Consider the following 104,366-nt stretch of genomic DNA (forward strand, 5'->3'; position numbering starts at 1 on the left):
TGTATGTTGATGTGACAACAGCGAAAGCATTAGAGCTGAAAGGTGTAACTGTAAAAGGCAAATTAGTTGTTATTGGTGACAACAAGACAGCGGGTAAGTTAACGATCACTGATTCAAAGATTGAAGCAATCAGTACACAGACAAGAAATACAGAAGTTGTATTAAGCGGTGAAACAGAAGTTAAGACAATCGTATTGGAAGAGACAGCGGCGGTAACACCGGATAAGAGCTTCAAAGGGGAAGTAGAGAAGATTGAAGTGCAGTCAACAACTAAAGGTGAAATCGTGATTGAAGTCCCTGCACAGGAAGTAAGTACACGGACATATGCAAGTGTTGATATCCAAGCACCGGTGGAAAGCCTTGAAGTAAAGACTGATACACAAATCAAGGTAAATGCCGATGTTAAGAATGTTTTGGTAACAGAAAGTGCAAAAGATACGAAGGTAGAAGTATCAAAAGGCAGTACAGTAGGCACAATTACAGCAGATGCTCCAGTAAAAATTGAAGGAAGCGGAACAATTAACAAAGTTGAAGCAAACGTTGATGGCGTAGAAGCTGGCAAGGATACAGTAATTAAAGATGTAGAAACAGGCAAAGATGTTGAGAAAGCACCAGAAGTAAATAAACCTTCAGCTGGCGGCTCAGCAGGTGGCTCTGGAGGTGGAGGCAACACACCGATTACTTACGAACTATCGATTCAAGAGACTGATCAAGTGCTCGAAGTATCTGATACAATTCAATTGCATGCAACTGTAAAACCTTCAACAGCAAGTCAAAAGGTAACATGGCATTCATCAAATGATGCAGTGGCAACAGTTGATGAAAATGGTTTTGTTACAGTAATGGGTTTGGGTACCTGTATGATTACGGCTAGTGACATTTACGGTAATAAAGCAAATATCACTATAACCGCAGATACATCAAAAATGACGTCACTGACACCTTATATAGATAGCAATACTGTCGTGGCAGGTTCTGTTATAGATATTTATTATGAATATTATCCGTCTGATGCTACAAATATATGGTTGGAATGGTCATCAGATAATCCAGGAGTAGCTGATTTTGAGGATTATTATTTGGTTGCGAAAAATCCCGGCACTGCTGTTATTACGGGATTAGCGCAGGATGGCAGTGGTTTATCAGCTGTTTATACACTGAATGTTATATCACCTGATAGTACAATTAATGTATCTAGCATGTTTATTGATGAACATTTTACAGATGTCAGTAATACGAATAATCCTTTCGCAATCAATCATGTATTAGATAGAGATTGGCTGAAAAGTACCAATGAAGGAATTGATGACAGTGTATCTGAAATTGAATTTAGTGTGCAGGGAAAAGGGTATTTGCTTTTTGATTATCTGCTTTCAAGTGAAGATTCTTGGGATTATCTCTCCGTAATAATCAATGGTGAAGAAACAAAGATTAAAGAACCATATAAGGTTGATGGTTCTGTATTTACTTCTTTTGAGAATATTACACCAATTACAAGACAATTTACGTTACCTCTAGATGTCAATCAAGTTAAGATATCTTATGTTAAAGATTCATCAGGAAATGGAGCATTAGATGCTTTATGGTTATCAAATATTCAATTCTTAGATGAAAGTAATCCAGCAGTACGCAGCTTAAAAGTAAATTATGATACCACAAAAGGTACTGTGATTTTAAAAAATAGTGAACAGCCTGATGGAATTTCAGTCGATAACGGGCAGAGTTATTCGTTGAAACTAGCTAATGCCATAACCTTGGAAGCTGCTCCATTGTATAATTGTGCGTTTATGGGCTGGTATGAGAATGGTGAACTATATAGTGAAAAAAGCAGTATTTCTTTTGATTTATTAACTGATCGTGAATTAGAAGCTCGTTTTTATGAGTACGCCAAACTGCCGGAAACGTTGACTGTACAGCGTACAGGTTCAGTGACTGCAGATTATAATGCTGCCGAAAAAGATATAACGATTGAACAAAATGCGATTAGTGAAACGGATAATGAATATCACATTATAATGGGAGCACTTGAAGAAGAAACGACAATTGCTGTTGAGGTGAATGGAAAACCTGTGGAATATCAGGGCAATACCGTTATCCTATCACAGCCAAAAGATAATGTTGTCATAACACTGACCGCTAATCGTGCAAATCATGCATCCGTAAAGCGTGTCATAACAATAAATGTTGGCGTGGCATTAAATAATATTGTTACCGAAGGTTCTGTTCTTGCGGAAAGTATATCAGGAAAAAATTACACAGGTTATGAATGGAAGCTGTCAAATGAGATTTATAATGAAGAAGGTTTTCTGGCTTTTAGTCCTAATGAAATTGGTAGTAGTTATAGATACGAAAACCTTCATTTAACAACTACAGGTTCAGGTCTTCTTCAATTTGATTATAAGACGGACTTTATTCAATCAAGCAGTTATCTAATGTTAGACAGTGCACTGATAAAGTCATGGTCTTCTAGTAAAACGAAAATAAAATTACCTGCCAGTAGTGAATGGACGACCTATACATTACCTATTGATGTTAATGCAGATGCTGTTAAAGATACTTATATGGCTTATTATCACTCAGCAAAAGAGACTGGTTCACCGGCTGTTAAGAATGTTCGCTTCTTGCAAGGGGATGTAAAAATAGAGTTTACTTCATCTGATGATTCATTAGGTTCTGTTTCAGCTTCATATACAAAAGGTAATGCACTTGATAGCGGAACCATGAGTTCTATTGGCAGAAGTGTAAGTTTTACGGCTTTACCAAATGCAGATGTTTTATTCATGGGTTGGTATAATGAAGCAAACGAACTGCTGACTCATTCAGAAACATATGAAATTACTGTTACTGATAATGTAAATATTCATGCATTATTTGCGGAAGCGGGCACTTATGTAGCAAGAATTGGTGATCAGATATTCACTAGTCTAGAGGAAGCTTTTGCAAGTGAATTAACTGATAATATAATCTTGATGGATGATTTAACGTTAGATCAGAACCTAATTATTCCAGAGGGTAGAACATTAGTCGTACCATGTATAAGCGGTGATGAGGGTTATGATGCACGAATTGAAAATAAAGCACAATACAACCCTGATGGTACAGTTGCAGATCGTAATGATCATAAACAGCTATATCAAAGCCTTACCGTTCCAGAAAATATCACTTTAGAGGTAAAGGGAACGTTGATTATTAATGCGGTCACTGGACGAGCGGCCGCCGGTCATTTTGATATGGATAATACAGGCGGCTATGGTCAGCTGAATCTAAATGGTACACTGATAATCAGTGGTAATGGTCTAGTTGATTCAGCAGGCTTTGTAAAGGGTTCAGGTGAAGTTATTGTAAAAGAAAATGGAACTTTAAGAGATTTATATGTAGTTAAGAATTGGCGCGGCGGCTCACAAGCATCCGAGGTTGTTTTGAATCATAACGTGTATCCGATGAATGAAGCGGACTGTCAGAATGTTGAAGTGCCAATTACCATTATGGATAATGGCAGCTATACAGGAATAGTAAAAATGTATGCGTCAGGGTCTTATAATAAAACAAGATTTCCATTAGTTGATCGTTATAATGGACTGATTCGTTTGACAGATAATGCTGAATTGCTAATCACTCGAAATAGTGATTTGTCGAGAACTAGTTTTTTAATAAATGGTGGTGCGGCAGCGTCAAGCAGTACATTAAACATTGTAGGTCTTGATTTATCGACAGGTACTTTTATTTATCCGGTTGACGGAGACACAACCTATATCTTAAGCAACGGCATTTATACATTTGAAAATGATTTTAAATTCCTTACTGGGTCAGAGTTATATGTGAAAGAGGGTGCTGAACTTATTCTTAATGAAGAAAACACACTGGTTTTCTATGATAAGTTTGATGATGTGGTAAACACAAGCACGACACAATATCCGGATCGCCCTGCATCTTTTATCAATATGGAAAAGGGTACGGCTTTTATTATAAATGGCAGTTTTGCTGGGAATATTGTAATTGATAAAAATGCAGACAGAGAGAGTCCTGTTACAATCAATACAGGCATTAATGCTAGGTTTAGGGTTATAACACAAGAAGCCGATGGTTATTATGATAAAATTACAGATGAAAAATATGTTCGTGATTTAACCTTTAATGCAACAATTAATGGTAAATCATTTGATTTTGAACCTGATACCACTTATACCTTCTATTATGAAGACAGTGTTCTGAAAGTTTTAGTTAATGGTATTGAACCCACTCTGTTTAATGAGACAGATGCTGACATAATTGAACCAGAAAATGAAATCATTCAGCCAACCGACTCACTTCCTGAAGAAATTCAGCAAACAACAGTTGCTGAGGACAGTATTGAAGAATAATTTATTTTATTCGTTAGGATCTCTTCCAATTATAGAAGAGATCTTTTCTTATTCCCTGAATCTGGGAATGCATTTCATTTGAAAAAATTATATTTATATGCTATCAGCCTATTGACAAATAATGTTATCCGAGGTAAACTCATGGTGTGAGTTAGATTAAACTAACCAAGGAGGTAGCATGATGCCGCTCTTATTAGGTAGAATTGGTGAACGCATGAAGGTTATTGAAATTCGTGGCAAAGAAGATGTTTGCACACATCTGAAAAATCTGGGATTTGTACCCGGTGCCGATGTATATATTACTGCCCGCAATGCTGGAAATATGATTATAAATATCAAGGACAGCCGAATTGCTATTGATGAGAAGCTGGCCGGTAAAATCCAGGTAGAAGTCTAAGGAGGATGGGTATGAGACAATTAAGTCAGGCGTCAATCGGTGAAACTGTCACTGTCAGTAAAATTGATGGTGAAAAGGGGCTGAAACGCAGAATTATGGATATGGGAATTACTAAAGGCGTGGAAGTATATATTCGTAAAGTTGCACCATTAGGTGATCCCATGGAAGTAAAAGTAAGAGGATATGAATTAAGTATTCGTAAAGCGGATGCGGAGAAAATCGAAATTTTATAAGCAGAGGTCACTCTGTTTAATTTTTGAATCATCAGTTAACTTAAGTTAACTATTGGAGGGAAACTATGAGCTTGAGAATCGCACTTGCAGGTAATCCAAACTGCGGTAAGACAACATTATTTAACGCGCTGACTGGCAGCAGTCAATATGTCGGCAACTGGCCAGGAGTTACGGTTGAAAAAAAAGAAGGTAAATTGAAGGGACATAAAGATGTTACTGTTATCGATTTACCAGGCATCTATTCATTATCGCCTTATACTTTGGAAGAGGTAGTCGCAAGAAACTTTCTGATGCAGGAAAAACCAGATGTCATCATTAATTTGGTTGATGCGACTAATCTTGAAAGAAATCTATATCTGACTACCCAGTTACTTGAAACAGGGATACCGACAGTCATCGCATTAAATATGATTGATATCATCGAAGAACGCAAAGATGTGCTGCATGCTGATGAATTATCGAAAAGTCTAGGCTGCCCGGTTTGTGAAATATCCGCGTTAAAGTCAAATGGCATTGATGGGATGATTGAAAAGGCGCTTTCATTGGCTGAACATGCTTCGGCCTATCATCCGGTTGAAATTTATACCGGTTTGCTTAAAGAAAAGGTGCTTGAGTGTGAAAAGCTATTAAGTGATAAGGCTGATAAAACATCCTCACGCTGGTATGCTGTTAAGCTGTTAGAGGATGATCAGGAAAGTCTTAAGGATATAACGTTGAGTGAAAATGATAAAGCATCTGTAAAAAAAGCCCGTGAAGTAATCGAACAGGAATACGATGATGACGCGGAAAGTATTGTAACCAATGCCCGCTATGAGTATATTGCTAAAATTCGTGATCAAATCATGATTCGTCATGACCATGAGGCACTGACCATATCGGATAAAATTGACCGTGTCCTTACCAATCGCTGGCTGGCCCTGCCTATTTTTGCTTTAGTAATGTGGGCGGTATATTATATTGCTATGAGTACGATCGGTACGATGGGTACCGATTGGGTCAACGATGTATTGTTTGGTGAAATAATCCCCAATGCGGCTGATTCACTGCTGACATCATTAAATGTCGCGCCATGGCTAACCAGTCTGATTCAAGATGGCATCATTGCCGGTGTCGGCGCTGTACTCGGCTTTGTCCCTCAAATCATGGTACTGTTTTTCCTGCTTTCAATTCTTGAAGACTGCGGTTATATGGCCCGTGTTGCCTTCATCATGGATCGAATTTTCCGCAAATTTGGGTTATCTGGAAAAAGCTTTATTCCAATGCTGATTTCAACAGGCTGCGGGGTGCCGGGAATCATGGCAAGCCGTACAATAGAGGATGAAAAGGACCGCAAAATGACAATTATGCTGACAACCTTTATTCCTTGTTCAGCAAAGCTGCCAATCTTTGGACTCTTTGCCGGTGCCTTATTTAACGATGCTGCCTGGGTATCTGCAAGTATGTATTTTATCGGTCTGGCATCGGTAATTGTCTGCGGGATTCTGTTAAAGAAAACTAAATATTTCGGCGGTGATCCAGCGCCGTTTGTCATGGAGCTGCCGGCCTATCACTGGCCTAGTGTCAAGGGCTTGTTTATCCATATGTGGGATCGTGCTAAAGCCTTTATTAAAAAAGCAGGAACGATAATCCTGCTGGCAACTATTCTCGTATGGTTTATGTCGAGCTTCAGCTGGTCATTTGAAATGGTTGATGCAAATGAAAGTATTTTGGCATCAATTGGTAATGTGATTGCTCCATTGTTTGCGCCGCTTGGCTGGGGTGACTGGCGGGCAGCTGTCGCAACCTTTACCGGTTTGATAGCGAAAGAAAATATTGTCGGTACCTTTGGTGTCCTGTATGGCTTAGAGGAAGTGGCTGAAAATGGTACTGAAATATGGACACAGATTTCGCAGCTTTTTACACCGGTATCCGCCTATTCATTTATGGTATTTAATCTGTTATGCGCGCCATGCTTTGCTGCTATCGGTGCTATTCGCAGAGAAATGGGCAGTGCTAAGTGGACATGGATTACCATTGCTTTCCAATGTGGTGTTGCTTATATTGCTGCATTATTGATTAATCTGATTGGTAATATGATTTTCTAATCTGAAAGGATAGAGAGGTGAACTCATGGGTACACTCATTGTAGGACTCATACTTCTGGCGGCTTGTATCATGGCAATTCGCTCATTGATTAAAGACCATGGCAGCTGCGGCGGCGGTTGTTCAGGCTGCAGCGGCAGCTGTGGAAAATGCCATCCTGCCACTGCAAAGGGAATCGATAAGCTGGTTAAGGAGAGCAAGGCTCGTCATGCAGGCTGATAAATGGTTCTCAAATTTAAAAAGAATACGTAAAGATGCGCATCTGACACAGGAAGAACTGGCAAAATGTGTCGGTGTAAGGCGTGAAACAATATCACAGCTGGAAGCGGGTAAGGGCAATCCTTCATTGCTTACTGTTCTTAAGATTGCTGAATTTCTTGAGACACCCGTTGATGAATTATTCAAACTGGCTGATTAACTCCTTTTAATTTCATAAAGAGGTAGCATGACAGAAATGTCAGCTATCTTTTTATTTTTATCGTATATAATATAAGAAACAACAGGAGGAATTAAAATGAAATATGAAATAATCGGCAATCAGCTGCCAGCTGTGGAATTGACTCTCGGTAAGGATGAAAGTGTATATACTGAGTCCGGCGGCATGAGCTGGATGGATGACTGCTTTGAGATGAACAGCAATACCCGCGGCGGCCTGATGAAAGGATTGGCACGGGCATTCAGCGGTGAATCGATATTTATGACAACCTATACATGTCTTAAGGAAGGCGGTAAGATTACCTTTGGCTCCAGTTTCCCGGGAAATATCTTACCTGTACAGCTAAGCGAAGGTGAATCATTAATCATACAAAAAACAGCGTTTTTAGCTGCCGAGGAGAGCGTCATCCTGGAAGTGTTTGTTAACAAACGGGCGGGTGCTGGTTTCTTTGGCGGAGAAGGATTTATCTTACAGAAAATCAGCGGCCCTGGTACAGCTTTTCTGGAAATCGATGGTGAAGTGATGGAAAAAACATTAAAACCTGGTGAAAAGCTGAAGGTGGATCAAGGTTATATCGCAGCCTACGAACCAAGCGTTGATTTTAGTGTTGAAACAGTTAAAGGGGTCAAGAATGTCCTGTTTTCAGGCGAAGGATTATTTTTGGCTACCTTGACAGGCCCAGGTAAAGTTTGGCTGCAGACAATGCCATTCAATGTTTTGGCTGGCCGTATTGCTGCCTGTATGCCAACTAAGAAATAATGCTTTGGCTGATTTATATCGGATCAGTGCTGCTGATGATCATTCTGGGTATCAGGATTTCACATTGTTCATATCCAGTTCAATATATGGCAAATGCTGAGGAGCGGCCAAAGGTAGAAGACATCTGCGGTTATAATCATGCATTGGGCAGGAATTTCATTTTATTCGGCATGCTGCTGCTGATTGTTTTGCTGCCGATGCTGCTGCCTATGCCCTATGCGATGCTCATGCTGTTCTGCATTCCTTTCTGGGCCATCGGGTTTATGCTTCGCTGTATGCAGATACAAACCCGCTATGAAGCTCAATCAAACAAGAAAAACTAGACAAATAGAGTATTCTGTCTGTTTATCGGACATGAAATAATGGCTGTCTATGGCAGAAGCTATGAATTTGCTTATGATTAAATTGGAAGTGATAATGTGGATAAGGATTATGATCTAGTGTTTGAGACACCGCGGGGGAAGCGGAGCGGCTATCTGATTTTCATGATTGAGAAACAGGCATTAAATGGTGTGCTGAATATCGGCAGCGCAAATGCTTCCTTTTTTGGCGGCACTTTTGATGAGCGTCAATTTAGTTTTAAAGGAAGTATTTACTTTCATTATTTACATTTGAATTATCAGGTAAAGGGACAATGGCTCTCAGATATGATTCAGGGAAATTTGTATATTCGGCACATGAAGTTTAATTTTAAGGGATACCCGCACATAAGAAAGCATCAGCCTTAGACTGATGCTTTTATGCTTATTGGTTTCTAAGATTGTCAATCGCGTTAGTAAAGCTTCCCTGCAGCATCGTTGATAAGGTAGCCGCCAGCTCTTCACTGCTGTCACGGCAGCCGCGGGTCAGCCATTGAATAATTAAACCAGAGAATGCAATCGCATAAAAATTAACAATGAAATTAAGTCTGTCCGGATCAATATTCACATCATGAGCAAATTGACGGATACCGTTCTCTACCATCGCAAATGAGGTTTCTGAAAGAAACATCTCCAAATGATCGCGGCCTAATGAATTAAATGTATTCAGACAGAATACCTTATTCTGTTCGATATATTTCAAGATTTTCAAAAAGTGGTCCGGCCATTGTTCTAAAGAATCAAATTCCGGAAGCTTTTCGATAACTTCACTTTGATAGATATAACCAAGGCATTCATAAATATCCTGAAAGTGATAATAAAAGGTCTGACGGTTCAGATCGCATTTTTCGCATACCATGGCGACGGTGATTTTATTCATGGGCATGAGGTTCATCAATTCTTTTAAAGCATGACCCAATTCTTTTTTTGTTAATGCTGAACTGCTCATAATCTCACCTCTATGCAGACATTGTACCATAAAATTAAGTGATTTAGAAGACGAACAAGCTCTCTTAATAAAATGACTAAATAATTAATAAAGTCAAAAAATGATTGACTTCTTGTTTGACCATGTTATAATGAATTCACTTAACGGAGGAAATTTATGTCTAAATTCTTGATAGTTACAGATACTACATCCACACTGATTCCTCAGGATTCAGAGAAATACGGAATTGAAATTGTACCACTCAGCGTACTGAATAAAGGGATTGAATATGCAGATGGTATTGATATTAATGCCGAGCAGTTTGCCGATTTGCTGCGTAATGGTGAGATGCCGACAACCTCTCAGCCTAACATCGGCAGAGTAGAAGAATTAATGAAGAAATGGAAGGCTGCTGATTATGATGCGATCCTAATTATTACGATTAGTTCTTATCTGTCAGGCACTTATCAAGGCTTCTTGATGACCGCCAAAAATCTGGATATGAAAAATGTACATGTGATTGATTCGCTGACTGTTGGCGCGCCAATGCTGGATATGGCATTGACTGCGAAGCGTTATGCGGATGCGGGACGTTCACTGGATGATATTTTGACAATGCTTAAGGCAAAAATCAAAGATACTTATTCAATGCTTTATCCGAAGAATTTGGAGCAGCTGAAAAAAGGCGGCCGCATTTCACCAGTTGCTGCCGGTATGGCTTCATTACTTAAAATTAAGCCGCTGCTTTATTTAAAGGAAGATGGTACTTGCGTTGAAAAATATGGAATGGCCAGAACAGATTCCAAGATTTATGATATGATCATTGAAGAATTTAAAAAGCGTAACGTAAATGCTGAAACCCATGAATTTTATATCATGGAGGCTGAAGGCATGGAGAATGTTGAAGCCTTTCTCAGTAAGGCCAAAGAAGCGTTTGGCACTGATATGAGTTTTAAAATTATACAATTACCTGCCGTACTTACATGTCATGCCGGCTTGGGCAGCTTTGCGGTACAATCTTGTTTAAAAAACTAATGAGCGAATGCTCATTTTTCTTTGCAAGTTATTGTGCAATCAATGCAACTTAAGAATGGAAGCTGGCAAAACATGGCATTCAGTGACATAATAAAGTAAAGAAGGAGGGTCTGCTTATGAAAATTATCTGTGCAATGCTATTAATGCTGTTATGCGGCTGCAGCACTCTTGTCCGTCCTGATGCTATTGATCATTATCAGTATGAGGGCAAAATTGTGGAAATAAAAGATGATCAGATGATGATCCTGGGAAAGGATGGCTTAGTACACGTTGGCGGTGAATTTGATACTCAATCATTAAAGGAAGGAATGCAGGTATTAATCGACACGAATGGAACCGTGAATGAAACATATCCTATGTCAATTCAATGTATTGGATCAATTCAGGTGGTCAAAGAAGAAGATGACCTGATTGGCTTCTATCTGGATGTGATACAGGATTTATTTGATACTGATCCAGGCTTGAATGATAAGATTGAGATGATTGCTTTTGATCTAAGCAAGGCTGACAATCTGGATGAAGCAGAAAAAGATGCGTTGATCTGGATGGCCGGCAGTATGCTGGGCACTGATACCCGGGCCGCAACATATGATGAGCTTGTAGAAGAAGGGCTTATCGATGATGAAAATCTATATTTTGAGAAAGGACTGCTGTTTAATCTTGAAGCTAAGACTGTCGATGAGAACCATTTTACTTTCACAATACAGAAATGGCGCAGTGGTTTAGGCGCTTATTGGTTTGCTGATTGCAAGGCGGTTAAAACGGATAATGAATGGCATTATGAAATCGGCGCTCAAATGATATCCTGATGAAATTTAGATAAAAATGAGTGATTCAATGAATGGCTTTGATGTATAATAATAAGCATGGAAACCATTATTTATGTAAATCAATGCAGATTGTATCTGGAAATTGAAGGCGAGGGTGAGCCCTTGCTTTTTCTCCATGGCAATGGTGAAGACAGTCATTATTTTCAGCGTCAGCAGTCATTATTCACAAAATATTATCAATGTATTTTTATGGACAGCCGTGCTCACGGTAAAAGCGATGTAGGTACAGCGCCGCTTTCTTTAACGCTGATGGCTGATGATGTCATAAAGGCCATTGAGGCATTAAATCTGCCGCCGGTGAATGTGCTGGGCTTCAGTGATGGAGCTAATATTGCTTTACTGGCCGCGTTGAAACAGCCGCAATTATTTAAACGCATTATTTTAAATGGGGCCAATATTATGCCAAGCGGTCTGAAAACTAGTGTATATCTGTCAATTTTGCGTGAATATGTTTTCGCTAAAGGGCTTAATCGGCAGCTGCTCGCACTGATGGTCAAGGAACCTAAGCTGTCATTTAAAGATTTGACACGCGTTCAATGTCCGGTACTAGTCATTGCGGGTGAGCATGATATGATTAAAAAGGCACATACACAAAAAATTGCCGCTTCACTGCCTGATGCAAAGCTGGCAATTATCCCTAAGGCAGATCATTTCTGCGCGTTTAAACACGATCAGATATTCAATCAGATTGTTCTTGAATTCTTGGCTGGCAACTTAATCCCTTAAGCTAAATACTTAAGGGATTTTATTTTACTTGTATAAAAAAAGAATGACATCCCTTGATTGTCATTCTCAGTAATTCAAAATTTTTAATTCTCAATATAATCAGCATATTGCTTTTTAATATTATTTAAAGATTCTTTTGGAATCGGTATCGTGATATTACTGATTAAAGTAAAATGCCGATTTTCCAGCTTATTAATATAATTCATACTGACTAAATAGCTTTTATGACATCGCAGAAATCTTCGATCATCTAATTGCTTCTCGATATTATCCAGCTTATCATTAATTGATATGACACTGCCATCCTTGCAGTGGAAGAATACCTGCCGTTTTAAGCTTTCTACATAGACAATATCCTTGTGTTTGATTCGATAATAACCAAACTTAGAATTCAGTGTGATGTAGCGGGCATCTATTTTTTGGAAAATATGACATAATTCATCAGCCAGCGCTTTAACTTCTTGCGCATTATACGGCTGAAGAATATAATTAAAGGCACGTATTCCATAAGAAGCATAGGCATAGTCCTTAACCGCTGAAGTTATCACAATCTTGCAATGACTGTCATAGGTGCGAATATAACGTGCCAGCTTCATTCCTTCACTGTCCTCGCCGTCAACGGCGATAAAGATAATATCATAGACAACATGGTTGTCACAATGATTCAGCGCCTCTTTGTAGTTATCATATTTGGTAATTAGAAAGGGTGTTTTATTAGCTGTGAGAGCATCGAATAACATTGTATAGAGTGTTTCTAAATTTTCTTTATTGCTGTCACATATTGAAAATCTTAACATGTTGAGCCTCCTAAAAATTAAAAATTGTTTTCAACAAAAGGCCGCAGCACAAGTTCATGAACAACCGCATCATCCTCACATTCTAATACGGCAAGGATAGCGTTGGCAACTGTTTTAGGATGCATGTAATCTTCACGGACATTTGTACGGAAATTTGTGTTAATTCCACCGGGATATATACCAGTAACCTTGATATGACTTTCTCGGACTTCTTTTAATAAGATCTGATGCAGGATATCCATCGCGTGTTTACTGGCAGAATAAGCGCCGCTGTTTTCAATGGAATGCTTGCATACTGAAGAAAGAATATTTATGATATGCCCATCACCGACTTCCTTCATATGGGGAAGTACACCTTGAATAAAGATCAGCGGTGATACACAGTTCAGATTAAGCATATATCTTAAATCATTCAAATCAATATTTTCTACTAAATCTTTTTTTATATTTGCACCGGCATTATTAATTAGTATATCAATATCACCAAGCGCTTCCTGAGCGTTGCGGATGAAGGCATAACAGCATTCATCATCAGTAACATCGAAGCATGCCGCAAATACCTTGACACATGGGTTTACGGTATGGACTGCGCGTACAGTTTCCTTTAGCTTAGCTTCATTTCTGCCGCAGATTGCTAATGAGCAGCTATATTTGCTGGCAATCGCCAGCGTCAATGCTTTACCAAGACCATCACTGGCACCGGTAATCAAGACCTTAGATTGATTGCTGATCATAAGCGTTACCTGTAAAAGCCTGGGAATTCATCAAAACCGGCATATCCGGCATCAATGTATTCATCACGCAGGGTAATATATAGCTCAGCATAGGTAGCTTCCATATAAGGCATAACAGCAACACCGACAATGCCGCAGGTGAAGGAAGACAGAATCATCCAGCCAATGAAAGATAAGTATAATACGAAAATATCCCATTTATTACCCATTGTCATTTCCCGTGTCATTTGAAATACCCGATGGGAATTAAGTCCTGGATTTTCAGCAAGAATATATGAAATTTGACTGTACTCAATGCTTTTAATAATACCCGGTACAATAAACAGCAGGGTCCATAGGAAGATATACAGATTGCATATAAACATAATCGCCACAATGTTGAAGTAATCCTTTTGTCTGAATGTAAACAGCAGGGCTTCCATGGATGAAGGCTCTTCACGGTTTTCCAAGAAGTAACGGGCCTTACCAACATTTAATGGATTAATAATAAAAATGCTGTAAATAATGCCAAGGATTCCCAGCAAAGAAGCTGAGAATAAAGAAAGAAAAAGCAGGGGCCGATTATAGTAGGAAGTCATTGAACCTAAATTCAATGTGAATTCCTGATAATCGAGGTTATATTCGACGGATATGAAATTGCCGGCCAGTACCGCGATGACGATACAAACGAGCAGGCACTGCCAGTAATTCGCTTTAATTGAAGCTTTGGCGCGTGCTTTTAATTCGGAACGTGTCCACATAAAATCACCTCACTATTATTATACGCTAATCAAGCAACTATTTTAAGTGTTTATTTCAGAAGTGTCACTCTGATACCTGATTATATCGGCCTGTTCCTGAGTGATTAATGCTTGCTTAAGCATTGCGTCAAGAACCTCAAGCTGACGCTTTCTGGCGGCCTCATAACCATCAGACAGCTGCAGCACTGCCGGAGCTTGCGGAAGACCGGCCAGCAATGTTGCCTCATCTAGTGTTAATTCATCGGCGTTTTTATGAAAATAGCCCTGCGCCGCGTTTTGAATGCCATAATAGCCGTCTCCGAAATAAATGATATTCAAATAAAGCGTCAGAATTTCATCCTTGGTCAATGCGCTCTCCAGATCGCGTGCAAAGAACAATTCTGCTACTTTTCGAGATAAATTCTTATCCTGATCAAGAAATAGGTTTTTAGCCAGCTGTTGGGTTATTGTAGAGCCGCCCATGACATAATTCAGATGGATTATATCGGTAATTACGGCCTCAACTATTTTAGCGATACGAATGCCTTTATGAGTGTAAAAATGCGGGTCTTCAACAGCCAGAATCGCATTGATAAAATCTTTGCTGATTGCATTAAGCGGTGTATAGGAGGCGTCATCCTGTATAGCTTGGATGGTAAGCGTCATGGATTCATTACTGCGAATTGACACATAACGGCGATAACCAACACAAAAAGTCGCTGATAAAAAGAGCAATGCGGTCAGCAGCAGACAGGTTATACAGCGTTTGAGATGCTTTTTCATGGCTTACCTCCTAAGAACGTGATTTACTATATCATTTTTGTGTGAAATTGAAAAGCGGCGTTGTTTGTTTTATACTATATTTTATACCGGCAGCCGCTATTTAGACGTTATTGGCTGCGGAAAGGATCGGCGATGCTTCTACAATGTACAAAGACAATGCAGAATAAACTGAAAATCAATGATGGTGATCTTGAGCACCATCAGGGACATGAAATTGATTTTTATGCATGGCACGTTCATATGATTACCATTGACCGCCGCCGTATTTTTGTTTTAATGAATAATGTTACCCGTTATCCAGTATTAATTTATCGACCGTCAGATGCTGATATGCGGCACCCGAAACAGCTCTTTTTAACGGCAATCAAGGCCGCCTTGCTGGAAGAGGGAATTGATTTACAAATCGTTGAACGATATATCGAGGGTAAAATCAGCTATGCGGCATGCAGCGGCATGAGCTTGGTTTCTAAACTCAATGCGTTATGTCAGGATATTCGTAATCATTATTGTAAATGCTTTGAACCTAATATGGTTTGTCAGCCGAGATTATCAGTGCTGCTCTCCCATCAGCCGCAGACCTATGGCAAAGTGATTGACATGCCTTATAAGCGAATGCTTCGGCAATTAAACAGAGTCTATGATTTAAACCAGACAAATCTAATTAATACGCGTACTTATCAGCTTCGTGTCAGCCTTGATTTAAACCAGACCACCGTGATGCGCCGCTTTACCATTCCGGCTCATTTTACCTTTCATCAGCTTCATGAGGTCATCAAAATCTTGTTTCAGTGGCCGTCAGCGATGAAGTATGAATTTCAGGTAGATGAGCAGCGGCTGCAGGATGGCAGTGTGATCGCTAGTGAAAACGGGGATACACACCGATGTCTGTCAGCGCTGATTGAGAGCTGTAAAGACTGTGTTTATCAAAATACATGGCGGCATACTATTGTGTTAGAGGGAATCATTGAAGAGGGCCATCGTTCAGGTCCATATTTAATAGAACGTGAAGGCATCCGGCCGCCTTTAAATGTCCGTACTGAAAAAAGCTATCTTGAGTATCTGAAAATCATCAGCAATCCCAAAAGCAAAAGACGCCGTCAGTTAATGGCCGGTAATTTTGGTGACCGCTATGAGAAAGCCTGCAGTGATGAACGGCTGAACCAACTGTTGAATAAATGGCCGCAGGCATGCCGGTCGAATCATGATCATCATTAAATGAATTATAAAAAAGAACAAGCTCTGCTGAACTTGTTCGTATTTTTTAATTGGCAGGAGGAGAAGGGATCGAACCCTCGATTACAGAGCCAGAATCTGTCGTCTTACCACTTGACCATCCTCCTAAAGATGGGGTGAAAACAATGAATGATTCATCATTTTCTGCTTGGGATAATGAGCACACAAAATCCCTGCTAATAGTATATAAGATTTCAAATAAAAATGCAAGATGAAATTTTAAAAGTTTTTCACCTTAAGGAACGAGATCAAAATGATTCCTGATGTTGAGGGAAATTCATTCCTTGAGCTCCTGGATTATCCAAAGGCACACTAGATAGGATGCCATAATTTTTATTTATCATCCATCCACTTTAGAAATTCAATTTGTATTTCCAGCATTGCATTTTCAAGACTGGCAATCGCTCGGCCACCCATTTTCGTAATCAGCAGATTCACAACCGTTAAGCCCAAACCAGAAGCTTTTCCCCGCGACTTATCAGCGGTATAGAATCTGTCAAAGATATGCTGCACATTCAAGTCAATATCTTTTTGCACAGGGTTTTTAACTGACAGTATTACAACATTCCCAATATTTTTTAATTCTATTTCGATATCGCCCACAGAATGAGTAATACAATTTTGTATCAGATTCTGTAAAATTCTTGTCGTATAGTTCTCATCAGCACGTACAAATAGAGACTTATCGTGTTTATATGTTACGGATAAACCCTTATTTTCTAATTGTGAAACATAATTTGCCAGATTTTCAGCCGTTAAGTTTGCCAGATTTATTCGTTTCAGAGGTATATCTTGTTGGCATAATGAAAAATAGGAATATTCCCAAAAGTGTTCTGTAAGCAATGCCATTTCATCAACGTGTTTTTTGATGATTACAAGTTTTTCCATCTGCCCGTCCGTCAGATTATCCTGTTCAAGCAATTGCAGATACCCCTTGATCGCGGTGAGCGGTGTGCGTAAATCATGAGAGATACTTGCAATTGTTTCTCTAAGTGTGTTTTCCTTTTGGATACTGTTTGATACAGCTTGCTGACCTATTTCTAAACACTGATTAATATTCGCTGCCAGCAAGGATAATTCAGTATTTAATAATTCTAAAGAAATCGGCTGATTTGTGTTTCTATCCCGGCGCTCGGCTAGCTGCCGCTGTATTCTGCGTATTTGTTTGGAAAGTATAAATACATACAGCAATGATATCAGCAGCAGTAATACCAGAAATACAATAAGGCTATTCATCGCAGCACACTCATTTTAATTCGGCTTTTCGGAAGAAAATATGTGTCACTGCAATTACGGCAATAATACATAGTACACTGACGAAAGCCGATTGTAATAAATTTATAGAAGCATATTCGCACAGGGCCAGTTCCTTAAATGCTCCCAGTGGTGTTTTCGCGAGCAAGCGGCCTATTTCATAATTGGCAGCACCAATTGACATCAGTGCATTGCCGCCAAGCACAATCAGTACAAAACTTACACCCATAACAATCATTGGTTTTCGCACAATAAATGCTAAAAAGAGTGTCAAGCCATTGATCGCCATCGCGTTAAGTATGATTGTTAAAAATACCACAAGCATTTTGAAGATCACATCTGCTGTTATGGATGTACCAAATTGTATAAAGATTCCTTGAAAAACAGCGCGTCCTAATGGATATGGCAAAAATACTAAGCAATAGGCAATCCCAAAGGCGAAGATTTTGCTGAACATGATGGCAGTTCGGCTATGTCCAGCTGCAATTTCAGTTTGAATTGTACGATTTTCAAAATCATTGCATATCAATATGCCGACTATAAGAATGCCGATTACTGTAATTGTCGGCATGTCACGCAATGATGAAAAAAAAGCATCAAAGCCTGTTAAGGCAATTTCTAATTCTTCGGCATGTTCAGAGCCAACATAGTTAAAACTTGAAATAGAAGATACAATGGAAAGTGCAGCCATCAGCAAGAACATGATTTTGATTGGCAGCGATTTGCTTAGTTTTATCATTTCGCATCGAATTAGATTAAACATTTCTGCTCCTTTCCATTAAATCTATATAATAGTTTTCTAATGTATTACCCTCAATCGATAAGTTAGTAATAAGAATATTTTTACGTTGAAATAACGCGGCAAGCGTCTCCATACGATCTGTAAAATCAAATAAACGTATAGATTTATCCGGCATTACAAGATAATTTTGAGTATGTAATTCTTTTTCCAATGTGCTGACCAATAATTCTGGCTGATTGGTGCGTAACAGCACATACTGTTTGCATTGTTCCTCAAGCTCTGACAGGGTGATCGTTTCAATAATTTTGCCGTGATCGATGATGATATAATCGGTAGCGACTTGATAAAGCTGTGACAGATTATGACTGGACAGCAATATAGTGATGTTTTTCTCAGCGCATAGGGTTTGTAAGAGATTGCGCATATCTACGATGCCGACTGGATCAAGTCCATTGATCGGCTCATCTAAAATCAATAGCTCCGGGCTTCCAATCAATGAAAGAGCGATACCTAATCGCTGTTTCATGCCTAAAGAAAAGTTTCGGGCTTTTTTCTTGCCGGTATTTTGCAGACCGACTAATGCAAGCAATTCCTGTTCTAATTCCTCATTGGGTATTCCTTTTATGATGCGATGCAGATGTACATTTTCTTTTGCACTCATTGATGTATTAATTGCAGGTGCTTCTATCATAAAACCGATTCTTTGCCGAGCATGCTGCAAATGTTTGGCTTGTGTATAGCCAAACAAATTTATTTCGCCGCTGGTTGGAAAGGTCAAGCCAGCGATAAGGCGCATAAAGGTTGTTTTTCCCGCCCCATTATGCCCGATGAGTCCATAAATCCTGCCGGGCTTCAATGTGATAGTTACATTATCCAAGGCAACAGTATTGCGGTAGGTTTTTGTCAGTGATCTAGTTTTTAAAACATATTCATCCATTCAACGGCCTCCTTGTTTTCTGTATGGGTACAGAATAAAGGATAATGGTTTAGAAAAGGTTAAGATTTTAAGAAAGTATAAATAATTATCAATCAGCCTTTATATAACCGATATCCTAAGCCCCAAACGGTTTCAATATATTCCTCATGAGGATTTGCCGATTTAAGCTTGCTGCGAATATTGCTGATGTGTGCTTTGACAGCATTATCATCACCAAGATAATCTTCACCCCAAATAGATTCATATAAATTTGCTTTTGTGAACACTTTGCCGTTATGTGTTAAAAGTAATTCTAAGATTGAATATTCTTTAGCAGTCAAATCTATTTCAATCTCATTAATTGCTGTACGCTTTGTTTCAGTATTAAGCGTCAGATCTTTATACTTTAGCAAACGGACATCATATGTATTTTGAGAACGGCGGATGTTTGTTTCCACCCTTGCGATTAATTCATCAAGATCAAAGGGTTTCGTTACATAATCATCTGCCCCTAATTTAAGCAAGTCGATTTTTATGCTGACCGCATCTTTTGCGGATATGATGATGACCGGACATGTTGAAAAAGTCCTTAGTTCTTTTAAAAGCTCATCACCGTTTTTGTCAGGAAGCATTATATCAAGCAGAATCAAGTCATATTGGGTATGCTGCAGTTTATTCAATCCATCGATGCCGGTATAAGCGGCATGTGCCTGATAGTCAGCATTAGACAGGGCATTTATTAACATCGTATTAATATCTGTATTATCTTCAATGACTAAAATTCGCTTGCTCATCTTGTGTTACCTTCTTCCGGTTGTTTTAAAAATCTACATTGACTGTGCCGCATGTGCAATTCACAATGTCGGTGGGCTGTATCCAGTAACTTATATAAAAAGTAAATCCTCATTCTTAAAGTTCTATTTCGATTGAATAGCCAGACATAGTATTTTATTTCATTATATTTCCTTTAATCAAATTATACAATGATAAGTAAGAGTAGCTCATTGTGAGCTGCTGAATTATTTGAAGGAATTTTTTCAACTGCACTCTTTAATCTTTTTTTCGTATCCAGCGGATAATTACCGCCAATAGTCCGACAAAAAGCAGTCCATAGGTGATCCAAGAATAAGTATCCATGATCGTTAAGATATCGGTCCAATGTTCACCAAGCATCGCTCCGGCAAAGACTAAAACTGAATTCCAGATCAGACTGCCCAGCGTAGTTAACAAGATAAATGCGGATATTGACATCTTAGCCATGCCGGCGGGAATGGAGATCAAAGAGCGAATTAATGGAACCATACGGCAGAAAAAAACGGTTTTGCCTTCATAGCGGGAATACCATTTTAATGCTTTCTGCACATCCTCATAGCTTAAATGAATGATGCTGCCATATTGATCAAGCAAAGGCTTAAGCCGTTCACTGCCTAAAAGATATCCCAATGCATAAAGCAGCAGCGCACCCAAAAGGGAGCCTAAGGTCGCAAAAATTATCACAGAAGCTACGCTCATTGATGTTGAGGCAGTCATAAAGCCGCCGAAGGTCAGAATCAGCTCTGAGGGAATAGGCGGAAAAACATTTTCAATAAAGATCAGCAGAAAAACACCGAGATTGCCAAATTGACTCATGAACTGTTGAATCCAGATTTCCATACGATCACTCCTATCAATACAAAGATATAGATAATATATGCTGGGATTTGCTGATTAGTCTAACACATGTTGAATGAAAAAAACGTTTTTTAACCGAAATTTAACAATTCTCTCATAAATCGAATTGCAATTTGATTATCAGTTCGTTATCATAGTTAGAGAATTCGGTAATTGAATGTCTGGAGGAACAGTATGATAAAAAATATAATCGGCGGTATCGCCGTAGGTATAGCAAATGTAATTCCCGGTGTCAGCGGCGGCACGATGATGGTTATCTTAGGCATCTTTGATCATATGATGTCCGCCATCAGCGGCGTCTTTAAGGTGCATAATCCTGACCGCAAGGCAGATATTCTGTTTCTGCTTCAGGTGCTGATCGGCGCTGCTATCGGCCTGGTTGGTTTTGCGAAGGTCATTTCCTTTCTATTTGACTATTTTCAAGTTCAGACAATGTTTTGGTTTGTCGGCCTGGTTGGTTTCAGTATTCCTGTTTTCTGGAAAAGTGAAAGCAAGAATGAAAAGGTACAATGGCTGCCGTTAGTCATCGGTATGGCTATTATATTCCTTATTAAGTTTTTAGCACCGGATGCTGCTGCCGAAATAAATCCTGAATTTCCGGCATTGTCAGTTTTCTACTGCCTGAAGCTGATACTCATCGGTATGATCAGCGGTGCGGCGATGCTGCTGCCGGGAATCAGCGGTTCAATGGTTCTGCTGATAATTGGCGAATATTATCTGTTTAAATCACTCTTAGCCAATGTGTTATCTTTTCAGCTGATTGTATTAGTACCCTTGGCATTTATTGGATTGGGTGTCTTATTGGGTATCATTCTGTCTGCTAAAGCAACCAAGTTTCTGCTTGAAAAATATCATTCCACAACGATTTCATTGCTGCTGGGTCTGATTATCGCATCAACACTCATATTGATTCCATTGGAGGCAGCCTATGATCTGCCGCTGATTCTCTCTTCATGTTTTGCCTGTCTGTTTGGCGGCTGTATCGTGTGGCTGATTGAACGCTTTGTATAATTGAATGCGCCATCTGGGTAACCAGATGGTTTTTTCTTGCTTTAAACAGCGTTATTCAATATTTTGGTGTATACTAAACTTAACAGAGAATTAACATATTTTATCAGCAGGTCTGATAGAATAAATAGGGAGGAAACACTTATGATTACAGGTATCATTGATTTAGGAAGTAATACGATTCGATTATCTATTTATAAATGTGAGGATGGCAAGTTCCGTTTGCTGACGAATAAAAAAACGATGGCGGGCATTATTTCATATATTAAAGACGGCGCGTTATCTAATAAGGGGATCGATAAGATCTGTGAAATTTTAAATGCTTATCGGGAACTGCTGAATAATTTTGAGATTACAGACTGTCACTGCTTTTCAACGGCATCTCTGCGATTGATTTCCAATAAGAATGAAGTGCTGGAAGAAATTGAACGCCGAACTGGTATTTTTGTAGATTTAATCAGCGGTTTAGAGGAAGCCAAGCTCGATTTTATCGGTGCTACTTTATTCACTGATCTTGATGAGGGTGTATTAATCGATATCGGCGGCGGTTCGACAGAGCTGGTATCTTTTCAGGACGGTGAGATGCTTGAATCCTTCAGTATGCCGATCGGTTCTTTAAATACATACAACCGCTTTGTGAAGAAAATTCTGCCGGGTAAGGGTGAAAAGGCAGAAATCCGTAATGAAGTGATTTTGAATCTTGAACGCAGCAAAACCTCAGCAATTGCGAAGAAGCGTTATCAAAAGGCAATTGGTGTCGGAGGTACAGCCCGTGCGGTATTAGCCTTATATAATGATATTTTCGGCTATCCGAAAAATAACCGTCAGTTTGAAACCGCGCAGGTGAAGAAAATGCTGCAGCTGCTTAAGGATAATGGTAAATCAACCGTACAGAAGATTCTGCAGATTGCGCCTGACCGCATTCATACATTGATTCCCGGCATGGTCGTTTTATATACGGTATTAAAAAACTTTGGCATTGAAAGTGTTATTGTTTCGACAAGCGGTGTCAGAGAAGGCTATTTATATCATAAGGTAATGAAAAATGAGGGATGCGGGTATGAGCCAGATTGTCTATGACAGCAGCTACACACAGAATCGGGAATTATCTTGGCTGAAATTTAATCAGCGGGTGCTGGAAGAGGCTGAGGATGAATGTGTCCCGTTAATGGAACGCATGAAGTTTATCTCGATTGCGACCAGTAATCTTGATGAATTTTTCATGATTCGTGTCGGCAGTATTACCGATCTGTCGATGCTGAAAGATAAGCATACAGAAAATAAAAAGAATATGCTGCCAAATGAAGAGCTTGCCGCTATTTATGCCGCCAGCGCGGGCTTGCTGCATCGCCGGGATAAGGCTTTTGTTAAAGCGGAGGAAGGGCTGAAGCAATACGGCATTCAGCGGCTTAATCTAAAAGAATTGGATAAGGCGGAAAAGAAGTTTGTCGATCATTATTTCAACACTTATATCGAACCTGTACTCTCACCGCAGATTATTGATCCCCACCATCCTTTTCCGCATTTGATCAATAAGCTGCTTTATGTGGCGGTACTGCTGAAAGATAAGCTTACCAATACAACAACCTATGGCATCATTCCCGTGCCGACAACGGTAAACCGAATCTTGCTGCTGCCGCAGGAGGGCAGCCGTTATTGCTTATTGGAAAAGGTGATTGCGGAATATGCCGCTAAGATATTTAAACAATACACCGTGCTGGGCAAAACGGTAATCTCGGTTACCCGCAATGCTGATTTAGTGATTGATGGATCAGGCTTTGACGCGGATGAAGATTTCAGTCTCTATATGAAGAAAATCTTAAAGAAAAGGACAAGGCTGGCGCCGGTACGGCTTGAAGTACAGAATGATATTAATCAGCAGCTGCTTGATTTTTTAATGGACAAGCTGCATTTAACAAAAGAGAAAGTATTCAAATGCAAGGCGCCATTAGATTGTTCCTATGTATTTAGCTTTAAGGATCTGTTTGCCGCAGCGCTGCCTGATGAATTATATTATGCGCCTTTTACGCCGCAGATTTCACAGAATGTTGATCCGAACCGGCCGATGATTGAACAGGTGCTGGATCATGATCTGCTGCTTTCTTACCCTTATGAATCCATGGATGATTATATCCGTATGATTAAGGAAGCGGCCAATGATTCGTGTGTGGTTTCAATTAAAATTACGATTTATCGGCTGGCTAAAAAGGCGAAGCTGATTAAATATCTTTGTGATGCTGCCGAAAATGGCAAGGAAGTCAGTGTTTTGATGGAGCTGCGGGCACGTTTTGATGAGGAAAATAATATTAACTGGGCAGAGAGTCTTGAAGAAAGCGGCTGCCGTGTGATGTATGGCTTTGAGGATTATAAGGTACATTCTAAGATTACCTGTATTACCCGCATGAGTGAGGGCTCTTTGCAGACAATTACGCAGATTGGCACCGGCAATTATAATGAGAATACCGCTAAGATGTATACTGATTTCTCATTGATTACGGCTGATGAGCGGATAGGCCGGGATGCATTGCATTTCTTCAATAACATGGCAATGTCAGATCTCAATGGCAATTATGAAGAATTGCTGGTCGCTCCTAATGGGTTAAAAAATCAGATATTAGAAAAAATCGACTTGGAAATCATGAAAGTTCAAATGGGGCAGCCCGGTATGATTACGATGAAGTTTAATTCATTAACCGACCGTGAAATCATCGATAAATTCGCTCAGGCATCAGCGGCGGGAGTGAAGATTCGGCTGATTATCCGCGGCATCTGCTGTATCCTGCCAAACATTGCTAAGAAGACTGAGAATATCCTCGTTACCAGCATCGTCGGCCGGTATTTGGAACACAGCCGCATTTATGCGTTTGGTGAGGGTGATGACGCGCAGGTATATATCGCCAGTGCCGATATGATGACCCGCAATACTGAAAAACGAGTGGAGATTGCCGCGCCGATCAAGGATGTCAGACTGAAACGGCAGATATGGGAATATCTCAATCTGCAGCTGCAGGATAATGTGAAGGCACGCGTCGTTGATCAAAATGGTGATTTGAAGAAAAAGGTAGTGGCGGAAGGCGCACAGCGGCTGGATTCTCAGCAGCGAATGATGGAACTGGCTGTTGAACGGGCACCGGAAAAACTTGAAATCGCACAGGATCATGCGAAAAAGAATAAATTTATGGAAATGATCAAACACTTTCTGAAGCAGGCTTAGGTCTGCTTTTTCCTTATTCTTATCAACTGAAACTTATGAATGTTAATGAATTCCTTTTCAAAAGTTTAATTTGTTTCAGAAACAATGACGACATTTTTCAACACTAAATCATTTGTGAATTTTTATGAATTATTAAGTAAAAAAAACCGATAAAGTCGTTCAAAAACCTTTCAAAATGCGAATAAAAGTTCTATAATGAAATAGAAATTAACAAGGAGGAAATTTATGACTAAGAAATTCATGTCAATGGATGGTAATACTGCTGCGGCTCATTGCGCCTATGCGTTTACTGAAGTAGCTGGAATCTATCCGATAACCCCATCTTCACCAATGGCTGAAGTTGTTGATGCTTGGGCATCACAGGGGCGTAGAAATATTCTGGACTCAATTGTAAAAGTTACAGAAATGCAGTCTGAAGGCGGCGCAGCCGGTGCAGTACACGGTGCTTTACAGGGCGGTACATTGGCGACGACTTTCACAGCTTCACAAGGTTTATTATTAATGGTTCCAAACATCTACAAGATGGTTGGTGAATGTCTGCCGGGTGTTATCCATGTTGCAGCTCGTGCTATCGCAAGCCGCGCATTAAACATCTTTGGTGATCATGAAGATATCTATGCATGCCGTCAGACTGGCGTATGCATGATCGCATCTCACTCTGTACAGGAAGCAATGGATCTGGCTGGTGTTGCTCACTTGTCAGCAATCAAGGGCCATGTACCTTTTATCCATTTCTTTGATGGTTTCCGTACTTCTCATGAAATTCAGAAAGTAGAAGTAATGGATTATGAAGTATTTGATCGTTTATTAGACCGCAAAGCGCTTGAAGAATTCCGCGCAAGAGCATTAAATCCGCATACAAATCCGGTAACTCGCGGCGGTGCTGAAAATGATGATATCTTCTTCCAGGGAAGAGAAGCTCAGAATGAGCACTATAACAAAATACCTGATATCGTAGCTGAATATATGGCTGAAATTTCTAAGGTTACAGGTCGTGAATATGCTCCATTTACATATTATGGCGCACCTGATGCAGAACGCATCATCATCGCTATGGGTTCAGTTACTGAAACTGCCAAAGAAACGATTGATGCATTAACTGCTAAGGGTGAAAAAGTAGGTATGATCAAGGTTCACCTGTATCGTCCATTCTCAGTTAAATACTTAACAGCTGTATTACCTGCATCTGTGAAGAAAGTAGCTGTATTAGACCGTACAAAAGAATTAGGCGGACGTGATCCACTGTATCTTGATGTTGTTGAAGCATTAAAAGATAAGAATCTTACAATCATCGGCGGCCGTTATGGTATGGGTTCTAAAGATACTCAGCCTAACCAAATCAAAGCTGTATTTGATGAATTAACTAAAGAAGCACCTAAATCTGAATTCACGATCGGTATCGTTGATGATGTTACCCATCTGTCATTAGAAGTTGATCCTGATTTCCATACTGACGGTGACTATACTTCTTGCTTATTCTATGGTTTAGGTTCTGATGGTACAGTTTCTGCCAATAAGAATGCTATCAAAATCATCGGTGATAACACGGATCAATACGCTCAGGCTTATTTTGCTTATGACTCTAAGAAAGCCGGCGGTGTAACACGTTCTCACTTACGTTTTGGTAAATCACCAATTCACTCAACTTACTATATCAATAACGCAGACTTTATTTCATGCTCATTAGATGCTTATGTATTCAAATATGACATGGCTGCTAATTTGAAAAAAGGCGGTACTTTCTTATTAAATACTACATTTACTGCTGAAGAGCTTGAAGAGCATCTGCCAAACCGCATGTTAGCTACATTAGCTAAGAAAAATGCTAAGTTCTATATTATTGACGCAACTAAGATTGCTCAGGAAATCGGCATGGGCAGAAGAACAAATACTATTCTGCAATCTGCATTCTTCGCATTGAATGAACAAATCATGCCATATGCTGAAGCTGTTGAATACATGAAGGGCGCTGCTAAGAAATCTTACTCTAAGAAGGGTGATGAAATCGTACAGCTGAACTACAAGGCTATCGATTCAGGTAAAGATGGTTTAGTTGAAATTGCTGTTAAACCTGAATGGGCTGACTTGACTTATGATTCAACCCGCGCATTAACTGGCGATAAGTATTTTGATGAACACGTGGCTCCAATCAATGGTCTTGAAGGCTATGATCTGCCAGTTTCTGCATTCACTAAGTTCAACTTACTTGATGGTTCAATCAGAAACAATGTTTCTTATCTTGAAAAACGTACAATTGCTGTACAGGTACCTACTTGGGATCCTGAAAGCTGTATCCAATGCGGATTCTGTTCATATGTATGTCCTCATGCTACAATTCGTCCGTTCCTGCTGACTGAAGAAGAAATCAAGAACGCACCAATGGAATTCAAGACAATCAAAGCGATGGGTAAGGGTGTAGAAAATCTGCAATACCGTATCCAGGTTTCTCCGGATAACTGCGTAGGCTGTGGTCTGTGTGTTGTTGAATGTCCAGGTAAGGGCGGCAACAAGGCATTGAAGATGGTTGATATCAATGCTAAGCTTGATCAGGCTCCGCTTGCTGATTATCTGTATAAGGGTACTGAATATAAGACTGAATACTTCCCGGTTGATACGGTTAAGGGTTCACAGTTCGCAATGCCTTACTTTGAAATTTCAGGCGCTTGCCCAGGCTGTGGTGAAACACCTTACTACAAGCTGGTTTCTCAATTATTCGGTAAGGATATGATGGTTGCTAATGCGACTGGATGTTCAATGATTTACTGTTCATCTACACCTTCAACGCCATTTGTTAATGATAAGGATGGCAATGGTGTTGCTTGGGCTAACTCATTATTTGAAGATAATGCTGAATATGGTTATGGTATGGCTGTTGCTCAGACATACAAAGAAGGCAGAATCCTTGAAATCATGGAAAAGAACATGGATGCTGTTGAACCAGAATTAAAAGAATTATTCAATAAATATATTGAAGCAAATAATGACCGTGATGCACAGCGTGCAATTAAAGATGCTTTAGTTGCTGCACTTAAGGCTTCTAAGGTTGATGCAGTGAAGGAATTATTAGAATACGAACGTGATTTAGTATCTAAATCAATCTGGATCGTCGGCGGCGACGGCTGGGCATATGATATCGGATACGGCGGTTTAGACCATGTATTAGCGAACGATATGAACGTTAACGTTCTGGTTCTTGATACGGAGGTTTACTCTAATACTGGCGGTCAGTCTTCAAAATCTTCTCAGGCTTCTTCTATCGCTAAGTTCGCAGCTGGCGGTAAAGCAACTGCTAAGAAGGATTTAGGTCAGATTGCAATGGCTTATGGCCATGTTTATGTAGCTCAGATTTCTATGGGTGCTAATAAGAACCAAACACTTAAAGCAATCAAGGAAGCTGAAAGCTATGACGGACCATCTTTAATCATCGCTTATGCACCATGTGTTGAACACGGTATTAAGGGCGGCTTGTCTAATCACCAGAAGACTCAGGCTAAAGCTGTTGAATGCGGTTATGTAACTCTGTACCGTTTCGACCCACGCAAGGAACAGCCATTGACAATCGATTCTAAGGAACCTGATTTCGATAAGTTCTTTGAATTCATCCTGTCAGAAACTCGTTACAACCAGCTGCCTAAGCTGAAGGGCGAAGAAACTGCTCATGCGATGTTTGAAAAGACTAAGGCTGATGCACAAAGACGTTATAACCGTCTGGTTAAATTAGCTAAGGACTAATTGATAAGTTAAAGGATAGCTGAAAAGCTGTCCTTTTCTTTTTTGGTATAAAACAATAGGAATTTGTGTAAAAAATGGATCATTAAATGCTTGCTGTTACAAAGGTTGTTACTTGTACTAAATTACAGGATTAGATATAATAATAAAAAGGGGGTATAGCGTGAAAAGAGTAAATAAAATAGTTATTACATTATACAATGGGTCATGGAAGGTATCGCTATTAAGAATCCCTGAAAAACATAATAATAGTAGCATAGATCTATATGATTGAAGATTGCTTAGAGTCTAGTATTAGCAAAGGAGGATGACAAATGTTTAGAAGAACTGTTTTGTACACGATCATTGTTATTTCTTTTTTAGCTTGTGCTTGTTCCAATATACAGGATGAAGTAAAAGTAACTCCAACAATACTATTTGAGAAAGTGGATGGTGTGGAACAAGAGGATATTTATGCTTTACTTGTCAGCATAGCAACGAATGATATTCAGACGGATTTAACCTTTCATGAATTTCGGGCAAGTTATTCGGATATATTTGACGCTTTTGATTCAACAGGGGATGATAGCTTGAATCAGGATAAGTGTACTGAATTATTTGATAGAGTTTCTAATGAATTAGGAGGAAAGCAGAGAACATCAACTTGCAAATATGTGAAGTATACGAAAGAGGGAGAAGAAAAGGCTCAGAAAGCTAAAATTACCCTAAAATTTTATAGTTATGAAGGTGAATTATTGTTAGAATATGAAGGTAAATTATTTGATGATTTTGAATTTATCAAAAATAATTAAATATGATTCCATTTCGTTGGTTTAGATCATATATTAGCGAACGATATGAACGGATAGCTGAAAAGCTGTCCTTTTCTTTTACCCAATAGGTAGGATATAATAGAGATGTAATACAAAATTTTAGGATTTTCCTAAAAAGCAGGCATATTTGATATACTTGTTGTCCCATAATGAATTGTAAATGCTTAAAAATGGATCAACTTTAGGATATTAAAAGAGGGGAAAATAAAATGAGATTAGAAACTCGAAATTATAAGGGGATTGATATTCTGAAGCTTCCGTTTAAAATTGCTCCCTTAACAATGATAATTCAACTGTTTTTGTTTTTTCTTTCAGCACTTATAGAAACGGGTATTTTGGCATACGCTACCGCCAATTTTGTAGATACTGCTATTGGTATATTTGAAACTGAAAAATCTGTCAATGCAATTTATATGCCACTATCGGTTCTAATAATCATTATCGGAATCACAAATGTTATGGGAAGTATATTAGAATTAATCAACGCAAGAATCACATATACATTAGAACGTGAAGTAACACCAGCTATTGTAGATATACATGCTAAGCTTGCTTACAAATATATTGAAGATGCAAATAGTTTAGAATTAATCAATCGGGTAGAAGATGAAATGCTTGAGACGTTTAATGATGGTATCCGTGCATATGGTGCAGTGATTCAATGTGTTGTATCTATTATTTCGATTGGCGGTTTAATACTTATACAAATAGGGTGGGCAGCAATCGTAATTGCGTTTTTTTGTATACCACTTATTTCAGTATCTTTTTGGGCTGGCAAACGAAATTATGCAGCTAAGGTTGAAACTCGAAAATATGAACGGCGATACAGCTACTATTCTGATGAAGTATTGACAAATCGTGAGGCTGTTGAAGAGCGCACTCTTTTTGGATACACTGACAATATAACCAACCGTTATTATAAGGATTTTGAGACTTCCCGTGATATACAGTTAAAAGTATACTTAAAAACGCTTGTCACTATGAAAGCATCAAATATATCATTAGTTTTAGTCACTATAATTATTGCTTTTGTGCTTATTGGGCCTGTTACTAATGGAGATGTAAGCCCCGGCTTGTTTATGGGAATTATAGCTGCTTTATTTGGTGTAGCGGAAACGCTTGGCTGGCAATTGCAAGATGCGGCTAAAAATATAACTGAGGGTAATGAATATATGGTAGACTTAACAACCTTTGTAAATATGGACCGTGATGATGCTGCAATTGATTTACCTGATGAACAGCCGCTGCTTTTTAAAAGCTTGGTGTTTAAAAATGTGTGTTTTAAATATCCAAATAGTGATGAATACATCTTATATGATGCATCATTTACGTTAGAATCAGGCAAGCATTATGCATTGGTAGGTACAAATGGTGCGGGAAAGACTACGATTACTAAATTATTAACCCGTTTATATGATGAGTATGAGGGTGAGATACTGATTAATGGAAAAGAGTTAAGGTCATATCCTATATCAACTGTGAAGGCTCTATTCTCTATTGTATATCAAGATTTTTCACATTATCAAATTTCGATGGCTGATAATATCGCACTGGGTGATTCAATAAGACAAGCAGATAAGAAACAATTACAAGATATTATAAATAAACTTGGCTTAAAGGATACTATTAATAATCTGCCTAAAGGTATGGACACGATTCTTGGCAGAATGGGTGATGATAGTTTGGATCTTTCACAAGGTCAGTGGCAAAAGATTGCTGTCGCGCGTTCTTTGTTAAGTCAAGCGCCTGTCAAAATATTAGATGAACCAACTTCGGCATTAGATCCAATTGCGGAAAATCAATTATATCAAGAATTTGAACAATTAATGAGAGGTAAAACAACAATATTTATCAGTCATCGACTAGGTTCCACAAAATTAGCAGACGAGATTTTAGTTATTGATCGAGGCCGTGTAGCAGAAAAAGGAACACATTATCAGTTAATGAATAACAAAGGTATTTATGCAGCAATGTATGAATCACAAAGGGAATGGTATGAATGATGAAATTAGATAGATATGGTGTGTTATCAATTGTTGTCCGAAATAGTGTCCAATATTTTAAAAAAGCAAAATTATGGGGAGCGGCAGAACAATGCGTCGCTGTCTTACGTGCCTTAGCATTAACTGCGGGTATTATAGCTACGCAGAGATTTTTTGATGCTATTACGGAAATAGGCTCAAAGAATAATTATAGTTATCTTGTAAGGTGTTTATTAACTTTAGCATTTATTATAGCAGCTCAACACATTTTAAGCGGGTTGGGACAATATTTGCTCAGTAAAATATCATACTCTAATATGGGAAAATTTATGACTGACTTCCAACGCAAGTTAGGTCGTTTGCCTGCTGAAACTTTCGAGGATACAACGTTTTTAGATAAGGCAGAAAGGGCAAAAGAGTGTTTGGAATACGAAAGTCTTGGTCATTTTGCCTCTGTTTGTTTACAGCTTTTAACCTATTATATTGTTTTATTTGTATCGTTAGGACATTATTTATTTCAATTATCACCGATTCTGCCATTTGTATTGATCGTATCTTTTATACCGGCTATTCTAGGACAATTAATGCAAATGCGGATATTTGTGAAATTAGAGAATGAAAATTTACCCTTAAGACGGCAAAGCGAGTATTACAAAAAAACAATAGTAGATCGTAAGTTTTATAAAGAGACCAGAATGCTGGGAGGTTTTCAATTTTTTCATAAATTATTTATTGAAGGCTTACAGACTTTAACCCAAAATACGTGGAAAACAGAACGAAAAGCAGCGATATTAAAATTTCTGTTGGGCATTATAACCTTTTTAGGACTTGGCGTTTCGATTTTAATCTTATTTCAACTCACCATTTCAAATGATATAAGCGTAGGGGCTTTTGCTTCTGTCTTTACAGCATTATCGCAGATTTTTTCTATCATGGATGAAATCGTATCAACTTGTCTGAGTCAAGGGAGTGAAACGATTGCTCAAGTAGTAAACTTCTATCGTTTAATGGATATGGAAGAAGTATCGGGTGCTGGGGGTGATTCTGATTTTACAAAAGGGATTGTGGCAGAGAATGTTAGTTTTACTTATCCTGGCTCATCGAAAGCAGCTTTGCATAATGTCAGTCTCACAATAAATAAAGGAGAAACCATCGCAATTGTAGGTGAAAATGGTTCAGGTAAGTCAACACTTGTACGTATTTTGACAGGGCTTTATAGCACTTATGATGGAAAGGTAATTATTGCTGGCCAAGATAGTAAGATGACACATCCTGATGTTTTGTACACAGGTATATCTGGTGTTTTTCAAAATTATCAACGTTATAAAATGACATTAGAAGAAAATGTTTCAATAAGTGATACAAAGCAAGCAGTCGATTATAGCAAAATCAATAAAGTGCTTCAAAAAGCAGAATTTAATGAAAAGAAAGTAAATTTACAGTCTATGCTTTCTCCAGAATATAATGGCGTAGATTTATCCGGGGGTCAATGGCAGCGTTTAGCAATTGCCCGTGGCCTTTATAGAAATCATTCCTTTATTATTCTTGATGAACCGACGGCAGCCATTGATCCAATTGAAGAAGCTCGTCTTTATAATCATTTTAAACAAATCGTAAAGAATAAATCTTCTATTATTGTTACACATCGGTTAGGTTCTGTAAGACTTGCCGATCGCATTGTGGTCATGGATCAAGGAAAACTGGCAGAAATAGGTACACATGAAGAGTTGCTTGCGAAAAAGGGTAAATATGCAGCTATGTGGCAGGCACAGATTAAATGGTATGAAAAAAGTGATGTTATTTAAATATTGTTTATTATTAAAAAGATAATCTTTGATATTAAGAGGAGTGATACATGATCAATGTCTTGCTCCTTTCATATTATATGTGTGCTGTCCTTTTCTTTTACCCAATAGGTAGGATATAATAGTATTTAGAAAAGCGAGGATTTTGTATGTTAATTGAAAAGGCAGTAATGAGTGATTTAGAAGCAATGAGTGATTTTTATTATCAGGTAACAACGTATCTGGAAGCAACAATTAATTATCCGGGATGGATCAGTAATGTTTATCCGGCAAAAATTGACGCGCTGAATAGTATTGAAAACAATACCTTATATGTTGTGCGTGATGGAAATAGGATTGCTGCTTCCTTTATCTTAAATCATGTAACTGAAGCGGGATATAACGAGGGAAACTGGCATATAGAGGCAGCTTTGGATGAAATGCTGGTGGTTCATACTTTATGTGTGCATCCTGATTATTTAAGAAAAGGGCTGGCTTCCATGATGGTTGAAAAAGCGATTGAAGAGGCAAAGTGGCAGGGTGTGAAAACGGTCAGACTTGATGTTTATGAGGATAATGAACCAGCCATGCGTTTGTATGAACGTTATGGCTTTAAGGAATGCGGTAAGGCGGATATGCGGATAGGGAATAATGGCCCTGAATGGTGTATCTTATATGAATTAGTTTTGATTTAAAGGAGGCGGGCATCGATGAAGATTGCGGTGATTCAGGGAAGCTCTCAAAAAGCGAAAAATAATTTATTATATGAATGCAGTGTAAAAGCAGTGACGGATCAGGGTCATGAGGTTATTAATTTTGGTGTATGTGAAGATGAAGAGATTGAATTGAGTTATGTAGAGACTGCTTTGTTGATCAGCATGCTGCTGGTAAGTAAAACGGTAGATTTTGTAATTACAGGATGTTCATCAGGACAGGGGATGATGCTTGCCTGCAACAGTCTGCCCGGTGTGATGTGCGGTTATGTAGAAAATCCATCTGACGCATATTTGTTTGGCAGAATTAATGACGGCAATGCTATTGCTTATCCATTAGGACTTAATTTTGGCTGGGCAGGGGAGATTAATCTGCAGAATACATTGAATAATTTATTTAGTGAACCTTTTGGTATTGGTTATCCGCCGAAAGCAGCAGCCAGAAAGCGCCGTGACAGTGAAATTCTGAAACAGATATATGCCGTATCAAAGCTTGATCTGCCAGCACTATGGCCGCTTTTGGATGATGAATTGAAGGCTCATGCGCTGAGCCGGCATTTGGTAGTTGATGCAATTTTGGAAAATGGCAGTGCAGAATTTAAAGAAATGCTGAAGAGCTGGCTTAAAGATGCTGATCAAAAATGATATCTTGATTGGCTTCTTTGCATGCGATGCTGAAGCATGATATACTTGTAAACATCTAAAGGAAGTGAACGTATGGAATATATATTGATAATTATACTTGGTGCCGCGGTTGTATTTGCGGTTATGAAAGTTAAAAAACAGCGTCAGCAAAAGAGTCGGCAGAAGATGCTGAGTGATGAACTGGCACGCTTGAAACAGATGAATGTTGATTTGGATGTGGAAGGCTATATCCGTGAGGAAAAGCGGGCGATGGCTTATCCTGAAAATCGCGAAATTCTGACGACCATGCAGATGAATCTGGTAGCTGCTTATATTAATAATGCTCAGGCTGAGGAAGCGGTCAGCTGTTTAAAGCAGATGGAACCAAGTGTTTTACCGCTCGATTTTCAGATTCTTTATCATCATAATATGCTGTTTGCTAAATGGATGCAGGATGAACATGCTTTTGGTGAACAATTAGCGGAAAGCTGGCCGCTGCTTGAAAAGCATGTTGATGAGGCGCAGTGGAAACCGATTCTTAAAATTATCCAGGTACTGAATGATCTGTATACAAAGAATTACGATGCTGCTCAGCAGCATATTCGTCAGCTGAGCGCACCGAACAGCAATCATGCGGCTTCACTGCAGGATATGCTCTGGGTTGAAATTAATATTCAGACCGGGCAAAAGGGAAAGGCTTTGGCATTGCTTGATAAAATGTCTCAGCGTCAGAATTTCCCAGTCATCACAGCATGGATCAAACAGAAGCGAATAGAATTAAAGAATAAGGGTGTTAAAGGTGAAGAAACTAAGAGCGAGGTGAGTGAATGAATAAGTATTGTATAATCGCTGGTCTGCAATTTGAAAATCAGACTGATTTTAAGGAAAGCTTTGAAGAGACATGTTCGCTTGCAGAAGCCTGCGGTTATGAGGTGATTGAGACAATGGTTCAGCCAAGGCGAAGCGCTCATCCGTCTACCTTATTTGGCAGCGGCAAGCTGGCTGAACTGCAGACACTGATTCATGAAACAAAGATTGATACATTAATTATCAGCTGTGATATTACGCCGTCACAGATGCGTACATTAAAGGATTTATTCAAAATCCGCATTTTAGACCGCACGGATTTGATTTTGGAGATCTTCGCGTCAAGAGCGCGGACAAAGGAGGCTCGGCTGCAGGTAGAACTGGCAACCTTGAAGCATCAGCTGCCTTATTTGATTCGCACGGTGCAGGAGTTCTCACGACAGGGCGGTGTCGGCGGTGCCCGCAATAAAGGTGAGGGTGAGAAGCAGCTTGAGCTTGACCGCCGTAAGCTGGAAACACGGATTCAGGCATGCAGGCGTGAGCTGGACAGCGTTGTTAATAATCGTGATACGATGCGCCGGCGCCGTAAGAAAGCTGGTGTGCCGATGGCGGCTTTGGCTGGTTATACCAATGCTGGCAAATCAACGTTAATGAACGCGCTGCTTGAGCTTTGTGAATCAGATCAAGACAAGCAGGTATTTGTGAAGGATATGGTCTTCGCAACCTTAGATACGACAGTGCGTTCGCTGAATTGGCAGCATCATGAGTTTTTACTCTCTGATACCGTAGGCTTTGTAAGCAATCTGCCTCATGAATTAATCAAGGCGTTCCAGTCAACGCTTGAAGAAGTTGTGGAAGCGGATGTAATCCTGCATGTAATCGATGAGTCAAGTCCTCAGCGTGAGGCACAAAAGCAGGTAACGGACAGTACCCTTGAAAAATTAAAAGCTGGTGATAAGCCTATTATTTATGTTCATAATAAATGCGATCTCTGTGAGTTTAAAGCAAATTATGATAATCATATCTATATTAGTGCTGCTAAGGCGCAGGGACTGAATGAATTAATGGATAAGATCAATGAAATTTGTTATGCAGATCATCGTCAGCTAACCGTGCGGATTCCTTATGACAATCAGGAAATGATTCGCCTGATACAGAATAAGCTAACGATATTATCTTGTAAGCAGATGGAAGATGGTTTTCATTATGTGATTGAAACAGTACCGGGTTTTGTGGAATTGTTGAAGCCCTATTTAATTGAAGGCAGCTAAGCTGTCTTTTTCTTATTTATGAGCTAAATGTCTACAAAATGCGTCCTGCGGCACTTTGGTATAGTGGTATAGGTGTGGTATAGGTTGGTTTAGACCATGTATTTTTAATGGTTTATACCATAAAAAAGATTATATATAAGGAATAAGAAGATATATGATGTTAAAAAAGTCTATAAAAAGTTAATAAATTGCTTATTTTATAGTGATTTAAAAGAAAAATAGAAAAAATGAAGTTTTTTAATGAAACCCCTTGCATTTTAAAAATACTGTGTTATTATAAGAGTGTCAACAGGTGGTATATACCAAGTAAAACTAATGGGCTATACCAAGAAAGGAGGATACAGCATGGTAAATATACTTCTGGTATGTTCGGCTGGCATGTCAACCAGCGCACTGGTTAAGAAAATGGATGAGGCCGCTCAAGCCAAAGGAGTTGAAGCCAAGATTTGGGCGGTGGGAGATGCCCAGTCTAAAGAAGATGCCGCCAAGGCTGATATCGTATTGCTTGGCCCGCAAGTTCGTTATCTTGAGAAGAAAATGAATGAGCGTGTCAATCATGAAAAACCGGTAATGGTTATCGATATGGCTGCTTATGGAATGATGAATGGAGCTAAAGTGCTCGATGATGCACTTGCATTATTAAACAAATAAAAAATAAAAGGGAGAAAGAACTATGTTTACATCTTGGATGGAAGAAAAGTTTGTTCCTGTAGCTGCGAAAATTGGCTCACAGAAACACCTCGTCGCTATACGTGACGCATTTATTAGTATCATGCCGATTACAATGGCTGGTTCAATCGCTGTTTTGCTGAATGCAATCGTCAGAGATCTGCCTGCCAAATTTGAATTAAACGGCATTACAGAAGCTTTCCAATGGCTGATTGGTATTAACGGCAATGTTTGGTGGGGAACGCTTGCTACATTGTCAATGGTATTCGCATTCGCTATCGGTTATCAATTATCAAAGGCTTATGATACAAACCCATTAGCCGGTGGTCTGATTTCATTTGCATCATTTATTATCGCTACTCCTCAGTCAACCGTTGTGGCTTTGGAAGACGGTACGACAATCGGCGCTTGGGGTAACTTAGCTGTTGGTTATCTGGATGCGAAAGGTCTGTTTACCGCATTGATCGTTGGTTTCATCGCTACGATTATCTACGCTAAGATGATGAAGAAAAACATCACTATTAAGCTGCCTGAACAAGTTCCGCCAGCTGTCAGCAAGGCATTTGCTGCAATCATCCCAGGTGTTACGGCAATGTACGCTATCGGTTTGATTACATGGGCATTAGATAAATTTGCTGGAACTTCATTATATGCATTAATTCTTGAATATGTTCAAATGCCATTCCTGTCAATGTCTCAGGGTCTTGGTTCAGTTATTATCATTACCGCTTGTGTTTCTATCTTCTGGTTCTTCGGTCTGCATGGCTCAAACGTGCTGGCACCGGTATTAGATGGTATCTACAAGACAGCATTAGCTGAAAACACAAACATTTACAATGCTACACAGTCTATTTCTGAATTAAAATATATCTGGACTAGAGGTTCATTTGACGCTTATGCATGGATGGGCGGCGCTGGCTGTACAATTGCTTTAATTATCGCAATCTTCATTTTCTCTAAACGTGAAGAAACAAGAGCGGTTGCTAAATTAAGTGCTCCGATGGGTCTGTTTAATATCAACGAACCGGTTGTCTTCGGTCTGCCGATCGTTTTAAATCCAGTTTATCTGATTCCTTGGGTATTAGTACCAACGGTATTGGTTATCATTGCCTATGTTGCAACATCAATCGGCTTAGTGCCACCGGTATTCTTAGAAGTACCTTGGGTTATGCCGCCGGTATTATATGCTTGGTTCGCTACTGGCTTCAGCTTCTCAGCGGCTCTGCTCGCATTATTCAATCTGGCTGTCGGTATTGCTATCTGGTCTGTCTTTGTAATCATTGCTAACCGGGTTGAAATTAAAGAATAATAATTAAGCAGCGGGGAAGGATTCCTTCCCCCATGCTTTTGGAGGAAAAGGTCATGGAAGGTTTGGAATTAATTTGTTTTCAGATTATCTCTAATGTCGGCGGTGCCCGCAGCTGCTTCATCAACGCTATTCAGGAAGCTAAAGAAGGCCGTTTTGATGAAGCTGAAAAGATGATGGATGAAGGCGATCAGTTATTTCTTGAGGGACATCACGCGCATGCTAAACTGATTCAGCAGGAAGCCGGCGGCGAAAAAATTGATTTTGCTTTGCTGCTGCTGCATGCTGAGGATCAGCTGATGAGCGCTGAGGGTTTTAAAATCTTGGCTGCTGAATTTATCGACGTATATAAACGTTTGAAATAGAGAGGGGTGAATAAGATGATTTGTGTTTCATGCCCAATTAAACAAGATTTTATTATTGAACAGCTGGAAAAATATGAGGGTGAGGACTGTCAGTTTAAATTTGTAGAAAAAAAGGGGATTAAAATGAAGTTTTCTGTTAATATAGAAGATAAGGAAAAGGCGATTGCTGCTGCGAAACGCATTATTAAGGCAACGGAAATCGGTTCTGTTTTATATTTTCAAGTAACAGAGGAATAGGGTGATACAATGAAGAACTGGACAATCTTTTTATTAAGTCTTGGCTTTTTGCTGATTGCGTTATCACCAACTGTAGAATTTTCTGCTTCACTTATGACAAGCGGAATAGTTCTGGTAGTTGGTTCAGCTTATATGCTTTATAGGAAAAGAGGGAAGTAAGATGGAAGTCAAACGAATCGTACATGGAGATATTAAAGCCTATTTCAAGGTTTTGACAGACTCTTTGCTAAGTGATTATAATGCTGCCATGCAGGCAGAGTATACCAGCGATGTATTGAAGAGCGGTCTTACTTATCAGAAAAAGCTGCGCAACAGTTTTGGCAATGAGGGAACGGTGAGTGTCAGTATTGACCGGTTTGAAGAGAATCATTATGCCGCCAGCTTTAAAAGTGCCCAGGGAATCAATCAATTATCTTATGATTTAGAGCCTTTAGATAATCAGCAATTTGAGGTGACGTATAAGGAAGATTTTTTCTCAGAATCAAAGAGTAAAAGTCTGAATTATTCAATCATGTCAAAATTATATAAACGTTCCAGTAAAAAGAAAATGAATCTCATGCTGGATGCGATTGAAAAAATGATACAAGAATGAGAATGGGAGCATTCTCATTTTTACTAGGAGGAACAACTATGGCAAGATTAGGAATTTCAGTTTATCCTGAACATTCATCAATGGAAGAAATCCAAGAGTATATCAGGTTGGCAGCCCGCTACGGCTTTAAACGCATTTTCAGCTGTCTGCTTAGTGTGGGGGAACGCAGCCGTGAAGAGATTATTGAAGAATATTCAAAAATGATCGCTGCTGCTCATGAACATGGTATGGAAGTTATTTTAGATGTAGCGCCGTTTGTCTTTGAACGCTTGGGTATTACTTATAAAGATTTATCGTTTTTCACAGCATTAAATGTAGATGGTATCCGTCTTGATGAGGGCTTTGATGGTTTAAAGGAAAGCTTGATGAGCTATAATAAAGAGCGGTTGAAGATAGAAATCAATGCCAGCTTTGGTAATGGTTATATTGCTAATATTATGAGTCATTATCCGAATAAGGATGGTTTAATTACATGTCACAATTTTTATCCGCAGAAGTATACCGGACTATCGCTGAAACATTTCAATCACTGCAATGAAGATATTAAAAAGCAGGGATTGAAAATTGCGGCTTTTGTTTCTTCACAGAAGCGTGATACGTTTGGCCCTTGGCCGGTAAATGAAGGCTTATGTACATTGGAAATGCATCGTGAGCTGCCGATTGATGTGCAGGTACGGCATCTGTTTGCGACGCGTCAGGTGGATGATGTAATCATTGCCAACGCTTTTGCCAGTGAAGAGGAGCTGCGTATTTGTTCAATGATTGATCCAGCCCTGCTGACCTTCAGTATCGACTTTGAAAAGGAATTAAATCCGACCGAATATAAGGTTATTTATGAACATGAGCATTTTGTCCGCGGTGATATGAGTGAATATATGGCACGTTCTACAATGCCAAGAGTTACTTATGCGGCGGAAAGTGTGCCAGCGGCTAATACCCGTGATTTAAAACGCGGTGATGTAATTGTCATTAATGATAACTATTCACGGTATAAAGGTGAACTGCAGATTATCTTAAAAGATATGCCAAATGACGGACGCCGCAATGTGGTGGGCAGAATTCCTGATAATGAGTCAATGCTGCTGGATTATATTCAGCCATGGATTCCTTTCGCATTCATGAAAAAAGATTAGAGTCTTGTTTTTTTGTGGACTATACCATATAATTATGGGAGAAAGCAAAAGGAGTGATACTTGTGGCAGCACCCATTTATCTGCAGATAAAAGATCAGATGATTGAAGAGATACAGCAGCTTAGCGCCAATGCGCCAATTCTCAGTGAACGCGATCTTGCAGTTAAATATAACGCGAGCCGCATGACCGTACGCAAGGCTGTAAATGAATTGGTTGATGAGGGTTATTTGTACCGGGATTCCAATAAAGGCACCTTTGTAGCGGATGAAAGACTGCATAAGCGCAATACTTCAGTAGACCCTTTTGCGGAAGAGCGGCCGATCAAGTATAAGATTCTATATTTTGATATCAAGGCGACCTCTTCCAAAGATGTCCAGGATCGTTTATTTATCTCATCAGAGGAATCGGTGTTAAGAATTGTTCGGGTGGCAATGTTTGAGGAACGTCCTCAATCGATTGAGGAAATCTATTTTCCACGTTTAAGCATTCCTGATGAGGATCTGGGTAATTTTAAAAAGCTGCTTGATTTTAATTCATACATTGCGCATGGCAGCCTGTCACAGACGTTTGTGCCGATCATTGTACCGCCGCAGTACGCGCATCTTCTTAAGCTTAAAATTAATACGCCGATTATTCTTGTGGAGAACGTGATTACCAGCAAGAACGGCAAGCCCTTATTATATATGAAGGTATTCAATAACCCTAATGAAAAGGTTATTGAAATGACATTATAACGATAACTTAAGACAGTCAGACATCTGGCTGTTTTTTCATTCAAGGCTGCCTTTGTGTGGTATAATTAAATAGGATTTAAAGTTGTGTCAGAAATGATTTGATGACAATTTATTCTCTGAAAGGTGGTGGTTTTATGAGTCCGGATAGTCAAAACGATGGTTATGAGCGAGTCAGGAACATGATTCCACGATTGGAAGGAGAAGATTATGGAAGAAATCAAAAAATTATTAGAAGCAAAGCAGTTTAAACAGTTGAGAAAATATCTCTCAGAGATGAATATAGCCGATATTGCGGAAATCTTGGATGAGCTTGAAGATGAGGAAATGCTGAAGCTGTTTCGCATTTTGCCTAAGGATGCGGCCGCTGATGTGTTTTCATATTTAGAGGTAGCCAGTCAGCAGTTTATTATTACATCCTTAAGTGACCGTGAAGCGGCAACGATTATCGATAATCTGATGGCTGATGATGCCACTGATTTTTTGGAGGAAATGCCGGCAAATATCGTGAAAAAGCTGCTGACCAATGCCAGTGCGGAAACGCGAAGGGATATTAATCATTTATTGCGTTATCCTGAATATTCGGCAGGCAGTATCATGACCGTTGAATATATTGATCTGAAGGAGAGTCTGACGGTCGCGCAGGCTATTGAGCGTATCCGCCGCAAGGGATTGGACAGTGAAACAATCAATATTTGTTATGTGCTGGATCATGAACGCAAGCTTTTAGGCACAGCAGCTTTGCGCTACCTCTTATTGAGCCGTCCAGATCAGACAATCGGTGATATTATGCATGAGAACGTTATTGCCATTCATACGCTGATGGATCAGGAAGAGGTTGCCGCACAATTTAAAAAGTATGACTTTACCGCGATGCCGGTAGTTGATAATGAAAATCGGATGGTTGGGATTATCACAGTCGATGATATCGTCGATATTATTGATGAAGAAACGACAGAGGATATTGAAAAGATGGCTGCCATCATGCCGTCTGATAAACCTTATATGTATACTGGCATTTTTGAAACTTATAAAAAACGTATTCCATGGCTGTTGCTGCTGATGGTGTCGGCAACCTTTACCGGTCAGGTAATCAAAAGCTTTGAAGACGCGCTCAGTGTCTGTACAGTGCTGACCTTATTTATACCGATGCTGATGGATACGGGCGGCAATGCCGGCGGACAAGCCAGTGTTACTGTAATCCGCGGATTATCGTTAGGTGAAATTGAATACAGTGATGTGTTTGGCATCATCTGGAAGGAACTGCGGGTGGCGCTCTTATGCGGCGGCACACTGGCTGCGGCTAACTTTGTCAAGCTGATGCTGATCGATCAGGTAGGCATGAGTGTTGCGCTTGTCGTATGCCTGACTTTAGTGATTACCGTAATCATGGCGAAGCTCATTGGCTGTACCTTGCCGATCTTGGCAAAAAAAGTAGGTTTTGACCCTGCCGTTATGGCCAGCCCATTCATTACGACAATCGTTGATGCATTGTCCTTGATTGTTTATTTCCAGATTGCCACCCATTTATTGGGGTTGTAGAAATTAAAACCAAGTTATGCATGCCGCATAGCTTTTTTTATGGAGCTTGTGAAAAAGATTGGTTTCATAACGTTGAATTAGTTTATGATAACACTTACATTTTGACTTTTAAGACGTGCTTTTCCACTAGGGGCTGAAAGCAAGGCGAGGCAATGAAAAAGCTTCACAAACAGCTGCGTAATTTTTTCACAAAATCCTCTTGAACATTAAGAAAAGGCTTTCATATCAGGCTTTTTGATGATTTGTAAAATTGATAACGGTTACATTAAAATAAATGTGAATTTGTTAACAAAAGTGCTTGCAAACGTCATTTTCTTGTGTTAACCTATGTGTGTGAAAGAAATCACAATAAGGTTTGGAGGAAAAAATATGGCAAACGAAAAACAAAAAGAAGTAGAAAATGTTCAAGCTGTCAGCCCGGCAGTTGCTGAAGTAAATCGTTTAGTAGATAACGGTTTGAAGGCACTCGATGAATTCATGCTGCTGGATCAAGATCAAGTTGATTATATCGTAGCGAAGGCATCAGTTGCTGCACTGGATCAGCATGGTGTGCTGGCATTGGCCGCAATCGAAGAAACCGGCCGCGGTGTGTTTGAAGATAAGGCAACAAAGAATTTATTCGCCTGTGAGCATGTTGTCAACAATATGCGTCATACCAAAACAGTAGGCATCATTTCTGAAAATGATGTTACAGGCATTACTGAAGTAGCGGAACCGGTAGGTGTTGTCTGCGGTATCGTACCGACAACCAACCCAACCTCAACAGCAATCTTCAAAAGCTTAATCTGTTTGAAGACAAGAAATCCAATCGTGTTCAGCTTCCATCCATCTGCTGTTAAATGTTCAATTCAAGCGGCTAAGGTTGTCTATGATGCAGCTGTTGCGGCGGGTGCTCCTAAGAACTGCATTCAGTGGATTGAAAAACCTTCAATGGAAGGTACAAACGCATTGATGAATCATCCAGGTATTTCTACAATCTTGGCAACTGGCGGCAATGCAATGGTTAAAGCAGCTTACTCATGCGGTAAACCAGCATTAGGTGTTGGTGCCGGCAACGTACCTGCTTATGTAGAAAAATCATGTAATATCCGTCAGGCTGCTAATGATATCGTGTTATCAAAGGCATTTGACAATGGTATGATCTGTGCTTCTGAATCGGCTGCCATAATCGATAAAGAAATCTATGATGAATTCCTGAAGGAAATGAAAACTTTCGGAGTTTACATGGCTAATAAGAAAGAAAAAGAATTGCTTGAAAAATATATCTTCGGTGTAACAGCTTATTCAGCAGATGTTGATAAAGCTAAAATGAATCCGAATCAGGTTGGTAAATCTGCAAAATGGATTGCGGAACAAGCGGGCTTCAAGGTTCCTGAAAATACCGTCATTATCTTAGCTGAATGTAAAGAAGTAGGTCCTAATGAACCGCTGACTCGTGAGAAGTTATCACCAGTATTAGCAGTGTTGAAATCAACAACTACTGAAGAAGGTATGAAGATGGCTGAACAGATGGTTGAGTTTAACGGTCTGGGACATTCAGCTGCGATTCATACATCTGATGATGCGATTGCGAAAGAATTCGGCAAACGTATGAAAGCAATCCGTATTATCTGGAATTCACCTTCTACTTTCGGCGGTATCGGTAATGTATACAACGCCTTCCTCCCATCATTAACACTTGGCTGCGGATCTTATGGACATAACTCGGTTGGCAACAACGTAAGTGCCATTAACCTGATCAATATCAAGAAACTGGGGAGACGTAAAAACAATATGCAATGGTTCAAAGTACCTTCTAAGATTTATTTCGAAAGAGATTCAATTGAGTATTTGAGACAAATGAGAGAAATGGAACGTGTCTATATTGTTACTGACCGTTCAATGGTTGATTTAGGTTATGTAAATAAGGTCACTGATCAGCTGAACCTGCGCCGTAATAAAGTTCAATATCAATTATTCTGCGATGTTGAGCCAGATCCATCAATCGCAACAGTACAGCGCGGTGTTGAAATCATGAGAGCCTTCCAGCCGGATACGATTATCGCATTAGGCGGCGGTTCATGTATGGATGCTGCTAAGGGTATGTGGCTGTTCTATGAAAATCCTGAAGTTAACTTCGATGATCTGAAACAAAAATTCATCGATATCCGTAAACGCGCCTTCCGTTATCCGGAATTAGGCAAGAAATCAAAACTGGTTTGTATCCCAACAACCTCTGGTACAGGTTCAGAAGTAACACCATTTGCGGTTATCTCTGATAAGATTGCCAACAAGAAATATCCGCTGGCTGATTACTCACTGACACCAACAATCGCGATTGTTGACCCAGCTCTGACAATGAATCTGCCGCGTTCAATAACGGCTGATACCGGTATGGACGTATTAACTCATGCTACTGAGGCTTATGTTTCTACATTGGCTAATGATTATACGGATGGTTTATGCTTACAGGCAATTAAGATCGTGTTCAAATATCTGCTGCGCGCAGTAAATAATGGGGCTAATGATCCAGAAGCACGTGAAAAGATGCATAATGCTTCTTGTATCGCAGGTATGGCATTTGCCAACGCGTTCCTGGGTGTTAACCACTCCATCGCTCATAAGATCGGTGCTGAATTCCATGTTCCGCATGGCCGTGCCAATGCGATTCTGCTGCCGCATGTAATCCGCTACAATGGTACAAAACCGCAGAAAAACAGCTTATGGCCGAAGTATAATTACTATCGTGCTGATGAAAGATATGCAGAAATCGCTCAAATGCTCGGTCTGCCTGCATCCACTGTTGAAGAGGGTGTCGCATCTTACGCGAAAGCTTGCGCTGATTTAGGTAAAGCATGCGGTATCAAGATGAATTTTGCTGACCAGGGTATTGATGAAAAAGATTGGAAAGACAGAGAAAGAAGAATTGCTCTGCTTGCTTATGAAGATCAGTGCTCACCGGCAAATCCACGTCTGCCAATGATCGAGGATATGATTGATATTCTTGAAAAAGCATATAAAGGCAACTAATTAAGTAAAAGATGATTAAACACAGGATGCTTCTTCCTGTGTTTTTCTTTATCTTAAATGGCGTATTCATTTATTTTAGTATTGATTAAAGATTTGTTATAATAAGGTAAATGGAGGATCAGCTATGAAACGATATACGGTAGGACAGATGGCTAAGGCAATGGGTGTTTCACCGCAGACACTGCGTCACTATGAGGAGATGGGATTGGTAGAAGCGCAGCGGAATGAACAGAATCAGTATCGTGAATTTTCTATGCGTGATAATAAAATATTAATGCAGACGGCATTATACCGCTCAATGGGCTTTTCTTTAAAAGAGATTCGCTCTTTGTTTAAGGAATATCAAGATGAAGCGGTACAGGCAGCTTTTGATCGGCGCATCGATGAGGTTGATCAGCAGATTGCTCAGCTCCAGCTGTTAAAGGTTGAACTAAAGGAGTATGCGGATTCGATAGAGACGGCGCTGAAACACTCAGGGGAATGCTGGATTGATGAGCAGGATAAGGAATTTTATGGAGTCTTGAAAAAGGGCAGCGGTCTGGGGCTTGAGTCAGAGGATGGCGATGAATTGCTTGAATTTCAGAAAAAGGCGCCGCATATCCGTCAGGGCTTTAAGATATCATTAAAGCGTGTTCTTGAACCCACTCATGCTTTTGATTTTCAATATGGCGTTTTTCTCAAAAAGGAATGGGCAGAAACGCATTGTCCAATTCATGAAATCGAAAATCACAAGATCACACTGAAAGCACCGCTGGCCCATCAGATATTGGAGACATCAACCTTTTCATCAACAGTGTTTCAGCCTTTGCTGGCCTATGCTGATGAACATGGATATGAGGCAGCCGGTGATTTTTATGGCATTGCTCTGTATATGAACTATGTTGAAGAAGATAAGAATTATTTTGAATTTTTCTTGCCGCTGAAAAAGAAGTAAATGCTAATACATTAACAATCACTCTTGACCTTAAAACAGTTGTAAGGTTTATCCTTAAATGGTAACAGGAGGGTTAAGGATGAAAAAAGTTTTATGTCTGCTCATGTCGGCAATGATGGCATTGTCACTGAGCGCGTGTACAAAGGAAAATGCCGAGGGTATTTATACACCGGGAACTTATACCGGCGAAGCACAGGGGTTTGGCGGAACGGTAAGTGTTACGGTTACAACAGATGCTGATAGTATTACCGAGGTAACTATTGAAGGCAGTGATGAAACACCAAACATCGGCGGTGCTGCTTTGGAAACTCTGATTGAACAAATCAAGACAGAACAAAATAGTGAGATTGATGGTGTGTCTGGCGCAACGATGACTAGTAATGCGGTTAAGGCGGCTTTAAAACAAGCCTTGGATCAGGCAATGGGTGTTGTCAGTGAACAAACAGCGTTGAATGATGGTACATATTCAGTGAAGAGTACGGGTTACAGCTGGACTGGCATGATCAGTGCTGATGTGACAATCAAGGATAATAAGATCAGTGCGATTACGATTACTGAGGAGCATGAATCAGAGACTGGTGAAATTGCCCAGACTGCTTTTGATCTTATGATTGATCGTCTGATTGAAAATCAAAGTCTGGCAACTGATACAATCAGCGGTGCTACAACGACATCCAATGCGATCCGTGATTTAGTATCCCAGGCAATCGTGTTAGCCGGCGGTGATCCTGCCCAATGGCAGAAGGCTGTGGAAAAGAAAAGTGATACAGTTAAGCTGGAAGGCTATGACGTTATTGTTGTCGGTCTTGGCGGTTCCGGTATTTTATCTTATTGTGCGGCTGCAGATACGGGTGCGAATGTATTCGGTATTGAAAAAGCAGCAAAACTGGGCGGTCAGTCAGCAACCACTACCGGGCCGATGGTTATTAATTCAAAATCAGCGGTTTATGAGGATGTAACTTTCGCTAATCCAGACGATGTTTATAACACATGGATCGACTATGTTGAAAGTGACGTGAAAGCGGATATTATTCATGAAGCTGTTTATAACAGCGGTACTTACCTTGATTATTATATGGAGAACTTTGGCTTTGAATTTGCCGGTATGATTATGAGCTTTGCGAAACCGGAGTGGTCACAGTTCTGGACGCGTTATGTTGGTGAGGACGGCAAGGCCAATATCTTCGGTCCGCAAAAGACCAATCAATTTGACCGGGCCATGGAAAAAGCCGCGGCATTGAATGATAAAAATGGTTATCAGCTTGAAACAACGGCAGAAGAATTGCTTTATGATGGTGATAAGATTGTCGGTGTAAAAGCTGTTGGTTATGACGGTACGACTTATGAAATCTATGGTGATTCTGTAATTCTGGCAACCGGCGGTTATATCGGTGATGCAAAGATGGTTGAGGAAAACTGGGGCACGATGCCTAATACGGTTGCGGCTACGATCAATGACGGTGCTGGTATTAAGATGGGGCAGGCTGCCGGCGGTACGACTTACATGATGGCAGTAGCACCGATGATTCATATTCTTCAAGTGCCGAATATGATTAAGAATGATGATTTAAGTGCTGATCAGAAGGCTGTATTATCTGCTTTAGCTTTAGTGAAAGGTGAAAAAGCCGTAACCATTCATGGTGAGGACTTAGATCCAACCTTAACGGAAGCGATGATTCCGGGCTATAAATATTATAATGTTTATACTGAAGATCAGATCAATGAGTTTAAAACTGTAGGCTTCAGCGAAAACTTTGCAAGTGCTACATCGATGTTTATGGGACAGGGCGGCAGCTTTACCGTAGGTACGCCGATTGCTGATCTGGATACAATACTTGAAGTTGGCATGCAGTACAACAATGTGCTGAAGGCATCATCAATCAGTGATTTAGCGGCGCAGATCGGTTGTGATGAAGCCGTTTTATCAGCGACCTTAGGCGGTAATGAAACAACATATTATGCCGTAATTTGTTCCGGCTATACCTATGGTACGGTTGGCGGACTTGATGTGGATGTCAACATGAATGTTCTTCGTGCTGACGGTACACCGATTGAAAATCTGTTTGCGGTAGGTACAGATTCAATGGGTGTTGAAAATATTGAAGGTAAACCATATACACCTTGGGGCGGTCAGGCTCAGTCTTGGACCTTCGTTTCTGGTTATCTTGGCGGTCACGCGGCTGCGGAATACGGTTTAACTAAATAACTCAATAATTAACAAATGCTGCAAGTGTTCAGTGAATCTGGATGCCTGCGGCTTTTTGTTATATTCAGATTGAGGCTGTCATGGTTAGCTGAAAATGATTGTTAATATGAATTATGTATTATATAATTTGATACATATTAGAGCAAGAATGGGATAAAAACATAAAAAATGACAATTTTAATAGCAATGCACCCTATAGTTGCGTAATAGTTGGTAGATATTTATAAAATTACGGTTTAAAATGTGAACAATGAAAGAGGTATACAAAAATGGAAGATGAGAAGTTAGGATTACAGCTTCAAGATTTACGAATAAAAAAGAATATGACACAAGAAATGGTAGCTGAATATATGAATATAAGTCGTCAAACGATTTCTAAGTGGGAAGCGAATAAGAGTAAACCAAGTACGAAGAATCTAATTAGACTTGCTGAATTTTTTGAAGTACCGTTGAGTAGATTAACAGGTACTGTTGATCATGAAAAAGAAATTAATATATCGAAATTCAATAGGAGCTTTATGATGCTAACGACTACTATTTACAGCGGATCTTGTATTCTGTATTCGTTGGGCAAAGGAGATGCCTTACTGCAAGGGATTTGTCTATTTATTATTTTTGTAATGGGTATCTTAATGTCATTTGGCATATGGAAGTTAAAACCAGAAATAAGAAAAAAGATTGCTTTTGAACAGTTGATATTTTGTATCATGTGTTGGCTTTTGAATAGTATATTACCACTGTATATTGGCAATATAATAACTATGTTAGTAGCACTTGCAATATCAGCTTTTTGGGTAAAAAGAGTGGTTTTGAAATTACAGATGACCAATTAATTTTGATTCAGCTTGATGAGTTATTTGAATAACAGAAGATTATTTAAATAATCAGTAGCAATAGAAAAATAAGCTTTGATATCAGGAATTCATGATCCTGATATCAAGGCTTTTTTGCGTAAATGAATGTATAAATTAGTTTTGAACACATTAATAAAACTTTTTGTTAACTTTTCCTTGCCAAGCTTTAATTTATAATAAAAGTATCAAAAAAGGATGGTAGCAAATGGAACCTTATAAAATGCTGAATGAAAAAGCGGCACAGATCAGAAGATTAGCATTGGAATCAATTTATCTGGCGCAAAGCGGTCATCCGGGCGGTTCACTTTCAATCGCGGAACTGCTTTCGGTACTCTATTTTGATGTGATGGCAATCGATCCTTTAAAACCGGATTGGGCTGAGCGTGATCGTTTTGTCTTATCGAAAGGGCATTGTGCCCCCGCTTATTATGCGGCTTTAGCCCTTCGCGGTTATTTTGAGGTAGAAGCGCTGAAGCAGCTGCGCAAAGGCAGGGATACACTTCAGGGGCATCCGTCAATGACTAAGACCCGCGGCGTCGATGCTACAACTGGTTCACTGGGACAGGGCTTATCGATCGCAAACGGAATGGCTCTTTATGCAAAACGCAGTCATATGAAGCAGCGAATCTATTGCTTATGCGGTGACGGTGAGATTCAGGAAGGTCAAATTTGGGAAGCGGCCATGACCAGCGCGCATTATAAGCTGAATAATCTGGTGTTGTTTGTGGATGCGAATGGTTTGCAGATTGACGGTTTAGTGAGTGAAGTGATGAATGACGCGCCGATTGCGGAAAAGTTTAAGGCTTTTAATTGGCAGATCTATGAGATTAACGGCCATGATGTAAAGGTCATAAGCTCCTTGCTTAAAGATTTAAAAGAAGAACAGACAAAGCCTGTCTGCATCGTATTAAATACCGTTAAGGGTAAGGGTGTGTCCTTTATGGAAAATCAAGCTGCTTGGCATGGCGGCGCGCCGAATCGTGAACAGTATGAACAAGCATGCAAAGAACTTACGGTTGGAGGTACTTATGAATAAATGCGCGAATCGTATAACCTATGGGAAGACATTGGTACAACTGGCGGCAGATAATGAGTTCTATGTGATGGATGCCGATTTATCAAAGGCAACCGGTACTAAGGCATTCGCGAATGCTTATCCTCAGCGTTTTATCAATATGGGAATTGCGGAACAGGATCTGATGGCAACGGCTGCCGGCATCGCAAGCTGCGGTGTACCGGTATTCGCGTCAACCTTCGCCATGTTTGGCGCTGGCCGAGCCTATGAACAGATTCGCAACAGCATTGCTTATCCGCGTGCCAATGTGAAAATTGTCTGTTCTCATGCTGGTGTGCTGATCGGCGAGGATGGTGCTTCCCATCAGTGCATTGAAGATCTTTCACTGATGCGTACACTTCCCGGCATGACGGTTCTCGCGCCATGCGACAGTGCCGAAACAGCTAAGGCATTAGCCGCCGCATTGAAATTGAACGGCCCTTGTTACATACGCTTCGGCCGTCAGGAAGTAGATCAAATCTATGATGATACTTTAGATTATCAAATTGGCAAATCTTTCCTGCTGAGAAAAGGCGGCGATGTCAGTATCATTGCTTGTGGAGAGCTTGTCCAAAACGCCCTGCAGGCTGCGTCATTATTAAGTGAAAAAGGCATTGAAGCCGCGGTTATCGACATGCATACCATTAAACCGCTGGATGAAGCACAGATCAATGAATGCATTGATCAGGGCAGTCTGCTTGTCGGCGTAGAAGATCACAGTGTTATCGGCGGCTTATCGAGTGCGATTGCGGAAGTCATTGCCCAGCGCGGTAAAGGCCGTCTGTTACGAATTGGCATTCAGGATGAATTTGGCTGTTCAGGCAATGCTGACTATCTTGCCAAGCTTTATCGCTTAACCCCCGAAGCGATTGCGGAAACGATTCAAAAGGAGCTGAAAGTATGAAACATATCATTGTCAATCTGAAACGTTTTGATATTCCTAAAGCCTATCATGGTGTTTCAGAGTGTGAACCGTCAGCCTATATTGATACGATTCTTTTACCATTAGTTGAACCATTAAAAAAATATCCAGATCTGTCTTTTACCATTTATCCCCCGGAAGCTTATTTGATCCGTGGCTGTGAATTAGTTAAAGAGAGTCCTAACATCCGTATCGGCTGTCAAGCCAATCATTATGAGGATGTCAGCAAGGAGGGGAATTTCGGTGCTTTTACCAGTTTAAGACCCGCCAGCGCGATGAAGGCAATCGGTGCGCAAAGCAGCCTGATCGGCCATTTTGAGGAACGCAGGCATCTGAATACTTTATATCAGCTGGCCGGTGTGAATGATCCAATCATCGTAAATCAAGTGTTAAATAAAGAAATTCAGATGGCTCAAAAACAGGGCATGGATGTCTGTTACTGCATCGGTGAAGCGGCAGAGCAGCTTGCGCAGTGGGATGAAGTATTGCTTCAGCAGCTGTCGATCGGCTTGGCAGACGTTGACCATCAGCACGTCATAATCGGTTATGAACCGCTGTGGAGTATCGGCCCAGGCAAACAGCCGGCGGATCAGGCTTATATCGAAAAGGTAATCCGGCTTGTCAAAACCTTTGATCCTGAATTAAGGGTTATCTATGGCGGCGGTGTAAAATTGGCCAACGCAGCGATGCTTGCCGGTATTGAAAGCATGGACGGCGGTTTGATAGGCCTGACTAATTTTCAAGATCACCTCGGTTTTCATCCTGATGAATTTCTGGCCATCATCGAACGTTATCATCAGCATTTGAAGCAATAATTATTGCAGGGAGGCATTATTATGAAGCTTGATTTTGAATATGGACAGGGCAGTGTGAGCGCTGAGCTTCCAGAGGATACTGAGGTTTTTATTCCAGGTATTACAGTTAAAGATCCCGCTTGTATACCCGAGGATCAGATTGCTGAGGAGACATTAAAAAGTATCCGCAATCCTATCGGCATGGAGCCATTATCTAAACTGGCTCATAAGGGAAGCAAGTGTGTGATCGTGTTTCCTGACCGCGTAAAAGGCGGTGAACAGCCAACCGCGCACCGCAAGGTAAGCATCCGGCTGATTCTTGACGAACTATATGCCGCCGGTGTTGAGAAAAAAGATATCCTGCTGATTTGTTCCAACGGTCTGCACCGTAAGAATACAGAACAGGAAATCCGCGGTGTTTTAGGCGATGCATTATATAATGAATTTAATCCAACAAATCAGATCATGAATCATGATTCTGAAGATGATGAACATCTGATCGATCTGGGCTTTGATGAAGCCGGTGATCATGTAATCATGAACAAATATGTTTTTGAAGCGGATGTAGCGATTCTGATCGGTCATGTCCAAGCCAATCCTTACGGCGGATATTCCGGCGGCTACAAGCATTGTGCGACAGGCATTACTCATTGGCGCTGCATCGCTGCCCATCATGTACCTAAGGTTATGCACCGTGATGACTTTACACCAGTCAGCTCTCACAGCCTGATGCGCCAGAAATTTAATCAGATTGGTATGTATATGGAAGCAAAGATGGGCAAGAAGTTCTTCTGCTGCGATGCTGTGCTGGATACACTCAGCCGTCAAATAGCAATCTTCAGCGGCTATGCAAAGGAAATGATGCCGCTTAGCTGGCAAATAGCGGATCAGCGCACTTATGTGCCGTTCGCGGAAAAGAAGTATGATGTGCTGATCTTTGGCGCTCCGCAGTTCTTCCATTACGGCGATGGCATGGGAACAAATCCAATCATGCTGATGCAGGCGATATCAGCGCAGGTAATTCGTTTAAAACGGGTGATGTCAGATCATTGTGTGATTATCTGCGCAGCGCTATGCAACGGCTATTTCCATGATGAATTGTGGCCGTATACCCGTAAGATGTATGAAATGTTTCAAAAAGACGGCATGAATACGCTGGTCGATATGAATCGATACAGTGAATATTTCGCGACAAATGAAGAATGGATCAGACAATATCGTTATTGCAACGCGTTCCATCCCTTCCATGGCTTTTCAATGATCTCATGCGCACATATCGCGGAAATGAATACTTCCGCAATCTACATCTGCGGCGCCCAGGAACCTGGTTATGCAAGAGGCATGGGAATGAAGACCCGGGCAACGATTGAGGAAGCACTGGCTGACGCAAAGAAAAAATATGTCGGTGAGCATCCGCATATTCTGGCACTGCCTTTAACGTTTAAGAAATGTGCTGTCCATTTAATGATGAAAGATGAGGTGTATACAGGATGATTTATCAAGCGCTGACCCAAATGCCGCTGCTGTTTCAGGATAACCGCATCACGCGCTTTTATATCGGCGGTAAGCTGATGCATGAATGGCGTAAAATGCCGCCCTGTGAGGATTCACATCAGTGTGAGGAGCTATTGGTTACCTCCATTGGTGCAATCAGCAAGGGGCAGCCGAAAGGCTATGCCATCAGCAAAACGATAGATCAGCAGGGCGGTATTTTGCTGAGTGATTTAATTAAGGCTTATCCCAATGAAATCTTAGGCGAACGTTTTCAGAAGTACAACCCTGATCAGCTGACGATGCTGGCAAGAGTCGGTGATACAACGGTGCGTTTAGTGATGCAGTGTCATCCTAACCGTGAAGATGCAAAACGTTATTTTCATATGCCGATGGGCAAGACTGAGGCGTGGTACATAGCGGGAACACGCGAGGTTGAAGGTAAAGAAACCTGTGTCTATGCCGGCTTTAAACCGCATGTGACAAAAGCGCTCTGGCGCCAGCTTTATGAAAAACAGGATATTGACGCGATGGTTGACTGTCTGCATCAGATTCCTGTCAAGCAGGGACAGATGATTTTAATCCCAGCCGGTATGCCACATTGTGTCGGGCCGGGCTGTCTGTTTCTTGAATATCATGAATGCAATGATGTGACGATCCGTGTCGAACGCAGCATCAACGGCATGACTATCAGCGACGAGGAAATGTTCTACGGTCTTGGCGCGGATGCCTGCTTCGATATGTTTGATTATACAACCTATGATGATACCCAAATTCTTGAACGCTCACTGATGAAGGAGCGCTGTCTTGAACAAAATGAGCAGTACACGCTGAGCGCTCTGATCGAACCAGAACAGAACGATTCATTCAGCGTACAGCTGGTGACTATCACCGGCGAATATCCAATGCCTGAGTTTGACGGACACCGGGTGCTGTGTGCGGTTGAAGGCGATGTGAAGCTATGCTGGTCAGATCATTCGATACCCCTGATCCAAGGTCACGCCGCTTTAATTCCGGCAGCCTGCAAAGGTGTACGCGTAGTTGGTGAAGGCAAGCTCACCATTGGCATTCCAACCATTAACGAGGAGGTAGGAAAATGAAAATTGTAGCCGTAGCCGCATGTACGACCGGCATCGCTCACACTTACATCGCGAAAGAAAAGCTGATTAAAAGTGCTGAGCTGCGCGGTCACACGATTTCCTGTGAGACACAGGGAAGTATTGGCATTGAGGATGAACTTGATCCTAAGGATATTCAAGATGCCGATGTAGTCATTTTGGCAATTGATGTTGCCATTGATAAGATGGATCGCTTTACGGGGAAAAAAGTGATTAAGGTTGATACTTCAACCGTTGTTAAGAATCCGATTGGTTTAATTCAGAAGGTTGAGAAAGTAATCCAAAAATAAGGAGATGGAAACATATGAATGACATTATCAACATTAAGGAATTGAAACAGCATATTCTCACAGGTATTTCCTATTTTATTCCATTAGTTGTCGGTGCTGGTCTTACAATGGCGATCGGCCGTGCGATGGCCGGTTCATCAGTCGCCAATCTCGGTGACAGCGGTATTGGCTATTGGCTCTATCAAACTGGTTCCTTAGGTATGCAGCTGATGGTACCGATGCTTTGCGCCTACATTGCTTTTTCCATGGGCAGCAAGCCGGCACTGGCGCCTGGCTTTATCATCGGCTGGGTTGCTCAGAATATCAATACTGGTTTTATCGGCGGTATGGTCGGCGGTATCTTAGTGGGTATCGTTGTAAATCTATGCAAGAAATATATTCATCTGCCAAAGGTAATTGAATCCTTAAAAGGCATGCTGGTCATCCCGTTTCTCGCAACCGCAATATCCGGCTTATTGATGTACGCGGTCATTCAGGGACCGATCATTTGGCTCATGGCACAGCTGACAGGCTTCCTGCAGTCATTATCTTCAGGCTCTAAATTTATTTACGGCGGCGTACTCGGCGCGATGGCTACCTTTGACTTTGGCGGGCCAGTCAACAAGACGGCGACAGCCTTTGTGAATGCCTTATATGCCGAGGGAATCAGAGATGCTAAAACAGTACAAATCATCGCCTCAATGATACAGCCATTCGGCATCGCAATTGCCTGTCTGCTGGCAAGAAATAAATTCACCCGCGCTGAAAAGGAAACATTAAAGGCAGCTGTACCGATGGGCTGCTTCATGATCTCTGAGGGTGTTATTCCGATCGCTGCCCGCGACTTAGCCAGAGTTGTATTTGCCTGTGTCTGCGGTTCATTTGTAGCTGGCGGTTTATCCATGGTATGGGGTAATTCCTCAGAACTGTTAAACGGCGGATTTATTGCCTTCCCATTCTTTACATCACCGATGCAGGGCTTGATCTGTCTGGCCATCGGCTCGGCTGTGACGGGTATCGTATTGGCACTCATTAAGAAAAAGGTGACTGATGAGGATGAAAAACAAGAGGTTGAATTGGGTAAAGAATTATCCGATGAAGATCTCGACAACATTGAAATTGAAATCATGTAAGAAGAAAGCAGGTACCCAATTATGTTGCTTAATTTAAAAGAGATACTAAGTGTCGCTAAAGAGAATCATTTTGCCATCGGTGCTTTTAACACCTCGGATCTGGCACTCGTAAGAGCCGTGGTGGAACAGGCTGAAGCATCCAATACACCAGCCATTCTCCAATTTGCCCCAGGTGAATTCAAGTATGCCACCCCTTACTTTTTCCGTTATGTCACAGAGCGCTTAAAAGCGAGTAAGGTTCCTTTTGCCTTACATTTGGATCATGGAAAATCGATTGAGGAATGTGCCGCCGCGATCCAAGCGGGCTTTACCTCGGTGATGTTTGACGGATCTTTGCTGCCCTTGGCTGAAAATATCAATCAAACCCGTCAAATCGTTGAATTTGCCCATCGTTTTAATGTTTCCGTGGAAGCTGAAATCGGTACGATTGGCTCGATGAGTAATTCCGATGAGGGCGGTGTTGAAAACATCACTTACACTAAAGCGGAAGAGGTTGTAGATTTTGTGGAAGCAACCGGCTGTGACGCGCTGGCCATCGCTATCGGTACAGCTCACGGCATCTATCCAAAGGGTTTCCGTCCTAAGCTTCAGTTAGAATTATTAACGGAAATCAACAAGGCAGCAACCGTACCGCTGGTGCTGCATGGCGGCAGTGATAATCCTGATGATGAAATTGCCAAGGCTTGTCAGATCGGCATCCAAAAGGTAAACATTTCCAGTGACATCAAGCAGGTATTCTTTAAAAAAGTGAATGAGATTTATACTGAAACCGGCAATTTCATGCCGCCGCAGGTTTTTAATCCATCTATTTTAGAAGTACGCAAGACGGTTCAGGAAAAAATGGAACTGTTTGGCAGCAGCGGCAAGGCCACTTATTATTAAACACAGAGAGGCAAGGCTTAATGCCTTGCCTGATTAGGAGTTGAACAATGAAGTCAGTGAAACAAAACGCTTTAATGCACAATCTTTTACTGCTGCTTTGTGAAAATGAAACCATTTCCGTATCCAGAATCGCTGCGATTTTGGATACCAGTGAAAGCACGATCCGCAGAAAGATTGATATACTCAATGATGCACTGAAGGAAACGGGATATGGCTATATTGATAAATCCCCGCGCAGGGGCCTGCATCTGGTGGTGGAAGACAGAGCGGCAATCAATAAACTTTTCGCTAATTATGAATTAAAGAACATCATGACCGGTGAACGGCAGATTTATAAATATCTGATACTGATCCTATCTGGGAAAAACAACAAAATCACCTTGAATGAACTAAGCGAGCGGGTTTATGATTCCATCCCTGTGGTCAGAAAAAATCTGACGGTCTGTGAGGAATGGCTGAGCTTATTTGAACTTCATTTGTCAATCAAGAAAAATGTTGGCATAACCTTAAAGGGCAGTGAAGAAAGCATACGACTGGCAATAAAACATATAGTTATCAATAATGATTTATATAGTATTGATGAAAGTATCCGTATCTTTGCCCAGGGTATAGATTTAGAATTGCTTAAGCAATGTATCTTTGCCATTGAAAGTGAATGGAATTTTAAATTTACTGAGGAATCTTTTCACTCCATGCTTGTCTATGCGGCATTGGCAATCAGCCGCTTTTCGCACACGGTACTGACTATTTCCGATACTGAGCGTAAGACGGTATTAAAGTACAACGAATACAGCTGGTCAAAAAGTCTGTTTAAGATGATTGAGGAAAAGTTCAGCGTAGAGATTGGTGAGGATGAGATCATCTTTTTCGCGGTTCAGCTGTTATGTTCTTATTTGATTCACAGTGAAAATTTCGAGGAGAACAATGCTTACAAATATGATGAAAAGCTGAAAACGTTTATAACCCGTATTATATCTGTTGTCAGCGATGTGATAAATGTTGATTTGACACAGGATAAAGAGCTATACTACGGGCTTTTAAATCATATTCGGCCGGCTATTTTCAGAATGCGTTTTGAAAAGCACAGTACACAGACTTTAACAAATTTTATCAAAGAGGAATATAAGCAGACGTACAGAGTTTCATGGGCTTTGTCGATCTTGTTTGAGGAATATTATGGAATCAATATATCCTCTACGGAACTAAGCTACATTACGCTGTATATTCAATCTTCATTAGACCGTATGTCACAGCCGATAAAAATGGCACTGGTTACTGAGCTTGGCATGGGATTGAATCAGCTGTTCTGTAATAAAATTAAGATTTCAGTGCCTAAGGTTGAGAAAATCGCAATTATTTCACTGCATGATTTTAATGTGAAAATGCTGGATCAGTATGATTTGATTGTTACGACCTCCAGTTTAAAAATCAGCAGTGATAAGGTTATTCAGCTCAGCTCCCTGCTGAGTGATAATGGAATTGGCTTGATTAAGCAAAAGATTGAAATGCTGAAAAGCCGACAGTTAGAGACGAAGAAGAAATTTGATGTATCATGCCATACATTATTTGATCCAAAGCTTATTTTTACCCATCTTAAGGTGAAGGATAAGGAAGCGCTGCTGAGTCTGCTTTCCAAGCATTTAGTCAGTCTTGGTTATGTCAGCAGTAAATATCATGCGTCAATCTTAAAACGGGAGAAAACTGTATCAACCTATATCGGCAACAGTGTGGCTATTCCGCATGGTAATTCAGGCTTAGTTAATGAATCAAAGGTAGCGATTGCGATTTTGGATGAGGCTATTCAATGGGATACAGAGAATGAAGTTGATACAGTATTTTTATTGGTATTTCGAATCAGCAGTCATGAGGATTCAAAACGAGTTCAATTATTTTATAAAGGCTTTTTAGAATTAATAGAAACAGATGAGAAACTGAAATATCTGCGCAGCCTGCCTGAGGATGAGCTGTACAAATATTTGGTTCAATAAAAGGTGCAGAGGTGGATTATGGAATTAAAAGATGTTTTAGATAAGCGGATTATCCGCATTGGTCTTGAGGGCAGGGATAAGGATGATGTCCTGAATAAGATGTCAAAGCTGCTGTTTGACAGTGGTTATATTGATGATGTTGAAGCGTTTGTAAAGGATATCTACCTGCGTGAAGCTCAGGGGGTGACGGGAATCGGTAATGGTATCGCGATTCCGCATGGCAAAAGTGCAAGTGCAAAGCAGCCGGGTATTGCCATTGCTACACTAAGTCATCCAATTGAATGGGAGACGCTGGATGAAAAGGATGTTGATACAGTTTTCCTGTTTTGTGTGAGCAGTGATAAAAATTTTGAACGTAATCATATGCTGCTTTTATCTAAGGTAGCAGCAAAGCTTGCCGATGATGAACTGCTTGCAAAGATCCGCAGGGTAGACAGCAGTGAGGAAATGGTGGCCTATCTGTGCGGAGAAAAAATATGAGCGCTTTGATTCATGATGGAGTGTCAAGGCTGGCTGAATTAGACAACGGAATTTTAAAGCTGCAGCTGGCGCTTGACCGCGGCAATATTTTTAAATCATTGATGTTTAAGGGACAGGAATTAATATTGATCAAGCCTGAGAATTATGCTTCGGACGAGCGGCCGACCTGCGGCTGTCCAATCCTGTTTCCTTATTCAGGGAATAATCAAGAGGGCTTGCTGCATCTAGGTGATGAATGCTATCAAAGCGGCATTCATGGTATCGCTCATTCATTAGTCTGGGAAATATGTGCGTTTGCTGATTCATCGATCACGCTGAGTACACATGCTACTCAAAAGACAAAGGAAACCTACCCTTTCGACTTTTGTCTTCAATCGAAGCTCTCTTTAGATGAGAATCGGCTGCGATATGAGCTGACTGCCAGAAATGAATCAGAGCGTGTCATGCCGTGTGATTTGGGTCTGCATCCTTTCTTTTTGAATCCTAATTTAAATGGGACCATTTTTTCTGGTAAATTTATGGATGGCAGAATGCTGACCAATGAGGATCTTGATTTTGATCAGGTTTGTAAAAGCGGCTATCTGTGCGGGCAGCTGCGTGAATTGAGCTGTATCCTGCCTAATGGCCTGCGACTGACTTTTAATAGCCTTGAAGGCTTTGTGAATACCTTGATTTGGAGCGGTGATCCTCATCGTTTTATGGTTATCGAGCCATTGAGCGGTACGGTTAACGCCATTAATGAACATCGGAATCGATTCAATGTACAGCCTGGTGAAACATGCAAAGCTGTGCTTGAAATCAAGATAAGTGATAGGCAGGATACATAAATGCTGTCATTGATTGTGAAAATCAAACAGAAGTATGGTAAACTAAAAGCAAATGAGGTGATGACATGGGTGTACTGGCTATTGGTGTTGCCTGTATCGATACAACCATTGAAATTGATCAGCCCTTAATGGAGAATCGTAAATACAGCTGCACAGGCACTACCTTATCCGGCGGCGGCCCGGCTTTTAATGCGGCCTGTTTATGCGCGCTTTGGCAGGCTGACGCTTATTTGCTCAGCCGGATTGGAACTGATGAAAATGGCAGACATATTGAAGCAATTGCAAAACAATCCAAATTGAAACTGCTGGGCTGTGTAGATGAACGCTTTAGTACCGCGCATTCCTATATTGTCAGCTGTAATGTTAATGGAAGCCGTACAGTATTAAATTATCCGTGCCATCAAACCTTGAATGATTTCACCTTTCAGCCGCTGCCCATTAAAGTGATTTTATCCGATGGTCACTTGCCGGCGCTGACTTTGAAAGCGCAGAAATATTATGCTGACGCACAGCTGATTGTAGATGCTGATATCTGTAATGAAAATACCATTCAGGCTGCGAAAGCGGCTGACTTTATTATCTGCAGTGAGGAGTTCGCGTCAGATTATTTAGGCGAAGCTTTAGCGCTGCATGATAGGACTACATTGAATCAGCAGTTTGAAACGATCCGTGAGCTGAATCATCGGCAGTTAATTATAACGATTGGTGATCGGGGGGCAATTTATAAAATAGGTGATCAGCCGGAAATTTTCCCTGCCTATCCAGTTAAGGCCGTTGATTCCTGCGGAGCAGGCGATATTTTTCACGGAGCCTTCGCATGGTGTGTGGATCAGCAAGCTTCAATGCTTGATGCACTGAAAATTGCCAGTCTTACCGCCAGTATATCAGTAACTCGCAAAGGCTCACAAACTTCCATTCCTTCATACGATGAAGTGATGGCAAAGTTCAGACAATCATAAAATAAAAAGCTTTCCAATAGCGAAAGCTTTAGTACGCTGTGTCATTATTGATGCAGCGTTTTATTATGTTCAGTTATTTCTTTTTCTTAGGTTTAGGCAGCGGCAGCTCAGGATAAGAGGCTTCGATAATATCTCTTAACAGTTCTTTATTTTCAATATCGGCAACAAACATTTTCTTGGCGCCGGCATAGGGAAAATCTTCAACCACCGGATCAAGCAAAGCTTTGCCTGCCTTTGTTTCTTTGATAAACAGCTGACCATCACAGATCAGCCCGATAACTTTATCCCGATAATAAATGACATATTCACCCATCATCCCCCGGGTGCGCAGCTCCTCTAAAAGACTTAACTGATCAAGGATATAGGCTAGCATATCTTCACTTGTTGACATTATGATTTCCTCATTTCTTGGTGATGCTTCTATTATACTTTAGTTCATCATTTAGTGGTATACTAAAAACAAAGGTGGTGCTTATGGAAAAATCAGAAAAGAAAAGCATGAAGCGGAGTATTAAAGAATTGGAAAGCCGTTTTGCGATGCTTCAGCAGCAATTAAAAACCGCAAAGGTACCGGTAATTATAACATTTGATGGCTGGGGTGCCAGCGGCAAGGGTACATTGATTGGGAAAATGATCTTAAACCTTGATCCGCGCGGTTTTGAAGTATGTGCGATGGATGAAGCGGAAGCGGCTGAAAAGCGTTATCCATTCTTATATCGTTATTGGCTGAAACTGCCGGCAAAGGGTGAAATTACGATTTTTGACCGCAGCTGGAATCAGGAAATCTCGGTTTTCCGCGTAGACTGTGAAAAGAAGCATAAGTGCTTTAAGGAACAGCTGGAAAGTGTTCTGCGCTTTGAGCGTCAGCTTTGTGATGATGGTGCTGTGCTCTTGAAATTCTTCTTGAATATCTCAAAGAAGGAGCAGGCCAAACGATTTGAAAAACTGCTTGCCGATAAGACGACCGCTTGGCGGGTAACGGATTTGGATATTTACCGCAATGAGCATTATGATGAATATGCGAAGGCTTTTGATGAGATGATTGAGAAAACAGAAACTGACCATGCACCATGGCATTTGATTGATGCTTGTGATAAGGATGAAGCCTATTATAAGATTCTGGAATGCTGTGTAGAGACTATTGAGGAGAAAATGAAGGAAAATCTTCAGCATGACGGCATTCGGGCTGATCAGATGAAAATGCCGCTGCTGAGTATGCCGTTGCTGCAGGATGTTGATTTATCTTTAACGATCGATGATGAGACTTATAAAGAAGAATTAAAAAAAGCCCAGAAAAAACTGCGCGTGTTGTCGAATGAATTATATCTAAAAAAGATTCCGCTGATATTATGCTATGAGGGATGGGATGCGGCAGGTAAGGGCGGCAATATTAAACGGTTAGCTGCCTGCTTTGATCCGCGTGGTTATAATGTAAATCCCACCTCAGCCCCTAATGCTTATGAAGCAAGCCATCACTATCTCTGGCGTTTTTGGCGGCATCTGCCCAAGAGCGGACATATAGCTGTTTTTGATCGTACATGGTACGGCCGGGTTATGGTTGAGCGGATTGAGGGCTTTTGTAATGAACAGCAGTGGCGGCGGGCTTATAATGAAATTAATGAATTTGAACAGGATCTGAGCCACTGGGGAGCTATTATTTTAAAGTTCTGGCTGCAAATTGATAAGGATGAGCAGCTGAAACGTTTTGAAGAACGGCAGAATACACCAGAGAAGCAGTGGAAAATCACCGATGAAGACTGGCGGAACCGTGAAAAATGGGATCAATATGAACCAGCAGTTAATGAAATGCTGAGACTGACCTCGACAACCTTTGCCCCATGGATGATTATTGAATCCAATTCTAAGGAATATGCCCGCTTAAAAACGATTCATTTGGTCATCGAAGCGATTGAAAATCGGCTTAATCAAAAAGAATGAAGCTTTTAGAAAACAGAGGCAGGAGGTATGAGTATAATGAAATGTCCGTATTGTCAAAATGAAATGCAGTCTGGGTTTATCCCTAATGGCGGACAGCCGGTTCAATGGATTCCCAATGATGAAAAGCCATCAATATTTAATTTCACAGTAGCTGATCATGGCATTCCTTTATTGAATCAATTTAAGCCGTTAAAAGCGAATGGATATATCGCAGAGGCTAATTATTGTCCGACATGTAAAGTGGTGATTGCGCCAACTAAAGAATGATTGAATGAAATTGGTTTGAATGATGCAATGATTTTACTTATCAAGATTATAACGATTAAAAGGGGTGAAGGCTCACCTCTTTTATATTTGCCGGTTTTACGTTATAAGATGTTGAAGCTGTCACAATCAATCCTTGCTCACACATTATTATCAATGGCGGTTTTAATCAGCTGAATGGCTTCATCATAATCAGAATAGCCGCTCATGACTTCATATTTCTCATCTTTTAATAATGATTCTAGCAGGTGTTTTCTTACTGAACGCTGATTTTCTTCATTCACCTCTAAGCGGATGCCTTTAAAGATTGGATGCTTATCGTAATTGTAGCTGCTGGTGCATGTTCTTTCTATATAGGTCTTAAAGTAATGGGCAGCTTCTGAGTAATTTTGTTTGCTGAGACAGCAGTGACAAAGTAATAGCTGACTGCTGCCCTGCGGGATTTGAAACAGCTCCTCCAGCTGACTGGACAACACAAGCAGCGGCATTTGTTCCTTATCCTCGCTGAGCCGGGCAAGCACTGAAAGGGTACTGATACATTTGTTTATTTCTTGCAGCAGCAGCCCCTGACATGCATGCCTAGCCTCTTCAAAACGTTCCTGTTTCTCATAAAGGCTTAAAATGATGGCGGAAGCGTCAATAGTTTGTTCCTGCAAGCTTTTTAACAGCTTTTCACATTCATCATATGCCTGCAGACTTAACAGACAGTAGGCTTTGGAAAACATAGCGCTGTTTGTAAGTTTAGGATCTTGCTGGTCAATGACAGCTTGTAAATAGCTGGCCGCTTTTTGATATTGCTCATTGATAAAGGTCTCATCAGCATTTTCGGCAAGTGGTGCGTACATCATAATCAGCGTTCCCGCACTAAGCAGCAAGCTGCCGTTGGCAGGATATTGGCGCAAATAGTGATTCAGCAGGCGGAGACCATCCGCATAGCTTTCCTGAAGCATACAAGTTCTGACTTCATCCTTTATGTCCTTAATTGCTTGGGGAGTCAGCTGAATTTGAAAATCAAACAGTTCATCTAAAGTGATATGAAGGGCTCTGGCTAATGGCGGCAGTAAGCTGATATCCGGAGCCGTGCTGCCATTTTCCCATTTGCTTACCGCCCCTGCCGATATCCCCAGCTGATTGGCTAACTGTTCCTGTGTCAGACCCAGCTTGCGGCGGTTTTCCGCAATTCTTAGTTTTAATTGTGTCATAACATTCTCCTTCTATCCTCATTATAATCGATGTTTAATCGCTTCACAAGCGAGCGGTTCGCCACTTTAAGATGCATAAAGTTGAGCGGCGCTCAAGTTGTGAGTTGACATTGAAATAATAAAAGAAGTAAACTTTAATCAATAAAAGGATGGTCACTTATGGAACGACAAAATATTTTCTTTGATGTAGACGGCACACTTCTTGATTCAGCAACGCATGAGTTCCCTCAATCAGCGAAAGCGGCAATACAATCTCTAAAACAGGCTGGATATCGTGTATTCATTGCTACGGGGCGTTGTTATGCTTCATTAAAGCGCTGCGGTTTAATGGATGCGGTTGAATGGGATGGTTATGTGTTAAGCAATGGTCAGGTTGTCATGCTGAAGGATCAGACCTTACTTCATGAAGAGTGCATAGATTTTAGGGCGGTTAAACAATGCATTGACATAGCAGCAAAGCATCAAATCGCACTTTCTTTAATTAGCAGCGATGATTGGTTTATGATGGATGATGGTAATGAGTATGTAAAGATTGCGCATCAATTTTTAAATGAAGTGCTGCCTCATCAACGTCCTTATGAAGGTGAGCCAATCATTACGATGCTGGCCTATGATTCAAGAGATGCTGATTATCATGAATTTAGAAAGATTGAGGGACTCAAGGTAATTCCAGCCGAATCAACCTATGCGGATTTGATCGTTGAGGGGGTAAGCAAGGCAGCCGGCATTAAAAGGTTATGTGCCTATTTTGAACATGAAGATTATATCGCGTTTGGTGACAGCTTAAATGATTGGGAAATGATGGAACATGCCGCGCTTTCTATTGCCATGGGCCAAGGAAATGAAAAGCTGAAGGCGCTGGCAGATTTTGTAACCCGCTCAGTCAATGAGGATGGCATTGCCTATGCTGTGAATGCATTAGGGTTACTTAACGAAAATAAGGATAATATAAGATAATATCGATAAAATTAAACAGCCTGTGCGCTGTTTTTTTAATAAAAGAACCCGCCAATTTGAGGGATGTCGGCGGGTTTGGGGCAGGAATATCAGGCTGCTTCGTGTTTAATCGTGAAATAACAGAGCTGTGTAACAGGGAATCGGCCACGCTTTGTCTGAGCATAATGATTCAAGGGCATCAGCATCAGCGCGCAGGGTTTCCATCATTTTTAAAATTGTGGTGGAAAATAATTTTCCTTGTTCATGCATTGAATCAAGGGCAGTTGTTTTGATGCATGCTTTTTCCAGTTTTTGGCAGTCAAAGTAGAGGGCTTTATAATTTTCATCAACCTGATGAAGGTGATCCATTTCGGCGGCACAATCAAAGGCGGGTGAGACTGCTTTTTTGTTAAGAATGGTTTCGGTTAATGATTTTGTGACCTTTTCAATGGCAGGCAGGATTTGTTTTTGAACCATGTCAACCATTGTCAGGGCTTCGATATTGATTGTTTTACAATAATTTTCAAGAAGGATCTCACCGCGTGAGCGCATCTCATTTTCAGTGAAGATTTTGTGTTTTGTGAAAAGCTTGATATTTTTTTCAGATGTGTAATAAGGCAGGGCATCAATCGTTGTTTTAAGATTAAGCAGACCTCTTTTTTCTGCTTCTTTTACCCATTCATCAGTATAACCATTGCCTGAGAAAAGAATCCGTTTATGCTCTCTGATGGTTTTCTTGATTAAGGCTGCCAGTGCTGATTTCAGCTCTTCAGCTTTTTCCAACTCATCGGCAAACAGACTTAATTCTTCCGCGACAATGGTATTCAGCATAATGTTAGGGCATGCGATTGAGAGACTTGAACCAAGCATTCTGAATTCAAATTTATTGCCGGTAAAGGCAAAAGGAGAAGTTCGGTTTCTATCGGTCGTATCCTTTGGAAAGGCAGGGAGAATATCGACGCCGATTTCCATTTTTTTGTCATAGATTTTATCATAAACCGTATTTTCTTCGATACATTCGAGAATTGAAGTGAGTTCATCTCCCAAATGAACGGATATTATAGCCGGTGGTGCTTCATTGGCACCAAGGCGGTGGTCGTTGCTAGGGGTAGCAACAGAAACACGAAGTAAATCCTGATACTCATCTGCCCCTTTGATTACAGCGCAGAGAAACAATAGAAACTGAGCGTTGGTTGCCGGTGTTTCGCCGGGTTCTAACAGATTGACACCTGTATTGGTGGAAATCGACCAGTTGTTATGTTTTCCGCTGCCATTGATCCCCTCGAAGGGCTTTTCATGAAGCAAACAGGCAAAGCCATGCTTGTCGGCGATTTTTTTCATTAATTCCATCGTCAGCTGATTGTGATCGGTAGCAATATTTGTGGTGGAAAAGATAGGGGCTAATTCAAACTGACGGGGAGCTACTTCTTTGTGCTCCGTTTTGGCAAGGATGCCCAGCTTCCACAATTCTTCATCCAGCTCTTGCATAAAAGCCAAAACACGATTATCCAGCATACCGAAGTAATGATCTTCCATTTCCTGACCTTTGGGCGGTAATTTACCGAAAAGTGTTCGGCCGCATAATAAAAGGTCTTCTCTTTGGGCAAATAATTCTTTATCAATCAGGAAGTATTCTTGTTCACAGCCGACGGTTGTTGAAACATGGGTTGCATCGCTGCCAAATAATTTCAGGATTCTCAATGCCTGCTCATTCAGCACTGCCATGGAACGCAGCAGCGGTGTTTTCTTATCAAGTGAGCTGCCGTCAAAGGAACAGAAAATTGTTGGAATACAGAGTGTATTGTCTTTAATAAAGGCATAGGAGGTTGGGTCCCAGGTCGTATAACCGCGGGCTTCAAAGGTTGCGCGCAGACCGCCGTTAGGAAAGCTTGATGCGTCAGGCTCACCTTTAATCAGTTCCTTGCCTGAAAATTCGAGAATGACACCATCATGATCATCCGGGGCGATAAAGCTTTCGTGTTTTTCAGCGGTAATGCCGGTCATCGGCTGAAACCAATGGGTATAGTGGGTGACACCTTTTTCTACCGCCCAGTCTTTCATTGCGTTGGCAACCGTATTAGCTACATTGGCATCCAGCGTTTTTCCTTCGCGGATGGTCGCTTTAAGCTTTTTGAATACATCTTTAGGCAGCTTTTCTTTCATGACAGCTTCGTTAAATACCATACTGCCAAATGCATCAGTGATTGGTTTCATACACAGTCCTCCTAGATTAATTAAATAAAAAAGGCGCTGAAAACAATTTCTGTTTCAGCACCTTTGCTTATTTATGCAGCCATTATATGCTTGGTAGATTGACAATGTCAACATATTTTTTAAAAAAATGAAAAAAATTAATATTTGATTTTCATCATCACCGATATTTGCCAGCTGTCCGCCTCTTAACAGCTTTAATGGAGGTTAAAAAATGGAAAGATGGCTCATACTGGAAGACGGCAGTGTTTATAAGGATTTTGGTTTTGGAGCAGAACAATTTGAAATTGGAGAATAGGTGTTTAATACGGGTATGAATGGTTATCAGGAGGTTTTAACGGATTTGTCATATTGTGCTCAAATCGTGGTCATGACAATCAAATGATTGGCATTGTTGGTATAGAAGTAAAAATGAGCGTATTAATAAGTATAATATTGATAAAGGATATCATTTTCTTGCTTGCCGGATAGAATCGTGTCATTATGTGTTGTTAAGCGAAAACAAAATATAAGAAAAATTCACACACAAAATATATATAAATGTGCGTAAAAATATTGATTGTTTGAAGTCAAGTGTTATAATAAAATACATACACACAAACGAATTAAGTGTGCGTGATTTTTAAGGATGAGAGTTGGTGAATACATGAATATTAAAACAGTTGCAAAACAAGTCCTTATTGAAAAGGGCGGTGTTGCCAAATCAGCAGATTTCGTTGCGGCAGGAATGCGTGCTGTTGATGCTGTCAATCTGTGCAAGGCGGGATACCTTGACCGCATACGGCATGGCTATTATCAGCTTGCTGAAGCAGATACATCTTCTGAAGAACAGCTCCTTGCAACGCTGATTCCAAAGGGAATTGTCTGCGTAGAATCTGCGCTGTTTCATTACGGATATAGTGATTTTGCTCCTCGTAGATGGTCTATTGCTGTTCCGAGATCCATGTCCCGAACAAAACTTGATGTAGATGCACTGCCTCTGCAACCTTATTTTGTTCTACCTGAAATATATGAGCTTGGAAAAGTAAGTGAAGACTTTGATGGCGTCATTCTTCCTGTATATGATCGGGAGCGAACAATATGCGATTGTTTCAAATACCGTTCAAGACTAGACAACGAAATATTTAATAAGGCACTGAATGCCTATGCGAATGATACACAGAAGAATCTACAAAATCTTTCCATATATGCAAAGAAACTACGAGTGTATAAAAAAGTTACTGAACTGATGGGGGTACTGCTGAATGGCTGATATTGCTGCATCCGTGCTTGCACTGGAAGAAGCTATCAGCTTTGCCTGCAGCTCTTTTGCCAGGAAGAATTTCTGCGTCGTTTGGAAAAATCCAAGTATGCCGAAAACCTCGTTCTGAAAGGCGGACTGTTCATCTACTCTGTGACCGACTTTGATAGCCGAGTAACTGTGGATGTGGATTTCTTGCTTAGAAACGTTCCGGAGCAGTTGAAGAAAGTGCTGAAGGAAATCATTGCAATACCTACTGGTAATGATTTTGTGACATTTGAAATTACCAACATTGCACCTATCGCAGTTGCAAAAAAATATGCGGGTATCTCTGCTTCTCTGGTGGCGAGAATCAAGAACACAAAAATGCCATTTGGTATTGATTTTGGCGTAGGAGATGTTATTGTACCAAATCGAGAAAAACATAGGATCCCTACTCAGTTGGATGGTTTTGCAGCTCCTATGGTAAATACATACTCTCTGGAAACTACCATTGCCGAAAAGATTGATGCGATTCTCAGCCTGATGGAATTCTCTAGCCGCATGAAGGACTACTACGACATCTACTATCTTGCGAATAAGTTTGACTTTGACGGTTCTGTTTTGGCTGAAGCACTGAGAAAAACCTTCGAAAATCGTGGCCATACTTTTACTGTCGAACAATTTGAACAGGTTATGGCTTTCGATGACGATGAGACCATGCAGAAAAAGTAGAAAGCATTTTGCCGCAAGATTGATACAATAACTGATGATTACAGTACCGTACTGCTGACAATCAAAAATTTCCTGACCAAACCAATCTCAGCGACAGTTCATGCAACCTGCTTCAATGAACAATGGTCTGCAGCAACAAATACATGGGGTCAAGGAGGAAGGGACGGCTAGCAGAGGATATAGCTCCATTCACTTCATCAGAGGCATTCTGAGTCTAGCTTTTGTTGGCAGAGAATGATGACCTGATCCAAAAGAATTCATTTCAATTTGAACTGGGGAGGTTGAACATTCCTGTCAACAGAGAAGCAATTAATCGAAAATAGGAGCGTGAACTTTTGCTTATCTAAGAAGATTAACGGATTTACTAATATTGTAGGGAAAAACATGAGAAGATAGAGAAAGATATGGTGATATAAGACGATGATAAAAATACTATTCATTTGCCATGGGAATATCTGCCGTTCACCGATGGCTGAATTTGTTATGAAGGATATGGTAAAGAAACACGGTCTTGCTGATGAGTTTATCATTGATTCCGCCGCTGTCAGCCGGGAGGAGTTAGGCAATGGTATTCATTATGGAACACGCGATAAGCTGAAACAGATGGGCATCCCATGCTCAACACATCGTGCCATTCAGGTAACACGGCATGATTATGATACCTATGATTTGCTGATTGCAATGGATCAGTCTAATATTAATGGTCTACATCGTCTCTTAGGCAATGATGACCAGCATAAAATAACCAAACTGCTCAGCTATGCCGGTCTTGAGCGAGACATTGCCGATCCGTGGTATAGCGGCAACTTTGACGAAACTTATGATGATATACAGAAAGGATGTACAGCTTTATTAAAGAAACTGCATCCGGAGGTGAATGATGATTGAAGAATTTCTAAATAATTTCTATGACTGTCTGCATTTCTCGCAAAACGAAGCTTTTCCGGCCGAACGCTTTGCCAGCTTGTTTGCTGAGCACGCTGTCTTGATTGAACATCAGCCCCATGGCTTTCAAACTTTGAGCGCAGCCGAATTCATCGCATCAATGAATGCTTATCAGGCAGAAATGATCGGTACTTTCCATGAAAGACAGACAAATTTTCAAGTCAGCGAGGAAGCCGGTGTTCTGATTGTTGACAGTGATTATGAAAAGCAGATTAACGATCAACATTTCACTGGCACGAATCATATGATTCTGACTGAGATCCAGGGTCAGCTCAAAATCATCAGTATTGTTTTTTAGAGTGAGAAAAATCACTCTCTTTTTTTTGCTTCTTGAATATGTTATAGTTGTAAACAGATTGATTCATCTGAAAGGGTGAAGCATGGTTGGATCAATTGAGCGCCTGGACTAAGGAAAGTCGACGAGGACAGCAGTTATCGAAAGATTCGGCGGGTACTGCTGCGGTGAACAGTGAATCGTAAGAATGGGGACAAAAGCAGAGAACTGCCACAAAGCCGCCATTCAGCACTGATAACTGGAGGAATAATTTATGTGTGGAATCATTGGCTATGCAGGCACTAAAAATGCGCATGGTGTTTTAATTGACGGCTTAAAGGCTCTGGAATACAGGGGCTATGACTCAAGCGGACTGGCCGTATTTACGCAAGGGAAAATCAATACTGTGAAGGCTCAGGGAAAGATTAAAAACCTTGAAGCGTTGCTGAAGGAGGATATCGGTACTTGCGGTATCGCCCATACCCGTTGGGCAACTCATGGTGAAGCAAATGTGGTGAATGCTCATCCGCATACGATTGGCATGGTTACATTAGTGCATAACGGCATCATTGAAAATGCTGATGAATTACGGCAAACTTATCAACAAAAGGGTATTATTTTTGTTTCAAACACCGATACGGAAACGGCGGCGGCATTACTTAATGATTTTGTGAGTCAGGGAATGAATAAAATTGACGCGTGTCTGCGCGCAGGCAAATATTTAAAAGGCAGTTACGCGCTGGCCATTCTTTTTGCGGATGAGCCGGAAACGATCTATGCGATGCGCAAGGATTCACCCTTGATTCTTGGCTTAAGTGATGACGGCAATTATGTGGCAAGTGATGTCAGTGCCTTTTTAAAAGCTACGAATAAAATTCTTGAACTAGAGGAACACGAGGTGGTACGGCTTACTCGCTCACAGGTAGAAATCTTTAATCAGCAGGGCAAGGCAGAACGTGATTGGCACACCAGCTGCCGTGAGCTGTCAGGCTTAGATAAAAATGGCTTTGATTCATATTTGCTTAAGGAAATTCATGAACAGCCGCTGGCTATAAAGCGCACCCTTGCTGCTTATATGAATGAAAGCTTTGATGATTTTGAAACCCTCATGCCTGATTTAACGACGGTTGATTTTATTTATTTTGTGGCCTGCGGTTCTGCCTGTCATGCCGGTATGCTTGCTAAGCATTGGTTTGAAAAGCTGGCTCATATCCGCTGTGCCTGTGAATGCGCCAGTGAATTCAGATATGGCAATCCACCCCTGGATCAAAATACGCTTGTCGTATTGATCTCACAATCAGGTGAAACCGCTGATACGCTGGCAGCATTGCGCATGTGCCGCAAAAAGGGAATAAAAACGGTTGCCATTGTGAATGTGGAAGGCTCCAGCATTGCGAAAGAGGCGGATGTATATTTGCCTACATTAGCTGGCATTGAAGTATCAGTAGCCACAACCAAGGCTTATACATGTCAGGTGGCGGTACTTACATTATTCTGTATTCATGCGGCAATACAGCGTCACCAGCTCCCCATCAAGGATCAAAAACAACTGCTTGCTGATTTAAACCGGCTGCCTGCATTGATGGCTGATTTAATTCGCAATGATACGATTAGTCAGTTTGCTGATCAAATTGGTGATGCTCATAATGTATTCTTTATCGGCCGCGGCTTAGATTACGCGCAATCACTGGAAGGCTCCCTAAAGCTGAAGGAAATTTCATATATTCATTCTGAAGCCTATGCCGCTGGTGAACTAAAGCATGGCACGATCTCCTTGATCGAGGCAGGTACACCTGTTCTGGCGCTGATCAGTGATGCGGCTTTAGCGGCTAAAACTTTTTCCAATATGGCTGAAGTTAAAGCCAGAGGTGCCAAGCTGCTTTTGGTTATTCGTGAAGATCTCTATCAGCATCAAACAGGCATGGATACTCATCTAAAACTACCCAAGGTTCATCCGCTTTTGCAAGGCATCATTTCAATCATTCCTTATCAGCTGCTGGCATATCACCTAGCAAAGCGGCACGGCTGTGATTTGGATCAGCCAAGGAATCTCGCGAAGAGTGTAACGGTTGAATGAAAATAATGTAAAAAAATGAAAGAAAGCATTGACATTTGCAATTCATGGCAGTAAACTAGAACCACGAACAAAGACGTTCTATAAATGTACGAGATGTGCAGTTTATAGGCGTCTTTTCTTTTTGAGGAGGCAAATGGAGATGCTTAAAGAGGGACAAGTAAGAATTCCATCAGGCTGTGCTATAGCGGCGATTTATGCCAAAGATGCACATTTAATCAATGGCCGTGAAATTATTAAATCAATCGCAGTGATGCATGAGCGAAGCAATGGTCTTGGCGGTGGCTTTGTTGGCTATGGAATCTATCCGGACTATGCGCATGCGTATGCGATTCATATGTTTTTTGATCATCAAGAAGCAAAGCTTCAATTCGAGACATTAATTTTTAAACAATTTCAAATTCTTAAATATGAAGAAATACCGACATCTGCCAATCAGAACATTCATGATGTACCACTGATCTGGCGTTATTTTGTTTTACCTTTACGTAAACTTGATAAAAATCAGGAACAAACCTTTATTGTTGATGAAATGCTGAAGGTAAATGAAACCATTGAAGGTGCCTATTGTTTTTCAATGGGTCAGAATATGGGAGTCTTTAAGGGCGTAGGCTATCCAGAAAATATTGGTGAATTTTTTAGATTGGATACCTATGAAGCAACTTGCTGGATTGCCCATGGCCGTTATCCGACGAATACACCAGGCTGGTGGGGCGGTGCTCATCCTTTTTCAATCCTTGATGTGGCGGTCGTGCATAATGGTGAGATTTCATCTTATGATATGAATCGGCGGATGATAGAAATGCAGGGCTATAAATGTACGCTGCAGACAGATACTGAAGTCATTGCCTATATCATTGATGATCTGACACGGCAAAAGCATCTGACGCTGAAAGAAACGGCAGCGATTATGACCGCTCCTTTTTGGGAGGATATTGATCAGATGGCGCCGAAAGAGCGTGATTATTATACTTATCTTAGGAAAAATTTTGCCAGTTATCTGATTACCGGTCCCTTTTCGATTTTGGTTGGTTATCAAAACGGCATCATGGCACTGAATGATCGCTGTAAATTACGTTCAATGGTTATCGGTGAAAATAAGAATACTGTCTATTTCGCAAGTGAGGAAAGTGCTATACGGGTTTTAAATGTGGAAATTGCTTCACTGATTACACCCAAAGCGGGTGAAGCCGTTATTTATCAAAGGGAGGTGAATCGCAATGAATAATCAATTTAAACTGGCAGCCTATGAAATTGTGCGTGATTTAGATCGCTGTGATAATTGTCATGGCTGTGAGGTTCAGTGTGCTAATGGTGTTCATTTCTATGATCAGAATAAGCAAAAGCTGCTTGCTGATCCGAAACGCTGTGTGAACTGTCAGCGTTGTGTGGTGATGTGTCATACTCATGCGATAAAGATAATTAAAAATCCCAATCAGATGCATGAAAATCAATATTGGCAGTCTAGAGATTGTCAGGAAATTTATGCGCAGGCATGCAGCGGCGGGATCTTATTATCCAGTATGGGAAATCCCCGGCAGCAGAAAATCTATTGGGATCATTTGCTGCTGAATGCTTCTCAGGTAACGAATCCTTCGATTGATCCACTGCGTGAACCAATGGAAACTAGAGTCTTCCTCGGCGCGCGCACGCAGGAAGTAAAACGTGATGAGCAGGGTCATTTGATTATGGATGATGCTGTGCATCTAAAACTTGAAACCCCTATTTTATTTTCTGCCATGTCATTGGGCGCAATTTCCTATAATGCTCATCAGTCTTTATTAAATGCCGCCAAGGCATGCGGTACTTATTACAATACGGGTGAGGGTGGTTTACATGAAAGCTTTTATGCGGATGATCAGCATATTATCGTACAAGTTGCCAGCGGCAGTTTCAGTGTTGAAAAACGCATTTTTGATCATTGCGCTGCGATTGAAATAAAGATTGGTCAAGGTGCTAAACCAGGTATCGGCGGCCATTTGCCAGCCATTAAGAATACTGATGAAATAGCGGCAGTAAGAATGATTAAACCCAATACAGAAGCAATTTCACCGGCGCTGCATCATGATATTTATTCCATTGAAGATTTACGTCAGCTTGTGCTTTTAATGAAAGAAATCAGTCATTATCAAAAGCCTGTCATCGTCAAGGTGGCGGCGGTTCATAACATTGCGGCCATTGCCAGCGGCATTGCCCGCAGCGGTGCTGATATCATTGAAATCGATGGCTATCGTGGCGGTACGGGGGCGGCCCCAACCCGCATTCGGGATCATGTCGGCATTCCTATTGAATTAGCGTTGGCTAGTGTGGATCAGCGTCTGCGTGAGGAAGGAATCCGCGAGCGGGTGTCCTTAGTTGTCAGCGGCGGTATTCGCAATAGTGCGGATGTTGTGAAAGCCATTGCCTTAGGCGCTGATGCGGTTTCCATCGGTACCGCGGCATTGTTGGCACTGGGCTGCCATTTATGTCAGGATTGTACCAGCGGTAATTGTAATTGGGGAATTGCTACCCAAAAGCCTGAACTCTGCACTCGTTTGCAGCCAGCTTGGGGCAGCCGGCAATTGATTCATTTATTGAACGCATGGACACGGGAAATTAAAGAGATGATGGGTGGTATGGGAATTAATTCAATCGAGGCATTGCGCGGCAATCGGCTGATGCTGGCAGCTCTTGATCTGAATGAAACAGAATGTGAAATCCTAGGTGTACGCTATGCGGGGAGGTAAGGAACATGCTTATTGACGCAAAAAAATATAATGCTGCACAAATTAATGAATTAGCGGCTAATAGCAGTGATGCGGTTATAATCAGTGACTGCTGTGCTCAGCGCTATCTGGGCTGCGGCCTGTCGCATCAGACTTTGTTGATTGATGGTACACCCGGCAATGATCTGGGTGCTATGATGAATGGGGCCATGATCGTACTGCAGGGTAATGCTCAGGAAGGACTGGGCAACACAATGAATGCGGGTACTATTGTGGTCCATGGTCATTGCGGTGATTTATGTGCCTACAGTATGCGTGGTGGTAAAATCTATGTCCGTGATGGTGCCGGCGTGCGTTGTGGCATCCATATGAAAGAATATAAGGAGCATAAACCGATTCTAGTTGTCGGTGAAACCTGTGGTGAATGTCTTGGTGAATATATGGCTGGCGGTTTAATCATTGTACTGAATCGCAGTAATGCGCTAAAGCCATATCCGCTGCGCTGCGGAATCGGTCAACATGGTGGTTTAATGCTGTTTCGTTTGGCGGATACAGATACCACAGCTTATGATCATCTTGCCACTGCGGATGAGCTTAAAATGGCAGCCCCTTATATTGAAGAATTTTGTGCTTACTTTAATGAATCGGCTGAAGATTACCAAAAGTCAAGATATATTGCGTTAAGACCGGCTGCTGATGATCCATATGTCGGTTACTATATAAAAAATTAGGAAGGGAGTTATTAACATGTGCGGATTAATGTTTATCGGTAATTCTTCAAAGATGCAGGAATTTATGCATGGATTTAAAAAAATCGCCCGCCGCGGCCCCGATATGGAACGGGTTGAAATCATGGATCAGGGAATCCTAGGCTTTCACCGACTGGCGATCATGGGGGTTGAGCCTTCAGGCATGCAGCCGATGCATCAGCTTGGCAACGCGGTAATCTGTAATGGTGAAATCTATAATTTTCGCGCTATAAAAAAGGAATTGATGGAGGCCGGAGTTGAATTTCATTCCGGCAGTGACTGCGAGATCCTGCTTCCCCTATATGAAAAAATGGGATGTCAGCTATTTAATATCCTTGATGCGGAATTTGCCTGTGTAATTGTCGATGCGAGCCGCAAAAAAATCATCGCTGCCCGTGATCCGCTCGGTATCCGGCCATTATTTTATGGTTATCTGTCTGATGGTTCAATCTGCTTTGCCTCAGAAGCTAAAGCATTGACGGACTGCTGTGATAGAGTGAAGCCTTTTCCTTGCGGTACTTATTATGAGGATGGTCAATTTATCACATATCATGATAACTGTACGCAAAGCCAGCCAGGGTTTGATACCTTGACCTCAGCTTTAGAAGTCATTCATGATGATTTAGAAAAAGCGGTCATTAAGCGTTTGGACGCGGATGTTGAGCTGGGCTTTCTTTTAAGTGGCGGTTTGGATTCCAGCCTTGTATGCGCCATCGCTCAAAAATATTTGAAGAAGCCAATCAAAACCTATGCGATTGGTATGGCAGCGGATGCCATTGATTTGAAGTACGCGAGGGAGGCCGCGGCCTATATTGGTTCACAGCATTCAGAATTCTTAATGAGCCGTGAAGATGTATTGTCGGCGCTGGATGAAGTAATCATGACACTTGAAACATATGACATCACAACGATTCGGGCAAGTCTTGGTATGTATTTATTATGCAGGCAGATTCATGCTAAGACAAACACCAAGGTATTGCTGAGCGGCGAGGTATCTGATGAATTATTTGGCTATAAGTATACGGATTATGCCCCTGATGCACAGGCCTTTCAGGAAGAGAGTGAAAAACGTATTCGTGAATTATATATGTATGATGTACTGAGGGCAGACCGCTGTATCTCCGCTCATGCGCTGGAAGCCCGTGTTCCTTTTGGGGATCTGCGCTTCTTATCAGATGTTTTGGCAATTGATCCTCAATTGAAAATGAATAGATATGGAAAAGGAAAGTATCTGCTGCGCAAGGCTTTTGAAAAAGATAAGCTGCTGCCTGATTCAATTCTCATGCGTGAAAAAGCAGCTTTCTCTGATGCGGTAGGTCATTCCATGGTGGATGAACTGAAAGCTTATGCCCAAACCTTATACAGTGATGAAGAATTTACCAATCGCTGTCAATTGTATGCCTATCATGCCATTCCTTATACGAAAGAGAGTCTGATGTACCGGGAAATCTTTGAAAAATACTATCCCGGCCGGGCGGCTTGGATTAAAGATTATTGGCTGCCTAATCAATCTTGGAAGGGCTGTCATGTATCCGACCCCAGTGCACGAGTTCTTGATAATTATGGAGAAAGTGGAAAATAACCGGTCAGCACCGGTTTTTCTATGCAAATTCACATGGTTTTCACATTGCTTAGGTAGAATTAAGTGATATAATAACGTTGCACTTTTTAGACTGGGAGAATACTTATGAAAAAAAGAAATGTAAAAAATGATGGGAAAACGATCGATTTGATCTTTCTGATCTTGTTCGCCGGTTCAGCCTTATATTTTCTTGTTGAAACGATGATCGGGCATCTGCTTCCTACCAAATATATTCTGATTGCATCAGTTGTACTGCTGATCGTTGTCGGCTTGTTATATCTAAGCATCCGCTTATCAAAACACGGCTCATGGCCGCGCTGTCTTTTAAGTCTAGTATTGGCTGGCGCGCTCTTATTCGGCGGCGTATATCAGATGCGTATCCGTAAGGCATTCGGCAGTATTGATGATGGTTCAGTGAATATCAATGCGATTTCTTTGGTTGTCCTGGAATCCTCAGCTATTCAATCGGTGGCTGACTTAAGCAATCAGAAGGTCGGTTTGATCGGATCAGCAGAGAACGCGCTGAACGCATCAGCAATCAATGAAATCAATGATGTTACAATTACATATATTGAAAGTCAGGACTCAATGATGCTGGCGAATGAATTAGTCACGCAAAATGTTGACGCGGCATTAATGGCAAATTCACAGCTTACGATGATTGAAAAGAATAATGAAGATTTGTATCAGCGTCTGCGGGTTATTAAAACGTATGAAATGAAGGTTGATAATACAGAAATAGCCAGTGATAAGGATATTACCAAAGAACCCTTTACTGTCTATATTTCTGGATTAGACAGCTTGGGAATTCCGAATTACAATGGCCTCAGCGATGTGAATATGCTGCTGATGATCGATCCGCTTACCCATCATATTGAAATGGTTTCAATTCCAAGAGATGCGTATATCCCTAACAAGGCTTATAATAATTATCCGGATAAGTTAACGCATACCGGTAATGACGGTATTGATAATGTCGTACAGTCAATGGAAAATGTATTTGGTTTTGATATTGATTATTATGCTAAGGTTAGTTTTTCATCGCTGATTGAAATTGTGAATACTTTAGGCGGCATTGATGTGGATGTTCAGCTTGAATTTTATGAACAGGATGAAAACCGTGATTTCTCAAATCAGATTCATCTTTATCCCGGCTTGCAGACATTGGACGGACGCAGTGCCTTGGCTTATGCCAGACATCGGCATACTGAAGGCTGGGGCGATCTGGGACGCAATTATGCTCAGCAGCAAATCATTCAGGCGATTATTAATAAACTGCTGACCGCGGAGGGTATCAACAAAGTTCCTGATGTGCTGCAGGTAGGGGCTGAATATGTTTCTACCAATATGCCGATCAGTACGGTAAAACGCTTTATCAACCATGAAATCAGCAATCCGCGCTCATGGTCGTTCTCATCAACATCACTGGCGGGTGCTTTAAGTGAAAACCAGTTATGCGTGAGCGCGACAGAATATGGACCGCTGTTTGTCTTTATTTTAGATCAGAATGAATTAAACAATGTTTATGCGAAATATCTGGAAATGTTTGAACCATCAAAACTGTCCGATTTCAAATTCACTTTAGATGATTTGAATAAATATCAGGTGACGATGCCATATAATGAGTATTTGCTGACAATTGATAATTATCAGTCAAAGATGAATACCCAATTCCCATCTCTGCATTATGTAGCGCCGCCAGTACAGCCAGAGGTGGATGAACCTGATCAAAACACGGGTGAGAATACGGAGGAACCGCCGCTTGATGAACCGGCGACAGATACGGATGTGCCGGCTGAGCCTGAGCAGGGCGGGGAGTCCGAGTATTTGCCTTCCGACAGTGAGAATAATGAAACTGATAATTCAACGGATTTTGAAGAAAATCCAATTTCAGACGAACCTGAAGGCAATGACTTGCCGCTTGATCCAGGCGTATAAACAAAGACAGGCTTGCGCTTGTCTTTCTTTCATTTAAGAGAATTGACAAGCTGATCGTAAAACCGGATAATGAATATAAAGGAGCTGACTATGAAAGATAAAAAGAATAATTCAATCATTGATTTGATCTTGCTGCTGATTTATCTGATCTGCGCTCTTTATTTCATGGCTGAACTCTATCTTGGTTCGCTGCTTTCTTTCCGCTTTATGCTGCTGCTTGGAATTGGCTTGCTGTTAATATTGATTCTGTTATTTCTCAGTATCAGTAAAAATGCTAAAAGCCTGCTGCGGCGGTTAATCACCATTTTGCTTTGTCTGCTTCTGCTGGCGCTTTCAATTGTTCAGATGGGGATACGCACCGCCTTTTATGAACTGGATAATGTGCCTAAAACAACCTATCATTTATCCTTGATTGTCAGTGATGAAGATGTTATGGATATCAAAGATATCAAGGACGGTGAAATTGGTTTGCTGGCGGATCAGGCAAACAGCAACACATTTGCACTGAATGAATTAAAGAAAGCTAAGGCATCCTTTACTTATGTTGAATATATTGATTACTCTAAACTGATTCTTGATCTGATGAATGGTCGTCTTGATGGTATTTTAGTTAATGACGCGCTGTATCAGAAGATGTGTGATTTATATACGGATGTAGCGGCTAATACCCATACAATCAAGGATTTTAACCATGTTGTGAAGATCAATTTCAATCAGCGAGATAAGGATCTCAACAGTGAACCCTTTACGGTTTTTGTTTCCGGCATGGATCAAAACGGTGATGTATCACTAGCCGCTAAAACCGATGTCAATATGCTTTTAATGGTAGATCCCAGCCGTCATCATGTAGAGATAATCTCCTTGCTCAGAGATACCTATGTACCCAATCCGGCTTATGATTATTATCCGGATAAGCTGACACATACTTCTTATAACGGGATAGATAATACGGTTGAATCAATAGAAAGTGTTTTTGGATTTCCTATTGATTATTATGTCCGGGTTAATTTTTCAACCTTGATTAATATTGTCGATACATTGGATGGCATTGATGTTGATGTAGCTCTATCCTTTTGTGAGCAAGATTCCAACCGCAGTTTTGATACACCGATCTGTGTTGATGAAGGCTGGCAGCGTTTGAATGGTGAAGAGGCATTGGCTTATGCCCGTCACCGTACTTCCTATTCAGATGTGGAACGGACAAAGGCTCAGCAGCAAATCGTTGAAGCCTTGGCACAGCGTCTGTTTTCAACCGATAGTATTCCTAAGATCAGTGATGTTTTAAAAACCGCCAGTGAGAATATTTTAACGAATGTTGATATGGCTTCAGTAAAAGCATTTATGCGTAATGAAATCGATACACCGAGAATGTGGACCTTTAATGCTGTCTCATTAACCGCTGGTACAACTGCCATGCTGCCATGCATCAGCTGGGATTCATCATGGCCATTATCCGTGTATCTGTTAAGCAATACCGATTTATCGATGGTTTATAGTAAATACTTGGAAATGTTTGATGTGCTGGATTTCTCCTTGTTTAATTTTAATTTGAATAATGAATTAAGTGAGGATATCATGCCGCCTTATAATTCTTATTTGATCACTGCTGAAAATGTGAATTATAAACTGGACGAAGTGTTTGCTTTACTGCCTGCTGATCCAATTGAAATTTATGAAACACTTGAACCCGGAACGGTGGAAGAAAATGAACAGTCTGTTTTTGATCCCATGGCACAGATTCAGACCAGCAAGCTGGCAAGAGCGCGTGAAGAGTCAAATAGTGAATAATATGTATTAAACAAAAAACAGCTTCTACTTTAAAAGTGATGCTGTTTTTATCTGTTGTATTTATTTATTATTGCCCCGCGCGATTTTATATGGATACCATTTTTGAAACCACAGGGTAAAAATACCGAGCAAGAGAGGACATATCGAGCTGATGATCCAAAGCGCAGCTGTGGAATTGCAGCGGATGATGAAATAGGAACCAATCGCTGCGATTAAGTAAAAAAGGCCCCATGCTGTTGTTAGTATACGGTTTGTTTTAATGAAGAGCGGATTGCGTAAAGCCTTGTCACCGCCATAATCATTCATCGAATATTCTGCACTCAGCGGTATCTTTAAACAAGCAGAGATACTCCACATCATGCCGAATATCAGGTATGAGAGGGGAAGCACAACCGCGATCGAGCTATTAATTAAAAGCATTGAAAGCAGGCTTACCGAACTACATGATAAAACATCATAGACAGTTCTTTTATTTTTATAAAAGAGCAAGGGCAAAACAGCACATACCAGCAGGCTGATCATCGCACCCCAGAAGGCATGGAAATTCACAGCCGTCCAAAATACGATCCACGGTGTTAAAACATAACGCATATCAGTTTTTGCATTTGTTACTGGTGTGTTTTTTACTGTATCAGTACCTTGCTGTTTACCGAAATACTCATCCCATTTCAATAATAAATCAAAATCACCTTCAATGAAATACAGCTGTTTCATTAGGGCTTCACTGCCGCTGATTTCACCAGCCGCGATTGATTTCCATACACTGAATGGGGTATGGATAATGGTAGTTGGTTTTCCGATGAATGATTCAAGAACACAGCTTTCCTTTTCTTTTAGAATGATACGATAACACTTGCCAATATCGGTGTAATCAATATCAAAAATTATATCTGTGCCTTTATATCCGGCTGGATTATAGAGCGCCGCCATCTGTTTAGTGAAGATAAGTGAAATATCCTCTTTTTCACCAGTCGAAGAGATGCCCCAGCTGGCATCTGCCATCCGTTCAAAAACATCTCTGGGAAATAACAACTCTTTTAATTTTGTGTTTGTTTCCTCACTGATAGAACCATTGTAATATTCCTTACCGGCTTGGCGAACTACACTGAGCGCTGCCTCTGTGCGCTTTGATAATTCCGGTACTTGGAATAGCTCTCCCTGACCGCAAAACAACGTCGTATAATTCTGTTTACCGCACAGCTTATCAAATTGTGCCGTTATGCTGTCATAATTTGATTCAGCGGTATAAAATCCGCAAGTTGAAATTAAAACAGTCTTTTTCTTACTCATATCATATCGTGAGGGATGTCCGCCGCTTTTTGTATCTGAGCGCATAAAAGGGAGCGTTAAAGGCAGCTGACGATCCATTAATGCCTTTAGCTGAGACGGTAAACTATAATAATATAAAGGGAAACTCCAGATGGTAATGTCAGCCCACAGCATTTTTTCAATAACCATCTGCATATCATCATTGATACAGCATTTACCAGGGGTGTTTTTCCAGCAAGTGAAACAGCCAAGACAAGGATTAATCTTTAATTTAGCGACACTCAGCGTTTCCACATTCAGCGATTGCTTTTCATCAGCATCACGGTATCCAGCTAAAAAGGCATTGGTAAGCTTAAGTGTATTGCTGCGCTCATCTTTGGGGCTGCCATTTATGACGAGGATATTCATTTTTCATCCGCCAGCTTTTCTAAGCGCTGGATACAATCTTCTGTCCAATCAATTTGCAGCTGCATCATTCGCTTGCCAAAATCAGAAGTCATCTGCCAAAACAGCGCGTTCTTTTTATCAGGGATCATTTCTTGATATGTGCTGATAGAAGCATTGGTCTGCTGAAGGTTCTCTAACATTGCCCGATATTCTTCATTAAGCTGTTTAAAGAATTCTATGCTCTCAAAAATTGGTAATTCACCCATAAAAAACGTTTTCATTAAAACAGAAGAATGCATATCCATATCGATCTTCGATGTTGCCAGCCAATGCTGTAATTCTTGCCGTCCTTCATCGGTAATCGAACAGATATTTTTATTTGGTTTGCCATCTTGTTCAATCGTTTGTTTCACAATCCAGCCATTTTTCTCTAAAACACCCAGTTCCCGATAAATCTGACTCGTTTGCGCGGTCCAAAAATAATTCAAAGAATCCTTAAAGACCTCACGGATTTCATAACCGCTCATATCACCGTAATTTAATAATCCAAGTATTCCGTGTTTCAGCATAATAAAATACTCCTTTCAGCATATCATATTCCACTTGTAGAATAAATATATTATATTCAACTTATGGAATATTGTCAATCAACGCTCAGGAGAAATAAAAGAAAATAAAAAGCATAGCCTTACGACTATGCCTATTAAATAACTAGCTTTAATTAAATTTCGTGAATCAGGATATTATTTTCACGGTCAGGGCCGACTGATACAAGTGAAATGCGGGTGTTTGTAAATTCTTCAATGCGTTTTAAATAAGCGCGGCAGTTTTCCGGCAGTTCTTCAAATGTACGGATTTGAGTAATGTCTGACTGCCAGCCTGGGAAAATCTCATAGATTGGTTTAGCGGCGGCAATCATTTCTACAGAAGCGGGAATTGTATCATAGCGCTGTCCGTCAATTTCATAACCGACACATACCTTGATTTCATCAAAGGCTGAAAGTACATCAATCTTAGTGATAACCAGATCCGTTAAGCCATTGATGCGGGCGGCATGTTTGACTACATTTAGATCCAGCCATCCGCAGCGGCGCGGACGTCCAGTGGTTGCTCCGTATTCATGGCCGATAGCCCGCAGCTTTTCACCCTCTTCATTCAGCAGCTCACTAACAAAAGGGCCTTCACCGACACGGGTTGAATAAGCCTTGACAACCCCGATGATTTTATCCAGCTTCATCGGAGAAACACCAGCACCTGCACAGACACCGGCAGAAGTAGGTGAAGAAGAAGTTACATAAGGATAAGTGCCATAATTAATATCCAGCATGGCTGCCTGAGCCCCTTCAAATAAAACCATTTTATCTTGATCCAGCGCTTCATTGACAACGCTTAATGAATCCATCATTCTAGGCATCAGTTTTTCACGGATCATGCTGAACTGGGCAACCATTGCATCATAATCAAATGGTTCTTCATTATAAAGCTTAGTAATCTGATCATTTTTAATGGAAAGCGTTGATTTTAATTTTCGTTTAAAGGCTTCAAAATCAATTAAATCACCAACTCTTAAACCGATGCGGGTATATTTATCTGCATAACAAGGACCAATGCCGCGCTTGGTTGTGCCAATCTTGTTGCCAGCCAGCCGTTCTTCCTGAAGCTCATCCAGCTTGATATGATACGGCATGATCAGATGCGCGCGGTCACTGACGAAAATATGGCTGCTTGGCAGACCTTTCTTTTCCAGTACATCGATTTCTTCAAGCAATACGAAGGGATCGACTACTACACCCGGTCCGATAATGCATACCGCATTTTTGTGAAGTACACCTGAAGGAAGCAGATGGAGAATACTTTTCTCACCATTGACAACAACGGTATGTCCAGCATTATTGCCTCCCTGAAACCGAACGACATAATCAGCTTTTTCACCGAGAACATCGACGATTTTACCTTTTCCTTCATCGCCCCATTGGGCGCCAACTACTACATAACCTGCCATAATTGCATTTCTCCTTTACAGTTTTTCGTTATTTTCAAAAAACACTTTAATATTCTATCACTATTTATCGGTTGGGCATAGATTTTTCTTTAAAAAATATTGACTTTTCGCATTCATCCCCTTATTATAGACACAGAACAAAGGCGTTCAGTGAATTCAGGGTAGTATTTACCCTTTATTTATTGACGCCTTTTCAATTTTTAGGAGGCAATCTATGAATAATACACAGCGGGAAGTAATCCAATTTATAAATGAAAATGATGTGAAGTTTATCCGTCTAGCTTTCTGTGATATCTTTGGTATCCAGAAGAATATTTCAATTATGCCTGATGAACTGGAACGGGCATTTCGTGAAGGTATTTCTTTTGATGCTTCAGCGATTGCCGGTTTTTTAAATGTGGAAGCCAGTGATCTGTTTCTCTGTCCGGATCCCGCAACCTTATCATTATTGCCTTGGCGTCCGCAAAATGGCAGAGTCGTGCGTTTTTTCTGTGAAATCAAAGATGCAGAGGGAAATGTTTTTGAATCTGATGCGCGTCATTTATTAAAAGAAGTGTGTACTGAAGCGTCAGCGGCTGGTTTGACGATTATGGCGGGATTGGAATGCGAATTTTATCTGTTTAAGCGGGATGAATGGGGAAATCCTACTCATATCCCCCTTGATCGGGCTTCTTATTTTGATATAGCGCCGCTTGATGCGGGTGAAAATGTGCGCCGAGAAATATGTCTCACGTTAGAGAAGATGGGGATTCAGCCGGAAAGCAGTCATCATGAGCATGGCCCCGGTCAAAATGAGATTGATTTCCGTTATGATGATGCTTTTACCACCTGTGATAATCTGATTACATTTAAGTCCGTTGTGGAAACGATTGCGGCACTGAATGGTCTGCATGCGTCATTTGATCCTAAGCCATTGGCCGATGAAGCTGGAAATGGTTTGCATATCAATTTATCAGTATATGATGAAACAAGCAATTTGTTCGCGGATCAGAAAAGTGAATGCATGGCGGCTTTTACGGCAGGGATTTTACGCCGTATCCGGGAAATTAGTGTTTTCTTAAATCCAATGGCATGCAGTTATCAGCGGCTGGGACATTTTGAAGCGCCTAAATATATCAGCTGGAGTCATCAAAACCGGTCACAGCTGATTCGTATTCCGGCTGCCCAAGGTGAATACCGGCGGATTGAGGTGCGTTCTGCTGATCCGATGTGCAATCCTTATTTAGCCTTAAGCTTATTGCTGAGTGCCGGCTTGGAAGGCATTCACGATCAGCTGAAGCTGCCGGCGGCGGTTAATGAAAATCTGTATCAGCGCGATCATGATGAATTAGAAAAGCTGCCGGAGAATTTGCAGGAAGCGATTGAATTAGCCCGCGGCAGTGAGTTTGTGCAAAAAGTTTTGCCGCAGCATTTGATTGACAAATATTTAGCGGTTAAGACTTTAGAGTTTCAGCATAACCGATAGGAGGGAAGAATATGGAGCGGTGTTTGTTAGTATCCAGTATGCATCATAAACAAGATTCATTGGCATCCTTTTTAAACACCGCTTTTCCTTCGGTAATGAAGATAGACAATGCGGCAGAAGCCAGAGTGACCTTATTGGATCAAGATTTTGACAGCATTGTAATCGATACACCCTTAAAAGATGAATTCGGTCATATGCTTGCCATCTATGCTGCCCGCAATCCTTTAACCTCAGTAATTTTAATGGTACAAAATGAACGGGTTGATGAAATGTGCAAAAAGGTGCAGGAATATGGCGTTATGGTACTTGCGAAACCGATTGATGAGCAGCTTTTTACGCAAACCTTAAATCTGATGAAGGCGGCTCGTTACCGTATGGCGGTATTAAAAAAGGAAAATGATGATCTGCAAAGTAAAATTGAAGAGATCAAACTGGTAGATAAGGCTAAATGTATTCTGATTGAACGTTTTCAGTATAGTGAACAAACAGCCCATCGTGCGATTGAAAAAAAGGCGATGGATCGCCGTATGAGCCGCAAAGAAATAGCCAGAATGATAATAAAGAATAGCGAGAGGAGAAAAGAATGAGAAAATATATATTTGTGACAGGCGGTGTCGTATCCGGTTTAGGTAAAGGTATAACCGGTGCGTCATTGGGACGTTTGCTTAAAGCGAGAGGGTATAAGGTAGCTTCGCAAAAGCTTGATCCTTATATTAATGTTGACCCGGGTACAATGAGTCCCTTTCAGCATGGTGAGGTGTATGTGACGGAGGACGGTGCGGAAACCGATCTTGATTTAGGTCATTATGAACGTTTTATCGATGAAAATCTGAATCATTATTCAAATCTGACGACGGGTAAGGTTTATTGGGAAGTATTGAATAAAGAGCGGCGCGGTGAATTTCTTGGTGAGACAGTACAGGTGATTCCGCATATTACCAATGAGATTAAGAGTTTTATTTATCAGGTCGGTGAACAAAGCGGCTGCGATGTGGTTATTACAGAGATCGGCGGTACGGTGGGCGATATTGAAAGTCAGCCATTTTTAGAAGCGATCCGTCAGCTGTCAATTGAAGTTGGCCGGGAAAACTGCTGTTTCATTCATGTGACGCTGGTGCCTTATATCGCTGGCAGCAATGAGCTTAAATCAAAGCCGACACAGCATTCTGTCAAGGAACTGCAGTCGTATGGGATTCATCCCAATCTGATTGTCACTCGATCCGACGCGCCGCTGGATAATGATATTAAGCGAAAGATATCTGCATTCTGCAATGTGAAAAGCGACTGTGTCATTGATAATCAGACGATGCCGACCTTGTATGAAGTCCCTTTAATGCTGGAATCAGCAAATTTATCAGAAGTAGTCTGCCGTGAGCTGTCACTGCCAGCGAGAAGTATCGATTTAAAGGAGTGGCGGGCAATGGTGGAAACGATTCATGCCTGTGATAAAACCGTGCGGATTGCCTTAATCGGTAAATATGTAAAGCTGCATGATGCTTATCTGTCCGTAATGGAAGCCCTCAATCATGGCGGTTTTGAAAATGGCGCTAAGGTAGTGATTGATTGGGTTGATTCAGAAGGTATCCATGAAGGCAATGCCGCGGAAGTATTAAAGGATGTGGATGGTATTCTGATTCCCGGCGGTTTTGGCAGCCGCGGCATAGAAGGGAAAATTGCGGCAGCGCATTATGCGAGAGTGAACAATATCCCATATTTAGGCATCTGTTTGGGTATGCAGATCGCGACCATTGAATTTGCCCGCTATCAATTAGGCTTGAAGGATGCCAATTCATATGAATTTGACCCGGAAGCGAAGCATCATGTCATTCATTTTATGGCACATCAAAGCGATGATTTAGCCAAGGGCGGTACGATGCGGCTGGGCGCGTATCCGTGCCTGATCAAAGCTGATACGTTGATGATGGACTGCTACAAGCAGGAACAAATTTCAGAGCGGCACCGCCATCGTTATGAGTTTAATAATGATTATCGTTCTATGTTTGAAGCAGCTGGTATGGTACTCAGCGGTACTTCCTTGGATCAGCAGCTGGTTGAAGCAATTGAAATACCAGCCAATGATTTCTATATCGGGGTTCAGTTTCATCCAGAGTTCAAATCAAGACCGAATCACGCTCATCCATTATTTAAAGGCTTCATTAAGCATGCGCTGAAACACCAGCAGAAATAAGAAAAGGATTCCCATTTTGGAAATCCTCAAGCTATGATTTTAAAATCTCTAAATCGGACTTCTCATAGGCATTATGACCGGGAAGTCCTTTTTTATAGCGCCAGCAGCGAATGGCATCTTCAAGCTTTAACCCCTTGTTATCAGCGAAAAAAGCACGAATATATGTATTATATTCAAATTGCCGATCAATTGTGGTTGTTGTTTTCTTCTTTGCTTCCAGTATCTGGGCATAGGCAATAACGGCATCCTGATACGTTTTTCCGGCATTGCTTTTCAGCCAATTCTGAAACTGAACATTAAAGCTGAAGCTTTTGCCGATGGCCTGTTTGAAGAAGGCGCGGTGCTGTTCTGAACAGACGATGTTTTCCTCAATTAATGTATCCATCGTCAATACAGATGGACTATTCTTTGACTTGGCGGGTTTGGTTCGAATCAGTTTCTCACCGGTTTCAAGATAATGAGCGATGCGTTCAGTTAATTCATTTTTGCTGCCAGTTGCCTGTAAGCCGCATTCACGGCAGAAGCTGACAAGTTCTTCTTTCAGATAATAATAATTTTTAAATTCAGCGGCTGTCAGTTTGACTGACAAAGTGGGACGTGTTGACATAAGAGACTCCTTTATATTTATATAATTTCTAAGCATGCGCCGCTTCCGACTTCTATAAGGCGCATACTTTTGCTGATTTCAGCTTTGGCATGAAATGAAACACAGTGGCACGGCGCAAGCAAATCAATTTGATTTGATTTTAAATAATCGATGGTTTGAGCCAGCCGTTCATCCACATCAAAGAGGTGAAAGCCGCCGATAACACCAAGGATACGAGATTCATTACTCAGCTGTTTTGCAGTTTCAATAATATTACAGATGCCGCTGTGGGAGCAGCCGGTAATGATGAAAATTCCTTTTGAACTTTGATAGACAAGCGCACTGTCATCAAGCAGTAAATCTGGCACTAGCTTATGATCATGCCATGTCATGCCAATCGGCATCCTTGGTTCAAAGCTGAAATGCTGAGGTATTTCACCTAGATAGGTGATTGATGCATTCAGCTTTATTGGGGTTTTACTCAAAATAAGGGAAGAGCTTGCCTTTAATTCCTGAACACTGAGCGGCGAACCGATATCTAATGAAGCCATGATTTTTTGATTAAAAGTATCCGGATGAGCGATGATTCGCTTATTCGCTAAGAGATGCTTCTCTTTCAGCCATTGTAAGCCACGCGTATGGTCATTGTGACCATGTGACAGAACAATATCCATCGGCTGTGTTAAATCGATCTGAAGCGAAGCCGCGTTTCTCAGAAATACGTCCGAATAGCCAGTATCAAAGAGGAGTCTTTGATCACCCTCTTCAATATAAAAAGACAGAGCCGGTTCACCCAGATAATATTGATCGATCATTGTATTATTGTCACAGAGTATAGTTAATTTCATGGCAGACCTCGTTTTCACTATTCTAGCATACTTAAATTTATATGCAAGATATCAATTTGTAACAATTTGGCTTTCTGTAAGAAACTATTGCGCAATAAGAATTATGATGATACTTTATAAGAAATGGGGTGAGGTTATGAAAATCAGGATTCTTTTAGTTGAAGATGAGTTACAGCTAGGCCGTAATTTACAGCGTTTTTTGCTTCAATATTATGATGAAGTGATATGGGTGAACACTTATGAAAAAGCGATTGAGCACATAGCAGAGTCCTTTGACCTTTATCTTTTGGATATTCATCTGAAGGATGGCAATGGCCTTGATTTATGTAAAGAAATCAGAGCTGTGAACCATGAACCAATTATATTTTTAACTGTCTATGATGAGGAAAAGACAATTTTGAACTCTTATGCTTTGGGCTGTGATGATTATATCTGTAAACCATTTAGCCCCGCTGTATTAGTAGCACGCATTAATGCGGTTTTGAAAAGATCTAAAAAACATATCAATAAGCTGTGCTGTCATCAGCTGATTTTAGATCTGAATTTAAATAAATGTTTTATAGATCAGCAGGATATTAAACTGACACCGATTGAATTTAAAATCATGGTTATGCTTTTGAGAAATTCAGGACAGACGATACCAAGAGAAAGATTTCTTGAAGAAATATGGGATCGCAGAGGCAATTATATTGAAGATAATACATTAACTGTGAATATTTCAATGATTAAGCGGAAATTACTCGCTTATGCCGCTTATCTTGAAACAACAAGGTCAATTGGTTATCGCTGGAGCGGTGAGGTGACAGAAATTGAAGAATAGAAAATATAAAATTATTTTTATTACTGCATGCATTGTTTTTTTCCTGTGTGTGATTCTGGCATTCTATTACCAACAAAAATATCTAACTGATCAATTGGTGGCTGGGCTTGGCAGTCAAGAACACATTGAATCGATATTCTTTCAGGGCGCCAGCCCTCAGCAAATAAAAGCGGGCTTTGATTATTTGCGGCAGCAAGGTTATGGTGAATCTGGTTATTTATACCTCAATCGAACATTGATTTATCGTTTACCGCTTTTAATCTTAGCAATAGCATCTGTTTTATTTGTGCTGACAGTATGGCTGTTGCAGCGGGCATATAGGAAGCAGCTGCAGGCAGATTTAGAAGTTCTGATACAAATTGTCAGGCATGAAGATGCGATGGAAAATGCATTATGCAGTGAAGATTTCTGCCGTTTGAAAGCAGCTGTTGAAGAAATGAAGAAAGAGAAAATGAAACAGCAAAGCGAATATCAAAGGATGAATCAGCTGCAGTTGAATTACCTTGAAAATATCACTCATCAGATAAAAACGCCATTAACTTCGCTGTTGCTTTTAATCGATATGTGTAGAAACACCACTGCTGATGTATTGAATGAAAATTTAAATGAGGCGGAAGAAATATGTCATCAATTAGATGAAATTACATCTTTGCTGCTTAAGGCTGGCAAATTGCGTTCTAATCAAAATAATTTAAACTATGCAAAACTTCATATCAATGAATTACTAACAAATTGTGTAAATCAGACGATGATAAAATATCCCCAAATCAGGATTAGCTTCACGGCTGAAAGTGATTTTTATCTATGGGGTGATCAGACATGGCTGAAGGAAGCCTTCATTAATATATTGGATAATTGCTCACGATATAGTCCTGAGCATGCTTTAGTAACCGTATCCGCCTATCAAATAAGTGACAAGCTCTATATTAAAATCAAAGATGAAGGCCATGGTATTGATGAAGCTGAAATTGATATGATTTTTAATCGTTATCATCAAAGCAAACAGGAACATGAAGAAAGTCATTTTGGTATCGGACTGCATTTGGCAAAGGATATTATTAATGCTCATTGCGGGCAGATTGATGTACATAATGAAAAACCATCTGGCACATGTTTTACGATTAGTTTCGCACTGCTTCAAGGTGAAATGGCATATAATCACAAATCTTAACGTAATCTTAAGCAAAATGCGGTTTAATAGATTAAAAGAGGTGAAGCTATGCTGATTGAAATTAATAAATTAACCATGAAATATTCAACATTAAGAAGTCATAAAATGATTTTAAATGCTATTGATTTAAATATTGAAGCTAATAGCTTTGTAGCAATTACTGGCAGAAGCGGTTCTGGCAAAACTACCTTATTGAATTTGATTGGCGGCTTATTAAAGCCAGTCAGCGGTGAAATTTGCGTAAATGGTGAAAAGATAACTTCCTATCATGAGGCAAGATTAGCGGAATACAGACGTAAAAATATTGGTTATGTATTTCAAACGTATAATCTGATGCCTGAATTGACAGTCTATGAGAATATCTTGCTGCCCATTCATTTAGATAAGCAGAAAGAGGATCAGAAATATATTGATCAAATTATGAAGACACTAAATATTGAACAATTAAAAGATGCCTATATTGATGAGTTAAGCGGTGGTGAACAGCAGCGTGCGGCATTAGCCAGAGCGATGGCTAACAAACCAATTTTGATTCTTGCGGATGAACCGACAGGGAACCTTGATGAAGAGAATTCTTTAATTGTTTTAAATCTTTTGAAAACATGTCAGCGGCTATATAATCAAACCATTTTATTAGTGACCCACGATATGAATATTGCGAAACAGTGTGATCGTATATTTATCATCGAAAATGGATCAATGAGTGAAGCAGGTTCATGATGAGAAAATTAATGAATAAAAAAAGCCGCGGTTTCTTAATGAGAATTATCATTATTTTAGTGTGTTCCTCAATTTTTATGAGTTTATCATTTATTATTCAGCGTTCTATTTTTGAAACAAATCGAGAAAATTCACTGACTATCTATGGGGAATGGCAGGGGGCTTATTTTGATATTTCAGCTGATCAGCAGCAAATGATTGAAAATAATCAGCTCATAGCACAGAGTGCGACAATGAATATAATGGGAGAAGTGTTCGCTGATGAGCGGGCGATTGGCAGCATCGGTTTTATTGAAGAACCATTGATCGACATGGGCCGGCTGACATTAAAAGAAGGGGAATGGCCGACTAAGGAGAATGAAGTAGTCATAGAATCTTACATTCTTGATAAGCTGCATATCGCTTATGAAGTAGGTCAAAGGATCAATTTAGATATTCGCTTAAATGATCGTGATGAGATAAATGCCGAATTTGTTTTATCAGGGATTCTAAAAAGTTATTCTGCTAATTGGCAATCTGATGGAGAATTAGTATCAATCTTCACAAAGGGGAATGTTTTTGACATTACGGTTGACACTCATATCTTTATGCAATGCCAAGCCGGTTATGAAGATGTTTTGGATTCTCTTATCAAACATAAATTATGTGTAAAAAATACAGCGGCTGCCTTCCCTTTTGATATTCATGAACAGGGAAATCAGTCCTATCTCTATCTGCTTTTAATTACATTCATCTTATCCGTATCCATGATTTTTATTGCCTATTTCTTATTCTTATTGAAAGAAAGAGTGAATTTAATGACTTTAAGAGCCTTAGGCATGTCATTGAATCAACTTAGTTTACAGCTATTTAAGGCATCCATATTGGTATGTACTCTGTCGGTATTATTAAATTACTTGATCTGTATGGCTGTTATAGGCTGCTTAAATATAATCTTTAAGCGCTTAACAGCTTCAGGCATCATTCTTAGTTATGCGTTATCTGATTGGTTCATCGTAAGTGCTGTATTGTTTGTAATATCAATCGCAGGTTTTATATTTGCTTCAATATTTATGCGTAAAATGACCTTAACCGGTAATTTCAGCATTCAAAGCAATGTGAATAAGCGTCATCGCAAATATAGAGGAAAATATTTATCCGCGTTTTATTTAGGTATGCGTCATTTTAATAATAACCGCAAAGCGGCTTATTTGCAGTGTATCAGTATTACTCTATTATTGTTATCCACTTTCTATCTTTCATATAATTATCAAAAGGAACAAAATAGCGTCAACTTTTATCAAGACATTCCTGATTATGTGCTTGACGGCCGTAACAGTTCTTTAATGTTTCCAAGACAACAGGTCATTAATCCTTTGCTGTTAGACGATTTAAACTATCTTGAGGGAATAGATAAAATTTATTCTTATTATGAAACAGATCCCATGAATGATGATTATTCTTTTGAATGGGAAGGTTATCAAGCTTCGCCAATTCTCAATGAAATTTCATTTATGCAGCGTGAATCAGGCAAAGTTATCGGTCAAATCGTAATTATAGATCCAATAAAGAATCCTGAGCTTTTTAATTTAGTGCTTAATGATATAGATGAGGGAGAACTTGATATTGAAGCCTTCAATAAAGGAGAGAGCGCTTTAATGTATTTACCGGATATTGTCGTGCCAAAGGTTTGGTCAAATCGCAAGGGAAGCAGTTTTATATATTATCAGGGAGAAGTCATCAAGGATCAGCTGCAATTAATTCATGAAGATACATTAAGTGTTGGCAGCATGATTCATGTAGAACGAAAAGATTTTGATAATTCAATACCTGTTACTGGCTTGATTCGACAGTATAATGACAGTAGAGTTTTCAATATGTTTTATGATGTATATTGTTTAATTGTCAGTCCGGCATTTATACCACAATTAAATGGGGTTAATGAAATAAGTATTTTTATAAAGTCTAATGTGGATGGTGAACTTTTAGATAAACAGCTTTCAATAATTGCCAGCGAATATCCGGGTGTGAGCTTTACCAACTATCGTGAAGAAGCAAGCTTGAGAGAGGTTAACTTACAATCAAAGTGTTTCTTGTATATTACTTTATTTGCTTGTATGATTTCGATTGTAATTATGATTCAAGTATTCATTTCTTATAATAAAAGTGAAATAGCATCTGCCAATATTGATATTCTAAAAAAACTGGGGGCTAATAAGAAAACATGCCGTATTTATTATTTGTCGGGCGAAGTAATGATTCTTTTATCATCGATTCTTATGGCTAATATTCTGTTTGTATTAACGGTTGCTTATGAAATGAATTCATTGAATAAACATTTGGAAATTAAATATACATTGAGTGAAATGTTTAGTAACTATGCTTTACCTTTACATATAGGTTTGATGATGTTTGTGGGAATCGTACTATTCGTGATTTCAATAGCGTTCAGCAATCAACATATCAATAATCATACTTAAGCTAAGGAGATAATGCAATGAAAAAAATGTTTTTATGTTTTACCCTGTTATTCTGCACTATGTCCAACATGAACCATAGAGCAGCAGACAGCTATTCTGAGATAAATGATATTGCAGCTAATGTACAAGCTTCTCATGAAATTGAAGCATTTTTAAATGAACTCGGCATCGATTTGGATGCTTTCTATGATGAAAATATTAACTTAACAGCGGCAGAAGATTCTTATGGCGGCGCTTGGATTGATGAGAATAATGTTGCGCATGTTGCCTTTACAAGGATAATTCCTGAAGTGAATTTACTGGCAAAGACTGAATTTGCGAAAGTTATGATTGAAAAGGCTGATTTTTCCTTCGCTGAATTGCTGCAATTGCAAAACTTAATATTTCAACTGGAGATAGACGCGGTTCATTCTATTGCAATTGATGAATCAGGTAATTGTTTGCTGGTAGGTATAGCCAATGATGAATCAAATGCAGAGATATTTGATGCGATTCAAACCGTTAATACAGAAAATGTTAAAATTAAGTTTGAAATTTCGAATGGTTATAAACGATATTAAGGATTAGCAGAGAGGTCATTTGCGGATTTTCGTAAGCTTCCGGTTGTATTTTAATAGTCATTGAAACACGGTTTAGCTGCCGTGTTTTTTCTTTTATATATAAATTGTATGCTGAAACGTGGACAGGCTTAGTAATGTCTGATTACTTTAATTCATAATATGGCTCTTAAGTAAAACCGATAAAAAACCTCTTTAATTCTTAAGAAATTCTAAAATTTCTTTTCTTACGAAAATGAAATTTGCTCAGTGTTTAATGTCAGCCGCAAGTGTGCTATAATTAGACGAGTAAAGGAGCGGGTGCTATGAAAGTCTGTCTGTATTTTGAAGGAGAAAAGATGATTTCTACCTCTGGGATCGGCCGTGCCTTGAAGCATCAAAAAGCGGCTCTGGCTTCACAGGGGATTGAATATACCTTGGATCCAGATGATGATTATGACATCCTGCACATTAACACGGTAGGTCCCAGCAGTCTTGGCGTGATTGCTAAAGCTAGGAAAAGGGGATTAAAAGTCATTTATCATGCACATTCAACGGAAGAAGATTTCCGCAATTCGTTTGTATTGAGTAATCAGATCGCGCCGGTATTTAAAAAGCTGCTGATCACATGCTACTCAAAAGCGGATTATATTATTACGCCGACACCGTATTCAAAATCATTATTGGAAGGTTATGAAGGGATCAATGTACCCATTGTGGATATTTCAAATGGTATAGATCTTGACCGCTTTCACTATAATAAAGAGAAGGTGAAGGCTTTTCGTCGTTATTTCTCATTAAAAGATGAGGATAAGGTTGTTATATCAGTAGGCTTGTATTTTGAACGTAAGGGTCTGTTAGATTTTATGGAGGTAGCAAAACAGCTGCCGCAGTATAAATTTATCTGGTTTGGCTATACGCCGCTTTATACAGTGCCTAAGAAGATTCGTGAAGTTATTGAGGAAGATCATCCGCATAATGTGATTCTGCCGGGTTATGTTAAGGGTCCGGTTATTGAAGGCGCTTATGCGGGTGCTGACTGCTTCTTTTTCCCAAGTAAAGAAGAGACAGAGGGAATTGTTGTTTTAGAAGCCTTAGCAAGTTCCCAGCAAGTATTATTAAGAGATATTCCAGTATATGATCCATGGCTGCTTCACGGTGTTAACTGCTACAAAGGCAAAACGGTTGCCGATTTTGTAGATTTAACAGAAAAGATCGTTGAAGGAAAAGTGGACAATCTGACAGAAAATGGCCGGTTTACGGCTGAATCAAGAAGCATTGAATGTATCGGGGAGAAATTGCGAGAGGTTTACGAGAAAGTGTTGGCTCTGTGAGCGGGGTAGTCTATGAAACAAGTATCTAAAAAATATATATTGAATCTGCTGCTTATCCTTTTGCTAACAGGCTTTGCTTTATGGTTTGCATTAAAGGATGATTATGAGCAGGTGCTGGGAGTGTTAAAGAATATTTCCTGGTTCAGTATGATTATTATCATCATTGGCTCATTATTCTATAACGGCATGGTAGGCTGTATCCTGACATCCATTGCCCGTGAGCATAAGCATGATTATAAGCTGAAGGACGGAATCGTCGTTGGCTTTATCGGCAGCTTTTTCAGCGGCATTACACCCAGCGCGTCAGGCGGTCAATTTGGGCAGATCTACGCGTTTAAGAAACAGGGGATTCGGCCCAGTGAAGGCGCAAGTATTCTCTGGCTTGATTTTATTACTTATCAGACAGTTTTAATGTTGTATGCGGCTTTATTGATGATTCTTCGCTTTGGTTATTATTATGCCAATTATTCATTCTTATTTACCTTTATATTTATTGGCTTTTTATTGAATTTCTCGGTCATCGGCCTGCTTTGGACCATGGCTAAATTTCCTAAGCTATATATGAAGCTGAGCGGTACGGTTGTCAGGCTGCTGCATAAGATGCACATTGTAAAGGATGAGGAAAAGACATTGGCCAGTTGGAATGAACAGTTATCGTCTTTCAATATTGAAATAAACCGCAACCGCAATAACAAAAAGCTGATTTTGAAAGTTGCCGGTTATAACGTGATTCGATTAACGATTTATTTTTCACTGCCGTTTTTTATCGGTTTAGTATTAGGCGTACCGGCTAAGGATATGCCGATTATCGATGTGATTGCGTTATCATCCTTTGTGACAATGTCTAATTCATTCTTTCCGGTTCCCGGCGCCAGCGGCGGTACGGAAATGATGTTTGTGCAAATATTCTCTTTATTAATTTCAGCAAAATATGCATCAAGTATTATGATTATCTGGCGATTTGCCACCTATCATCTGATTCTGCTGATTGGGGGCACGTTGTTTATATTTATCAAACAGCATTCCGCGCACGGGATGCAGACAGAAGAATAGGAGGCGTCTTATATGCGGATAGGATTATTTAGTGACACATATCTGCCGGATATCAATGGGGTAGTATCATCCATTGTTACACTGCAGAAAGAGCTTGAAAAGAATGGACATGAAGTTTTCGTGATTGCCAACCATAAGGGGCTGCTGCATTCAAAACGTGAAGGGAACGTACTGCGGCTGCCGGGCTTTGAATTGAAATGGCTGTATGGCTATATTTTGTCAACACCCTATCATTTCTCAGCGAAGGATGATATTAAGGCGATGAATCTTGATTTAATTCATGTGCACACTGAATTCGGTATCGGTATCTTTGCACGTATTGTAGCAAAGGATCTCGGTATTCCCCTTGTTTGTACTTACCATACAATGTATGAAGATTATACTCATTACATTAATAAGTTTGATATTGAAGGTATTGACAAGGTAGGTAAAAAGGTGACTGCTTCCTTCTCTAAAATGGTTGTTGATACATGTGAAGCGGTTATCGCACCAAGTGAAAAGACACGGGAAGCATTAGTTAAATATGGTGTTACCACACCGATTCATATTATTCCAACCGGTCTTGATTTGGATAAGTTTAACCGGGAACGTATTCCGGCTGAGGATATTCAAAAGCTGCGCGCTCAGTATCAACTAAGTGCTGAGGATAAGGTCATGCTTTACGTTGGCCGAGTAGCTCATGAAAAGAGTATAGATGTTGTAATCCGCGGTTTTGTGAAGGCAGCGAAAAGTAATCCGCATTATAAGCTGATGATTGTAGGCGGCGGCCCTGATCTTGAGGAATTGAAAGATTTGGCTGCTTCATGCGGCATTGCTGATCAGGTGATTTTCACAGATAAGCAGGACCGTGATCTGGTGCCTGTCTTCTATGCAGCGATGGATGGCTTTGTATCCGCGTCATTAAGTGAAACACAGGGGATGACATTTATTGAAGCAGCAGCCAGCGGATTGCCGGTATTTGCCCGTCATGATGATGTATTGGATGATTTATTAGAGGATGGCAAGAGCGGTTATTTCTTTGAAGAAGATACATTTAGTGATAAGGTCATTGAATTCTTCGCGTTGGATAAGGAAACGGTGGAAATGATGAAGCATAATGCCCGCCGTCAAAGCGCGCAGTATGACTGTCATACTTTCTATACCGCTGTGCTTAATGTTTACGAGGAAGCCGTTAATTCCTATCATAAGACATTGGATGTAAAACGAATTAAAACAATGGATGATTGTGTGCTGATTACGCTGCTTGATAATAAAGAGGATGAAATCAAGGTGCTGGTCAGTGTGGAAGATTACTTTGCGTTTGAAATTAAAAAAGATGGAGTTATTCACCAAAGTGTGCTTGAAGAGCTGCAGCTTCGTGAGAAAGTATTAAAAGCATGGCGTTTATGTATCCGTAAAATATCAACCAAGGATCGTACACGCAAAGAAATGTATGATATATTGGTAGAAGATGGTTCTTTGGATATTAAACAGATTAATGATATGATTGATAAGCTTGAAGATAAGGGCTATGTCAATGATACCTTGTATATGTTTAATCAGATTGAACACAAGCAGCGCTCGCTTGAAGGGAAAGGCAAGATTATTCGTGATCTTGTGAAAAGGGGACTGCCGTATGAAAGTGTTTCTGAAGCATTAGATACCCTTGGCGATGCGACAGAAAAAACAAAAGCCTTCCATTACGCGCAAAAGCTTCAGCTGTCAATCAAGGGACAGTCATTGAAAATGAAGAAACAGAAAATGAAGCAGCGGCTGATTGTTCAGGGATATAGTCCAACACTCGCCGACGAGGTAATTGCGCAGATGGATTTTAATGAAGAGGCTGGCGAACAAGCTGCTTTGCTTGAAAAGGCAATCCAGAAAGCATTAAAGACATATTCAAAAAAATATGATGGTCAGGAATTGAAAAATGCGATTTTGCGCTCTTTAATCCGCAAAGGCTTTACATCGGAAGATGTACTGATTGCCATCAATGGAATGGAGATTTTTAAATGAAACATGTAAATGAATTTATCGATGGGGATCACGGTACTTATGTATTATTGATTTCACAGTTAAGCAAAGGTGTCACCGCTAAGGGTTCACCCTATCTTTCACTGACGCTTCAGGATAAGACAGGAGTCATTGAAGGAAAGCTATGGTCAGCCCGCCCGGATCAGCTGGCTAATTATAAGCCGGGAATGATTCTTGAATTTGAAGGCGAGGTTTTGTCACATAATAAACAGCTGCAAATGCGGGTGAATGATTGCCGTGTGCTGGACCGCAGTAAATTTGATATCCGTGATTTTGTGCGTGAGGGAGATATTTCACGCGCTGAGCTGAAGCGTCAGATTAGCGAAAAGATTGATAGTATTAAAAATCCTAAGCTGCATCTGTTAATCAGCAAGGTGATGGAGCATTTTGAAAAGGATTTTTATGCTTATCCGGCAGCGGCTAAAAATCATCATGATTTTGTCGGCGGGCTGGCAACGCATGTATTAGGCATGCTGAGAGTCGCGGATGCGTTATGCGCGATTTATCCGATGCTTGATCGTGATTTGTTAGTCAGCGGGGTAATTGCTCATGATATTGGGAAATGCATCGAATTAAGCGGCCCGGTTATTACTGAATATACAATGCCTGGTAAGTTATTGGGACATATTTCAATTATGCAGACGATTGTGGATGAAACCGCAAAAGCAAATAATATTGAAGGTGAAGAAGTGATTTTGCTTCGGCATATGATCCTTTCTCATCATGGCGAGTATGAGTTTGGCTCACCTGTCCTGCCAATGATTCCAGAGGCAGAGATTCTTCATTATATCGACAATATTGACGCCCGAATGAATTCACTGACTAAGGCGCTGGACGGTGTTGCTGAGGGAGAATTTACACCGCGTATTTTTGCTCTTGAAAACCGTAGCTTCTATAAGGCTAAGAAAACGAAAGAATAATGCTGGGAATGGTTTGAACCATTCCTTTTTCAAATGTTAAATTTAACAGAAATCGGATAGCTCGCATTTTAAATAATCAAAGTGAGAGGTAATAAAATAACAGATAAGTATAATGAATAAGAGAGGTAAACTTGTGGATGGGATAGATAAATTAAATCAGGCTATCGATTATATTGAACAGCATCTAAATGAAGATATTGATTATCAGGTATTGGCTGATATTGCCGGTTGTTCAAGTTATTATTTTCAGAAATTATTTTTATATATGGCACAGCTTTCATTAAGTGAATATATTCGTTTCCGCCGGTTATCAATGGCTGCGGTTGACCTTCAGAAAACAAAGTGCAAAGTCATCGATGCCGCATTAACTTATGGCTATGATTCACCCACAGCTTTTAATCGCGCGTTTAAAAGGTTTCACGGTGCCGCTCCTTCTTTGGTTAAACAGGGCAAAGCATCGTTTGCCGCCTATCCGCCGATTCGTTTTTCAGTATTAAAGCAGGGCGGTGATGAGCTGAGTGTGCGCATTGAAAAGAAACCGGCTATTCGCATCCTTGGCATTGCCTGTCCGCTGGCTAAAAATTTAGAACAGAATTTTAAGGCAGTTCCTGATCAATGGCAGGCGGCTGTTGCCAATGGCAAACTGATTGAGTTAGTATTAATGAATAATGCCTATCCCAATGCGTTGTTAGGCGTCAGCATTCACCATGGCGAGGAATGGAAATATATGATAGCGTCAGCATCAACCATAAATAACCATGATTATGAAGAATATTTAATTCAGGCAGGTTCATGGGCAGTGTTTTCTGGGCAGGGAGATAATCATTCATTACAAGCTTTACAACGGCGTGTTTTACTTGAATGGCTGCCGACTTCTGGTTATGAATGTGACGATGCGGCCGATGTTGAGGTTTATTTTAAGGCAGATCCGCATTTGGCAATCTATGAATACTGGCTGCCGATTAAATAGGAGGAATTATGACAAGTTCAAAAATTAAAATGACAATTGATGCTCCACTGACATGTGTCTGGGAGGTTGTGACTTCGCTTGAAAATTATACTTGGCGCAGTGACATAAGCAAGCTTGAAGTGATCAATGATAAACAATTTGTGGAAATTTCGCAAGAAGGGATTTCTACCTATTTTACGATAACTGTCACAAAGCCATATCAGCAATGGGCGTTCGATATTGAGAATGACAATATGACAGGGCATTGGATCGGCAATTTTACAGACCATGAAACTTACACAGAGGTTGAATTTATTGAAACAGTTACAGCTAAAAAGATACTGATGAAACCTTTTATTAAGATGTATTTAAAAAAGCAGCAGGCTATATACTGTCAGGATTTGAAACGGGCTGTTAAGGATAGAAATTGAAGTGAGGAAAAAGCTTCATATATCGCTGATTTCATTATCTTCTTATAATTATGGTGTAAACCCTAAAAAGGATTTACGTCTTGGAAAATGTTTGTGTTACATAGAGTTATATAAGGGAAGGTTCTCCATACCCGTATATTCAATCGCTTTAGAAGGATTCTAATTCATTTTCAACAGCTATTACAATAAAAATTTGCATCTTAACACACTTTATGTTAAGA

At 40.4% G+C, this 104,366-nt stretch carries 95 protein-coding genes and 1 tRNA gene; 77 read left to right on the top strand and 19 right to left on the bottom strand.

Features of this window, described 5'->3' with window-relative positions; translation table 11 throughout:
- Positions 1-194: 194 nt before the first annotated feature.
- The 9 genes from DAHG_RS18380 to DAHG_RS01305 all read left to right on the top strand — a co-directional run bounded on the left by DAHG_RS18380 (position 195) and on the right by DAHG_RS01305 (position 8,996).
- On the top strand, positions 195-4,361 hold the full coding sequence (locus DAHG_RS18380; RefSeq protein ID WP_161650491.1) for an Ig-like domain-containing protein: 4,167 nt from the start codon (positions 195-197) through the stop codon (positions 4,359-4,361).
- A 178-nt stretch (positions 4,362-4,539) separates the two neighbouring features.
- A complete protein-coding gene (locus DAHG_RS01270; protein WP_034456310.1) occupies positions 4,540-4,758 on the top strand; it encodes a FeoA family protein in 219 nt (72 codons plus the stop codon).
- An 11-nt stretch (positions 4,759-4,769) separates the two neighbouring features.
- Positions 4,770-4,991: a FeoA family protein gene (locus DAHG_RS01275; RefSeq protein ID WP_022936503.1), complete on the top strand. Its 222-nt coding sequence runs from the start codon at positions 4,770-4,772 to the stop codon at positions 4,989-4,991.
- A 65-nt stretch (positions 4,992-5,056) separates the two neighbouring features.
- Positions 5,057-7,075, top strand: a complete 2,019-nt coding sequence (gene feoB, locus DAHG_RS18385; RefSeq protein WP_022936504.1) for a ferrous iron transport protein B — start codon at positions 5,057-5,059, stop codon at positions 7,073-7,075.
- A 25-nt stretch (positions 7,076-7,100) separates the two neighbouring features.
- Complete coding sequence (locus DAHG_RS20820) at positions 7,101-7,292, top strand: FeoB-associated Cys-rich membrane protein (RefSeq protein WP_022936505.1); 192 nt, start codon at positions 7,101-7,103, stop codon at positions 7,290-7,292.
- Complete coding sequence (locus tag DAHG_RS01290) at positions 7,282-7,491, top strand: helix-turn-helix transcriptional regulator (protein WP_022936506.1); 210 nt, start codon at positions 7,282-7,284, stop codon at positions 7,489-7,491. Before DAHG_RS20820 ends, DAHG_RS01290 begins: the two co-directional genes overlap by 11 nt.
- Before the next feature lie 96 nt (positions 7,492-7,587).
- The gene (locus tag DAHG_RS01295; RefSeq protein WP_022936507.1) at positions 7,588-8,268 is read left to right on the top strand and encodes a TIGR00266 family protein; all 681 of its coding nucleotides are present in this window, start codon (positions 7,588-7,590) and stop codon (positions 8,266-8,268) included.
- Entirely contained in the window at positions 8,268-8,591 is a 324-nt protein-coding gene (locus DAHG_RS01300; protein WP_022936508.1) for a hypothetical protein, read from the top strand. The genes DAHG_RS01295 and DAHG_RS01300 overlap by 1 nt, the downstream gene beginning before the upstream one ends.
- Before the next feature lie 96 nt (positions 8,592-8,687).
- The gene (locus DAHG_RS01305) at positions 8,688-8,996 is read left to right on the top strand and encodes a hypothetical protein (protein WP_022936509.1); all 309 of its coding nucleotides are present in this window, start codon (positions 8,688-8,690) and stop codon (positions 8,994-8,996) included.
- A 16-nt stretch (positions 8,997-9,012) separates the two neighbouring features.
- On the opposite strand, the gene DAHG_RS01310 is transcribed toward DAHG_RS01305, so the two are convergent.
- A complete protein-coding gene (locus tag DAHG_RS01310; protein ID WP_022936510.1) occupies positions 9,013-9,576 on the bottom strand; it encodes a TetR-like C-terminal domain-containing protein in 564 nt (187 codons plus the stop codon).
- Between the two features lie 156 nt (positions 9,577-9,732).
- Between DAHG_RS01310 and DAHG_RS01315 the strand changes: the two genes are divergently transcribed.
- The 3 genes from DAHG_RS01315 to DAHG_RS01325 all read left to right on the top strand — a co-directional run bounded on the left by DAHG_RS01315 (position 9,733) and on the right by DAHG_RS01325 (position 12,146).
- Positions 9,733-10,590 carry a DegV family protein gene (locus DAHG_RS01315; RefSeq protein WP_022936511.1) on the top strand — a complete coding sequence of 286 codons (858 nt, stop codon included), beginning with the start codon at positions 9,733-9,735 and terminating at the stop codon, positions 10,588-10,590.
- 116 nt (positions 10,591-10,706) lie between these two features.
- A complete protein-coding gene (locus tag DAHG_RS01320) occupies positions 10,707-11,399 on the top strand; it encodes a hypothetical protein (RefSeq protein ID WP_022936512.1) in 693 nt (230 codons plus the stop codon).
- 57 nt (positions 11,400-11,456) lie between these two features.
- A complete protein-coding gene (locus DAHG_RS01325; RefSeq protein ID WP_022936513.1) occupies positions 11,457-12,146 on the top strand; it encodes an alpha/beta fold hydrolase in 690 nt (229 codons plus the stop codon).
- An 83-nt stretch (positions 12,147-12,229) separates the two neighbouring features.
- Here the strand turns inward: DAHG_RS01325 and DAHG_RS01330 are convergent, their stop codons facing one another.
- The 4 genes from DAHG_RS01330 to DAHG_RS01345 are packed head-to-tail and all read right to left on the bottom strand — an operon-like array spanning position 12,230 to position 15,179.
- The gene (locus tag DAHG_RS01330) at positions 12,230-12,943 is read right to left on the bottom strand and encodes a LytR/AlgR family response regulator transcription factor (protein ID WP_022936514.1); all 714 of its coding nucleotides are present in this window, start codon (positions 12,941-12,943) and stop codon (positions 12,230-12,232) included.
- A 17-nt stretch (positions 12,944-12,960) separates the two neighbouring features.
- Positions 12,961-13,677 carry an SDR family oxidoreductase gene (locus DAHG_RS01335; protein WP_022936515.1) on the bottom strand — a complete coding sequence of 239 codons (717 nt, stop codon included), beginning with the start codon at positions 13,675-13,677 and terminating at the stop codon, positions 12,961-12,963.
- Between the two features lie 5 nt (positions 13,678-13,682).
- On the bottom strand, positions 13,683-14,417 hold the full coding sequence (locus DAHG_RS18395; RefSeq protein WP_022936516.1) for a DUF975 family protein: 735 nt from the start codon (positions 14,415-14,417) through the stop codon (positions 13,683-13,685).
- Positions 14,418-14,459: 42 nt separating this feature from the next.
- The gene (locus tag DAHG_RS01345) at positions 14,460-15,179 is read right to left on the bottom strand and encodes a biosynthetic peptidoglycan transglycosylase (protein WP_022936517.1); all 720 of its coding nucleotides are present in this window, start codon (positions 15,177-15,179) and stop codon (positions 14,460-14,462) included.
- A gap of 132 nt (positions 15,180-15,311) precedes the next feature.
- Here DAHG_RS01345 and DAHG_RS01350 point away from each other — a divergent pair, with 132 nt between their 5' ends.
- Positions 15,312-16,394, top strand: a complete 1,083-nt coding sequence (locus tag DAHG_RS01350; protein WP_022936518.1) for a DUF6933 domain-containing protein — start codon at positions 15,312-15,314, stop codon at positions 16,392-16,394.
- Positions 16,395-16,445: 51 nt separating this feature from the next.
- Here the strand turns inward: DAHG_RS01350 and DAHG_RS01355 are convergent.
- The 6 genes from DAHG_RS01355 to DAHG_RS01385 form a co-directional block, all read right to left on the bottom strand.
- A tRNA-Gln gene (locus DAHG_RS01355) sits at positions 16,446-16,519 on the bottom strand.
- 226 nt (positions 16,520-16,745) lie between these two features.
- Positions 16,746-17,648, bottom strand: a complete 903-nt coding sequence (locus DAHG_RS01365; protein ID WP_022936520.1) for a sensor histidine kinase — start codon at positions 17,646-17,648, stop codon at positions 16,746-16,748.
- A 10-nt stretch (positions 17,649-17,658) separates the two neighbouring features.
- Positions 17,659-18,429 carry an ABC transporter permease gene (locus DAHG_RS01370; protein ID WP_022936521.1) on the bottom strand — a complete coding sequence of 257 codons (771 nt, stop codon included), beginning with the start codon at positions 18,427-18,429 and terminating at the stop codon, positions 17,659-17,661.
- Positions 18,422-19,345, bottom strand: coding sequence for an ABC transporter ATP-binding protein (locus tag DAHG_RS01375; protein ID WP_022936522.1), 924 nt, complete (start codon positions 19,343-19,345; stop codon positions 18,422-18,424). The genes DAHG_RS01370 and DAHG_RS01375 overlap by 8 nt, the downstream gene beginning before the upstream one ends.
- Positions 19,346-19,437: 92 nt before the next feature.
- Positions 19,438-20,118 carry a response regulator transcription factor gene (locus DAHG_RS01380; protein WP_022936523.1) on the bottom strand — a complete coding sequence of 227 codons (681 nt, stop codon included), beginning with the start codon at positions 20,116-20,118 and terminating at the stop codon, positions 19,438-19,440.
- Positions 20,119-20,374: 256 nt separating this feature from the next.
- On the bottom strand, positions 20,375-20,977 hold the full coding sequence (locus tag DAHG_RS01385; RefSeq protein ID WP_022936524.1) for a DedA family protein: 603 nt from the start codon (positions 20,975-20,977) through the stop codon (positions 20,375-20,377).
- Positions 20,978-21,169: 192 nt separating this feature from the next.
- Here DAHG_RS01385 and DAHG_RS01390 point away from each other — a divergent pair, with 192 nt between their 5' ends.
- The 35 genes from DAHG_RS01390 to DAHG_RS18425 all read left to right on the top strand — a co-directional run bounded on the left by DAHG_RS01390 (position 21,170) and on the right by DAHG_RS18425 (position 62,434).
- Positions 21,170-22,006 carry a DUF368 domain-containing protein gene (locus tag DAHG_RS01390; protein ID WP_022936525.1) on the top strand — a complete coding sequence of 279 codons (837 nt, stop codon included), beginning with the start codon at positions 21,170-21,172 and terminating at the stop codon, positions 22,004-22,006.
- Positions 22,007-22,147: 141 nt separating this feature from the next.
- Complete coding sequence (locus DAHG_RS18400; RefSeq protein ID WP_022936526.1) at positions 22,148-23,083, top strand: Ppx/GppA phosphatase family protein; 936 nt, start codon at positions 22,148-22,150, stop codon at positions 23,081-23,083.
- Positions 23,064-25,217 (top strand): polyphosphate kinase 1, encoded by a 2,154-nt coding sequence (gene ppk1, locus DAHG_RS01400; protein WP_022936527.1) that lies wholly within the window; start codon positions 23,064-23,066, stop codon positions 25,215-25,217. The genes DAHG_RS18400 and ppk1 overlap by 20 nt, the downstream gene beginning before the upstream one ends.
- A 225-nt stretch (positions 25,218-25,442) precedes the next feature.
- Entirely contained in the window at positions 25,443-28,949 is a 3,507-nt protein-coding gene (gene nifJ, locus DAHG_RS01405) for a pyruvate:ferredoxin (flavodoxin) oxidoreductase (RefSeq protein ID WP_022936528.1), read from the top strand.
- A gap of 311 nt (positions 28,950-29,260) precedes the next feature.
- Positions 29,261-29,737 (top strand): hypothetical protein, encoded by a 477-nt coding sequence (locus DAHG_RS01410; RefSeq protein ID WP_022936529.1) that lies wholly within the window; start codon positions 29,261-29,263, stop codon positions 29,735-29,737.
- Positions 29,738-29,967: 230 nt separating this feature from the next.
- Positions 29,968-31,761, top strand: a complete 1,794-nt coding sequence (locus tag DAHG_RS01415; RefSeq protein WP_022936530.1) for an ABC transporter ATP-binding protein — start codon at positions 29,968-29,970, stop codon at positions 31,759-31,761.
- Positions 31,758-33,545 (top strand): ABC transporter ATP-binding protein, encoded by a 1,788-nt coding sequence (locus DAHG_RS18405; protein ID WP_022936531.1) that lies wholly within the window; start codon positions 31,758-31,760, stop codon positions 33,543-33,545. The genes DAHG_RS01415 and DAHG_RS18405 overlap by 4 nt, the downstream gene beginning before the upstream one ends.
- Before the next feature lie 149 nt (positions 33,546-33,694).
- Positions 33,695-34,219 carry a GNAT family N-acetyltransferase gene (locus DAHG_RS01425; RefSeq protein ID WP_022936532.1) on the top strand — a complete coding sequence of 175 codons (525 nt, stop codon included), beginning with the start codon at positions 33,695-33,697 and terminating at the stop codon, positions 34,217-34,219.
- Between the two features lie 15 nt (positions 34,220-34,234).
- Positions 34,235-34,882, top strand: a complete 648-nt coding sequence (locus DAHG_RS01430) for an RpiB/LacA/LacB family sugar-phosphate isomerase (protein ID WP_022936533.1) — start codon at positions 34,235-34,237, stop codon at positions 34,880-34,882.
- A 72-nt stretch (positions 34,883-34,954) separates the two neighbouring features.
- A complete protein-coding gene (locus DAHG_RS01435; RefSeq protein ID WP_022936534.1) occupies positions 34,955-35,692 on the top strand; it encodes a hypothetical protein in 738 nt (245 codons plus the stop codon).
- Positions 35,689-36,939, top strand: a complete 1,251-nt coding sequence (gene hflX, locus DAHG_RS18410; protein WP_022936535.1) for a GTPase HflX — start codon at positions 35,689-35,691, stop codon at positions 36,937-36,939. The genes DAHG_RS01435 and hflX overlap by 4 nt, the downstream gene beginning before the upstream one ends.
- A gap of 345 nt (positions 36,940-37,284) precedes the next feature.
- Positions 37,285-37,590 (top strand): PTS sugar transporter subunit IIB, encoded by a 306-nt coding sequence (locus DAHG_RS01445; protein WP_022936536.1) that lies wholly within the window; start codon positions 37,285-37,287, stop codon positions 37,588-37,590.
- 22 nt (positions 37,591-37,612) lie between these two features.
- The gene (locus DAHG_RS01450) at positions 37,613-38,917 is read left to right on the top strand and encodes a PTS sugar transporter subunit IIC (protein ID WP_022936537.1); all 1,305 of its coding nucleotides are present in this window, start codon (positions 37,613-37,615) and stop codon (positions 38,915-38,917) included.
- A 53-nt stretch (positions 38,918-38,970) separates the two neighbouring features.
- Positions 38,971-39,279 (top strand): PTS lactose/cellobiose transporter subunit IIA, encoded by a 309-nt coding sequence (locus tag DAHG_RS01455; RefSeq protein ID WP_022936538.1) that lies wholly within the window; start codon positions 38,971-38,973, stop codon positions 39,277-39,279.
- 15 nt (positions 39,280-39,294) lie between these two features.
- Positions 39,295-39,516 (top strand): hypothetical protein, encoded by a 222-nt coding sequence (locus DAHG_RS01460; RefSeq protein ID WP_022936539.1) that lies wholly within the window; start codon positions 39,295-39,297, stop codon positions 39,514-39,516.
- Between the two features lie 160 nt (positions 39,517-39,676).
- Positions 39,677-40,108 carry a DUF3284 domain-containing protein gene (locus DAHG_RS01470; RefSeq protein WP_022936541.1) on the top strand — a complete coding sequence of 144 codons (432 nt, stop codon included), beginning with the start codon at positions 39,677-39,679 and terminating at the stop codon, positions 40,106-40,108.
- A 38-nt stretch (positions 40,109-40,146) separates the two neighbouring features.
- Positions 40,147-41,241, top strand: coding sequence for a DUF871 domain-containing protein (locus DAHG_RS01475; protein WP_022936542.1), 1,095 nt, complete (start codon positions 40,147-40,149; stop codon positions 41,239-41,241).
- A gap of 62 nt (positions 41,242-41,303) precedes the next feature.
- A complete protein-coding gene (locus DAHG_RS01480) occupies positions 41,304-41,975 on the top strand; it encodes a GntR family transcriptional regulator (RefSeq protein WP_022936543.1) in 672 nt (223 codons plus the stop codon).
- Between the two features lie 207 nt (positions 41,976-42,182).
- A complete protein-coding gene (gene mgtE, locus DAHG_RS01485) occupies positions 42,183-43,514 on the top strand; it encodes a magnesium transporter (RefSeq protein ID WP_022936544.1) in 1,332 nt (443 codons plus the stop codon).
- A 369-nt stretch (positions 43,515-43,883) separates the two neighbouring features.
- Positions 43,884-46,523, top strand: a complete 2,640-nt coding sequence (adhE, locus tag DAHG_RS01490) for a bifunctional acetaldehyde-CoA/alcohol dehydrogenase (protein WP_022936545.1) — start codon at positions 43,884-43,886, stop codon at positions 46,521-46,523.
- Between the two features lie 124 nt (positions 46,524-46,647).
- On the top strand, positions 46,648-47,457 hold the full coding sequence (locus DAHG_RS01495) for a MerR family transcriptional regulator (protein WP_022936546.1): 810 nt from the start codon (positions 46,648-46,650) through the stop codon (positions 47,455-47,457).
- Between the two features lie 79 nt (positions 47,458-47,536).
- On the top strand, positions 47,537-49,663 hold the full coding sequence (locus DAHG_RS01500) for an FMN-binding protein (RefSeq protein ID WP_022936547.1): 2,127 nt from the start codon (positions 47,537-47,539) through the stop codon (positions 49,661-49,663).
- Between the two features lie 269 nt (positions 49,664-49,932).
- Positions 49,933-50,496, top strand: a complete 564-nt coding sequence (locus DAHG_RS20345; RefSeq protein ID WP_022936548.1) for a helix-turn-helix domain-containing protein — start codon at positions 49,933-49,935, stop codon at positions 50,494-50,496.
- 226 nt (positions 50,497-50,722) lie between these two features.
- On the top strand, positions 50,723-51,553 hold the full coding sequence (locus DAHG_RS01510; protein WP_022936549.1) for a transketolase: 831 nt from the start codon (positions 50,723-50,725) through the stop codon (positions 51,551-51,553).
- Entirely contained in the window at positions 51,546-52,475 is a 930-nt protein-coding gene (locus DAHG_RS01515; protein WP_022936550.1) for a transketolase family protein, read from the top strand. Before DAHG_RS01510 ends, DAHG_RS01515 begins: the two co-directional genes overlap by 8 nt.
- A complete protein-coding gene (locus DAHG_RS01520; protein WP_022936551.1) occupies positions 52,472-53,308 on the top strand; it encodes a triose-phosphate isomerase in 837 nt (278 codons plus the stop codon). Before DAHG_RS01515 ends, DAHG_RS01520 begins: the two co-directional genes overlap by 4 nt.
- Before the next feature lie 21 nt (positions 53,309-53,329).
- Positions 53,330-54,781 carry a lactate racemase domain-containing protein gene (locus DAHG_RS01525; RefSeq protein ID WP_022936552.1) on the top strand — a complete coding sequence of 484 codons (1,452 nt, stop codon included), beginning with the start codon at positions 53,330-53,332 and terminating at the stop codon, positions 54,779-54,781.
- A complete protein-coding gene (locus DAHG_RS20350; RefSeq protein ID WP_022936553.1) occupies positions 54,778-55,878 on the top strand; it encodes a class I mannose-6-phosphate isomerase in 1,101 nt (366 codons plus the stop codon). The genes DAHG_RS01525 and DAHG_RS20350 overlap by 4 nt, the downstream gene beginning before the upstream one ends.
- Positions 55,875-56,186, top strand: a complete 312-nt coding sequence (locus tag DAHG_RS01535; RefSeq protein WP_022936554.1) for a PTS fructose transporter subunit IIB — start codon at positions 55,875-55,877, stop codon at positions 56,184-56,186. Before DAHG_RS20350 ends, DAHG_RS01535 begins: the two co-directional genes overlap by 4 nt.
- Before the next feature lie 14 nt (positions 56,187-56,200).
- Positions 56,201-57,298 (top strand): PTS fructose transporter subunit IIC, encoded by a 1,098-nt coding sequence (locus tag DAHG_RS01540; protein WP_022936555.1) that lies wholly within the window; start codon positions 56,201-56,203, stop codon positions 57,296-57,298.
- A 21-nt stretch (positions 57,299-57,319) separates the two neighbouring features.
- On the top strand, positions 57,320-58,180 hold the full coding sequence (locus DAHG_RS01545; protein ID WP_022936556.1) for a ketose-bisphosphate aldolase: 861 nt from the start codon (positions 57,320-57,322) through the stop codon (positions 58,178-58,180).
- 47 nt (positions 58,181-58,227) lie between these two features.
- Entirely contained in the window at positions 58,228-60,168 is a 1,941-nt protein-coding gene (locus DAHG_RS01550) for a BglG family transcription antiterminator (protein ID WP_022936557.1), read from the top strand.
- Between the two features lie 18 nt (positions 60,169-60,186).
- Positions 60,187-60,648, top strand: coding sequence for a PTS sugar transporter subunit IIA (locus tag DAHG_RS01555; protein WP_022936558.1), 462 nt, complete (start codon positions 60,187-60,189; stop codon positions 60,646-60,648).
- The gene (locus DAHG_RS01560) at positions 60,630-61,475 is read left to right on the top strand and encodes an aldose epimerase family protein (protein ID WP_146211882.1); all 846 of its coding nucleotides are present in this window, start codon (positions 60,630-60,632) and stop codon (positions 61,473-61,475) included. Before DAHG_RS01555 ends, DAHG_RS01560 begins: the two co-directional genes overlap by 19 nt.
- Before the next feature lie 65 nt (positions 61,476-61,540).
- Entirely contained in the window at positions 61,541-62,434 is an 894-nt protein-coding gene (locus DAHG_RS18425) for a carbohydrate kinase family protein (protein WP_022936560.1), read from the top strand.
- Positions 62,435-62,507: 73 nt separating this feature from the next.
- Here the strand turns inward: DAHG_RS18425 and DAHG_RS01570 are convergent, their stop codons facing one another.
- Positions 62,508-62,825 (bottom strand): TfoX/Sxy family protein, encoded by a 318-nt coding sequence (locus tag DAHG_RS01570; RefSeq protein ID WP_022936561.1) that lies wholly within the window; start codon positions 62,823-62,825, stop codon positions 62,508-62,510.
- An 83-nt stretch (positions 62,826-62,908) separates the two neighbouring features.
- On the opposite strand from DAHG_RS01570, the gene pap reads away from it, so the two are divergent.
- Both pap and DAHG_RS01580 read left to right on the top strand, forming a co-directional pair.
- On the top strand, positions 62,909-64,372 hold the full coding sequence (gene pap / locus DAHG_RS01575) for a polyphosphate:AMP phosphotransferase (protein WP_022936562.1): 1,464 nt from the start codon (positions 62,909-62,911) through the stop codon (positions 64,370-64,372).
- A 27-nt stretch (positions 64,373-64,399) separates the two neighbouring features.
- Positions 64,400-64,639, top strand: coding sequence for a PF20097 family protein (locus DAHG_RS01580; RefSeq protein WP_205408087.1), 240 nt, complete (start codon positions 64,400-64,402; stop codon positions 64,637-64,639).
- A gap of 137 nt (positions 64,640-64,776) precedes the next feature.
- Here the strand turns inward: DAHG_RS01580 and DAHG_RS18430 are convergent, their stop codons facing one another.
- Positions 64,777-65,838, bottom strand: coding sequence for a helix-turn-helix domain-containing protein (locus tag DAHG_RS18430; protein ID WP_022936565.1), 1,062 nt, complete (start codon positions 65,836-65,838; stop codon positions 64,777-64,779).
- 159 nt (positions 65,839-65,997) lie between these two features.
- Between DAHG_RS18430 and DAHG_RS01595 the strand changes: the two genes are divergently transcribed.
- Positions 65,998-66,795, top strand: a complete 798-nt coding sequence (locus DAHG_RS01595) for a Cof-type HAD-IIB family hydrolase (protein WP_022936566.1) — start codon at positions 65,998-66,000, stop codon at positions 66,793-66,795.
- 105 nt (positions 66,796-66,900) lie between these two features.
- Here DAHG_RS01595 and DAHG_RS01600 read toward each other — a convergent pair whose 3' ends face one another.
- Positions 66,901-68,988 carry a glutamine synthetase III family protein gene (locus DAHG_RS01600; protein ID WP_022936567.1) on the bottom strand — a complete coding sequence of 696 codons (2,088 nt, stop codon included), beginning with the start codon at positions 68,986-68,988 and terminating at the stop codon, positions 66,901-66,903.
- Positions 68,989-69,283: 295 nt separating this feature from the next.
- On the opposite strand from DAHG_RS01600, the gene DAHG_RS22205 reads away from it, so the two are divergent.
- From DAHG_RS22205 to DAHG_RS01660, 12 genes are all read left to right on the top strand, one after another.
- On the top strand, positions 69,284-69,370 hold the full coding sequence (locus tag DAHG_RS22205; protein WP_455708946.1) for a carbamoyl-phosphate synthase domain-containing protein: 87 nt from the start codon (positions 69,284-69,286) through the stop codon (positions 69,368-69,370).
- 261 nt (positions 69,371-69,631) lie between these two features.
- Positions 69,632-70,237, top strand: a complete 606-nt coding sequence (locus tag DAHG_RS01610) for a type IV toxin-antitoxin system AbiEi family antitoxin domain-containing protein (protein WP_022936568.1) — start codon at positions 69,632-69,634, stop codon at positions 70,235-70,237.
- Between the two features lie 81 nt (positions 70,238-70,318).
- Positions 70,319-70,939 carry a nucleotidyl transferase AbiEii/AbiGii toxin family protein gene (locus DAHG_RS18435; protein WP_235696020.1) on the top strand — a complete coding sequence of 207 codons (621 nt, stop codon included), beginning with the start codon at positions 70,319-70,321 and terminating at the stop codon, positions 70,937-70,939.
- A 420-nt stretch (positions 70,940-71,359) separates the two neighbouring features.
- Positions 71,360-71,827, top strand: coding sequence for a low molecular weight protein-tyrosine-phosphatase (locus DAHG_RS01620; RefSeq protein ID WP_022936571.1), 468 nt, complete (start codon positions 71,360-71,362; stop codon positions 71,825-71,827).
- Complete coding sequence (locus DAHG_RS01625) at positions 71,817-72,182, top strand: hypothetical protein (RefSeq protein WP_146211883.1); 366 nt, start codon at positions 71,817-71,819, stop codon at positions 72,180-72,182. Before DAHG_RS01620 ends, DAHG_RS01625 begins: the two co-directional genes overlap by 11 nt.
- 250 nt (positions 72,183-72,432) lie before the next feature.
- Positions 72,433-74,235 (top strand): glutamine--fructose-6-phosphate transaminase (isomerizing), encoded by a 1,803-nt coding sequence (gene glmS / locus DAHG_RS01630; RefSeq protein WP_022936573.1) that lies wholly within the window; start codon positions 72,433-72,435, stop codon positions 74,233-74,235.
- A gap of 133 nt (positions 74,236-74,368) precedes the next feature.
- Positions 74,369-75,460, top strand: a complete 1,092-nt coding sequence (locus DAHG_RS01635; RefSeq protein WP_022936574.1) for a class II glutamine amidotransferase — start codon at positions 74,369-74,371, stop codon at positions 75,458-75,460.
- Positions 75,453-76,958 (top strand): glutamate synthase-related protein, encoded by a 1,506-nt coding sequence (locus DAHG_RS01640; protein ID WP_022936575.1) that lies wholly within the window; start codon positions 75,453-75,455, stop codon positions 76,956-76,958. Before DAHG_RS01635 ends, DAHG_RS01640 begins: the two co-directional genes overlap by 8 nt.
- Before the next feature lie 5 nt (positions 76,959-76,963).
- Positions 76,964-77,668, top strand: coding sequence for a GltB/FmdC/FwdC-like GXGXG domain-containing protein (locus DAHG_RS01645; protein ID WP_022936576.1), 705 nt, complete (start codon positions 76,964-76,966; stop codon positions 77,666-77,668).
- A 16-nt stretch (positions 77,669-77,684) separates the two neighbouring features.
- On the top strand, positions 77,685-79,268 hold the full coding sequence (gene asnB / locus DAHG_RS01650; RefSeq protein ID WP_022936577.1) for an asparagine synthase B: 1,584 nt from the start codon (positions 77,685-77,687) through the stop codon (positions 79,266-79,268).
- A gap of 105 nt (positions 79,269-79,373) precedes the next feature.
- Positions 79,374-81,206, top strand: a complete 1,833-nt coding sequence (locus DAHG_RS01655; protein ID WP_022936578.1) for an LCP family glycopolymer transferase — start codon at positions 79,374-79,376, stop codon at positions 81,204-81,206.
- Positions 81,207-81,296: 90 nt separating this feature from the next.
- On the top strand, positions 81,297-82,994 hold the full coding sequence (locus DAHG_RS01660; RefSeq protein ID WP_022936579.1) for an LCP family protein: 1,698 nt from the start codon (positions 81,297-81,299) through the stop codon (positions 82,992-82,994).
- 60 nt (positions 82,995-83,054) lie between these two features.
- On the opposite strand, the gene DAHG_RS01665 is transcribed toward DAHG_RS01660, so the two are convergent.
- The 3 genes from DAHG_RS01665 to DAHG_RS01675 all read right to left on the bottom strand — a co-directional run bounded on the left by DAHG_RS01665 (position 83,055) and on the right by DAHG_RS01675 (position 86,652).
- Positions 83,055-84,671, bottom strand: coding sequence for an NAD(P)H-dependent oxidoreductase (locus tag DAHG_RS01665; RefSeq protein WP_022936580.1), 1,617 nt, complete (start codon positions 84,669-84,671; stop codon positions 83,055-83,057).
- Positions 84,668-85,219, bottom strand: a complete 552-nt coding sequence (locus DAHG_RS01670; RefSeq protein WP_022936581.1) for a PadR family transcriptional regulator — start codon at positions 85,217-85,219, stop codon at positions 84,668-84,670. The genes DAHG_RS01665 and DAHG_RS01670 overlap by 4 nt, the downstream gene beginning before the upstream one ends.
- Before the next feature lie 152 nt (positions 85,220-85,371).
- Positions 85,372-86,652, bottom strand: a complete 1,281-nt coding sequence (locus tag DAHG_RS01675) for an adenylosuccinate synthase (RefSeq protein ID WP_022936582.1) — start codon at positions 86,650-86,652, stop codon at positions 85,372-85,374.
- Positions 86,653-86,866: 214 nt separating this feature from the next.
- Here DAHG_RS01675 and DAHG_RS18440 point away from each other — a divergent pair, with 214 nt between their 5' ends.
- From DAHG_RS18440 to DAHG_RS01690, 3 genes are read left to right on the top strand one after another with little or no spacing between them, the layout of a single operon-like run.
- On the top strand, positions 86,867-88,117 hold the full coding sequence (locus DAHG_RS18440) for a glutamine synthetase family protein (protein ID WP_022936583.1): 1,251 nt from the start codon (positions 86,867-86,869) through the stop codon (positions 88,115-88,117).
- 11 nt (positions 88,118-88,128) lie between these two features.
- Positions 88,129-88,704: an ANTAR domain-containing response regulator gene (locus DAHG_RS01685; RefSeq protein WP_022936584.1), complete on the top strand. Its 576-nt coding sequence runs from the start codon at positions 88,129-88,131 to the stop codon at positions 88,702-88,704.
- A complete protein-coding gene (locus tag DAHG_RS01690; RefSeq protein WP_022936585.1) occupies positions 88,701-90,305 on the top strand; it encodes a CTP synthase in 1,605 nt (534 codons plus the stop codon). The genes DAHG_RS01685 and DAHG_RS01690 overlap by 4 nt, the downstream gene beginning before the upstream one ends.
- A gap of 31 nt (positions 90,306-90,336) precedes the next feature.
- Here DAHG_RS01690 and DAHG_RS01695 read toward each other — a convergent pair whose 3' ends face one another.
- Complete coding sequence (locus DAHG_RS01695) at positions 90,337-90,912, bottom strand: DUF6434 domain-containing protein (RefSeq protein ID WP_022936586.1); 576 nt, start codon at positions 90,910-90,912, stop codon at positions 90,337-90,339.
- A gap of 17 nt (positions 90,913-90,929) precedes the next feature.
- The gene (locus tag DAHG_RS01700) at positions 90,930-91,739 is read right to left on the bottom strand and encodes an MBL fold metallo-hydrolase (protein ID WP_022936587.1); all 810 of its coding nucleotides are present in this window, start codon (positions 91,737-91,739) and stop codon (positions 90,930-90,932) included.
- 136 nt (positions 91,740-91,875) lie between these two features.
- On the opposite strand from DAHG_RS01700, the gene DAHG_RS01705 reads away from it, so the two are divergent.
- From DAHG_RS01705 to DAHG_RS01755, 11 genes are all read left to right on the top strand, one after another.
- On the top strand, positions 91,876-92,559 hold the full coding sequence (locus DAHG_RS01705) for a response regulator transcription factor (protein WP_022936588.1): 684 nt from the start codon (positions 91,876-91,878) through the stop codon (positions 92,557-92,559).
- Positions 92,549-93,730, top strand: a complete 1,182-nt coding sequence (locus tag DAHG_RS01710; RefSeq protein ID WP_022936589.1) for a sensor histidine kinase — start codon at positions 92,549-92,551, stop codon at positions 93,728-93,730. The genes DAHG_RS01705 and DAHG_RS01710 overlap by 11 nt, the downstream gene beginning before the upstream one ends.
- A gap of 48 nt (positions 93,731-93,778) precedes the next feature.
- Complete coding sequence (locus tag DAHG_RS01715) at positions 93,779-94,450, top strand: ABC transporter ATP-binding protein (protein WP_022936590.1); 672 nt, start codon at positions 93,779-93,781, stop codon at positions 94,448-94,450.
- Entirely contained in the window at positions 94,447-96,909 is a 2,463-nt protein-coding gene (locus DAHG_RS01720) for an ABC transporter permease family protein (RefSeq protein ID WP_205408088.1), read from the top strand. Before DAHG_RS01715 ends, DAHG_RS01720 begins: the two co-directional genes overlap by 4 nt.
- A gap of 17 nt (positions 96,910-96,926) precedes the next feature.
- On the top strand, positions 96,927-97,469 hold the full coding sequence (locus tag DAHG_RS01725; protein WP_022936592.1) for a hypothetical protein: 543 nt from the start codon (positions 96,927-96,929) through the stop codon (positions 97,467-97,469).
- Between the two features lie 302 nt (positions 97,470-97,771).
- Positions 97,772-98,779: an LTA glycolipid anchor biosynthesis glycosyltransferase, IagA/BgsA family gene (locus DAHG_RS01730; protein ID WP_022936593.1), complete on the top strand. Its 1,008-nt coding sequence runs from the start codon at positions 97,772-97,774 to the stop codon at positions 98,777-98,779.
- A 12-nt stretch (positions 98,780-98,791) separates the two neighbouring features.
- Entirely contained in the window at positions 98,792-99,832 is a 1,041-nt protein-coding gene (locus DAHG_RS01735) for a lysylphosphatidylglycerol synthase transmembrane domain-containing protein (RefSeq protein ID WP_022936594.1), read from the top strand.
- Positions 99,833-99,844: 12 nt separating this feature from the next.
- Positions 99,845-101,827 (top strand): glycosyltransferase, encoded by a 1,983-nt coding sequence (locus DAHG_RS01740; protein ID WP_022936595.1) that lies wholly within the window; start codon positions 99,845-99,847, stop codon positions 101,825-101,827.
- A complete protein-coding gene (locus DAHG_RS01745; protein WP_022936596.1) occupies positions 101,824-102,765 on the top strand; it encodes an HD domain-containing protein in 942 nt (313 codons plus the stop codon). The genes DAHG_RS01740 and DAHG_RS01745 overlap by 4 nt, the downstream gene beginning before the upstream one ends.
- 133 nt (positions 102,766-102,898) lie before the next feature.
- Positions 102,899-103,735 carry an AraC family transcriptional regulator gene (locus tag DAHG_RS01750; protein ID WP_022936597.1) on the top strand — a complete coding sequence of 279 codons (837 nt, stop codon included), beginning with the start codon at positions 102,899-102,901 and terminating at the stop codon, positions 103,733-103,735.
- Between the two features lie 8 nt (positions 103,736-103,743).
- Positions 103,744-104,145, top strand: coding sequence for an SRPBCC family protein (locus DAHG_RS01755; protein ID WP_022936598.1), 402 nt, complete (start codon positions 103,744-103,746; stop codon positions 104,143-104,145).
- Positions 104,146-104,366 lie beyond the last annotated feature (221 nt).

It is taken from the genome of Dielma fastidiosa (assembly GCF_000313565.1).
Taxonomy (GTDB): Bacteria; Bacillota_I; Bacilli_A; order Erysipelotrichales; family Erysipelotrichaceae; genus Dielma; species Dielma fastidiosa.

Coding starts and splice junctions, on each gene's coding strand:
- DAHG_RS01270 (WP_034456310.1), top strand. CDS start 4,540: ATGATGCCGCTCTTATTAGGTAGAATTGGTGAACGCATGAAGGTTATT.
- DAHG_RS01275 (WP_022936503.1), top strand. CDS start 4,770: ATGAGACAATTAAGTCAGGCGTCAATCGGTGAAACTGTCACTGTCAGT.
- feoB (WP_022936504.1), top strand. CDS start 5,057: ATGAGCTTGAGAATCGCACTTGCAGGTAATCCAAACTGCGGTAAGACA.
- DAHG_RS20820 (WP_022936505.1), top strand. CDS start 7,101: ATGGGTACACTCATTGTAGGACTCATACTTCTGGCGGCTTGTATCATG.
- DAHG_RS01290 (WP_022936506.1), top strand. CDS start 7,282: ATGCAGGCTGATAAATGGTTCTCAAATTTAAAAAGAATACGTAAAGAT.
- DAHG_RS01295 (WP_022936507.1), top strand. CDS start 7,588: ATGAAATATGAAATAATCGGCAATCAGCTGCCAGCTGTGGAATTGACT.
- DAHG_RS01300 (WP_022936508.1), top strand. CDS start 8,268: ATGCTTTGGCTGATTTATATCGGATCAGTGCTGCTGATGATCATTCTG.
- DAHG_RS01310 (WP_022936510.1), bottom strand. CDS start 9,576: ATGAGCAGTTCAGCATTAACAAAAAAAGAATTGGGTCATGCTTTAAAA.
- DAHG_RS01315 (WP_022936511.1), top strand. CDS start 9,733: ATGTCTAAATTCTTGATAGTTACAGATACTACATCCACACTGATTCCT.
- DAHG_RS01320 (WP_022936512.1), top strand. CDS start 10,707: ATGAAAATTATCTGTGCAATGCTATTAATGCTGTTATGCGGCTGCAGC.
- DAHG_RS01325 (WP_022936513.1), top strand. CDS start 11,457: ATGGAAACCATTATTTATGTAAATCAATGCAGATTGTATCTGGAAATT.
- DAHG_RS01330 (WP_022936514.1), bottom strand. CDS start 12,943: ATGTTAAGATTTTCAATATGTGACAGCAATAAAGAAAATTTAGAAACA.
- DAHG_RS01335 (WP_022936515.1), bottom strand. CDS start 13,677: ATGATCAGCAATCAATCTAAGGTCTTGATTACCGGTGCCAGTGATGGT.
- DAHG_RS18395 (WP_022936516.1), bottom strand. CDS start 14,417: ATGTGGACACGTTCCGAATTAAAAGCACGCGCCAAAGCTTCAATTAAA.
- DAHG_RS01345 (WP_022936517.1), bottom strand. CDS start 15,179: ATGAAAAAGCATCTCAAACGCTGTATAACCTGTCTGCTGCTGACCGCA.
- DAHG_RS01350 (WP_022936518.1), top strand. CDS start 15,312: ATGCTTCTACAATGTACAAAGACAATGCAGAATAAACTGAAAATCAAT.
- DAHG_RS01365 (WP_022936520.1), bottom strand. CDS start 17,648: ATGAATAGCCTTATTGTATTTCTGGTATTACTGCTGCTGATATCATTG.
- DAHG_RS01370 (WP_022936521.1), bottom strand. CDS start 18,429: ATGTTTAATCTAATTCGATGCGAAATGATAAAACTAAGCAAATCGCTG.
- DAHG_RS01375 (WP_022936522.1), bottom strand. CDS start 19,345: ATGGATGAATATGTTTTAAAAACTAGATCACTGACAAAAACCTACCGC.
- DAHG_RS01380 (WP_022936523.1), bottom strand. CDS start 20,118: ATGAGCAAGCGAATTTTAGTCATTGAAGATAATACAGATATTAATACG.
- DAHG_RS01385 (WP_022936524.1), bottom strand. CDS start 20,977: ATGGAAATCTGGATTCAACAGTTCATGAGTCAATTTGGCAATCTCGGT.
- DAHG_RS01390 (WP_022936525.1), top strand. CDS start 21,170: ATGATAAAAAATATAATCGGCGGTATCGCCGTAGGTATAGCAAATGTA.
- DAHG_RS18400 (WP_022936526.1), top strand. CDS start 22,148: ATGATTACAGGTATCATTGATTTAGGAAGTAATACGATTCGATTATCT.
- ppk1 (WP_022936527.1), top strand. CDS start 23,064: ATGAGCCAGATTGTCTATGACAGCAGCTACACACAGAATCGGGAATTA.
- nifJ (WP_022936528.1), top strand. CDS start 25,443: ATGACTAAGAAATTCATGTCAATGGATGGTAATACTGCTGCGGCTCAT.
- DAHG_RS01410 (WP_022936529.1), top strand. CDS start 29,261: ATGTTTAGAAGAACTGTTTTGTACACGATCATTGTTATTTCTTTTTTA.
- DAHG_RS01415 (WP_022936530.1), top strand. CDS start 29,968: ATGAGATTAGAAACTCGAAATTATAAGGGGATTGATATTCTGAAGCTT.
- DAHG_RS18405 (WP_022936531.1), top strand. CDS start 31,758: ATGATGAAATTAGATAGATATGGTGTGTTATCAATTGTTGTCCGAAAT.
- DAHG_RS01425 (WP_022936532.1), top strand. CDS start 33,695: ATGTTAATTGAAAAGGCAGTAATGAGTGATTTAGAAGCAATGAGTGAT.
- DAHG_RS01430 (WP_022936533.1), top strand. CDS start 34,235: ATGAAGATTGCGGTGATTCAGGGAAGCTCTCAAAAAGCGAAAAATAAT.
- DAHG_RS01435 (WP_022936534.1), top strand. CDS start 34,955: ATGGAATATATATTGATAATTATACTTGGTGCCGCGGTTGTATTTGCG.
- hflX (WP_022936535.1), top strand. CDS start 35,689: ATGAATAAGTATTGTATAATCGCTGGTCTGCAATTTGAAAATCAGACT.
- DAHG_RS01445 (WP_022936536.1), top strand. CDS start 37,285: ATGGTAAATATACTTCTGGTATGTTCGGCTGGCATGTCAACCAGCGCA.
- DAHG_RS01450 (WP_022936537.1), top strand. CDS start 37,613: ATGTTTACATCTTGGATGGAAGAAAAGTTTGTTCCTGTAGCTGCGAAA.
- DAHG_RS01455 (WP_022936538.1), top strand. CDS start 38,971: ATGGAAGGTTTGGAATTAATTTGTTTTCAGATTATCTCTAATGTCGGC.
- DAHG_RS01460 (WP_022936539.1), top strand. CDS start 39,295: ATGATTTGTGTTTCATGCCCAATTAAACAAGATTTTATTATTGAACAG.
- DAHG_RS01470 (WP_022936541.1), top strand. CDS start 39,677: ATGGAAGTCAAACGAATCGTACATGGAGATATTAAAGCCTATTTCAAG.
- DAHG_RS01475 (WP_022936542.1), top strand. CDS start 40,147: ATGGCAAGATTAGGAATTTCAGTTTATCCTGAACATTCATCAATGGAA.
- mgtE (WP_022936544.1), top strand. CDS start 42,183: ATGGAAGAAATCAAAAAATTATTAGAAGCAAAGCAGTTTAAACAGTTG.
- adhE (WP_022936545.1), top strand. CDS start 43,884: ATGGCAAACGAAAAACAAAAAGAAGTAGAAAATGTTCAAGCTGTCAGC.
- DAHG_RS01495 (WP_022936546.1), top strand. CDS start 46,648: ATGAAACGATATACGGTAGGACAGATGGCTAAGGCAATGGGTGTTTCA.
- DAHG_RS01500 (WP_022936547.1), top strand. CDS start 47,537: ATGAAAAAAGTTTTATGTCTGCTCATGTCGGCAATGATGGCATTGTCA.
- DAHG_RS20345 (WP_022936548.1), top strand. CDS start 49,933: ATGGAAGATGAGAAGTTAGGATTACAGCTTCAAGATTTACGAATAAAA.
- DAHG_RS01510 (WP_022936549.1), top strand. CDS start 50,723: ATGGAACCTTATAAAATGCTGAATGAAAAAGCGGCACAGATCAGAAGA.
- DAHG_RS01515 (WP_022936550.1), top strand. CDS start 51,546: ATGAATAAATGCGCGAATCGTATAACCTATGGGAAGACATTGGTACAA.
- DAHG_RS01520 (WP_022936551.1), top strand. CDS start 52,472: ATGAAACATATCATTGTCAATCTGAAACGTTTTGATATTCCTAAAGCC.
- DAHG_RS01525 (WP_022936552.1), top strand. CDS start 53,330: ATGAAGCTTGATTTTGAATATGGACAGGGCAGTGTGAGCGCTGAGCTT.
- DAHG_RS20350 (WP_022936553.1), top strand. CDS start 54,778: ATGATTTATCAAGCGCTGACCCAAATGCCGCTGCTGTTTCAGGATAAC.
- DAHG_RS01535 (WP_022936554.1), top strand. CDS start 55,875: ATGAAAATTGTAGCCGTAGCCGCATGTACGACCGGCATCGCTCACACT.
- DAHG_RS01540 (WP_022936555.1), top strand. CDS start 56,201: ATGAATGACATTATCAACATTAAGGAATTGAAACAGCATATTCTCACA.
- DAHG_RS01545 (WP_022936556.1), top strand. CDS start 57,320: ATGTTGCTTAATTTAAAAGAGATACTAAGTGTCGCTAAAGAGAATCAT.
- DAHG_RS01550 (WP_022936557.1), top strand. CDS start 58,228: ATGAAGTCAGTGAAACAAAACGCTTTAATGCACAATCTTTTACTGCTG.
- DAHG_RS01555 (WP_022936558.1), top strand. CDS start 60,187: ATGGAATTAAAAGATGTTTTAGATAAGCGGATTATCCGCATTGGTCTT.
- DAHG_RS18425 (WP_022936560.1), top strand. CDS start 61,541: ATGGGTGTACTGGCTATTGGTGTTGCCTGTATCGATACAACCATTGAA.
- DAHG_RS01570 (WP_022936561.1), bottom strand. CDS start 62,825: ATGTCAACAAGTGAAGATATGCTAGCCTATATCCTTGATCAGTTAAGT.
- pap (WP_022936562.1), top strand. CDS start 62,909: ATGGAAAAATCAGAAAAGAAAAGCATGAAGCGGAGTATTAAAGAATTG.
- DAHG_RS01580 (WP_205408087.1), top strand. CDS start 64,400: ATGAGTATAATGAAATGTCCGTATTGTCAAAATGAAATGCAGTCTGGG.
- DAHG_RS18430 (WP_022936565.1), bottom strand. CDS start 65,838: ATGACACAATTAAAACTAAGAATTGCGGAAAACCGCCGCAAGCTGGGT.
- DAHG_RS01595 (WP_022936566.1), top strand. CDS start 65,998: ATGGAACGACAAAATATTTTCTTTGATGTAGACGGCACACTTCTTGAT.
- DAHG_RS01600 (WP_022936567.1), bottom strand. CDS start 68,988: ATGAAACCAATCACTGATGCATTTGGCAGTATGGTATTTAACGAAGCT.
- DAHG_RS01610 (WP_022936568.1), top strand. CDS start 69,632: ATGAATATTAAAACAGTTGCAAAACAAGTCCTTATTGAAAAGGGCGGT.
- DAHG_RS01620 (WP_022936571.1), top strand. CDS start 71,360: ATGATAAAAATACTATTCATTTGCCATGGGAATATCTGCCGTTCACCG.
- DAHG_RS01625 (WP_146211883.1), top strand. CDS start 71,817: ATGATGATTGAAGAATTTCTAAATAATTTCTATGACTGTCTGCATTTC.
- glmS (WP_022936573.1), top strand. CDS start 72,433: ATGTGTGGAATCATTGGCTATGCAGGCACTAAAAATGCGCATGGTGTT.
- DAHG_RS01635 (WP_022936574.1), top strand. CDS start 74,369: ATGGAGATGCTTAAAGAGGGACAAGTAAGAATTCCATCAGGCTGTGCT.
- DAHG_RS01640 (WP_022936575.1), top strand. CDS start 75,453: ATGAATAATCAATTTAAACTGGCAGCCTATGAAATTGTGCGTGATTTA.
- DAHG_RS01645 (WP_022936576.1), top strand. CDS start 76,964: ATGCTTATTGACGCAAAAAAATATAATGCTGCACAAATTAATGAATTA.
- asnB (WP_022936577.1), top strand. CDS start 77,685: ATGTGCGGATTAATGTTTATCGGTAATTCTTCAAAGATGCAGGAATTT.
- DAHG_RS01655 (WP_022936578.1), top strand. CDS start 79,374: ATGAAAAAAAGAAATGTAAAAAATGATGGGAAAACGATCGATTTGATC.
- DAHG_RS01660 (WP_022936579.1), top strand. CDS start 81,297: ATGAAAGATAAAAAGAATAATTCAATCATTGATTTGATCTTGCTGCTG.
- DAHG_RS01665 (WP_022936580.1), bottom strand. CDS start 84,671: ATGAATATCCTCGTCATAAATGGCAGCCCCAAAGATGAGCGCAGCAAT.
- DAHG_RS01670 (WP_022936581.1), bottom strand. CDS start 85,219: ATGCTGAAACACGGAATACTTGGATTATTAAATTACGGTGATATGAGC.
- DAHG_RS01675 (WP_022936582.1), bottom strand. CDS start 86,652: ATGGCAGGTTATGTAGTAGTTGGCGCCCAATGGGGCGATGAAGGAAAA.
- DAHG_RS18440 (WP_022936583.1), top strand. CDS start 86,867: ATGAATAATACACAGCGGGAAGTAATCCAATTTATAAATGAAAATGAT.
- DAHG_RS01685 (WP_022936584.1), top strand. CDS start 88,129: ATGGAGCGGTGTTTGTTAGTATCCAGTATGCATCATAAACAAGATTCA.
- DAHG_RS01690 (WP_022936585.1), top strand. CDS start 88,701: ATGAGAAAATATATATTTGTGACAGGCGGTGTCGTATCCGGTTTAGGT.
- DAHG_RS01695 (WP_022936586.1), bottom strand. CDS start 90,912: ATGTCAACACGTCCCACTTTGTCAGTCAAACTGACAGCCGCTGAATTT.
- DAHG_RS01700 (WP_022936587.1), bottom strand. CDS start 91,739: ATGAAATTAACTATACTCTGTGACAATAATACAATGATCGATCAATAT.
- DAHG_RS01705 (WP_022936588.1), top strand. CDS start 91,876: ATGAAAATCAGGATTCTTTTAGTTGAAGATGAGTTACAGCTAGGCCGT.
- DAHG_RS01715 (WP_022936590.1), top strand. CDS start 93,779: ATGCTGATTGAAATTAATAAATTAACCATGAAATATTCAACATTAAGA.
- DAHG_RS01720 (WP_205408088.1), top strand. CDS start 94,447: ATGATGAGAAAATTAATGAATAAAAAAAGCCGCGGTTTCTTAATGAGA.
- DAHG_RS01725 (WP_022936592.1), top strand. CDS start 96,927: ATGAAAAAAATGTTTTTATGTTTTACCCTGTTATTCTGCACTATGTCC.
- DAHG_RS01730 (WP_022936593.1), top strand. CDS start 97,772: ATGAAAGTCTGTCTGTATTTTGAAGGAGAAAAGATGATTTCTACCTCT.
- DAHG_RS01735 (WP_022936594.1), top strand. CDS start 98,792: ATGAAACAAGTATCTAAAAAATATATATTGAATCTGCTGCTTATCCTT.
- DAHG_RS01740 (WP_022936595.1), top strand. CDS start 99,845: ATGCGGATAGGATTATTTAGTGACACATATCTGCCGGATATCAATGGG.
- DAHG_RS01745 (WP_022936596.1), top strand. CDS start 101,824: ATGAAACATGTAAATGAATTTATCGATGGGGATCACGGTACTTATGTA.
- DAHG_RS01755 (WP_022936598.1), top strand. CDS start 103,744: ATGACAAGTTCAAAAATTAAAATGACAATTGATGCTCCACTGACATGT.